Annotated in this window: 103 protein-coding genes (1 of these 103 running past the window's edge); 62 read left to right on the top strand and 41 right to left on the bottom strand. The window is 70.7% G+C overall.

Annotated features, from left to right (window positions below):
* Together MT347_RS14465 and MT347_RS14460 are read right to left on the bottom strand one after the other, a co-directional pair.
* A protein-coding gene (locus tag MT347_RS14465) for a VanZ family protein (protein ID WP_243501952.1) crosses the window boundary here: on the bottom strand, positions 1–343 show its beginning. Its footprint begins 743 nt before the window's first position; only the first 343 of its 1,086 coding nucleotides appear in the window; the start codon lies at positions 341–343; its stop codon lies off the left edge, out of view.
* 36 nt (positions 344–379) lie between these two features.
* The gene (locus MT347_RS14460; protein ID WP_243501951.1) at positions 380–1,012 is read right to left on the bottom strand and encodes a TetR/AcrR family transcriptional regulator; all 633 of its coding nucleotides are present in this window, start codon (positions 1,010–1,012) and stop codon (positions 380–382) included.
* A 96-nt stretch (positions 1,013–1,108) separates the two neighbouring features.
* Between MT347_RS14460 and MT347_RS14455 the strand changes: the two genes are divergently transcribed.
* The 5 genes from MT347_RS14455 to MT347_RS14435 all read left to right on the top strand — a co-directional run bounded on the left by MT347_RS14455 (position 1,109) and on the right by MT347_RS14435 (position 5,463).
* Positions 1,109–1,972, top strand: coding sequence for an alpha/beta fold hydrolase (locus tag MT347_RS14455; protein ID WP_243501950.1), 864 nt, complete (start codon positions 1,109–1,111; stop codon positions 1,970–1,972).
* A 41-nt stretch (positions 1,973–2,013) separates the two neighbouring features.
* Entirely contained in the window at positions 2,014–3,009 is a 996-nt protein-coding gene (locus tag MT347_RS14450; RefSeq protein WP_243501949.1) for an NADP-dependent oxidoreductase, read from the top strand.
* 61 nt (positions 3,010–3,070) lie between these two features.
* The gene (locus MT347_RS14445; protein WP_243501948.1) at positions 3,071–3,931 is read left to right on the top strand and encodes an alpha/beta fold hydrolase; all 861 of its coding nucleotides are present in this window, start codon (positions 3,071–3,073) and stop codon (positions 3,929–3,931) included.
* A 24-nt stretch (positions 3,932–3,955) separates the two neighbouring features.
* Complete coding sequence (locus MT347_RS14440; protein ID WP_243501947.1) at positions 3,956–4,744, top strand: strictosidine synthase; 789 nt, start codon at positions 3,956–3,958, stop codon at positions 4,742–4,744.
* 5 nt (positions 4,745–4,749) lie between these two features.
* Positions 4,750–5,463, top strand: coding sequence for an SDR family oxidoreductase (locus tag MT347_RS14435; protein ID WP_243501946.1), 714 nt, complete (start codon positions 4,750–4,752; stop codon positions 5,461–5,463).
* A 10-nt stretch (positions 5,464–5,473) separates the two neighbouring features.
* Here the strand turns inward: MT347_RS14435 and MT347_RS14430 are convergent, their stop codons facing one another.
* Positions 5,474–6,124: a TetR/AcrR family transcriptional regulator gene (locus MT347_RS14430; protein ID WP_243501945.1), complete on the bottom strand. Its 651-nt coding sequence runs from the start codon at positions 6,122–6,124 to the stop codon at positions 5,474–5,476.
* A 132-nt stretch (positions 6,125–6,256) separates the two neighbouring features.
* Between MT347_RS14430 and MT347_RS14425 the strand changes: the two genes are divergently transcribed.
* The 4 genes from MT347_RS14425 (at position 6,257) to MT347_RS14410 (ending at position 11,318) form a co-directional block, all read left to right on the top strand.
* Positions 6,257–7,333, top strand: coding sequence for an alkene reductase (locus tag MT347_RS14425; protein ID WP_243501944.1), 1,077 nt, complete (start codon positions 6,257–6,259; stop codon positions 7,331–7,333).
* 25 nt (positions 7,334–7,358) lie between these two features.
* Positions 7,359–8,066 carry an SDR family oxidoreductase gene (locus MT347_RS14420; protein ID WP_243501943.1) on the top strand — a complete coding sequence of 236 codons (708 nt, stop codon included), beginning with the start codon at positions 7,359–7,361 and terminating at the stop codon, positions 8,064–8,066.
* A 127-nt stretch (positions 8,067–8,193) separates the two neighbouring features.
* The gene (locus MT347_RS14415) at positions 8,194–9,054 is read left to right on the top strand and encodes a serine hydrolase (RefSeq protein ID WP_243501942.1); all 861 of its coding nucleotides are present in this window, start codon (positions 8,194–8,196) and stop codon (positions 9,052–9,054) included.
* Positions 9,055–9,224: 170 nt separating this feature from the next.
* Positions 9,225–11,318 (top strand): APC family permease, encoded by a 2,094-nt coding sequence (locus MT347_RS14410; RefSeq protein WP_243501941.1) that lies wholly within the window; start codon positions 9,225–9,227, stop codon positions 11,316–11,318.
* 283 nt (positions 11,319–11,601) lie between these two features.
* On the opposite strand, the gene MT347_RS14405 is transcribed toward MT347_RS14410, so the two are convergent.
* The 6 genes from MT347_RS14405 to MT347_RS18450 form a co-directional block, all read right to left on the bottom strand.
* The gene (locus MT347_RS14405) at positions 11,602–12,363 is read right to left on the bottom strand and encodes an ABC transporter permease (RefSeq protein WP_243501940.1); all 762 of its coding nucleotides are present in this window, start codon (positions 12,361–12,363) and stop codon (positions 11,602–11,604) included.
* A complete protein-coding gene (locus MT347_RS14400) occupies positions 12,360–13,148 on the bottom strand; it encodes an ABC transporter ATP-binding protein (protein WP_243501939.1) in 789 nt (262 codons plus the stop codon). The genes MT347_RS14405 and MT347_RS14400 overlap by 4 nt, the downstream gene beginning before the upstream one ends.
* Before the next feature lie 90 nt (positions 13,149–13,238).
* Complete coding sequence (locus MT347_RS14395) at positions 13,239–13,598, bottom strand: DUF1048 domain-containing protein (protein ID WP_243501938.1); 360 nt, start codon at positions 13,596–13,598, stop codon at positions 13,239–13,241.
* 1 nt (position 13,599) lies between these two features.
* Positions 13,600–13,929 carry a PadR family transcriptional regulator gene (locus tag MT347_RS14390; RefSeq protein WP_308194238.1) on the bottom strand — a complete coding sequence of 110 codons (330 nt, stop codon included), beginning with the start codon at positions 13,927–13,929 and terminating at the stop codon, positions 13,600–13,602.
* Positions 13,930–14,152: 223 nt separating this feature from the next.
* Positions 14,153–14,590 carry an alternative ribosome rescue aminoacyl-tRNA hydrolase ArfB gene (gene arfB / locus MT347_RS14385; protein WP_243501937.1) on the bottom strand — a complete coding sequence of 146 codons (438 nt, stop codon included), beginning with the start codon at positions 14,588–14,590 and terminating at the stop codon, positions 14,153–14,155.
* Between the two features lie 309 nt (positions 14,591–14,899).
* Positions 14,900–15,604, bottom strand: a complete 705-nt coding sequence (locus MT347_RS18450) for an Ig-like domain-containing protein (RefSeq protein WP_243501936.1) — start codon at positions 15,602–15,604, stop codon at positions 14,900–14,902.
* Here MT347_RS18450 and MT347_RS18445 point away from each other — a divergent pair.
* From MT347_RS18445 to MT347_RS14340, 8 genes are all read left to right on the top strand, one after another.
* Complete coding sequence (locus MT347_RS18445) at positions 15,570–16,487, top strand: hypothetical protein (protein WP_243501935.1); 918 nt, start codon at positions 15,570–15,572, stop codon at positions 16,485–16,487. The genes MT347_RS18450 and MT347_RS18445 overlap by 35 nt on opposite strands.
* Positions 16,488–16,628: 141 nt before the next feature.
* On the top strand, positions 16,629–16,769 hold the full coding sequence (locus tag MT347_RS14370; protein WP_243501934.1) for a hypothetical protein: 141 nt from the start codon (positions 16,629–16,631) through the stop codon (positions 16,767–16,769).
* Positions 16,769–16,855 (top strand): K(+)-transporting ATPase subunit F, encoded by an 87-nt coding sequence (gene kdpF, locus MT347_RS14365; protein WP_076673219.1) that lies wholly within the window; start codon positions 16,769–16,771, stop codon positions 16,853–16,855. Before MT347_RS14370 ends, kdpF begins: the two co-directional genes overlap by 1 nt.
* A gap of 3 nt (positions 16,856–16,858) precedes the next feature.
* On the top strand, positions 16,859–18,544 hold the full coding sequence (kdpA, locus tag MT347_RS14360; protein ID WP_243501933.1) for a potassium-transporting ATPase subunit KdpA: 1,686 nt from the start codon (positions 16,859–16,861) through the stop codon (positions 18,542–18,544).
* Entirely contained in the window at positions 18,544–20,850 is a 2,307-nt protein-coding gene (gene kdpB / locus MT347_RS14355) for a potassium-transporting ATPase subunit KdpB (protein WP_243501932.1), read from the top strand. Before kdpA ends, kdpB begins: the two co-directional genes overlap by 1 nt.
* A gap of 11 nt (positions 20,851–20,861) precedes the next feature.
* Positions 20,862–21,446, top strand: coding sequence for a potassium-transporting ATPase subunit KdpC (kdpC, locus tag MT347_RS14350; RefSeq protein WP_243501931.1), 585 nt, complete (start codon positions 20,862–20,864; stop codon positions 21,444–21,446).
* A gap of 206 nt (positions 21,447–21,652) precedes the next feature.
* On the top strand, positions 21,653–24,268 hold the full coding sequence (locus MT347_RS14345; RefSeq protein WP_243501930.1) for a DUF4118 domain-containing protein: 2,616 nt from the start codon (positions 21,653–21,655) through the stop codon (positions 24,266–24,268).
* On the top strand, positions 24,265–24,936 hold the full coding sequence (locus MT347_RS14340) for a response regulator (RefSeq protein ID WP_243501929.1): 672 nt from the start codon (positions 24,265–24,267) through the stop codon (positions 24,934–24,936). The genes MT347_RS14345 and MT347_RS14340 overlap by 4 nt, the downstream gene beginning before the upstream one ends.
* Positions 24,937–24,967: 31 nt before the next feature.
* Here the strand turns inward: MT347_RS14340 and MT347_RS14335 are convergent, their stop codons facing one another.
* Positions 24,968–25,891: an ROK family protein gene (locus tag MT347_RS14335; RefSeq protein ID WP_243501928.1), complete on the bottom strand. Its 924-nt coding sequence runs from the start codon at positions 25,889–25,891 to the stop codon at positions 24,968–24,970.
* Between the two features lie 83 nt (positions 25,892–25,974).
* On the opposite strand from MT347_RS14335, the gene MT347_RS14330 reads away from it, so the two are divergent.
* The 10 genes from MT347_RS14330 to MT347_RS14285 all read left to right on the top strand — a co-directional run bounded on the left by MT347_RS14330 (position 25,975) and on the right by MT347_RS14285 (position 38,506).
* Positions 25,975–26,913, top strand: coding sequence for a peptidylprolyl isomerase (locus tag MT347_RS14330; RefSeq protein ID WP_243501927.1), 939 nt, complete (start codon positions 25,975–25,977; stop codon positions 26,911–26,913).
* A gap of 41 nt (positions 26,914–26,954) precedes the next feature.
* Positions 26,955–30,050, top strand: coding sequence for a discoidin domain-containing protein (locus tag MT347_RS18440; protein ID WP_243501926.1), 3,096 nt, complete (start codon positions 26,955–26,957; stop codon positions 30,048–30,050).
* 89 nt (positions 30,051–30,139) lie between these two features.
* Positions 30,140–30,751, top strand: coding sequence for a hypothetical protein (locus tag MT347_RS14320; protein ID WP_243501925.1), 612 nt, complete (start codon positions 30,140–30,142; stop codon positions 30,749–30,751).
* Between the two features lie 56 nt (positions 30,752–30,807).
* The gene (locus MT347_RS14315) at positions 30,808–32,160 is read left to right on the top strand and encodes a hypothetical protein (RefSeq protein WP_243501924.1); all 1,353 of its coding nucleotides are present in this window, start codon (positions 30,808–30,810) and stop codon (positions 32,158–32,160) included.
* Positions 32,161–32,530: 370 nt separating this feature from the next.
* On the top strand, positions 32,531–33,865 hold the full coding sequence (locus MT347_RS14310; RefSeq protein ID WP_243501923.1) for a carbohydrate ABC transporter substrate-binding protein: 1,335 nt from the start codon (positions 32,531–32,533) through the stop codon (positions 33,863–33,865).
* Between the two features lie 67 nt (positions 33,866–33,932).
* Positions 33,933–34,838, top strand: coding sequence for a carbohydrate ABC transporter permease (locus tag MT347_RS14305; protein WP_243501922.1), 906 nt, complete (start codon positions 33,933–33,935; stop codon positions 34,836–34,838).
* Entirely contained in the window at positions 34,838–35,785 is a 948-nt protein-coding gene (locus tag MT347_RS14300) for a carbohydrate ABC transporter permease (protein ID WP_243501921.1), read from the top strand. The genes MT347_RS14305 and MT347_RS14300 overlap by 1 nt, the downstream gene beginning before the upstream one ends.
* Positions 35,782–35,988, top strand: coding sequence for a hypothetical protein (locus MT347_RS14295; protein WP_243501920.1), 207 nt, complete (start codon positions 35,782–35,784; stop codon positions 35,986–35,988). The genes MT347_RS14300 and MT347_RS14295 overlap by 4 nt, the downstream gene beginning before the upstream one ends.
* Positions 35,985–37,430, top strand: a complete 1,446-nt coding sequence (locus tag MT347_RS14290; protein WP_243501919.1) for an alpha-L-fucosidase — start codon at positions 35,985–35,987, stop codon at positions 37,428–37,430. The genes MT347_RS14295 and MT347_RS14290 overlap by 4 nt, the downstream gene beginning before the upstream one ends.
* A 47-nt stretch (positions 37,431–37,477) precedes the next feature.
* Positions 37,478–38,506, top strand: coding sequence for a LacI family DNA-binding transcriptional regulator (locus tag MT347_RS14285; protein WP_243501918.1), 1,029 nt, complete (start codon positions 37,478–37,480; stop codon positions 38,504–38,506).
* A gap of 403 nt (positions 38,507–38,909) precedes the next feature.
* Here MT347_RS14285 and MT347_RS14280 read toward each other — a convergent pair whose 3' ends face one another.
* Positions 38,910–40,718 (bottom strand): glycoside hydrolase family 35 protein, encoded by a 1,809-nt coding sequence (locus MT347_RS14280; protein ID WP_243501917.1) that lies wholly within the window; start codon positions 40,716–40,718, stop codon positions 38,910–38,912.
* Between the two features lie 118 nt (positions 40,719–40,836).
* Between MT347_RS14280 and MT347_RS14275 the strand changes: the two genes are divergently transcribed.
* A complete protein-coding gene (locus tag MT347_RS14275) occupies positions 40,837–41,607 on the top strand; it encodes a glucosamine-6-phosphate deaminase (protein ID WP_243501916.1) in 771 nt (256 codons plus the stop codon).
* A gap of 16 nt (positions 41,608–41,623) precedes the next feature.
* Here MT347_RS14275 and MT347_RS14270 read toward each other — a convergent pair whose 3' ends face one another.
* Positions 41,624–42,328: a FadR/GntR family transcriptional regulator gene (locus MT347_RS14270; RefSeq protein WP_243501915.1), complete on the bottom strand. Its 705-nt coding sequence runs from the start codon at positions 42,326–42,328 to the stop codon at positions 41,624–41,626.
* Between the two features lie 27 nt (positions 42,329–42,355).
* On the opposite strand from MT347_RS14270, the gene MT347_RS14265 reads away from it, so the two are divergent.
* A complete protein-coding gene (locus tag MT347_RS14265; RefSeq protein ID WP_243501914.1) occupies positions 42,356–43,324 on the top strand; it encodes an amidohydrolase in 969 nt (322 codons plus the stop codon).
* On the opposite strand, the gene MT347_RS14260 is transcribed toward MT347_RS14265, so the two are convergent.
* Positions 43,225–44,055, bottom strand: a complete 831-nt coding sequence (locus tag MT347_RS14260; RefSeq protein ID WP_243501913.1) for an SDR family NAD(P)-dependent oxidoreductase — start codon at positions 44,053–44,055, stop codon at positions 43,225–43,227. The two genes, MT347_RS14265 and MT347_RS14260, sit on opposite strands and share 100 nt — an antisense overlap.
* Positions 44,040–44,897 (bottom strand): fumarylacetoacetate hydrolase family protein, encoded by an 858-nt coding sequence (locus MT347_RS14255; protein ID WP_243501912.1) that lies wholly within the window; start codon positions 44,895–44,897, stop codon positions 44,040–44,042. Before MT347_RS14255 ends, MT347_RS14260 begins: the two co-directional genes overlap by 16 nt.
* A gap of 102 nt (positions 44,898–44,999) precedes the next feature.
* Between MT347_RS14255 and MT347_RS14250 the strand changes: the two genes are divergently transcribed.
* From MT347_RS14250 to fdhA, 8 genes are all read left to right on the top strand, one after another.
* Positions 45,000–46,286 (top strand): L-fuconate dehydratase, encoded by a 1,287-nt coding sequence (locus MT347_RS14250; RefSeq protein WP_243501911.1) that lies wholly within the window; start codon positions 45,000–45,002, stop codon positions 46,284–46,286.
* On the top strand, positions 46,273–47,241 hold the full coding sequence (locus MT347_RS14245) for an aldo/keto reductase (RefSeq protein WP_243501910.1): 969 nt from the start codon (positions 46,273–46,275) through the stop codon (positions 47,239–47,241). Before MT347_RS14250 ends, MT347_RS14245 begins: the two co-directional genes overlap by 14 nt.
* Positions 47,242–47,267: 26 nt before the next feature.
* Positions 47,268–47,678: an RbsD/FucU family protein gene (locus tag MT347_RS14240; protein ID WP_243501909.1), complete on the top strand. Its 411-nt coding sequence runs from the start codon at positions 47,268–47,270 to the stop codon at positions 47,676–47,678.
* A gap of 41 nt (positions 47,679–47,719) precedes the next feature.
* On the top strand, positions 47,720–48,622 hold the full coding sequence (locus MT347_RS14235) for an N-acetylglucosamine-6-phosphate deacetylase (protein ID WP_243501908.1): 903 nt from the start codon (positions 47,720–47,722) through the stop codon (positions 48,620–48,622).
* 128 nt (positions 48,623–48,750) lie between these two features.
* Positions 48,751–50,013 (top strand): aminotransferase class V-fold PLP-dependent enzyme, encoded by a 1,263-nt coding sequence (locus MT347_RS14230; protein WP_243501907.1) that lies wholly within the window; start codon positions 48,751–48,753, stop codon positions 50,011–50,013.
* Complete coding sequence (sufU, locus tag MT347_RS14225; protein ID WP_243501906.1) at positions 50,010–50,471, top strand: Fe-S cluster assembly sulfur transfer protein SufU; 462 nt, start codon at positions 50,010–50,012, stop codon at positions 50,469–50,471. The genes MT347_RS14230 and sufU overlap by 4 nt, the downstream gene beginning before the upstream one ends.
* 722 nt (positions 50,472–51,193) lie before the next feature.
* Positions 51,194–51,637: a hypothetical protein gene (locus tag MT347_RS14220; protein WP_243501905.1), complete on the top strand. Its 444-nt coding sequence runs from the start codon at positions 51,194–51,196 to the stop codon at positions 51,635–51,637.
* Between the two features lie 186 nt (positions 51,638–51,823).
* Positions 51,824–53,041 carry a formaldehyde dehydrogenase, glutathione-independent gene (fdhA, locus tag MT347_RS14215; RefSeq protein ID WP_243501904.1) on the top strand — a complete coding sequence of 406 codons (1,218 nt, stop codon included), beginning with the start codon at positions 51,824–51,826 and terminating at the stop codon, positions 53,039–53,041.
* 142 nt (positions 53,042–53,183) lie between these two features.
* Here fdhA and MT347_RS14210 read toward each other — a convergent pair whose 3' ends face one another.
* Complete coding sequence (locus MT347_RS14210; RefSeq protein ID WP_243501903.1) at positions 53,184–54,161, bottom strand: SRPBCC family protein; 978 nt, start codon at positions 54,159–54,161, stop codon at positions 53,184–53,186.
* An 18-nt stretch (positions 54,162–54,179) separates the two neighbouring features.
* Entirely contained in the window at positions 54,180–54,695 is a 516-nt protein-coding gene (locus tag MT347_RS18565; protein WP_374206543.1) for a metalloregulator ArsR/SmtB family transcription factor, read from the bottom strand.
* A 279-nt stretch (positions 54,696–54,974) separates the two neighbouring features.
* Between MT347_RS18565 and MT347_RS14200 the strand changes: the two genes are divergently transcribed.
* Entirely contained in the window at positions 54,975–55,577 is a 603-nt protein-coding gene (locus MT347_RS14200; protein WP_243501902.1) for a DUF305 domain-containing protein, read from the top strand.
* Between the two features lie 27 nt (positions 55,578–55,604).
* On the opposite strand, the gene MT347_RS14195 is transcribed toward MT347_RS14200, so the two are convergent.
* Positions 55,605–55,949, bottom strand: coding sequence for a helix-turn-helix transcriptional regulator (locus MT347_RS14195; protein WP_243501901.1), 345 nt, complete (start codon positions 55,947–55,949; stop codon positions 55,605–55,607).
* Between the two features lie 183 nt (positions 55,950–56,132).
* Here MT347_RS14195 and MT347_RS14190 point away from each other — a divergent pair, with 183 nt between their 5' ends.
* Both MT347_RS14190 and MT347_RS14185 read left to right on the top strand, forming a co-directional pair.
* A complete protein-coding gene (locus MT347_RS14190) occupies positions 56,133–56,645 on the top strand; it encodes a GNAT family N-acetyltransferase (protein WP_243501900.1) in 513 nt (170 codons plus the stop codon).
* 56 nt (positions 56,646–56,701) lie between these two features.
* Positions 56,702–57,103, top strand: coding sequence for an arsenate reductase ArsC (locus MT347_RS14185; RefSeq protein WP_243502012.1), 402 nt, complete (start codon positions 56,702–56,704; stop codon positions 57,101–57,103).
* Positions 57,104–57,312: 209 nt separating this feature from the next.
* On the opposite strand, the gene MT347_RS14180 is transcribed toward MT347_RS14185, so the two are convergent.
* The 5 genes from MT347_RS14180 to MT347_RS14160 are packed head-to-tail and all read right to left on the bottom strand — an operon-like array spanning position 57,313 to position 62,867.
* On the bottom strand, positions 57,313–58,539 hold the full coding sequence (locus MT347_RS14180) for a hypothetical protein (RefSeq protein ID WP_243501899.1): 1,227 nt from the start codon (positions 58,537–58,539) through the stop codon (positions 57,313–57,315).
* Positions 58,536–59,849, bottom strand: a complete 1,314-nt coding sequence (locus tag MT347_RS14175; protein ID WP_243501898.1) for a hypothetical protein — start codon at positions 59,847–59,849, stop codon at positions 58,536–58,538. Before MT347_RS14175 ends, MT347_RS14180 begins: the two co-directional genes overlap by 4 nt.
* A complete protein-coding gene (locus MT347_RS14170; protein ID WP_243501897.1) occupies positions 59,846–60,652 on the bottom strand; it encodes a heme ABC transporter ATP-binding protein in 807 nt (268 codons plus the stop codon). The genes MT347_RS14175 and MT347_RS14170 overlap by 4 nt, the downstream gene beginning before the upstream one ends.
* Entirely contained in the window at positions 60,649–61,776 is a 1,128-nt protein-coding gene (locus MT347_RS14165; RefSeq protein ID WP_374206542.1) for a FecCD family ABC transporter permease, read from the bottom strand. Before MT347_RS14165 ends, MT347_RS14170 begins: the two co-directional genes overlap by 4 nt.
* The gene (locus tag MT347_RS14160) at positions 61,773–62,867 is read right to left on the bottom strand and encodes a hemin ABC transporter substrate-binding protein (protein ID WP_243501896.1); all 1,095 of its coding nucleotides are present in this window, start codon (positions 62,865–62,867) and stop codon (positions 61,773–61,775) included. Before MT347_RS14160 ends, MT347_RS14165 begins: the two co-directional genes overlap by 4 nt.
* Positions 62,868–63,018: 151 nt before the next feature.
* Here MT347_RS14160 and MT347_RS14155 point away from each other — a divergent pair, with 151 nt between their 5' ends.
* The 3 genes from MT347_RS14155 to MT347_RS14145 all read left to right on the top strand — a co-directional run bounded on the left by MT347_RS14155 (position 63,019) and on the right by MT347_RS14145 (position 65,890).
* Complete coding sequence (locus MT347_RS14155; protein WP_243501895.1) at positions 63,019–63,516, top strand: hypothetical protein; 498 nt, start codon at positions 63,019–63,021, stop codon at positions 63,514–63,516.
* A complete protein-coding gene (locus MT347_RS14150; protein WP_243501894.1) occupies positions 63,513–64,832 on the top strand; it encodes a hypothetical protein in 1,320 nt (439 codons plus the stop codon). Before MT347_RS14155 ends, MT347_RS14150 begins: the two co-directional genes overlap by 4 nt.
* A gap of 68 nt (positions 64,833–64,900) precedes the next feature.
* Complete coding sequence (locus MT347_RS14145; protein WP_243501893.1) at positions 64,901–65,890, top strand: DUF916 domain-containing protein; 990 nt, start codon at positions 64,901–64,903, stop codon at positions 65,888–65,890.
* 156 nt (positions 65,891–66,046) lie between these two features.
* Here MT347_RS14145 and MT347_RS14140 read toward each other — a convergent pair whose 3' ends face one another.
* The 3 genes from MT347_RS14140 to MT347_RS14130 all read right to left on the bottom strand — a co-directional run bounded on the left by MT347_RS14140 (position 66,047) and on the right by MT347_RS14130 (position 67,929).
* The gene (locus MT347_RS14140; RefSeq protein ID WP_243501892.1) at positions 66,047–66,700 is read right to left on the bottom strand and encodes a heme oxygenase (biliverdin-producing); all 654 of its coding nucleotides are present in this window, start codon (positions 66,698–66,700) and stop codon (positions 66,047–66,049) included.
* Between the two features lie 48 nt (positions 66,701–66,748).
* Positions 66,749–67,054 carry a DUF2470 domain-containing protein gene (locus MT347_RS14135; RefSeq protein ID WP_243501891.1) on the bottom strand — a complete coding sequence of 102 codons (306 nt, stop codon included), beginning with the start codon at positions 67,052–67,054 and terminating at the stop codon, positions 66,749–66,751.
* A 122-nt stretch (positions 67,055–67,176) separates the two neighbouring features.
* Positions 67,177–67,929, bottom strand: a complete 753-nt coding sequence (locus tag MT347_RS14130) for a DUF429 domain-containing protein (RefSeq protein ID WP_243501890.1) — start codon at positions 67,927–67,929, stop codon at positions 67,177–67,179.
* Positions 67,930–68,040: 111 nt separating this feature from the next.
* Here MT347_RS14130 and MT347_RS14125 point away from each other — a divergent pair, with 111 nt between their 5' ends.
* The gene (locus MT347_RS14125; RefSeq protein WP_243501889.1) at positions 68,041–68,412 is read left to right on the top strand and encodes a hypothetical protein; all 372 of its coding nucleotides are present in this window, start codon (positions 68,041–68,043) and stop codon (positions 68,410–68,412) included.
* Positions 68,413–68,516: 104 nt separating this feature from the next.
* On the opposite strand, the gene MT347_RS14120 is transcribed toward MT347_RS14125, so the two are convergent.
* The 4 genes from MT347_RS14120 to MT347_RS14105 all read right to left on the bottom strand — a co-directional run bounded on the left by MT347_RS14120 (position 68,517) and on the right by MT347_RS14105 (position 75,091).
* Positions 68,517–69,791 (bottom strand): nitrate/nitrite transporter, encoded by a 1,275-nt coding sequence (locus MT347_RS14120; protein WP_243501888.1) that lies wholly within the window; start codon positions 69,789–69,791, stop codon positions 68,517–68,519.
* Positions 69,788–72,862, bottom strand: coding sequence for a glycoside hydrolase family 38 C-terminal domain-containing protein (locus tag MT347_RS14115; RefSeq protein WP_243501887.1), 3,075 nt, complete (start codon positions 72,860–72,862; stop codon positions 69,788–69,790). Before MT347_RS14115 ends, MT347_RS14120 begins: the two co-directional genes overlap by 4 nt.
* Before the next feature lie 145 nt (positions 72,863–73,007).
* Positions 73,008–74,348, bottom strand: coding sequence for a 6-phospho-beta-glucosidase (locus MT347_RS14110; RefSeq protein WP_243501886.1), 1,341 nt, complete (start codon positions 74,346–74,348; stop codon positions 73,008–73,010).
* The gene (locus MT347_RS14105) at positions 74,345–75,091 is read right to left on the bottom strand and encodes a DeoR/GlpR family DNA-binding transcription regulator (RefSeq protein ID WP_243501885.1); all 747 of its coding nucleotides are present in this window, start codon (positions 75,089–75,091) and stop codon (positions 74,345–74,347) included. Before MT347_RS14105 ends, MT347_RS14110 begins: the two co-directional genes overlap by 4 nt.
* 130 nt (positions 75,092–75,221) lie before the next feature.
* Between MT347_RS14105 and MT347_RS14100 the strand changes: the two genes are divergently transcribed.
* Genes MT347_RS14100 through MT347_RS14075 form a run of 6 tightly spaced genes read left to right on the top strand, consistent with a single transcriptional unit; the run spans position 75,222 to position 83,096 of the window.
* Entirely contained in the window at positions 75,222–76,259 is a 1,038-nt protein-coding gene (locus tag MT347_RS14100; protein WP_243501884.1) for a PfkB family carbohydrate kinase, read from the top strand.
* 7 nt (positions 76,260–76,266) lie between these two features.
* Entirely contained in the window at positions 76,267–77,541 is a 1,275-nt protein-coding gene (locus MT347_RS14095; RefSeq protein WP_243501883.1) for an ABC transporter substrate-binding protein, read from the top strand.
* Positions 77,538–78,506: a carbohydrate ABC transporter permease gene (locus MT347_RS14090; protein WP_243501882.1), complete on the top strand. Its 969-nt coding sequence runs from the start codon at positions 77,538–77,540 to the stop codon at positions 78,504–78,506. The genes MT347_RS14095 and MT347_RS14090 overlap by 4 nt, the downstream gene beginning before the upstream one ends.
* The gene (locus tag MT347_RS14085; RefSeq protein WP_243501881.1) at positions 78,503–79,396 is read left to right on the top strand and encodes a carbohydrate ABC transporter permease; all 894 of its coding nucleotides are present in this window, start codon (positions 78,503–78,505) and stop codon (positions 79,394–79,396) included. The genes MT347_RS14090 and MT347_RS14085 overlap by 4 nt, the downstream gene beginning before the upstream one ends.
* Entirely contained in the window at positions 79,393–80,148 is a 756-nt protein-coding gene (locus MT347_RS14080; protein ID WP_243501880.1) for a glucosamine-6-phosphate deaminase, read from the top strand. Before MT347_RS14085 ends, MT347_RS14080 begins: the two co-directional genes overlap by 4 nt.
* The gene (locus MT347_RS14075; RefSeq protein ID WP_243501879.1) at positions 80,145–83,096 is read left to right on the top strand and encodes a glycoside hydrolase family 2 TIM barrel-domain containing protein; all 2,952 of its coding nucleotides are present in this window, start codon (positions 80,145–80,147) and stop codon (positions 83,094–83,096) included. Before MT347_RS14080 ends, MT347_RS14075 begins: the two co-directional genes overlap by 4 nt.
* 65 nt (positions 83,097–83,161) lie before the next feature.
* Here MT347_RS14075 and MT347_RS14070 read toward each other — a convergent pair whose 3' ends face one another.
* Positions 83,162–84,367: a citrate/2-methylcitrate synthase gene (locus tag MT347_RS14070; RefSeq protein WP_243501878.1), complete on the bottom strand. Its 1,206-nt coding sequence runs from the start codon at positions 84,365–84,367 to the stop codon at positions 83,162–83,164.
* Positions 84,368–84,419: 52 nt separating this feature from the next.
* Here MT347_RS14070 and MT347_RS14065 point away from each other — a divergent pair, with 52 nt between their 5' ends.
* From MT347_RS14065 to MT347_RS14045, 5 genes are all read left to right on the top strand, one after another.
* Entirely contained in the window at positions 84,420–85,598 is a 1,179-nt protein-coding gene (locus MT347_RS14065) for a citrate synthase (protein ID WP_243501877.1), read from the top strand.
* Between the two features lie 253 nt (positions 85,599–85,851).
* A complete protein-coding gene (locus MT347_RS14060) occupies positions 85,852–86,628 on the top strand; it encodes a helix-turn-helix transcriptional regulator (protein WP_243501876.1) in 777 nt (258 codons plus the stop codon).
* 3 nt (positions 86,629–86,631) lie between these two features.
* Positions 86,632–87,534, top strand: a complete 903-nt coding sequence (locus MT347_RS14055) for a hypothetical protein (protein WP_243501875.1) — start codon at positions 86,632–86,634, stop codon at positions 87,532–87,534.
* Between the two features lie 91 nt (positions 87,535–87,625).
* Positions 87,626–87,877 carry a type II toxin-antitoxin system Phd/YefM family antitoxin gene (locus MT347_RS14050; protein WP_243501874.1) on the top strand — a complete coding sequence of 84 codons (252 nt, stop codon included), beginning with the start codon at positions 87,626–87,628 and terminating at the stop codon, positions 87,875–87,877.
* Positions 87,874–88,269, top strand: a complete 396-nt coding sequence (locus MT347_RS14045) for a type II toxin-antitoxin system VapC family toxin (RefSeq protein WP_243501873.1) — start codon at positions 87,874–87,876, stop codon at positions 88,267–88,269. Before MT347_RS14050 ends, MT347_RS14045 begins: the two co-directional genes overlap by 4 nt.
* Positions 88,270–88,314: 45 nt before the next feature.
* Here MT347_RS14045 and MT347_RS14040 read toward each other — a convergent pair whose 3' ends face one another.
* Both MT347_RS14040 and glp read right to left on the bottom strand, forming a co-directional pair.
* On the bottom strand, positions 88,315–89,148 hold the full coding sequence (locus MT347_RS14040) for a DUF6457 domain-containing protein (RefSeq protein ID WP_243501872.1): 834 nt from the start codon (positions 89,146–89,148) through the stop codon (positions 88,315–88,317).
* A complete protein-coding gene (gene glp, locus MT347_RS14035) occupies positions 89,142–90,329 on the bottom strand; it encodes a gephyrin-like molybdotransferase Glp (protein ID WP_243501871.1) in 1,188 nt (395 codons plus the stop codon). Before glp ends, MT347_RS14040 begins: the two co-directional genes overlap by 7 nt.
* A gap of 446 nt (positions 90,330–90,775) precedes the next feature.
* On the opposite strand from glp, the gene MT347_RS14030 reads away from it, so the two are divergent.
* The gene (locus MT347_RS14030; protein ID WP_243501870.1) at positions 90,776–91,261 is read left to right on the top strand and encodes a DUF1990 family protein; all 486 of its coding nucleotides are present in this window, start codon (positions 90,776–90,778) and stop codon (positions 91,259–91,261) included.
* 62 nt (positions 91,262–91,323) lie between these two features.
* On the opposite strand, the gene aceB is transcribed toward MT347_RS14030, so the two are convergent.
* Positions 91,324–92,982, bottom strand: coding sequence for a malate synthase A (gene aceB, locus MT347_RS14025; protein ID WP_243501869.1), 1,659 nt, complete (start codon positions 92,980–92,982; stop codon positions 91,324–91,326).
* 124 nt (positions 92,983–93,106) lie between these two features.
* Positions 93,107–94,423, bottom strand: coding sequence for an isocitrate lyase (gene aceA / locus MT347_RS14020; protein WP_243501868.1), 1,317 nt, complete (start codon positions 94,421–94,423; stop codon positions 93,107–93,109).
* Positions 94,424–94,550: 127 nt separating this feature from the next.
* Here aceA and MT347_RS14015 point away from each other — a divergent pair, with 127 nt between their 5' ends.
* A complete protein-coding gene (locus MT347_RS14015; RefSeq protein WP_243501867.1) occupies positions 94,551–96,029 on the top strand; it encodes an XRE family transcriptional regulator in 1,479 nt (492 codons plus the stop codon).
* Between the two features lie 200 nt (positions 96,030–96,229).
* Here MT347_RS14015 and MT347_RS14010 read toward each other — a convergent pair whose 3' ends face one another.
* From MT347_RS14010 to MT347_RS13980, 7 genes are all read right to left on the bottom strand, one after another.
* Positions 96,230–99,472 carry a PT domain-containing protein gene (locus MT347_RS14010; protein WP_243501866.1) on the bottom strand — a complete coding sequence of 1,081 codons (3,243 nt, stop codon included), beginning with the start codon at positions 99,470–99,472 and terminating at the stop codon, positions 96,230–96,232.
* Positions 99,473–99,561: 89 nt separating this feature from the next.
* Positions 99,562–101,733, bottom strand: coding sequence for a glycoside hydrolase family 3 protein (locus MT347_RS14005; protein WP_243501865.1), 2,172 nt, complete (start codon positions 101,731–101,733; stop codon positions 99,562–99,564).
* Positions 101,730–103,040 (bottom strand): glycosyl hydrolase, encoded by a 1,311-nt coding sequence (locus MT347_RS14000; RefSeq protein ID WP_243501864.1) that lies wholly within the window; start codon positions 103,038–103,040, stop codon positions 101,730–101,732. The genes MT347_RS14005 and MT347_RS14000 overlap by 4 nt, the downstream gene beginning before the upstream one ends.
* Positions 103,037–103,933: a carbohydrate ABC transporter permease gene (locus MT347_RS13995; protein ID WP_243501863.1), complete on the bottom strand. Its 897-nt coding sequence runs from the start codon at positions 103,931–103,933 to the stop codon at positions 103,037–103,039. The genes MT347_RS14000 and MT347_RS13995 overlap by 4 nt, the downstream gene beginning before the upstream one ends.
* Positions 103,930–104,811 (bottom strand): carbohydrate ABC transporter permease, encoded by an 882-nt coding sequence (locus tag MT347_RS13990; protein WP_243501862.1) that lies wholly within the window; start codon positions 104,809–104,811, stop codon positions 103,930–103,932. The genes MT347_RS13995 and MT347_RS13990 overlap by 4 nt, the downstream gene beginning before the upstream one ends.
* Positions 104,812–104,894: 83 nt before the next feature.
* Positions 104,895–106,187 (bottom strand): extracellular solute-binding protein, encoded by a 1,293-nt coding sequence (locus tag MT347_RS13985; protein WP_243501861.1) that lies wholly within the window; start codon positions 106,185–106,187, stop codon positions 104,895–104,897.
* A 22-nt stretch (positions 106,188–106,209) separates the two neighbouring features.
* The gene (locus MT347_RS13980; protein WP_243501860.1) at positions 106,210–109,278 is read right to left on the bottom strand and encodes an alpha-mannosidase; all 3,069 of its coding nucleotides are present in this window, start codon (positions 109,276–109,278) and stop codon (positions 106,210–106,212) included.
* Between the two features lie 179 nt (positions 109,279–109,457).
* Between MT347_RS13980 and MT347_RS13975 the strand changes: the two genes are divergently transcribed.
* From MT347_RS13975 to MT347_RS13955, 5 genes are all read left to right on the top strand, one after another.
* Positions 109,458–110,537 (top strand): LacI family DNA-binding transcriptional regulator, encoded by a 1,080-nt coding sequence (locus MT347_RS13975; RefSeq protein WP_243501859.1) that lies wholly within the window; start codon positions 109,458–109,460, stop codon positions 110,535–110,537.
* A gap of 1,066 nt (positions 110,538–111,603) precedes the next feature.
* Positions 111,604–112,485, top strand: coding sequence for a hypothetical protein (locus MT347_RS13970; protein WP_243501858.1), 882 nt, complete (start codon positions 111,604–111,606; stop codon positions 112,483–112,485).
* A 131-nt stretch (positions 112,486–112,616) separates the two neighbouring features.
* On the top strand, positions 112,617–114,056 hold the full coding sequence (locus MT347_RS13965) for a hypothetical protein (RefSeq protein ID WP_243501857.1): 1,440 nt from the start codon (positions 112,617–112,619) through the stop codon (positions 114,054–114,056).
* A complete protein-coding gene (locus MT347_RS13960; RefSeq protein ID WP_243501856.1) occupies positions 114,053–114,733 on the top strand; it encodes an ABC transporter ATP-binding protein in 681 nt (226 codons plus the stop codon). The genes MT347_RS13965 and MT347_RS13960 overlap by 4 nt, the downstream gene beginning before the upstream one ends.
* A partial coding sequence (locus MT347_RS13955; RefSeq protein WP_243501855.1) for an ABC transporter permease occupies positions 114,730–115,343 on the top strand: 614 nt, incomplete at its 3' end. The genes MT347_RS13960 and MT347_RS13955, both read left to right, overlap by 4 nt.

Below are 115,343 nucleotides of genomic sequence, written 5' to 3'. Positions count from 1 at the left end.
CGAGGGGCAGGAACAGCAGCACGTTCAGCGCCACCTGCAACACCACGGGATCGGTGAGGTAGCGGCCCGAGACGGCGACGGCGGAGCGGATGTCGTCGACGAACTCGAACGGCCGCAGGTTCACGCCGCGGCACCGGTAGTCGTCGGACTCGGGAACCGGCACGAGCGTATAGGTCCAGATCGCCCAGAAGTACACCGCCGCACTTGCCCAGAGAACCGTGCGCCAGAGCGTCAATCCGCCGCGGCGGCGGTAGCTGATCGCGACGAAGGGGATGAAAGCCAGCACCGCGACGACCGCCCCCGCCACGATGGCGAGCACGCCGGATCCCACGATGTTGTCCACCCCGCGAGCATAGGGAATGCCCGCGTGCGCTCGGACTCAGCTCCCCACTCGTTCGTGTCCTCGCAGGACGGCAGCGAGTTGCGACCGGACGATGGCCGTGACCTCGCCCGGGGTGTCCCCCAGGTGCAGGGTCGCCGTCATCGTGACGTGGATGATCGACGTGATGACCCGTGCGAGGGTGACCCGCGTTGCCTGATCGACGTCAGGGAGCGTGCGCAGAAGGTCGGCGATGGCGGCCTCGAAGCGCCACGCCTCGGCGAGTCCCGCGCTCCGATGCTCCTCCACCGGGTCGCCGAAGACCAGCTCGTGGAGGTACCGACGACCGTTCTCGGGCTGTTCGCGCACGCAGTCGATGACGGGCGAGAGAAGAGCCATGACGGCGTCTTCGGTCGACGCGTCGCTCGCCGACAGTGATCCGGACGCCGCGAGGCCCTCGTCGATGGCGGCGCGGAACTTTTCGTTCTGGACCATGATGAGCAGCTCCGCCTTGGTCGCCGCGTAGCGGAACAGCGTCCCGATCGCGACGTCCGCGCGGTCGGAGACCTCCTGCGTCGTGACGTGGCCCATCCCCCGCTCCGCGAAGAGCGATCGCGCCGCATCCATGATGCGTTTGCGCTTGTCGGCCATCGCTTTCTCTCGACGCCCGACGAGGCCGGATTGCTGAGCCATATCGCCTCCTTGACAAGTTGACTGAGTGAAGTCAGTATTGAGCGTACTCGCAAACAGCGAAGATGACACGGTCCGAACCGGACCACGGGAGCAGACATGGCCACGGGCTCGCACGGCAACCACCACACCCCGTCGCTCGTCGACGCCGACACGCGGATGGTGCACGTCGACGGGGCCGACATCGCCTACCGCGAGATCGGATCGGGCGACCGGCCGCCTCTCGTGGCGCTGATGCACCTCGGCGGAAATCTGGATGCCTGGGACCCCGACGTGATCGATGCGCTCGGGCAGGATCGCCGGGTCATCGTGCTCGGGTACCGCGGCGTGGGTCGATCCACCGGCCGGGTGCGAGACACCTTCGACGAGATGGCCCGCGACGCCATCGCCGCCGTGCACGCGCTGGGAGTCGACCGCATCGACCTCCTCGGCCTCTCGATGGGAGGCATGGTCGCCCAGACGATCGTCGAGCAGGAGCCGGCCCTGGTGGACCACCTCGTGATGTCCGGAACCGGACCCCGAGGCGGCGCCGGCCTCACCCGGATGACGGGCGTCATGCTCCGCGGTATCGCGCGCAGCGTCGTGACCGCGCGCCCCGCGACCTCCGTCCTCTTCTTCCCCCGCACGGACGGTGGGGCGCGTGCCGCGACCGCGTATCAGCGCCGACTGAAGCGCCGTCGCACCGACCGCGACGCAGCCGTCACCCCGGGGGTCATGCGCGCACAGCTTCGCGCCGTCGCGAGCTGGGGAGCCCAACCCCATCCGGTGCACGCGTCGACGAGCACGCCGACGCTCACCTTCCACGGCGATGACGACATCCTCGTCCCCGCGGCCAACGCGCAGCAGCTGCGCCGGGCGTTCCCCGCCATCGACGTGGTGACCTTCCCGGATGCCGGGCACGGTGTGGTCTCGCAGCACCGCGACGCCGTGATCGCTCGGATCCAATCCTTCCTGCGCGCCTGACGCAGGACCCGAACCCCTCTCCCAGAACAGGAATCCTCGACATGCGTGCATTCGTCATCGACGGCTACAAGAAGCCCCTCCACGAAGCAGACGTCCCCGAGCCCACCGTCGGTCCGAACGACGTCCTCATCGCGGTGGCCGCGGCCGGGCTCAACGGCCTGGACGAACGGATCCGCGTCGGAGACTTCAAGGCATTCCTCCCCTACCGACCGCCGTTCACGCTCGGCCACGACGTGGCCGGGACGGTGATCCGGGTGGGTGCGCAGGTGCGCTCCTTCTCCCCCGGCGACGAGGTGTTCTCCCGGCCGCGCGATCATCGGATCGGCACCTTCGCCGAGCGCATCGCGGTCGACCAGGCGGATGTCGCCCGCGTCCCCTCGTCAATCGATCTCGTCGAGGCGGCATCCCTTCCCCTCGTCGCCCTGACCGCCTGGCAGGCCCTCGTCGAAAAGGGCGGGGTGAAGGCCGGTCAGAAGGTCCTCATCCACGGTGGGGCCGGGGGTGTCGGAACGATCGCCATCCAGCTGGCGAAGCACCTCGGCGCACGGGTGGCGACGACAGCCTCGGCGAAGAACGCGGAGTTCGTGCGCTCCCTCGGCGCCGACGTCGTGATCGACTACGCCGGCCAGGACTTCTCGACGGAACTGTCGGGGTACGACTTCGTGCTCGACAGTCTCGGAGGCGAGAACCTGACGAAGTCGCTGCGCGTTCTGCGCCCCGGGGGCATGGCCGTCGGCATCGCCGGCCCGCCGACGCCCGCATTCGCCCAGCAGATCGGCCTGAACCCGGTCCTGCGCTTCGCGATCGGCGCGCTGAGCCGCAAGGTCCGCGGGCAGGCGAAGAAACTCGGCGTCACCTACGAGTTCCTCTTCATGCGCGCCGACGGCGAGCAGCTGCGGCAGATCGCGGAGCTGGTGGACGCCGGTGCGATCCGCCCGACGGTCGGCGCCACCTTCCCCTTCGACGAGGCGCCGACCGCTCTCGAGTCGCTCCACCGCGGCGGCACCCGCGGAAAGTCCGTGCTTCTCGGCGCGTGATCCCCTCCCCACCGCCCTTCGACTTCCCTCACACTCATCACTGAACGCAAGGACCTCTCCCATGAACGACAAAGTCATCACTTCGTACGCGCAGGCTCCCGCGAAGACGGTCACGGTCGGCCCCGACACTTTCGCCTACCGCGAGCTCGGGCCGAAGGAGGAGATCCCCGTCGTCTTCTTCGTGCACCTCGCTGCAACCCTCGACAACTGGGACCCCCGCATCGTCGACGCGATCGCGAAGACCCGCCACGTCATCACGTTCGACCAGCTCGGCGTCGGCGCGTCCAGCGGTCGCGTCCCGGACACGCTCGACGAAGCCGCCGACGACGCCTACCGATTCATCACCAAGGGTCTGGGGCTCGCGAAGATCGACCTCTTCTCGTTCTCCATGGGCGGGATGATCGCTCAGGACCTCGTGGTGAAACACCCCGGCCTCGTTCGCGGCCTCGTCCTCACCGGCACGGGCCCCCGCGGCGGTAAGGACATGGACAAGGTCGTCCGCACGACCTACTGGGACATCTTCCGGTCGGTCATCACGCGCTCGGACCCGAAGGAGTTCCTCTTCTTCAACCGCGACGCCGAGGGCAAGCGGGCCGGAAAGGCGTTCGTCGAGCGGCTCAAGGAGCGCACCGTCGACCGCGACAAGGCGATCTCCACCAAGGCGTTCAGCACGCAGCTGAAAGCCATCGTGAAGTTCGGCCGCTCCGCACCGTCCGACCTCTCGGTCATCACGTCGCCCACGCTCATCGCCAACGGCGACAACGACCGCATGGTCCCCAGCATCCTGTCCGAGGACCTGCACCGCCGTATCGCCGGTTCCGAGCTGATCATCTACCCGAACTCCGGGCACGGTGGCATCTTCCAGTACGGGGAGAAGTTCGCGCCGGTCGCCGCGGCCTTCCTCAACGACGTTCGTGCCTGACCCCCACCCACGAAAGGTTTGACCATGAGCAGCGGCACCCCCAAGCCCGAGAAGCACTTCACCTCGTCGATCCTGTTGTGGATGCGCTCCGACCTCCCCCGGCAGGCGGGCATGGATCGCTGGAAAGGCCCGCACTCGCAGATCATCGCGGCGACGCCGGGGCTCGAGGAGTACCGCCAGGTGCACCTGGCTGAGCGCCCCGCGGGCCGGTGGCCCGCCGGCGACGGCATCGAAACCGAGATCCCCGAAGACCGTCGGATCGACGGCATCGCCGAGGTGACCTTCGAGAACGCGTTGGCGCCGCTCGCGGGCCGCGCGCAGACGGCCCTGGCGTTCGAGGACGAGGTGAACATCTTCCGGCGAACGCTGCTGCACGCGGGCCCTCCCGGCAGCTCGCGCTGGTACCACGTCGCCCCCGGCGAACGGCCGGGTTCGCGCGCGGTGCTGTACCTGCGACGCCGCGGCGACGAAGGGTCGATCGGTTTCCACTCCTTCCTCAAGAAGGAGCTGGCACCGGCGCTGGTCGCCACGGGCGTGCTGAAAGAGCTGCGGACCCAGGTGTTCCTTCCGTGGAACGAGAAGACCTGGGACACTCCGGACGTCGCCCACGACAACCCGAAGGATCAGCGCCTGCACGCCTCGGTGATCCTGGGCTTCGCCGACGACGCGGCGCGCGATGCGTTCTTCGCCGATCAGGCACCCGCCCTCACCGCGCTGCTCTCACCGCACGTGTCGGCGATCCACGCGTACGACGTGACCGAGACGCTCACCTACGTCTCGGGCGGCGTCATCCTCGCGCAGCCGGAAAGCTGACGGCCGTGCCCACCCTCGACGGAGCGACCGTCGTGATCACCGGAGCGAACGGGGGCATCGGCCGCGAGCTGGTGTCCCAGGCCCTCGAGCGCGGTGCCCGAAAGGTCTACGCCACCGCGCGGGTGCCGCAGGCGTGGTCGGATGCCCGCATCGTGCCCCTGGCGCTCGATGTCACCGACCCGGTGTCGGTGGCGGCGGCCGCGGATGCGGCATCCGATGCCACCGTGCTCATCAACAACGCGGGAGCCAACCCACCGACGGCGAGCCTGATCGACATCGACGACGCGGCCCTCGACGCCACCTTCGCCGTCAACTTCTTCGGCCCGGTGCGCGTCGCGCGCGCCTTCGCCCCGGTTCTCACCGGACGCGCGGGCGCCGCGATCGTCGACATCCACTCGATCGGCTCGTGGTACGCCTACGGAGGCGCCTACTCGGCCGCGAAGGCGGCCCTCTGGTCGGCGACCAACTCGCTGCGGCTCGAACTCGCCCCCCGCGGCGTGCACGTGCTGGGCGTGCACATGAGCTACGTCGACACGCCGATGGCCGCGCACGCCGGCGGCGACAAGCTCACCCCCGCCGACCTCGTGGGGCAGGTCCTCGACGGGCTCGAGGCCGACCGTTTCGAGGTGCTCGCCGACGAAGCGACCCGACGGGTGCGAGCCGGGCTGGCCGCCCCCGTCGAAGAGCTCTACCCGGAGCTGTCGGGCGGACGCAGCTAGCGCGCCACGATCACGGGGCGGGTGCGGGATGCACGGTCGGCACCCGCTCCTCGCCTCCGACGTCCGCCAGGATCGTTTCGACCTGCGCGCGGACCACTGCAAGGATGTCGTCGACACTCGTGTCCGCCGTCGGCGCCGAGGCCATCGCGACCAGGAGCCCGGACGAGATCACCCGCGCCACCACGCCCGCATCGGCCTCGCTGCGCCCGGCGCGCGTGACGATCAGGTCGATGAGCGTCTGCTCGGTCTCGCCCACCACTCGCAGCGCCTCGGCATGGTGCGGCTCTCCTGCATCGCCGAAGATCATCTCCCGCAGGTACGTGCGGCCGTTGTCGACCTGCGTCCGGTTGCACGCGACGACCGGTGCGAGCAGCGCGAGAACACCGTCGACGACCCCGGATGCCGCAGCCGCGGCGCTCCGCCCTTCTTCGAGGGCGCGGGAGTAATGGGCGTTCTGCACGAGGAGGAGCAACTCCCCCTTGGTCTTGGCGTAGAGGAACAGGGTGCCGGTGCCGATGTCGGCGGCATCGGCGATCTCCTGCGTCGTGACGTCGTCGACACCCCGCTCGGCGAAGAGCGCGCCCGCGGCAGCCATGATGCGCTCGAGTTTCTCCTGCTTGTTGCGCTCGCGACGCCCCACGGGCGGTGAGGTCAGAGACATCTTCGCTCCTCCGGGAATAGATCATGAGTAGCCCCAGTTATGAGCGTAGTCACTATTGTTCGAGGCGTACGAAGATTCTCCCACCTCCGACCGGTGACGACCTGTTCGACGACACAAGGAACGATGCTCACGATGACTCTCGACGCCCTCTGGCAGCCCTTCACGCTCGGCCGGCTGGAACTCCCCCACCGCCTGGCGCTCGCGCCGATGACACGCAACAGAGCGGATGCCGACGGCACCCCCGGCGATCTGGTCGCCGAATACTACGGTCAGCGCGCCTCGCTGGGACTGCTCATCACCGAGGGGACTCAGCCCTCCGCAGACGGCCAGGGCTACATCAACACCCCCGGCATCCACACCGACGCGCACATCGCCGGCTGGCGGAAGGTCGCCGACACCGTGCACGACGGGGGCGGTCACCTCTTCATCCAGCTCATGCACGTGGGCCGCGTCTCGCACCCCGACAACACCCCGCACCACCGGCAGGCCGTGGCGCCGTCGGCGATCGCACCGGGTCAGGACATGTTCACGGCAGCCGGCCCGCAGCCCATCCCGGCGCCCCGCGCACTGGCCACCGACGAGATCGCGGGCGTCGTCGCGGAGTTCCGTCACGCGGCGGCATCCGCCATCGCCGCGGGAGCGGACGGCGTCGAGATCCACGCCGCCAACGGCTACCTCCTGCACCAGTTCCTCTCCCCCAACGCGAACGAGCGCACCGACCAGTACGGCGGGTCGGTCGAGAACCGGTCGCGGTTCGTCGTCGAGGTCGCCGCGGCCATCGCCGACGAGATCGGCGCCGATCGCACCGGCATCCGCATCTCTCCCGCCTTCCCGCTCGGCGGCATCGACGAGGGGTCGCGCGACGACGTCCACGCCCAGTACCTCGACCTCGTCTCGCGCCTCGCGCCGCTGGACCTCGCGTACCTGCACGTGCACCACCTGGGCGACGACGAGCTGCTCGCCGCGCTCCGTGAAGCCTGGCCGACGGCCGTGCTGGTCGTGCGCTACGGCCGCACGCGCGAGCAGATCGCGGACGACATCGAGGCGGGTCTGGCCGACATCGCCCCGCTCGGACGGTTCGCGCTGGCGAACCCCGATGTCGTGGAGCGCCTGAAGGCCGATGCCCCGCTCACCGAGGTCGACCCCGGCACCCTCTACACCGGCGGCGCCCGCGGGTACGTCGACTACACCACCCTCTCCCGCGTCTGACCCGGAACAGAAAGCGAACGCACCCATGACCTCACTCAACGGAGCCACCGTCCTCGTCACCGGCGCGAACGGGGGCATCGGCACCCACTTCGTGCGCGAGGCGCTCGCCCGCGGCGCGGCGAAGGTCTACGCCACCGCCCGCACCCCCCGCACCTGGGACGACGAGCGCATCGTCCCCCTGCAGCTCGACGTGACGGATGCCGCGTCGATCGAGGCCGCCGTCGCTGCAGCCCCCGACGTCACGATCCTGGTCAACAACGCGGGGGCGTCGCCCTCGAGCTTCGGCATCCTGAATCACACCGAGGAGGAGATCCGCGACAACATCGAGACGAACTTCGTCGGGCCGCTCATGCTGGCGCGCGCCTACGCCCCGGTGTTGTCGGCGCAGACTCGCGAGACCGCCATCATCGACATCCACTCCGCGATGGCCTGGTACGCCGTCGGCGGCATCTACTCGGCGACCAAGGCCGCCCTCTGGTCGGCGACCAACTCGATGCGCCTCGAGCTCCACCCCTCCGGTGTGCAGGTCGTGGGCGTCCACGTGGGCTGGGTCGACACGGCCATGGCCGCGGGATCGACCGACCCGAAGCTCGATCCCGCCGTGCTCGTCGCGAAGGTGCTCGACGCCACCGAGGCGGGAGAGTACGAGGTGCTGGCCGATGAGACCTCGGTGCAGCTGAAGGCGGCGCTGTCCGGGCCGTTCGAGGCGCTGTACCCGCAGCTCGCGAAGTAAGGGATCCGGCGTCCGGGGGCGGGGAGCATCGCGCGATGCTCCCCGCTTTCCGCATCTTCCTGCGGGGAGATGCATCCCGTTCGACGAGCACAGAGAGGATGCCACGACGCCCGCGTACCCTGTGGACATGCTCCGCGCCGACCACCTCCGCGACGTCCTCGTGCACCGCATCGCCGATGTCGGCTTCATCGCCCATGGCCTGCACGTGCGGGTCGGCGAGGAGGTCGCGACCCACCGCTGGACGCCCGACGTGCCCGAGGAGATCCACTCCGTCGCCAAGGCCGTGGCGGTGCTGGCGGCGGGGATCGCGGCTGACGAGGGACGGGTGTCGCTCGACGCCCCGGTGGGCGACCTGCTGCCCACCGCCACGGATGCGACCCTGCGACACCTCCTGTCGATGTCGAGTGGCATCGACTTCCCGTATTCCGAGACGATGATGAGCGACTGGCCCGACCTGGCCGCCGAATTCCTCTCGCGCCCCTCGCGCGGGCGTGTCTTCCAGTACTCCAACGCCAGTACCTACACGGCCCTGCACGCCCTGTCGCAGCGTGTCGGCGACGTCGAGGAGTACCTGCGCCCGCGTCTGTTCGCCCCCCTCGGCTTCGCCGACGTCGCCTGGCGTCGTTGCCCGAACGGTCGCGTGCTCGGCGGTGAGGGCCTCGCCCTCCGCACCGAGGAGATGGCGCGCCTCGGGCTCCTCATCCGCGACCGCGGCGTGTTCGACGGGCGGCGCCTGGTCTCGGCCGGAGTCGTGGATGCCCTGCACACGGGGTGGGTCGACACGGGCGGCACCGCCGACGGGTACCGCCGCTACGCCCTCGCGGGGTGGGACGGCCCCGGCAGCGCCTGGCGCCTGCATGGGGCGCACGGTCAACTGATCGTGTTCGCCGGCGACGCGGTCGTCACGATCTCGGCGGACGACCACGGCGGTGCCGACGCGATGACCGCCTTCATCGCCGTCCACGCGGGCGCGGGCGCCCGTAGCTGAGCCCGTCGAAGCACCCCCCATCGAGCGCAGGGCCCCGGTCCCTCCGACGAGCTCAGGGACCTCGCGCCGCCGTCCGCGACGGTGACCACGCGGGTCGAGATCACCGCCGCCGAGCGACGAGGAAATGAACGGCTCGCGCGTCGCATTGCGCACGGCCTCCGGGGGGCGTAATGTCGCGCGCCGTGACTGACGAAAGTCGCGGGGACGTCGAAGAGACTCCGATCGCGAAACGCATCCTGATCGGCGAGCCCCTGACGTCGGAGAAACTCGACGAACAGCTCCTCCCCAAGAAGATGGCCCTGCCGATCTTCGCCTCCGACGCGCTGTCGTCCGTGGCCTACGCGCCACAGGAACTGCTGATGATCCTGCTCATCGGCGGCACGGCACTACTGACCCTCAGTCCCTGGGTCGCGGTGGCGGTCATCGTGCTGCTGATCGTGGTGGTGCTGAGCTACCGCCAACTCATCAAGGCCTACCCCTCCGGCGGTGGAGACTATGAGGTCGCGAGCAAGAACCTGGGCGAGGTGCCCGGCGTCATCGTCGCCGCGGCCCTCCTCGTCGACTACGTGCTCACGGTGGCCGTGTCGGTGGCATCCGGGGTCGACAACATCATCTCGGCGCTGCCCGAACTCAACCCGTTCCGGGTGGAGATCGCGGTCGGGTTCGTGATCCTCATCGTGATCGTCAACCTCCGCGGTGTTCGCGAGGCATCGAGCGTGTTCGCGATCCCGACGTATCTCTTCATCGGCTCGGTCGGCGTGATGATCGTCGTCGGCCTCGTGCGGACGCTGGCCGGCGACGCACCCCACGCCTCGAGCGCGGACTACGCCGTGCAGGCCGAGTCGCTGACCCAGGCGGCGCTGATCCTTCTCGTGCTGCGCGCCTTCTCGAGCGGCTGCTCGGCGCTGACCGGCGTGGAGGCCGTGTCCAACGGCGTCCCCGCATTCCGCAAGCCCAAGATCCGCAACGCCCAGACCACGCTGAGCCTCATGGGCGGCATCGCCATCGTGCTCTTCGCCGGTCTCACTGCGCTCGCGCTGATCTCGGGCGTGCACTACGCCGAGAACCCCTGCCACCTCATCGGCTTCGACTGCGCCAACAACCCGCAGCCGAGCCTCATGGCGCAGGTCGCCGCAGCCACCTTCGGTGCGGGCAGCATCCCGTTCTTCATCATCCAAGCGGCGACCGCCTGCGTGCTGCTGCTCGCGGCCAACACCGCGTTCAACGGCTTCCCGCTGCTCGGGGCGGTGCTGGCCCGCGACGGCTACGCGCCCAAGGCGCTCAACACGCGCGGTGACCGGCTCGTGTACTCGAACGGCATGATCATCCTCGGCATCGTGGCGATGGGCGTGCTGATCGTGTATCAGGCCAACCTCACGACGCTGATCCAGCTCTACATCATCGGGGTGTTCGTGTCGTTCTCGCTGGGCCAGATCGGCATGGTGCGGCACTGGCGGCGCGCGCTCCGCGGGCTGCGCGAGCTGACGCCCGAAGCCGCGAAGCAGCAATCCGCCGCGATCGAACGCCGCTCGGCCATCTCGGGCCTGTGGATCAACTCGGTCGGCGCCGCGATGACGGTGCTGGTGCTGCTCATCGTCACGGTCACGAAGTTCACGCACGGCGCGTGGCTGGTGTTCATCGCGATCCCGATCCTCGCGGTGCTCATGGTCGGCGTGAACCGGTACTACCGCGACGTCGAGCACGAGATCCAGATGGACGACACCGTGCACTTCGGCTCGTCGGGCGACGTGGCGATCGTGCTCGTCAACCGGCTGCAGAAGCCCACGTCGAAGGCCATCGACTACGCCCTGGCCGCCAATCACGACAAGACCCTCGCCGTGCACGTCGCGATCACCGAGGAGGAGTCGGCGCGGTTGCAGAGGGACTGGGCCGAGCACGAGGTACCCATCCCCCTCGTGATCATCGACTCGCCCTACCGCACCTACACCTCACCCGTGTCGGCGTTCATCAAGAAGTACCGCGAGAAGAACGGCTCGGCGATCGTCACGGTCTACCTGCCGCAGTACATCGTCGGTCACTGGTGGGAGTCGATCCTGCACAACCGCCGCTCGCGCCGCCTCGCGCACCAGCTCATGCTCGTGCGCGGCGTCTCGATCAACCTGGTGCCGTGGCTGCTCGACTCGTCGGAGCTCATCTACGGCCGCCGCTCACGCCCTCTTCCGGGCCAGCAGCGCGGTGGACAGCCCGTGGCGAACGCCCCGGCCCCGCGCCCGAAGAAGACGCCGCCCGGCTCGGCATCCTGAGTCCGGCATCCTGAGTCGCCTCCGACGCCCCCGCCCTCGTGGTGGGGGCGTTCGGCGTTCGAGTGGCGTCGGCGTTCGGGCGGCTGCCGGCGCCACGCCGGACGCGCGCACGCCGCTCGCCCTCAGAGCCTCTGGAGCGGACGGGGACTCCGCAGGTCGGCCCGCTCGCGAAAGGGCGGCGGCCGCTCTCGCCGCCGAGTGTCCAGGACGCCCGGACGCCTCTCGAAAACGTCCGGGTGTTCTGGACACGCAGCACGGCGTGGAGGCCGAGCGGCCGCCCGGCTCAACGCGCCGTGCGGCGGAACAGGGCGACGGCGATCGAGGCGGCCACGGCGAGGATGCCGATGCACCACGCCAGAGCGATCCAGATCTGCCCGCCCACGGGGTGCTGCGCGAATAGCGCGCGAATGGTGTCGACGATCGAGGTGACCGGCTGGTTCTCGGCGAACCACCGCACGGGCCCGGGCATCGTGCCGGTCGGTACGAATGCCGAGCTGACGAACGGCAGCAGGATCAGCGGGTAGCTGAAGGCGCTCGCGCCGTCGATCGTCTTCGCCGCGAGCCCCGCGATGACCGCGATCCAGGTGAGGGCGAGCGTGAAGAGCATCAGGATGCCGGCCACGCCCAGCCAGTCGGCGATCGACGCCCCCGAGCGGAACCCGAGAAGCAGCGCGACCCCGACGACGAGGGCGAGCGAGACCGCGTTGGCGACGAGTGAAGTGAGCACATGGCCCCACAGCACGCTCGTGGCCGCGATCGGCATCGACCGGAACCGATCGACGATGCCGCCCTTCATGTCGAGGAACAGTCGGTAGGCCGTGTACGCGATCCCGGATGCCACGGTGATCAGCAGGATGCCGGGCAGCAGATAGTCGACGTACGCCGTACCCCCGGTGTCGATCGCGCCGCCGAACACGAAGACGAACAACAGCATCATGGCGATCGGCATGATCGCCGTGGTCACGATGGTGTCGGGGCTGCGCAGGATGTGCCGCAGCGATCGGCCGGTGAGCACCGCGGTGTCGGAGAAGGCGCGGGTGGTCATGATTCCTCCGCGTCGGTGGCGCCGGCCGGGCCGACGATGGCGAGGAAGATCTCCTCGAGGCTCGGTTGCTTCTCGACGTACTCGCGCGTCGTGGCGGGGAACAGCGCGCGCAGGTCGGCGAGCGTCCCCTCGGCGATGATGCGGCCCTCGTGGAGGATCGCGATGCGGTCGGCGAGATGCTCGGCCTCGTCGAGGTACTGCGTGGTCAGCAGCACGGTGGTGCCCGCCGCGGCGAGTGCGCGCACGGCATCCCACACCTCGATGCGCGCCTGCGGGTCGAGTCCGGTGGTCGGCTCGTCGAGGAAGACGATCGACGGGTCTCCGACGAGGCTCATGGCGATGTCGAGTCGCCGCCGCATGCCCCCGGAGTACGTGGATGCCGCACGGCCACCGGCATCCGCCAACGAGAACCGCTCGAGGAGCTCGTCGGCGACGCCGCGCGGGTCGGCGACGTGGCGGAGGCGGGCGATGAGCACGAGGTTCTCGCGCCCGGTGAGCACGTCGTCGACGGCGGCGAACTGCCCCGTCAGGCTGATCGCGGAACGTACCCGCGCCCCCTCGGTCGCGACGTCGAAGCCGTCGACCTGGGCCGTGCCGCCGTCGGCGGCGAGGAGGGTCGACAGGATGCGCACGGCGGTGGTCTTGCCGGCGCCGTTGGAGCCGAGCAGGGCGACGATCGTGCCGCGGGCGACGTCGAGATCGACGCCCTTCAGGACGCGCACGTCCCCGTACGATTTGGCGAGCCCCCGCACGCGGATGGCGGGAGCCGTCTGGATGACAGGCATGGATGTTCCTTCCGTTTCGACCGGTCGGAGGGCGCACGAGACCATCGCCTCCGGCCGACCGGGTGTCGGAGGACGTGCGGGCGAGGCGCCTCAGCCCTGCCGGCGGGCCGCCTCGTCGATGGCGCGTGTGAGGCGCGCACGTTCGCGGCCGATCCAGCTTCCGTCGCCGTAGTTGGCCATGAACTCCTCGGCGAAGGCGACGGGGTCCTCCCCGACGAGGTCGCGCACGGGCGTCTGTGCGGCGGCGGCCTGCTCGAAGAGGTCGGCGAGATCGCTCACCATGCGGATGAGGCCGTCGGTGTTCTCGGTGGGCCCGAGATTGAGCAGATAGCGCTCGAGGGCCGCGGCCGTCTGCCGGTAGGGCTCGGGCAGCGCGTGGACGCGCTGACGATACTCGCGCCACTGCTTCTTGGCGCTCAGGTCGCCGATGATCTTCTCGTACCAGGCCATGTCACTTCCCCTTCTCGCGGAGCGCGTCGAGCCGATCGGCGAGCGTGCCCCAGGTCGTCCAGAATTCGGCGAGCTGCGCCCGCCCGTCGTCGTTGAGCGTGAAGACCTTGCGGGGCGGCCCCTTCTCGGATGCCACCTTCTCGACGTCGACGAGTCCGCGCTGCTCGATGCGCACGAGGATCGCGTAGATCGTCCCCTCGGCGAGATCGGCGAAGCCACGCTCGCGCAGGTCGGCGGTGATCTCGTACCCGTACGCGGGTCGCCCCGCCAGAACGGCGAGCACGACGCCCTCGAGGACGCCCTTCAGCATCTCGCTGTCTTGCTTGCCCACGCGCTACTCCTTCTCGCTGACTATCACTATAATGTAACACTGAGTACCGGTACTCCACAAGAGTGAGTACCGGTAGTCGGGGAGGACGGGCCGCCGAGTGTCCAAAACACCCGGACGCTTTCGAAAGCCGTCCGGGTGTCGTGGACACTCGGCGCAAGTTCGGTGAGGCCGGGCGGTGACGCCATCCGGGCGTCGTGAAAGCCGGCGGGAATGGGGTGCGCCGTCAGTCGGTCGGCCGCTGCCGCATCCGCTTCACGTCGGTGCGGCGCTGCTTCGCCTGCAGGCGGCGCTCTTTCGACCCGCGGGTGGGCTTTGTGGCGCGGCGGGGCAGCGCCGGTGGGCGCACGGCCTCGGCCACGAGCGCGGCGAGGCGGGCACGCGCAGCGTCGCGGTTGCGCAGCTGCGCGCGCTGCTCGGATGCCGCGATCGTGATCACCCCGTCGACGAGGCGGTGGCCGAGCCGCTCGAGGACCCGCTCGCGCTGGACGGGAGACAGCACCGCCGAGCCGGCGGCATCCCACCTCAGCTCCACCCGCGAGTCGGCGGTGTTGACGCCCTGCCCACCCGGGCCCGACGAGCGTGAGAACCGCCACGACAGCTCGGACTCCGGGATCACGAGCTGCGCGGTGATCCGCACGCCGGGACCGTCGGAAGAGAGCATGCCTCCATCATGCGACGCCGAAGCCGACGGCGCCGAGGTCCGATCCGCTCCGGCGCACATCTCGGCACACGAACCTCCCGCGAGTGTCACACCTAGGAGCCGAATAGTTCGTCCGTCGCAATCGCGCGGACGGTCGTCGCCAGCCGACCGCCTGCGGCGGCGTCGACCGCGGGGTGAGGGGCGCCGCGCCGGGCAGTAGAGAAGGGGATGCGCACCCGTGTCGCGCGACCATCCGCCGCTGCGCCCCGCCCGCACGAGCGGGCGGAGCACAGCGACGTCAGCAAGATTCAGCCGCGCGGGGCGACCTCATCACTTGGCGTAAACAGACACCGAAGGGGAGTTCCCGGGATCGCCGTCGACGACGGCGCCGACATAGGAGCTCGGCTCGTAGGCCGGCCCCCTGCTCTCGAAATCCCCTGTCCGACGAACCGTCGTGCTGAAGACTCCGCTGCTGTTGGTCGTTCCGGACTGCGCCCCCGTGATGGCGAGACCGGTTCCCACGGAGTATTTGACGCTGACGCCCGCGAGGGCATAACCCATGCTGTTCTGGACCGTCATCGACGCCGTCGTCGTCTCACCGAGGGCCAGTCGGTTCGACGCGACCGATATCCGGTAGTTCAGGGTTCGCTTGACGGTGAACGACGCCGACGCCGACACGGTGCCGCCGGCACTCGAGGACGACGCGGTGATCGTGCGGGAGGGCGGAGGAGTGGCCTGCGTCGTCGAGGTGAACGTCGTCTTGTACTTCCCCGAGCTGTCGGTGGTTCCGTTGGCCTTGCCGAACGAGACGTCCGTACCCGACAGGGTCACCGTCTGGCCGGCGAGAGCACCGCCTGACGCGTCCTTCACCTGAACGGTCACGTTTGCGGAGCTCCCCGACCAGATCGAGCTGTTGTCGGTGACCACGCTGATCGACCGGCTGCGATAGGTCAGCTTCGCGGACCCCGAGATCGCACCACCCGCACCCGGAGATGACGCCGTGATCGTCGCCGTCCCGCCGGTGCTCGAGATCACGGTCGCGGCCGTAGAGAACACACCCGATGAATCCGTCGTGCCGCTGGATTGCGCCAACGAGACACCCGTCGGCACCGACACCGTCACCGACTCGCCACTCAGCACAGCGCCGCTGCCCGTGGTCACCTTCACCGTCACCGTCGCGCTCTGGCCCGACGCCACCGCCGAGGGCGACACCACGACCGATATCAGCCGCGGCCGATACGTCACCGACGTCGACGCCGATACCGTACCTCCCGCGCCGCCCGCGGACGCCGTGATTGTCGCCGACCCGGTCCCCGACAGACTCAGCGAGGCAACCGTCGTGAACGTTCCCGACCCGTCCGTGGTGCCGTCTGCCTTCGCGAACGACACACCGCTCGTGCCCGACAGCGACACCGACTGCCCGCTCAGAGGTGTCCCACTCGCATCGGTCACCTTCACGGTGACATCGAAGTCGAACCCCGCCGACGCCGTCGACACCGACGAAGCAGCCGACCCCGGTGACGGGACCGCCGACACCGTCACCTTCCGCTGCCCCGATGCCGCCATCGCCGGACTCGACGCCATCATCACGACCGCCGGCACCACAACCGCGGCGCCGCCGATCACGATGCGCCGAGACGGCCCCTCCCTGAGCGCCGCGCCCTCTTTCTCGCGGGCGATGTTCTCCGTCTCACGGACCATGCGGTTTCCACCTCTGCACTTCGGTAAACACGGGCACGGCATGACGCGCCGCCCGTCACGCCTCCCGCTCAGGATCGCGGCCCTGCACAACCGACTTGCCGCGTCTCGCCGGTTTTCGACCGCTCACATGTATAAGTTCACCCACCGTGGAGAGACTGCCGGCGTCTCAGGACGGCCGAGAGCAGCGACGCCCGCGCTGCGTCAGCGCCACCCGTGAGCACTCCGTATGCGTCAGCCAGCGACCCGTACGGAAACCGTAAGGACGCCGGGATGCCATGACCCGGCGGAGTTGTATCGACACACGTGCCGCCCCGCGGCGCCCGCGGTCCCCCGCGGTTCTCCCGAACCTGGAGTCGTCGTGCTCGATGCCGTCTTCCTCGCCGCGACCGCCGCGCTCTTCGCGCTGGTCGCCCTCGTCGCGAAGGGGGTCGAGAAGCTGGGCCCCGAGGCCCGCTCCTCGTCGCCCCGCACCAGCTCACGGGGAGGGGACCGACCGTGATGTTCTTCTCGATCCTGGCCGCCGTGCTCGCCGTCGCCGCCGTGGTGTACCTCGTGGTCGCCCTCGTCCGCCCCGAGAAGTTCTGACCCATGGATGCCGGAACCATCTGGTCCATCGTCCTGACCAGCCTCACCCTCATCGTCGCTCTCGGCCTGGCCTACCGCCCGCTCGGCGACCACATCGCCCGCATCTTCACCGGCGAGCGCGACCTCGCCGTCGAGCGCGGCGTCTATCGCGTGATGGGCGTGGACCCGCGCGGAGCGCAGACCTGGCAGGCGTACCTGCGCTCGGTGCTGCTGTTCTCGTTCATCGGCGTCGTGTTCGTGTACGTGCTCATGCGGCTCCAGCCGCTGCTGCCGTTCGCCCTGGGCCTCGGGGCCCCGAGCGAGGCCCTGTCGTTCAACACCGCGGTGTCGTTCGTCACCAACACCAACTGGCAGTCGTACGCGGGTGAGACGACACTCGGCTACACCGTGCAGTTCGCCGCGCTCACGGTCCAGAACTTCGTGAGCGCCGCCGTCGGCATCGCCGTCGCCGTCGCGCTCGTGCGGGGCTTCGCGTCCCGCCGCAGCGGGGTGATCGGCAACTTCTGGGTCGACCTCGTGCGCGGCACCTTCCGCCTGCTGCTGCCCTTCTCGGTCGTCGCGGCCGTCGTGCTGCTCGCGGGTGGCGTCATCCAGAACCTGAACGGCTTCACGGATGCCACGACCCTCACCGGCGCGGCGCAGTCGATCCCGGGCGGGCCGGTGGCCTCCCAGGAGGCGATCAAGCTGCTCGGCACGAACGGCGGCGGGTTCTTCAACACGAACTCCGCCCACCCCTTCGAGAACCCGACCCCGTGGACGAACCTGTTCGAGATCTTCCTCATGCTGGTGATCCCCATCTCGCTCCCCCGGGCGTTCGGCCGCATCGTCGGCGACGACCGTCAGGGCTACACGATCCTCGGCGTGATGGCAGCGATCTTCGCGGCATCCACCGCCCTGCTCACCTGGGCCGAGACCGTCGGCGCGGGCACCGCCCCGATGCTCGCGGGCGGTTCGATGGAGGGCAAAGAGGTGCGCTTCGGCGTCTTCGGTTCGACGCTGTTCGGCTCCACGAGCACGCTCACCTCGACCGGCGCCGTGAACTCGATGCACGACAGCTATACGGCGCTCGGCGGCATGATCCCGATGATCAACATGATGCTCGGCGAGGTCGCCCCCGGTGGCGTCGGCTCGGGCCTGTACGGCATGCTGATCCTCGCCGTGATCGCGGTGTTCGTCGGCGGTCTGCTCATCGGCCGCACGCCGGAGTACCTGGGCAAGAAGATCGGGCCGCGCGAGATCAAGCTCGCGAGCCTGTACATCCTCGTCACGCCCACCCTCGTGCTGGCGGGGACCGCGCTGAGCTTCGGGATTCCCGGCATCCGGGATGACGTGGAGTCGACGTCGATCCTCAACCCGGGCGTGCACGGGCTGAGCGAGGTGCTGTACGCCTTCACCTCGGCGGCGAACAACAACGGCTCGGCCTTCGCCGGCCTCACCGCCAACACCCCCTGGTTCAACACCGCTCTCGGTGTGGCGATGCTGCTCGGACGCTTCCTGCCGATCGTGTTCGTGCTGGCCCTCGCCGGCGCCCTCGCCGCCCAGGATGCCGTGCCCGCCACCGCCGGAACCCTGCCGACGCACCGCCCGCAGTTCGCGGGTCTGCTCACCGGCGTCGCCGTGATCGTCACGGCTCTGACCTACTTCCCGGTCCTCACCCTCGGACCCCTCGCCGAAGGACTTGCGCTCTGATGTCCACGCTCACCCACGCCCCCCGCCCGTCGGCCCCTGAGCCCGTCGAAGGGTCCGACGCCCCCGAAGCCCCGCGCCGCGCGTTCAGCGCCGCCCAGGTCGTCGCCGCCCTTCCGGGGGCGGCCAAGAAGCTCAACCCCGCGTCGCAGTGGCGCAACCCCGTCATGTTCCTCGTCTGGGTGGGTGCGGCGCTGACCACGCTCATCGCGGTCGCCGAACCGTTCCTCGGCGGTGACGCTTCGACAGGCTCAGCGTCCCCTGGCGGCTCAGCGTTCCCTGGCGGCTCAGCGTCCGACGCCCTCCCGTTCGGGTTCACCTGGGCGATCGCGGTCTGGCTCTGGCTCACGGTGTTCTTCGCGAACATCGCCGAGTCCGTCGCCGAGGGCCGCGGCAAGGCGCAAGCGGCAACGCTGCGCAAGACCCGCACGACGACGTCGGCGCGCCGAGTCGTCGGTTACTCCCCCGCCGACCCCTCGGCATCCGGAGCCGCCACCGAGGCCGTGCCCTCGGGCGACCTGCGCGTCGGCGACGTCGTGCTGGTCGAGACGGGCGAGCTGATTCCGGGCGACGGCGACATCGTGCACGGCATCGCCACGGTCGACGAGTCTGCCATCACCGGTGAATCAGCCCCGGTCGTGCGCGAGTCGGGCGGTGATCGCAGCGCCGTGACGGGCGGCACCCGCGTGCTGAGCGACCGCCTCGTCGTGACGATCACCTCGAAACCGGGCGAGACGTTCGTCGACCGCATGATCGCCCTCGTCGAGGGCGCCTCGCGTCAGCGCACACCGAACGAGATCGCGCTGAACATCCTGCTCGCGAGCCTGTCGATCGTATTCGTGATCGTGGTGCTCGTGCTGAACCCGATCGCCTCCTACGTGGTCCCTGAGCCTGTCGAAGGGTCCCCCGTGTCGATCCCCGTGCTCGTGGCGCTGCTCGTGTGCCTCATCCCCACGACCATCGGCGCCCTGCTGAGCGCCATCGGCATCGCGGGCATGGACCGCCTCGTGCAGCGCAACGTGCTGGCGATGTCGGGCCGCGCGGTCGAGGCCGCGGGAGACGTCACCACCCTGCTGCTGGATAAGACCGGCACCATCACCTACGGCAACCGCCGCGCCTCGGCGTTCGTCGCGATGTCCGGCGTGGGCGCACCGATGCTGGCCGAGTACGCCTCGCTCTCGTCGGAGGCCGACCCCACGCCCGAGGGCGTGTCGGTCGTCGAGCTGGCCGCGTCCCAGGGCGTCGTCGCCGAGATGCCCCGGGGTGCAGAGCCCGTGCCCTTCACAGCCCAGACCCGGATGAGCGGCCTCGACCTCGCCGACGGGACGCTCGTGCGCAAGGGCGCCGCGTCCGCCGTCCTGGCGTGGCTCGCGGCATCCGGATCCCCGGTTCCCGAGGCGCTGCGGGCGCAGCTGCAGAGCGAGACGGATGCCATCGCCCAGTCGGGCGGCACGCCCCTGGTCGTCGCGACGTGGACCCCCGCGCGGGGCCCGGTGGCTTCGACAGGCTCAGCCACCTCCCTCGCGGCCGAGGTCCCCGAGCCCGTCGAAGGGACCGGAACCGGCGTCGGCCGCGTGCTCGGCGTCATCCACCTCAAGGACGTCGTCAAGGACGGGCTGCGCGAGCGGTTCGGGGAGCTCCGGGCCATGGGCATCCGCACCGTGATGATCACGGGCGACAACCCGCTGACGGCGAAGGCGATCGCGGCCGAGGCGGGCGTCGACGACTTCCTCGCCGAGGCGACCCCCGAGGACAAGCTCGCCCTCATCCAGCGCGAGCAGGAGGGCGGCAACCTCGTCGCGATGACCGGCGACGGCACGAACGACGCCCCCGCCCTGGCGCAGGCCGACGTGGGCGTCGCGATGAACACGGGCACCTCGGCCGCGAAGGAGGCCGGCAACATGGTCGACCTCGATTCCGACCCGACCAAGCTGATCGACATCGTGCGCATCGGCAAGCAGTTGCTCATCACGCGCGGCGCGCTCACGACGTTCTCGCTCGCGAACGACATCGCCAAGTACTTCGCGATCATCCCGGCGATGTTCATGGGCGTGTTCCCGGGGTTGGCGGTGCTGAACGTCATGCAGCTGTCGTCTCCCGCCTCGGCGGTGCTCAGCGCGATCGTCTTCAACGCGATCGTCATCGTCGTGCTCATCCCCCTGGCCCTGCGCGGCGTGAGATACCGGGCCGCCAGCGCCTCGAGCATCCTCAGCCGCAACCTGCTCGTCTACGGACTCGGCGGCGTCCTCGTCCCCTTCATCGGCATCAAGCTCATCGACCTCGTCGTGAGCCTGCTCCCGGGCTTCTGAAAGGTCTCCTCATGCGCACCACTCTGCGTACCGCCGGTGTCGCCGTCCGCGCGATGCTCGTCTTCACCGTCGTCCTCGGCGTCGGATACATGCTGCTGATCACCGCGGTCGGCCGGATCGCCCTGCCGTTCCCGGCCGACGGCTCGCTGCTGCGCTCGGCCGACGGGACCGTCACGGGCTCGCAGCTCGTCGGGCAGTCCTTCGAGGATGCCGACGGCCAGGCGCTCCCGCAGTACTTCCAGTCGCGACCGTCGGCCGCCGGGTACGACTCCGCGGCCTCGAGCGGATCGAACCTCGGACCCGAGAACGGCGACCTGATCGCCTCCATCGAGGAGCGTCGGGCGGCCTCCCTCGCCCTCGACGGAGCGGGATCGATCCCGGCCGACGCCGTCACCGCCTCGGGCTCGGGCCTCGACCCCGACATCTCCGTCGAGAACGCCGAACGCCAGGTCGCGCGGGTCGCCGAGGCCCGCGGCATCCCGGTTTCCGACGTGTCGGCCCTGGTCGCCGCGCACACCCTGCCCCGCGATCTCGGCTTCCTCGGCGAGCCGCGGGTGAACGTCGTCGAGCTCAACCGCGCGCTCGACGCCCGGTGAGCGACGAGAATCGCTGACATGACTGTCGTCGCGTCCCCCGTCGCCGCGCGTCCCGCTCGGCGGCGGGGTGCGCCGGGAGAGGTCGCTGAGCCGGAAGTGGTCGCTGAGCCGGTCGAAGCGTTCGCGGGAGACCCGGTCCCTTCGACAGGCTCAGGGACCTCCCTCGCGTGCTCCTCGGCCCTCGTGGCGGACCGAGGAGGGCCCTCGTGAAGCGCGGGCGGCTGCGCGTACTGCTCGGCGCCGCGCCCGGGGTGGGCAAGACGTACGAGATGCTCGAAGAGGGGCGGCGCCTGCGCGACGAGGGTCGAGACGTCGTCATCGCGATCGTCGAGACGCACGGCCGCGCCGCCACCGCAGCGCAAGCCGAGGGACTCGAGGTCGTCCCCCGCCACGCGCTCGCGCACCGCGGGGTCGTGCTCGACGAGATGGATCTGGATGCCGTGCTCTCGCGCGAGCCGCAGATCGCCTTGGTCGACGAACTGGCGCACACCAACGCCCCGGGCTCGCGTAACGCCAAGCGTTGGATCGACGTCGAGGAACTGCTGGCCACCGGCATCGACGTGATCACCACCGTGAACGTGCAGCACATCGAGTCGCTGGGCGGCGTGGTCGAGAAGATCACGGGCGTCGTGCAGCGCGAGACGGTTCCGGATGCCGTCGTGCGCGCTGCCGACCAGATCGAGGTGGTCGACCTGGCCCCGCAGTCGCTGCGCGACCGCCTCGCGGCGGGCTCCGTGTATCCGGCGGAGCGCATCGATGCGGCCCTGTCGAACTACTTCCGCCTCGGCAACCTCACGGCCCTGCGTGAACTCGCGCTGCTGTGGCTGGCCGACGAGGTCGATTCGGCGCTTCAGCGATATCGGTCGGAGCACGGGATCGAGGGGTCGTGGCAGGCGCGGGAGCGCGTCGTGGTCGCGCTCACCGGCGGCCCCGAGGGTGAGACGCTGCTGCGCCGCGGCGCCCGCATCGCCGCGCGATCGGCGGGAGGCGAGCTGCTCGCCGTGCACGTGTCGACCCAGGACGGGCTGCGCCCGGACGCCCCCGGCGCCCTCGCCGCGCAGCGCGCCCTCGTCGAATCCCTGGGCGGGAGCTACCACCAGGTGATCGGAGACGACCCCGCGACCGCGCTGGTCGATTTCGCGCGCTCGGTCAACGCGTCGCAGCTGGTGATCGGCGTCAGTCGCCGCGGTCGCGTGGCCGCCGCCCTGACCGGCCCCGGCATCGGGGCGACCGTCATCCGGGCCTCGGGCGATATCGACGTGCACATCGTCAATCACGCGCGCGCGGGCGGACGGTTCGCCCTGCCCCGCCTCACCGGTCCGGCGCTCAGCACCAAGCGACGCCTGCTCGGCTTCGTCACCGCCGTCGTCGGCGGGCCGCTGGTGTCGTGGCTGCTGCTGTCGACAGGCTCCGACGACTCCATCACCACCGACGTGCTGGCGTACCAGCTGCTCGTCGTCGTCGTGGCGCTGATCGGCGGGATCTGGCCCGCGGTGTTCGCGGCGGTGCTGTCGGGGATCACGCTCGACTTCCTCTTCATCGAGCCGCTGTACACGGTGACGATCAGCGATCCCGTGCACGCGATCGCGTTGGTGCTCTACGTGATCATCGCGATGCTCGTCAGCGTCGTCGTCGACCAGGCGGCCCGCCGGGCCCGCGCCGCGCGCCGTGCCGCCGCGGAGGCCGATCTGCTCGCCACCGTCGCCGGCAGCGTGCTGCGCGGCGAGAGCGCCGTACCGGCCCTCGTCAGCCGCGCCCGCGAGGCCTTCGGTCTGGCCGGGGTCCGACTCGTCACCGCCGACGGCACGGTGCTCGCCACCGACGGCGAACCGGTGCGCGACGACCGCCGCGTCGCCATTCCCGTCGGCGACGGCCGCGCGACACTCGAGCTGCACGGCGGCGACCTCGACGCGTCGGAGCGCCGCCTGCTCGACGTCGTCGTGGCGCAGCTCGCCGCCGCTCTCGAGCGCACCGACCTCGCCGAGACCGCCGCCGAGGCGGGGGCCCTCGCCGAGACCGACCAGGTGCGCAGCGCCCTGCTCTCGGCCGTCAGCCACGACCTGCGCCGCCCCCTGGCGGCCGCCGTCGCCGCCCTCGGGGGCCTGCGCGCCGCGGGCGACACCCTCTCGGCCGACGACCGGCGCGAGCTTCTCGAGACCGCCGACGAGAGCCTCGCGACGCTGTCGGCGCTCGTCACCGACCTGCTCGACGTGAGCCGCGTGCAGGCGGGCGTGCTGGCGGTGTCGCTGACGGAGGTGGATGCCGCCGGCGTCGTGCTCACGGCCCTCGACGAGCTGGGGCTGGGGCCGGATGCCGTCGAGCTCGCCGTCGATCCCGATCTGCCCGCGCTCCGGGCCGACCCGGTGCTGCTGCAACGCGTGCTCGTGAACGTGCTGACCAACGCCGACCGGTACACCCCCGACGGGCAGCGCGTGCGCCTCGCGACGAGCCGCCTCGGGGGCATCGCCGAGATCCGCGTGATCGATCACGGTCCGGGCATCGCAGCTGACCGCCGCGCGGACATGTTCTCGCCGTTCCAACGGCTCGGCGACACCGACAACACCGCCGGTCTCGGCCTGGGCCTGGCGCTCTCCCGCGGGTTCGCCGAGGGCATGGGCGGCACCCTCACGCCCGAGGACACCCCCGGCGGGGGACTCACGATGGTGATCGCCCTCCCCGTCGCCGCCGACGCCCCCGCCGACGATCCGTACACCGGCCTCGCCGAGCCCGCGCCCGCGCCCGCGGCGAGCGCCCGCCCCGAGCCCCCGTCCCTCCCCGCGCCGCGGAGCGCGGCATCCGGAACCCGAGAGGACGTCCCGTGAAGGTGCTCATCGCCGACGACGACCCCCAGCTGGTGCGCGCCCTGCGCATCACCCTCGCCGCCCACGGCTACGACGTGGTCGCCGCCGCCGACGGCGCCGCGGCCATCACGCTCGCCGCGCACGCGCACCCCGACATCGTGCTGCTCGACCTGGGGATGCCGCACCTCGACGGCGTGCAGGTGATCCAGGCCCTGCGTGGCTGGACGGCCGCGCCGATCATCGTCGTCTCGGGACGCACGGGCTCGGCCGACAAGGTCGAGGCCCTGGATGCCGGAGCCGACGACTACGTGACCAAGCCGTTCCAGATCGACGAACTGCTCGCCCGCCTGCGCGTGCACGCGCGCCGCTCGGTGCCCGCGAGCGGCGAATCGGTGGTGCGCTTCGGCGACGTGGAGGTAGACCTCGCCGCCAAGGCCGTGCTGCGCGCCGGCGCCCGCGTGCACCTGACCCCGACCGAGTGGCGGATGCTGGAGTTCCTCTCGCGCCACCCCGGCTCGCTCGTCACGCGTCAGACGCTGCTGAAGGAGATCTGGGCCAGCGAGCAGGTCGCCGACAGCGGCTACCTGCGCCTGTACATGTCGCAGCTGCGCAAGAAACTCGAGGCCGATCCCACGAATCCGGTGCACCTGCTCACGGAGCAGGGGATGGGGTACCGGCTCGCCGTGTGACCTGACGTCTCGTGCCGTCGGCGACCGACGCTCAGGCGACCGCCACCTGCTCCCGCACCCAGTTCGCGGCGCCCTCGGCGGCCGACGACGACGTGTCGTCCACGATGCGGAGGCGCTCCGTGATGCGAAGGTCGCGGAGGAAGGATGACGACGCGGCCTGGTCGTCGATGAGGGCGCGCACCCGCGGCATGAAGGCCTCCCGCGAAGCGAAGACGCCGCCGCCCAGGGCCACCGTGTCGACGTCGTAGGCCTGCACCACGATGCGCAGGCCCAGCGCGAGCGCCGCGCAGAACGCGTCGACGGCGGTCGCGCTCGACGCCTCCCCCGCGGCGGCGTCGGCGAAGAGCTGGGGGACGCTGCGTCCCCCCGCAGCGCGGGCGAGGGCACTTCCGGACGCCGAGAGCTCCAGGCATCCGATGAGCCCGCATCCGCATCGGCTCCCCCGCGGGTCGAAGGGGAGGTGACCGATCTCCCCTGCCGCGCCCCGGTGCCCGCGCAGGGCGGCGCCGTCGAGCACGACGCCCACTCCGAAGCCCGTTCCGAGGTTGATCAGTGCGAGCGAGGACTCTCCGAGAGCGTGCGCGAGGCCCTGCGCGGCCAGGGTGACGTCGTTGTCGACGCGCACGGGGACACCCAGCGCGGCCGTGGCGGCCTCGGCGAGCGCGAAGCCGTCGAGGCCGATGTTCACGGCACGACCGACGAAGCCGCGAGCGGGATCCACCGCCCCCGGCACACCTACTCCCGCCGCGTGAAGCGGTGCCGTGGTGCCGGCGACCCGTCGCGCCTCGGCGATCGCCGCGACCACCGACTCCACGACCCCCGATTCCCCGGGTCGGGTGGGGCGCCGTGCGCGACCGAGCACCGCTCCGTCTTCGTCCATGACGACCGCCGCGGTCTTGGTTCCCCCGACGTCGACGCCGGCGTAGACGCCCCGCCCGGATCCTCGGTCTGTCACGGGCTCCTCCTCATGCTCTTTGTTCAAGCATTGTTATCCATATCATTCTGTGTCATTATCATGCCACCGTTGGAAGGACGAAGATGCCCCACCCCGCTGTACGCCCTCCCCGCGCGCGCCGCCTGTCCCGCACAGGCCTTGCAATCGCGCTCGTCGCGGCCGGCGTCATCGCCGTCGTCGTCGGCGTCGGCGCGGGCAGCGCGGCGTCCGACGCCACGCCTCGGATCGACGACGTGCAGGTGTCCGACGCCGAGCTCGCGCTCGGGACGGTGCGCGCCGAGCGCGCCGGGGCCGACGGCTCCGACCCGAACGCCGGTCTCGACGCGCTCCGTGACGACTTCGCGCTCTTCGCCGTCGCACGCTCGGTCGGCGCGAGCGACGTGACCCGACCCGACGACATCCTCGGCGTTCTCGATGACGTCAACGACCAGCGCGCATCGAGCGCGTCCGCCGGCGGCGTGCTGTACGGACCGGTGACCTACGAGGCCGCATCGTTCTACGGCAAGTCGCTCAGCGACATCCGCCAGGCCACCCTCGCGCGGCTGGAGTCGGGCGCGGCCGGAGTCGACGTGAGCGACGCCGAGGTCCGTGCCCGGTTCGACGCCGATCCCGGGCAGTGGGCCGACGCCGCCACGAGCTATCGCCTGACCCGCGTCGAGGTACCCACCGCCGCCGACGGCAGCCCCGACGCCGCCGTCTCCGAAGCGATCCGCGTCGGAGACGCAGCGCGGGTGTTCGGCACCTCACCGGGCGAGGCGGTGATCGTGACCGCCGAGCAGCTGGCGGCCGCGACGCTCAGCCCCGAGGCCACCGCCGCCATCGTCGGCGCCGCCGACGGAGCCCTCCTCGGCCCGTTCTCCGAACGCGGCGGCTGGGTCGCCTACCGCCTCGACGGGCGGTCGGTGGACACGGAGGCCGCCTACACGCACTACGCCACGCGCATCCGCGCGGTGCTGGTCGACGAACACCTCGATGCCCTCATCGCCGACGCCCGGTCCGCCCAGGTCGTCGCCACCCCCTGACCCGCTCCACCCGCACCACCCCTACCCGAAGGAGAAGTCCCGTGACACACGCACGACGACGGAGCCACTGGTTCCGTTACGCCGTCGCCACCGCCGCCGCCTCGGCCCTGATCTGGGGGGCTGTCGTCCCCGCGGCCAGCGCCGCCGGGCGCGACGACGCAGCCACCTGGGCCGGCAATGTGGCCAACCCCTATGGCGGCACCGACTATTTCGTCGACGCCACCACCGGCGTCGACACCGCCTCGGGCACCGCCCGCGATCAGGCGTGGAAGAGCCTCGCCCGAGTCAACTCGACCACCTTCCAGCCCGGAGACCGGATCCTGCTCAAGGGTGGCGAGACGTGGGCAGACCAGCAGCTCTGGCCCAAGGGGTCGGGCACTACGGGGAAGCCGATCGTCATCGACGCGTACGGTGACGCGGCAGCCGGGCTGCCCTACATCCGCACGAACGGCAAGGTGACGTCCCCCTTCTCGGCGAACGGTCTGAAGAACCCCGACACGGTGGGCCTGACCGGCGCGGTGAACCTGCGCAACCAGGAATACGTGCACATCGCCAACCTCGAGCTGTCCAACGACGACGACTTCGCCACCGACATCACGAGCGGCAGCTTCGTGCGCGACGGTGTCTCGGTATCGATCAACGCCGACAAGCTGGCCCCGGGTGCCGACACCGTGATGGACGGCATCCGCATCTCGAACCTCGACGTGCACAACATCGACGGTCCCAGCAGCTGGCAGCGCATCCACTACGGCGGCGTCAACTTCCAGGTCTTCGGATCGCAGCAGTGGACCGCGTACGGCAAGGGCGGATACCACTTCCGGGACATCCGGATCGAGAACAACACCTTCACCGAGGTGGAACTGCACGCGGTGCAGTTCGCCTTCAACTGGTTCGGTGACGCGCAGGGACGTGTCGATGAGACCGGGAAGTTCCACGAGGGCTGGGAGCAGCTGTGGGTCCGGGATCAGGACTTCTACAGCCGCGACGTCTACATCGGCCACAACTACGCCGAGAGCATCGGCCAGGGCCCGTACCAGTTCGCGAACACCCAGCGCCTGCTGGCGGAGTACAACGAGGCCAACGGCTGGCTGGAGCGGTACCGACAGGTCTCGGCCGGCCTCTACCTCTGGGCCGGTGCCGACTCGACCATGCGCTTCAACGAGATCTACGGCGGTCCCGCCAACGAGTACGACGCCACCCCGTGGGACCTCGAGTTCACGAACTTCAACGTCACCTACGAGTACAACTACTCGCACGACAACCAGGGCGGCTGGATGTCGTACATGGGTAACAGCAGCAACTCCATCGCGCGCTACAACCTGTCGGTGAACGACAACGGCGTGATCTGGAAGAACATGCTGTCGACGAACTACTCGCCGACCTACGTGTCGAACAACGTCTTCGTCTACGACGGCAGCAAACTGCACCAGTTCCACGACGAGGTGCTGAAGAGCCGCGTCTACTTCTTCAACAACGTCTTCTACAACACCTCGACGACGCCGACCACCTGGTACCGCAAGGACGGCGCGCTCGACCTGGGCGTGTTCTCGAACAACGCCTACTTCGAAACCGGTGGCGTCGCGTCGCCGCAGCAGCCGAAGGATGACGCCGCGATCACCGCCGACCCGCAGTTCACGGGCAAGGTGGCCGACTACGCGCGCAACGCGGGAGTCGAGAACATCCGTCAGTCGGCCGGCCTCTTCACGCTGAAGGACACCTCGCCCCTCATCGACAAGGGTCGCTACAACGAGCGCATCGGCACGACGGACTTCTTCGGAAGTCCCAACTACCGAGGCTCGGCGCCCGACATCGGCCTGTTCGAAGCCACTCGCGGTGCCGTCGTGACCGCACCGGTCGACACCAACCCGATCGAGAACGTCGGCGTGGACACGCGCACGAACCTCGCGCTCGGAAAGTCCGCGGTCGCCAGCTCCACCCACCCGCACAACAACTTCGCGTTGAAGGCCGCCAACCTCGTCGACGGCGATGCGAGCACGCGGTGGGCAGCGGCGGACAACGCCACCTACCCCCTCACGATCGACATCGACTTCGGCGCGTCGACACGCTTCGACGAGGTCGACCTGTCGGAGTTCACCGACTCCGGCACGGACGCGCGCATCGCGGCCTTCTCGCTGCAGCGGTGGGATGCGGCGACGAACTCGTGGGTGACGTTCGCCTCCGGCGACGGCGTGGGCACCAGCAAGGTCGTCCGCTTCGACGCGCAGACCAGCAGCAAGCTGCGCCTGTCGATCGCGGGCATCAAGGCCGGCCAGATCTACGCGCCGACCATGCGGGAGATCAAGGTCTTCAACAACGGCACGGTGCAGACCAACCCGGTGGTGACCCCCGCGGCCGGCTTCTACGACCGCAACGCCTCGCAGGCGTCGTCTGCGCGCAACACCGTGTCGTACCGGGTCGACCTCGGCGGAGACACCGTGCGCTCGCTCGGCTACGTCACGACCTCCGGCGCCCTCGTGGGCAGCCTGGATGCCGCGGACTACACCGTCTCCGACGATGCCGGGACGAAGGTGTACACGCTCACGCCGGCGTTCTTCGCCGACAAGGAGCTGGGCACCTCCGGCATCGTGTTCGACTTCGCCTCGAACAAGACCACGCGCGTGTCGATCGAGATCGGTGACACCACCGCCCTCGAGAAGGCACTGGCCACAGCGGCCGCCGTCGCGCCCGGGACCTCCGCCGCACATGTCGCCCTGCAGACGCAGAAGCAGGCGGCTCAGAGCGTCCTCGACGCCGCGAACCGCACCCGCGCCGGCTCGGGCAACGACACCGTCACGCAGACGGCCATCGCGAACGCGACGACCGCTCTGACCGCGGCGATCGCGGCCGTGAACCCCCTCTCCGTGGAGGCGACGGCATCCACCCGGAAGCTCGCGGGCAAGGCGTACGTCACGGTCACCGCCGTGAACCGTTCGACCGTGCCGGTGCTCATCGACATCACCACGGCGTATGGCAAGAAGTCGTTCGCGACGGTGCAGCCGGGCCAGAAGGTCAGCGTGTCGATCAACTCGACGAAGGCCTCCATCCCCGCGGGTGCGGCGACCGTCACCGCCACCGCCACCGTGAACGGCAAGAAGGTCAGCACGAGCGTCCAGGCGTCCTACAGCGCCCAGAACTGAGAGATCGGGCGGGGGCCGGCGACGCCCCCGCCCGATCATCCGGACGGGCGCCCGTGCCCGTCCGACACCCGAACATCGAAGGAGAGAACATGAAGAACACCACACGCGCGGGAATCGCCATCCTGGCCGCCGCGCTCATGACGACCGGCGGCGCCGCGATCGCCGCGGTCGCGGCCGACCCGGTGGGCGACAGCCAGATCGGGGTCGACGTGGAGGTCACGCAGCTCGAAGGCCCCGGCACCCTCGCCCTGACCGTCGCCCCCGGGCGCGCCACGCTCAGCGAGCAGGGGTCGACCGGAGACGCCCGCCAGTTCACCGGCGTCCTGCCCCAGGTCACGGTCACCGACACCCGCGACCCGGAGCAGACGGCCGACGGTGCGCGCTGGTCGGTGCTGGGCTCCGCCAGCGACTTCACCAGCGCCGACGGCAGCGTCATCGAGGCGAAGTATCTGGGGTGGAGCCCGCGCCTGGTCAGCGGCGAGGATGACGCCATCTCGGTGGGCGGCGACGTCGACGGCGCACTGCAGGGCGATGCGGGCCGCGGACTCAAGGACCAGGAACTGCTGTACCTCAGCGACGCCGAGGCGGTGCCCGAGGGCGGCATCAGCTCGACCGCGACGGCGGATCTGACCTTGCGGGTTCCCGCGACCGTCAGCTCCGGTCAGTACTCGTCCACCATCACCCTGTCGCTGTTCGAGTGACCTCACCTGTCCGGCCCGGTCGACTCCTCGACCGGGCCGGACGTTTCGGATCCACGATGCTCCCCCGTCTTCTCTTCCGCGCGGCCGCGATCGTGCTCGGAACGACCGTGCTCACCCTCTCGTCGGTCATCGCCGCGACCCCGGCCCAGGCCGGAGAGTCGGCGGACGCCGGAGACACCGTGACCTGGTCGGTGGAGCCGGCCGACGCGAGCGGTCCCACCGGCGAGCCGTGGACGGAGCTGACCCTGGATGCCGGGCAGTCCGTCACCGAGCACATGTCGATCACCAACCGCGGACTCGTCGACGTCGTCTTCCAGCTGAGCGCCGAAGACGGCTACTTCACCGACACGGGCCGGTTCAACATGCTCCGCGCCGACGAGGCGTCGGTCGATGCCGGGACGTGGATCTCGATCGCCGACTCCGTCGAGGTGCGGGCCGGCGACAGCGTCATCCTCCCCTTCCGGGTCGATGTCCCCGCCGACGCGACCCCCGGTGATCATCCCGCCGGCGTCGCCGCGAGCATCCGCACCGGCGACAGCACCATCGGCGTGGAATCGCGCGTCGGCTTCCGCGTGATGACGCGGGTGCGCGGCGATCTCGCGCCCGCGCTGTCGGTCACCGACCAGACGGCGATCTACACCCCGTCGTGGACTCCCTTCCGTCCCGGCTCCCTCACGGTGACCTCCACCATCGTCAACTCCGGCAACACCAGACTCGGCGCGCTCCCCCGGGTCACCACCGCCGGGCCCCTCGGCGTATTCGCCATCGACACGACACCGGCGCAGATCCCCGAGTTCGCCCCGGGCGAATCGCGCGTGATCGCCACCGTGGTGCCGGAGGTGTGGCCCACCTTCGTCACCCAGGTGGGCACCACCGCAGAGGCCGTCGCCGTCGTGGGGGCCGAGCCGCTCCCCGAGGTCGCCGCCACCGCTCAGTCCACGGTCGCAACGATCCCGTGGAGCCATCTGCTTCTGCTCGCGATGCTCGCGCTGGCCTTCGCTCTGCTGCGCTGGCGGGGCACAGCCCGTCGCAGGGACGTCGCCCGGATGCTCGACGACGCGCGCGAAGAGGGCCGACGCCAAGGCGCGTCGATGAACGCGGGGCTCGCCGTCGTGCTCATCGCCGCGATCGCCGGCGTCGTCGGCGTGAGCGAAGCCTCTCCGAGCTTCGCGGCCGCGGGCCCGAGCACTGTCTTCGTCGACGTCGACGTGACTCCGCGTCCTTCCCTGCCCACGTCGACCCCGGGCATCGCGACACCGACACCGACGCCCTCACCGGGCGGTCTGGCACGCACCGGGCTCGCCGTCGACGGCTGGGGCGTCCTCGCCGCGGGGATCGTCGTGACGGCGGGCGTCGCGGCGATGCGCGTGGCGGCACGTCGCCGGTCGGCGAGCGATCCGCGCTGCTGATCGATAGCCTCGATCGCACGCAACATCGGAGCCGCGGCCCACGGCTCGGTCCCACAGACGACCGTTCCAACGCCTCGGACGCGAGCGAGCCCTCGCCCGCGACGCGCACGGGGCGGCCCCGACCCCGGGCGAACCGGATGCCGACTCCTCGCCCGCGGACCGCGAGGGAGCAGGAACGCACGTGCCTCGTTTCCGTTGCGTAACGGTCGAGGCACAACCGTTTGTGAGCAGTTGTCATCGATGCCAATTGCTGCCATCATGATGTCACCCACGCACCATCGGGCATCAGACGAAGAAGTTGATCGCTGCCACGCAGCACCCGCGCCGACCGCCACCCGAGGGCGTGTCGGGCTCAGCCGAAAGGAAACTCGTGAAGAAGACCACACTTGCCGGAGCGGTGGCGATGCTCACCACCATCGGCCTCCTCGCCGGATGCGCCGGCGGACAGACGGACGAATCCGGCAGCGGCTCGACGGGCACGCTGAAGATCGCCGCCTTCGAGGGCGGATACGGGTCGGAGATGTACCAGCAGGTCGTCGACGCGTACAAAGAGGTGGCGCCCGACGTCACCATCGAACTGACGACGAGCAAGACCCTCGCCCAGGAGCTCACGCCCCAGGTGGCCGCGGGGGACTTCCCCGACGTGGTCATCCTCGGCCAGGGCGCCAAAGAGGGCTTCACCGAGGGCTTCATCCGCGACCGCGGCCTCGAAGACCTCACGAGCGTCCTCGACGAGACCGTCCCGGGCGAAGACGTGACGGTCTCCTCGAAGCTCACCGAGGGCATCGTCGGAAACCTCAACACCAACCCCTACGGCGACGATCAGGTCTACCTGATGCCGATGTACGCCTCGCCGACGGGCCTGGTCTACAACCAGGGCCTCTTCGCGCAGAAGGGCTGGGAGGTGCCGACCACGTGGGACGACTTCTTCGCGCTGGGCGACACCGCCAAGGCCGAAGGCATCTCGCTGTTCACGTACCCGACCGCGGGCTACCTCGACTCCTACTTCTTCGCGCTGCTGTCGTCCATCGGCGGCGACGACTTCTACCGTGACGTCGTCACCTACAAGGAGAACGTGTGGGAGCAGCCCGAGGCGCGTGAAGCCCTCGAGCTGACCACCAAGCTGCTGACCGACTACACCGCGCCGTCCACCGTCGGTTACGCCAACGGCCAGGACTTCACGAAGAACCAGCAGACGATTCTCGACGACACCGTCCTGTTCATGCCCAACGGCACCTGGATCGCCAACGAGATGAAGGACGCGCCCCGCGCCGACGGCTTCGCCTGGGGCCTGGCCCCGGTGCCCGCGCCCGAGACCGGCGGCGACCGCTACCTGACCACGTTCGTGGAGAACGCCTGGGTTCCCAGCGGGGCCACCAACAAGGATGCCGCGAAGGACTTCATCGCGTTCCTGTACTCCGACAAGGCCGCGGCGATCTTCGCCGAGACCGGTGCCGTCCAGCCCATCACGGGTCTGGCCGACACCCTGTCGGGCGACTCGGCCGAGTTCTACGCCTCGTACAGCCTGCCGGACGTCAAGGCGCTCGTGGGTGGCTTCGCCGCCACCGAGCCGGTGCCCGGCGTCGACCTCAAGGCCACGCTGTTCGACACCGCCAACAGCGTCATCAACGGTACGGTCACTCTCGACCAGTGGCAGGACCAGGTGAACGAGGCGAGCAACCGCCTCGGTGCCGCCGCGAAGTAGTCCCACCCACCGGTCGCCCGCCGCTCCGCCGGCGGGCGACCGGTGTTCGCTCCCCCGAGAGGCCCCCATGTCCCGTCGTTCCTCCGCACTCACGCGGGGTCGAGGTCGCTTCATCTTCCTCTGCCTGACCCCGGCGTTCCTCCTCTACGTCGTGTTCATGGTGATCCCCACCGTCGACGTCTTCCGCATGTCGCTCTTCCAGTGGACCGGCTTCACCGGCACCGCGAGGTTCATCGGGCTCGACAACTTCGTCGCCCTGGCCGGTGACACCCAGTTCCTGCGATCCCTGCAGAACACCCTGCTGCTGCTGGTCGTCGTGACGATCATCACCATGGCCGGCGCGCTGGCCATCGCCGCCCTGCTCATGAACCCGCGCCTCAAGGGGCGGAACTTCTACCGCTTCGTCCTCTACCTGCCGAGCGTGCTGTCGATCGTCGTGGTCGCGGCGATCTTCTCGGCGGTCTACGACCAGCAGAGCGGCCTGCTCAACAACTTCCTGTCCACGATCGGGTTCGGTCACCTCACGCAGGTGTGGCTCGGCAACGAGGGCATCATCATGTACAGCATCGCCATCGCCATGCTGTGGCAGTCCATCGGCTACTACGTGCTGCTCTACCTGGCGGGCATGAGCTCGATCCCCGCCGAGGTCTACGAGGCTGCCGCGATCGACGGCTCGGGACCCGTGCGCACCTTCTTCACGATCACGCTGCCCCTGGTGTGGAGCACGCTGCGCACGACGCTGACGTTCTTCATCATCTCGTCGATCAACCTGGCGTTCGTCCTCGTGCGCGCCCTGACCGACGGCGGCCCCAACGGCTCGTCCGACGTGCTGCTCAACTACATGTACCGGCAGGCGTACACCAACTCCAGTTACGGCTACGGCATGGCGATCGGCGTGGTGATCTTCGTGTTCTCGTTCGTGCTCGCGCTGATCATCAACCGCGCCACCAAGCGAGAGGTCTACCAGTTCTGATGGCTCTGAACCTCACCCCCGTCCGTCCGGACGCACCGGCGCCGACGCCGCGCCGACGATTCACCCCCGTGCGGACCGGCTCCGCCCGGACCGCCGGCCGCGTGAGCCGGACGATCATCAACGTGATCATGATCGCCCTGTGTGCGGCGATCATCGTTCCCACCGCCTGGATCTTCATGGCCTCCATCAAGACCCGGCCCGAGTTCTACGGCGACCCCTGGGCCCTCCCCCTCGGCGTGCACGTGCAGAACTTCGTCGACGCCTTCGTCAACGCGCGCATGGGCGACTACTTCGTCAACTCGATCTTCGTCACGGTGCTGGCCCTGGCCATCTCTCTCGTGGTCGCGGTTCCGGCGGCCTACGTGCTCGCGCGTTTCGAGTTCCGCGGCAAGTCCGTGCTCGAGGTCGCCATCCTCGCCGGCCTGTTCATCAACGTGAACTACATCGTCGTGCCCATCTTCCTGCAGCTGCTGGGATGGGACCGCGCCCTGCGCGGACTCTTCCCCGGGGGTGTCTTCATCGACAACCTGGCCGTGCTGGCGCTCGTCTACGCGGCCACGTCGCTCCCCTTCACGATCTACCTGCTCTCGACCTTCTTCCGCACGATCCCGGTCGAGTACGAGGAGGCGGCGATGCTCGACGGGAGCTCGCGCTTCCGCACGATGGTGTCCGTGATGCTGCCCCTGGCACTGCCCGCGATCAGCACGGCGCTGCTGTTCAACTTCCTGGCCTACTGGAACGACTTCATCATCTCGTTGACGCTCGTGCCCGGTGACTCCAAGACGCTCCAGGTGGGCCTGCTCAACCTGTTCCAAGCTCAGCGCGCCGCCGCCGACTACGGCGTGCTGTACGCCGGCATGGTGATCGTCATGGTCCCCGTCATCGTCTTCTACGCGATCATCCAGCGCCGGCTGCTGCAGTCGGTCGGAGGAGGAGGAATCAAATGACCGCCCCCGATCCCCGCCCGCGCCGGAGCATCGACGTCCGCGAGGTCCTCACCGGCATCGTCGCGATCGTCGTCCTCGTCGCCTGCGTCGTCATCGTGATCGTCAACCAGCAGACCGTCGGCTGGCCCAACTTCCTCGCGATGATGGCCGGTCTGGCCGGCTTGATCGCACTGCTCGCCCTGTACAACCGGAGATATCGGTGACCGCACCCCTCTCGCCCCGTGTCCGCGAAGCCGCCGGCGTCCTCCCCTCCGCGCGTCAGCTCGCCTGGCAGCAGCGGGAGTTCACCGCCTTCATCCACGTCGGCATGAACACCATGACCGATCGGGAATGGGGGCTCGGACACGAGGACCCCGCCCTGTTCGACCCCTCGGACGTGGACACCGATCAATGGATGCGGAGCATCGCCGCCTCGGGGGCGCGGGGAGTCATCCTCACGGCCAAGCACCACGACGGGTTCTGCCTCTGGCCGAGCGCCCTCACCGCGCACACCGTCGCCGCCAGCCCGTGGCGTGACGGGCGGGGTGATCTGGTGCGCGAGACGGCCGAGGCCGCAGCCCGCCACGGCCTCGCCTTCGGCGTCTACCTGTCGCCGTGGGATCGCACCGAGGCGTGCTACGGCAGCGGCGCCCCCTACGACGACTTCTTCGTCGCGCAGCTCACCGAGCTGCTCACCGGGTACGGCCCCATCTCGACCGTCTGGCTCGACGGCGCCAACGGCGAGGGGCCCGACGGCCGCGTGCAGACGTACGACTGGGAGCGGTACTACGAAGTCGTCCGTCGGCTGCAGCCCGACGCGGTCATCAGCGTCTGCGGGCCCGACGTCCGCTGGTGCGGCAACGAAGCCGGTCACACGCGTGCCGACGAGTGGAGCGTGGTGCCGGCGTCCCTGCGCGACGCCGAGCGCGTGGCATCCCGCTCCCAGCAGCAGGACGACGCGGCGTTCGCGCGCATGGTGCGCTCCGACGAAGAAGACCTCGGCTCGCGCGCCGCCCTCGAAGCCACCGGCGACGAGCTCGTCTGGTACCCCGCCGAGGTGAACACCTCGATCCGCCCCGGATGGTTCCACCACCCGGCCGAAGACGATCAGGTGCGCTCGGCGATCGAGTTGTACGACATCTACCGTCGCAGTGTCGGTGGCAACAGCGGGTTCCTCCTGAACATCCCTCCGGAGGCGAGCGGCGTGATCTCGACCCCCGACGTCGAGGCACTCCGCGGCCTGGGTGCGCTCATCGCAGAACTCGCCGATCGCGACCGGGCCCCGCGGGCTCGACTGACCATCTCGGGGCGGACGGTCCCCCTGCCCACCCCGGATGCGACCCTCGATCTGCGCGAGGGCGACACCGTCGCGGTGCGGTGGGACGAGCCGGTCGAGGTCGACGGGATCATCCTCGACGAGGACATCAGCCGTGGGCAGCTCATCGAGCACCTGGAGGTCGACCTCGAGGAGGTCGACGGGACGACCCGGACCGTCCTCGTCGTGAACGCCGTCGGGTATCGGCGGATCGCCGACCTTCCGCGCCAGCGCGTGCGCGGGGCGCACATCCGCGTCATCGGCGCACGCGGGGTCGTCCACCTGAGCCGGATTTCCCTGCTCGCCCCCTCTCGACTTCTCACGGGCGCACACGACGCGCCGCTAGCATGAGAGTTCTGGTCGCCGCAGGGCGCGCCGCAAAGGGGGGCATCGGGCACATGGCCACGGAGCAGGGCGTCAGCCGACGCATGCGCGCACCCACGATGGCCGACGTGGCCACCGTGGCGGGCGTGTCTCCGCAGACCGTGTCGCGCGTGCTCCGCGGCCACCCGAACGTGTCGGAAGTCACCCGTCTGCAGGTCGAGGAGGCCGTCGAGCGGACGGGCTACCGCCGCACCGGTCTGGCCCGCGCCCTCGTCACCGGCCGCAGCATGACCCTGGGTGTGCTGACGCACGAGTCCGACCAATACGCCCCCGCCGCGATCATGCTGGGCGTCAATCGCGCCGCGCGCGAGCGCGGCTACTTCGTCAGCGCGGCGGGGACGACCTCCGTCTCACCCGCGGCGATCACCGACGGGGTCGAGCACCTGCGCGACCAGGGCGTCGACGGCCTGATCGTCGCGGTCCCCATCTGGGACGAGCTCGCTCTCGGACGCGTCACGAACGGCCTGCCGACGGCGGTCATCGACGGCTCGAGCTCCGCCGAAGACGACGTCGTCGCGTTGGATCAGGAGCAGTCCGGGCGCCTCGCCACCGAACACCTGCTCGAACTCGGACACGACACCGTCTGGCACCTCGCCGGGCCCTCGTCGTGGCGGGATGCCTCGGGACGCACGACCGGGTGGGAGGCCGCCCTGCGTGACGCCGGCAGATCCGTCCCTCCCGTGCTCCACGGCGATTGGACCGCCGAATCCGGCTACCGCAACGGCCTCATCGTGGCCCGCATGCCCGACGCGACGGCCGTCTTCACGTCGTCGGACGAGATGGCCTTCGGCCTGCTCCGCGCGCTCGCCGAGCAGGGACGCCGCGTTCCCGAAGACGTCTCCGTGGTGTCGATGGACGACATCCCCCTCGCGCAGTACGCCCACCCCCCGCTGACGACGATCCGCCAGCCGTTCGAGCAGATGGGACGGATCGCCGTCGAGCACGTGCTCGCGGCCATCGACGACCCGAACGTCGAGCGCACACGGGTGACGGTCTCGCCCGAGCTCGTCGTCCGCTCCAGCACCGCGCGCCGCACGAGCTGAGCGACACGTCTGTTTCCGCGCGACCCATCGCTGATCGCCGGCGTCGGGGTGCACCAGGACGCTGATCGCCGGCGTCGGGGTGCACCAGGACGCTGATCGCCGGCACCGCGGTGCACCAGGACGCTGACCGCCGGCACCGCGGTGCACCCGGACGCTGACCGCCGGCACCGCGGTGCACCCGGACGCTGATCACCGGCACCGCGGTGCACCCGGACGCTGACCGCCGGCACCGCGGTGCACCCGGACGCTGACCGCCGGCACCGCGGTGCACCCGGACGCTGACCGCAGGCGTCAGGGTGCACCGGCACGCTGACCGCAGGCGCCAGGGTGCACCCGGACGCTGACCGCCGGCACCGCGGTGCACCCGGACGCTGACCGCAGGCACCGCGGTGCACCCTGACGCTCAGAAGTGCTCGATGTATTCCTCTTCGGGGCCGAGCTCGGGGCGATCGCGGAGCTCGATGCGGGTACCCCGGCGCTCCAGCTCGAGCACGGTGACCACGTTGGCGCCCGCGCGCAGCAGAGGCGCCGGCACGTAGAGGGTCTGCTGGGGGCCGATCTCCCAGTACCGGCCCAGCAGGAAGCCGTTGATCCAGACGAAACCGCGCGCGAAGCCGGGCAGCGCGAGGTGCGCGTCGGCGGACTCCGGAAGGTGGAACACCGCGGTCGCTCCCCCCGCGGCATCCGCTTCTCCGGGGACACCGAGACGGGCGATCGTCGCCTCGTCGGCCGCGGCGACGTCGATCGAGGCGGCCTGCCACTTCTGCACGATGCGGCGCTGCACCAGCACCGGATCCAGCAGGCCCTTGCGCTCGCCGAGCGACCATCCGTAGTTCACGCGGCCCAGGTTGTCGATGACGACGTCGACGCGCGCGGGGGCGCCGGCACCCGTGACGGTGATGGTGCCCGACTCGGCCACCGTGCCCGCGGGGCGGCCGTCGACTCGGACCATCGCCCGGTCGGCGACACGGGGGAAGACGAGGTCGATCTCGCCGGTCGGCAGCATCACCTCGGCCGAGAGCAGCAGCATCCCGGAATCCTGACCGAGGTCTTCGAACGCGACGGTGGATGCTACGGGCCGCGGCGCCTGCGCCAGGCTCGCGAGCGCCTCGCCGAGGCCCGCTCCGACGGTGACCTCGACCCGCTGCGGCGCGACCATGCGCGGAGGGAGCGAGACGATCGGGGCGGTCGCGCCGAGGACCTCGCGCATCGCGTGGAACTTCTCGGTGAGGGTGCCGTCCTCGGCGATCGGGGCGTCGGAGTCGTAGCTGGTGACGGTGCCGCGGAGTTCGCCGTCGACGCGGTTGGCGCCGGCCCACAGTCCGAAGTTCGTGCCCCCGTGGGCCATGTAGAGGGCGACGCTGCCGCCGTCCTCGACGATCGCGGCTAGGGTCTCGGCCGCGTTGGCCGATCCGCGCACGTGGTGGGGGTGTCCCCAGTGATCGAACCAGCCGTTCCAGTACTCGGCGACGAGGAGGGGCTCGTCGGGACGCCGGGTGCGCGCCAGATCGCGCGCAGCGCCGACCCGTGAGCCCAGGGTCAGTCCCTGGAGGACCCCGTCGACCGCCCCGGCATCGAGCATGAGCTCGGTCGGCCCGTCGGCGGTGAAGAGCAGCTCGGTGATGCCCTGGTCGCGCAGTTCGCGCGCGATCGCGGCCGGGTAGGAACGATCGTCGCCGAAACTGCCGAACTCGTTCTCGACCTGCACCGCCACGACCGGTCCGCCGACGTGAGCCTGCAGCGCCGCGATACGGGGCAGCAGGTGGGAGAACCATTCGCGCACCGGCGCGAGGAAGCGCTCGTCGGAGGAGCGCAGAGGGATGCCGCGAGCGGTGAGCCACACGGGGAGACCACCGTTGGACCACTCGGCGCAGATGTAGGGACCGGGGCGCACCGTGGCATCCAGACCGAGGTCGGCCGCGATGAGCAGGAAGCGCTCGAGATCGCGCCATCCGGTGAAATCGGGAGCCTCGTCGTGGCGGGGCTGATGGAAGTTCCACGGCACGTAGGTGTCGACCGTGTTCAGGCCCAGGTCCTTCACCCGCTGGAGACGGTCGCGCCACTGATCGGGGTGGATGCGGAAGTAGTGCACCGAACCGGACAGCAGCCGGGTCGGAACGCCGTCACGCATCAAGCGGTTCTCAGCCCAGGTCAGCGTGGTCGTCGGAACGACCGGGGAGGCGGCGCGAGGGCGGGGGAGGGTGTCTGTCACGATGGCCAATCCTGTGGGAATTCCGTCAGTCTGACATATTGTTGGCATCGATGCCATAAATCCACACGGCCCGGCATCCAATCCGTGCGGCCGTGATGATTCCGATCGGAAGGACACCATGCAGGTCGTCGTCACCACCGACCAGGAGGCCGCGGGCGAGTACGCGGCCGACATCGTCCAGCGGCGCGCCGAGGAGGGTGCGCTCCACGTCCTCGGCGTCGCGACGGGGTCGTCTCCCCTCCCGGTGTACGAGGCGCTGGAGCGCCGCGCTCTCGCGGCGGTCCGCGCCGCCCGCGCCTTCGCGCTGGACGAGTACGTCGGGCTCCCGCCCGGTCACCCGGAGAGCTATCGATCGGTCATCGCTCGCGAGGTCACCGACCGGCTGGGTCTCGACCCCGCCCGCGTGGAGGTTCCGGACGGCTCCGTCGAGGGCCTGCGAACCGCGGGCGCGCGGTACGAGGAGCTCATCGCGGCGGCGGGCGGAGTCGATGTGCAGATCCTCGGCATCGGCACCACGGGCCACATCGGCTTCAACGAGCCGACCTCGTCGTTGGCATCCCGCACGCGGGTGAAGACCCTCACCGAGCAGACCCGGAGAGACAACGCCCGCTTCTTCGACTCCCCCGACGATGTGCCCCGCCACTGCGTCACGCAGGGTCTCGGCACGATCCTCGATGCCCGCGAGATCGTGCTCGTCGCGATCGGTTCGCGCAAGGCCGCGGCGGTGGCCGCGGCCGTCGAGGGCCCGGTGACGGCGATGTGCCCCGCCTCCGTGCTGCAGCTGCACCCGCGCGTGACCGTGGTGGTCGATGAGGCGGCGGCGGCCGAGCTCCGTCTGCGGGCGTACTACGACGAGGTCTTCGCCCACCGTCCGGACTGGCAGGTGTGACGACGGTGGAGGACGATCAGCGCTCGGATGCCGCCGGGGTCTCTCCCCCGGCCGCGGCTCGGCGCAGCCACTCCTCCACCCCCGACACGTGGGCGCTCGCGAGCACGGACGCCCGCTCGACGTCGTGGGCCGCGAGCGCCTCGACGAGGGCCCGATGCTCCACGAGCGTCCGCTCCGCCGCCCCCTCCTGCGTCAGGCCCCGCCACACCCGCGCGCGGACCGTGTGGGCCGACAGCGACTCGATGAGCCCCGCCAGGTATCGGTTGCCCGAGAACGTCGCGATCAGGCGGTGCAGACGCACGTCGTGGGCGACGAGCTCATCGAGCGAGGTGGCACCGTCGACCGCGTCGACCTCGTCGGCGAGGGCGGCGATCTGCTCGGCGTCCACTCGCTGGGCCGCCAGCCCCGCGGCGTGCGATTCGAGGATCCGGCGGACCGCGAAGAGCTCGAGCACCGAGCGGTCGTTGTGCAGGTCCAACCCGAACGAGATCGCCTCCAGGAGCAGGGCCGGCTCGAGGCTCGTGACGTACGTGCCGTCTCCGCGCCGCACGTCGACCACGCGGATGACCTCGAGGGCCTTGACCGCCTCGCGCAGCGAGTTGCGAGACAGCCCGAGCCGCTCGGCCAGATCCTTCTCGGGCGGCAGGCGGTCGCCCGGTCGGAGCTCACCGCTGACGATCATGGCTTTGATCTGGTCGATCGCGTCGTCGGTCAGGGACATGCCGCAATGATAGGCCGCAGACATCCGATGACCGGCCCGCAGCCGCCGTCGCCCGCGTCGGCGGTCGTCCTCGACACGCACCTCCACCTGTGGGATCCCGCCCTCCTCCCGTATCCCTGGCTCGAAGGCGAACTGGACCGCCGGTTCGGGCCCGAGGAGTATCAGGCCGCCTGGGCCGGGGCGTCGACTCCGACGGCATCCGTCTTCGTGCAGGCCGAGTGCGACCCGAGCCGCGCACACGACGAGGTCGCGTGGGTCGCGTCCGTCGCCGAGGGGTGCGGGGTCCGCGGCATCGTGGCCTACGCCCCGCTCGAACGCGGCCGACGAGCCGGCGACGACCTCGACCGGCTTCGCGCCGAGCCCCTCGTCGTGGGTGTCCGGCGGTCTCTGCAGGGCGAGGTCGCCGGCTTCGCGCAGCGCCCCGATTTCGTCGCCGGCGCCCGGCTCCTCGCCGAGCGCGGCCTGCCCTTCGACGCGTGCGTCCGGCCGTCGCAGCTCCCCGACGTCACCGCCCTCGCCGATGCCGTGCCGGAGCTGGCCATCGTGCTGGACCATCTCGGCAAACCCGCCGTGGGCAGCGCGCGGCGGCCGATCGATCCGCGCGGCTCGGACTGGCACCTCGACCTCGCCGATCTCGCGCAGAGGTCGTCCGTGCACGTCAAGATCTCGGGGCTGCCGGCCGAAGCCGAGGGGCCATGGAGCGTCGCGCAAGTCGAGCCGTTCTTCGACCTGGCCCTCGAGGCCTTCGGTCCGGAGCGGCTGCTCTACGGCGGGGACTGGCCCGTCTCCGAGCGGGCGCACCCGCACCGGTGGCTCGAGGCGGTCGACGCGTGGGCGCTCGACCGCCTCGGAGCCGCGGGAAGGAATGCCGTCCTCGCCCGCAACGGCGAGGGCTTCTACTTCTCGGCGAGGGGGCGCAGCCTCAGCCCCGAGACGCCGCCGTCGACGTCGAGGACCACGCCGGTGGTCGACCCCGACAGCGGGCTGACCAGGTAGAGCACGGCGCCGGCGACCTCGGCCGCCGAAACCAGGCGACCGTGCGGTTGGCGCGCCTCCAGGGCCGCCCGCTCGCGCACCGGGTCTTCTGCCGCCTCGAGCAGTCGACGCACCCAGGGCGTGTCGGCGGTGCCGGGCGACACCGCGTTCACGCGGATCCCCTCGCGGATGTGGTCGGCCGCCATGGCCCGCGTGAGAGCGGCCACGGCACCCTTCGACGCGCTGTACAGCGCGCGCTGCGGGAGGCCCGCCCCCGCCGCGATGGATGCCACGTTGCACACGGCGGCGGCCGGGGATCGCCGGAGGGCGGGAAGGGCGGCGGCCGTCACCCGCGCGACGCCCGTGACGTTGATCGACAGCACCCGTGCCCACTCGTCGTCGTCGTTGGCGGCGATGTCACCCTGCGCGCCGATCGCCGCATTGTTGACGACGATGTCGATTCCTCCCCACCGCGCCTCGATCGCCGCGACGGCGGCCTCGACGCTCGCGCGGTCCGACACGTCCGCCCGATACGCGGCGATACGGGGATCGGCGGCGTCGCCGACCGCCCCCGACGCCGACGCCGGCGCTCCGGCGTCCGCGGCGACGTCACGGTCGATGATCGCCACCGATGCACCGGAATCGGCGAGCAGCCCCGCGATGGCGGCGCCGATCCCCGAGGCTCCGCCCGTGACGATGGCGCGGAGGCCGTCGAGCTGCCCGCGCACCTCGGCCGTCACGACCGGCTCCACGCCGAGAAGCTCTGGCGCTGCGTGCCGAGGCCGTCGATCGAGATCTCGACCTCGTCGCCGGGCTGCAGGTAGGGGAAGCGCCCCGACAGAGCGACACCCTCCGGGGTGCCCGTGAGGACGAGGTCGCCCGGCTCCAGCGTCATGAACTGCGACAGGTGCCACACGATGTGCGAGACCGAGAAGATCATGTCGCCCGTGTGCGAATCCTGCCGCGGAGCGCCGTTGACGAAGCTGCGGAGGCGGAGGTCGCCCGCGTCGATCTCGTCGGGTGTGACGACCCACGGCCCCGTCGGGGTGAACCCCGGGGCGCACTTGCCCTTCGACCACTGTCCGCCCGAGACCTCCAGCTGGAACCGGCGCTCGGACAGATCGTTGACGAGCACGAATCCCGCGATGTGGGCCAGGGCCTCGTCGGGCGAGTCGAGGTAGGACGTCTCCTGGCCGATCACGATGCCGAGCTCGACCTCCCAGTCGGTCTTGTCGCCGCCGCGAGGAAGCACGACATCGTCGTTCGGACCCGCCACGGTGTTGGGCACCTTGAGGAAGATGACCGGCTGCTCGGGGGGGAGGGAGCCGGACTCGGCGGCGTGCGCGGCGTAGTTCATGCCGACGCACACGACGGCGCCCGGTCGCGCGATGGGCGCGCCGATGCGGGCCTCGGCGGCATCCGGGAGCTCGGGGAGCGTCCCCTCGGCGAGGGCGCGTGAGACCAGGTCGACGGGGTCGCTCTCCCAGAAGGCGGCGTCGATGTCGAGCGTCAGGGACCGCAGGTCCCGGTAGCGGCCGTCGACCACGACCACGGGCACCTCGTGCCCCCGCTCGCCGATGCGTGCGAATCTCATGCGTCCTCCTCGTCTCGACCGACGATGCACCGCCGGCGTGTGCCAGTATAGACATCGGATGTTTACGCCGCACTGGCCCCCGCCCCCGCCCGAAGGAGCACCATGAGCCGCATCGTCGCCCTCGAGACGACCGACGTCCGATTCCCCACCTCGTTGAGCCTCGACGGCTCGGATGCCATGAACCCCGACCCCGACTACTCGGCGGCGTACGTGCGCATCGTGACCGACGACGACGAGGGCCACGCGTTCGTCTTCACCATCGGACGGGGCAACGACGTCCAGGTCGCGGCCATCGACGCGCTCGCGCCGTTCCTGGTCGACCGCGAGGTGGAGCCGCTGCTCGACGACATGGGCGGCGTGTGGCGCGAGCTCGTCGGCGACTCGCAGCTGCGGTGGCTGGGGCCCGAGAAGGGCGTGATGCACATGGCCATCGGCGCCGTCGTGAACGCCCTGTGGGACATCAAGGCCAAGCGGGCCGGCCTGCCGCTGTGGCAGCTGCTCGCGCGCATGACGCCCGAGCAGATCGTCGCGCTGGTCGACTTCCGCTACCTGACCAATGCGCTCACTCCCGACGAGGCCCTCGGCATCCTGACCCGTGCGGAGCCGGGGCGCGCCGAGCGCGAGGCGCGGTTGCTCGAGAGCGGCTATCCCGCCTACACGACCTCGCCGGGGTGGCTGGGGTACTCCGACGAGAAGCTCGAGCGCCTGTGCCGCGAGGCCATCGCCGACGGTTTCGGCCAGATCAAACTCAAGGTGGGCGCCGACCTCGCCGACGACGTGCGGCGGCTGCGCATCGCGCGCGAGACCTGCGGCCCCGACTTCCCGATCGCCATCGACGCGAACCAGCGATGGGAGGTCGCCGAGGCGATCGAATGGGTGAACGCCCTCGCCCCCTTCGGGCCGGCGTGGATCGAGGAACCCACCAGCCCCGACGACGTGCTCGGTCACGCCGAGATCGCCCGGGGCGTCGCCCCCATCCGCGTGGCCACCGGCGAGCACGCGCAGAACCGCGTGATCTTCAAGCAGTTGCTGCAGGCCGAGGCGATCGGTGTCATGCAGATCGATGCCGTGCGCGTCGGCGGGGTCAACGAGAACATCGCCAACCTGCTGCTGGCCGCCAAGTTCGGCGTCCCCGTCTGCCCGCACGCCGGTGGGGTCGGACTGTGCGAGGCGGTGCAGCACCTGTCGATGTTCGACTACGTCGCCGTCTCCGGTGAGCGCGAAGGGCGCATGATCGAGTACGTGGACCACCTGCACGAGCACTTCACCGTCCCCGTGGTGATCGGCGACGGCGCGTACCTCGCGCCCACGGCGCCGGGAGCGGGCATGGAGATGCTGCCGGCGAGCCGCGAGGCCTACACCTGGACGGGGAGCCATGTCACCGTCTGACCTCCCCGAGCGCGATGGCGCCGTCCTCGCCTACGGCGCGGCGAACGTCGGCAATCTGCACCGCGTCCTGAGCGATGCCGAGGCGCACGCCGTCCTCGACGCGGCCTGGGATGCCGGCATCCGGTCCTTCGACACGGCACCGCACTACGGCCTGGGCCTGTCCGAGCGACGACTCGGCGCGTTCCTGCGCGACAAACCGCGCGACCAGTTCACCGTGTCCACCAAGGTGGGGCGCCTCCTCCGGCCGAACCCCGACGACGAGGGGGGACTCGATCTCGACAACGCCTTCCACGTGCGCACCGACCTGCGACGGGTGTGGGACTTCTCCGCGGCCGGCATCGCCGCCAGCCTCGACGAGTCGCGGGAACGGTTGGGACTGGAGCACATCGACACGCTCTACCTGCACGATCCCGAGAAGCACGATCTGCCCCAGGCGCTGGCCGAGGCGCTGCCTGCGCTCGAATCCCTTCGCGCCGAGGGCCAGGTCGACCGCATCGGCGTCGGATCGATGGATGCCGCCGCCCTCGCCGCCGCGGTGAGCAGCGCCACGCTCGACGAGGTGATGGTCGCGGGGAGGTACACCCTGCTCGAGCAGCCGGCCTCGGCCGAGGTCCTCCCCGCTTGCCGCGCGCGGGGCACGACGATCGTGGCGGCATCCGTCTTCAACTCGGGCCTCCTCGCCAGCGAGACGCCCTCCCGAGACGCCCGGTACGAGTACGGCGGGGTCCCGGATGCCGTGTGGACCCGGCTCGAACGGATCCTCGAGGTCTGTCGGGCGCACGGAGTACCGCTTCCCGTCGCAGCCCTCGCCTTCGTCGCGCGCGAACCGCTCGTCACGACGGTGGTGATCGGCGGGAGCCGCCCCGCACAGCTCGCGCAGAATGCCGACTCCTGGCGGGCGGAGGTTCCCGCGCAGTTCTGGGACGATCTCACCCGCGCACGACTGATCCCCTGACCCCTCGACGACCAGGAAGGCCGCCCATGCTGTCCGGTATCCATCCCCTGCTGACCGGCGAGATGCTGTTGCATCTCGACCGGATGGGCCACTCCGACGCGGTCGTCGTCGCCGACGCCCACTTCCCCGCCTTCGCCGTCGGCGCGCGGGTCATCGATCTGCCGGGCACCACATCGCCCGAGGTGCTCGCCGCGATCCGCAGTGTCATCCCCGCCGACGACGCGCCGGCTCTCGACCTCATGCGATCAGCCGACGGCACCGTCCTCGACGTGCAGCGAGAGCTCATCGAGGCCGCCGCCGTGGGCGCGGAGGGCACGCGCTTCGTCGAACGCTTCGCCTACTACGACGTCGCCCGCGCCGCCTACCTGATCGTGCGCACGGGCGAGACGCGGATCTACGCCAACGCCCTCCTGCGCAAGGGCGTCGTCTCCGGCTGACCCCGGCGCACGCACCGATGGCCCACCGAGGAGCACCACCCATGAACACCCCGGCACGTCCCGCCGCGTTCGAGGTCGTCGACCTGCACTGCCACGGCGCGCTCGGGCACGCGTTCGACGACGCCGACCTCGAGGGCGTCGAGGCCGCGGTCGCGTTCCACCGCGCCCACGGGACGTCGACCCTGCTGCTCAGCCTGGTGAGCGCGCCGATCGATCGCCTCGAGAAGCGTCTGCGCGAGCTCCGGGAGGTGATCCCCTCGCTCCCGGGAGTCGCGGGAGTGCACCTGGAGGGGCCGTTCCTCGCCGACTCGCGCCGGGGCGCGCACGATCCGCACGCCCTCGTCGCCCCCACTGCGGAGGCGATCGATCGTCTGTTGTCGGCGGCTGACGGCACCCTCCGTCAGATCACGATCGCGCCCGAACTCCCCGGGGCGACCGATGCCATCGACACCCTCGTGTCGGCCGGAGTCATCGTCGCGGTGGGACACACGCAGGCCGACCATGACACCGCCGCCGCGGCGTTCGACCGGGGTGCGCGGCTGCTCACGCATGCGTTCAACGCGATGCCGGGTCTCGGCCACCGCGCTCCCGGCCCGGTCGGTGCCGCGCTGGCACGCGACCACGTCGTGCTGGAGGTGATCGCCGACGGCGTCCACGTGCACCCCGTCGTCATCCGTACGCTGTTCGCCGCTGCCACGGGCCGCGTCGCGCTCGTGACGGACGCGATGTCGGCGACGGGATTGGGCGACGGCGCGTACCGCCTCGGCGGTCTCGGGGTCGAGGTGCACGACGGACGCCCCGTCCTCGCGGGCACCGACACCCTCGCGGGCTCCACCCTGACGATGGAGCGCGCGATCGAGGTGGCGACGGCCGCGGGCGTTCCCCACGACCTCGCTCACGCCGCGGCCTCGACGGTGCCGGCGCGACTGCTCGCCGCCGTCTGATCGTCATCGGTCCCGGACGTCCTCGTCGTCGGCGCGGGCGACACTCACGAGCCCTGAGCGCCGGGTCCGGTGCTCGCCCCGGCGCCCGACCGGACCCGTACCGGCCGGGCGCGCCGTAGCCTGGAACGGTGACTCTCCCCTTCGACGTCGACGCCGCGCGCGCCGACTTCCCGATCCTCGAGACCGAGATCGACGGCCACCCGCTCGTCTATCTCGACTCCGGCGCGACGAGCCAGAAGCCGCGCGCCGTGCTCGACGCCGAACGCGACTTCCTCGAACACGCGAATTCGGCCGTGCACCGCGGCGCGCACACGCTCGCCGCCGAGGCGACCGAGCTGTTCGAAGACGCCCGCGTCACGGTCGCCGAGTTCGTCGGCGCCGAACCCGAGCAGCTCGTGTGGACCTCGGGCGCCACCGCCGGCCTGAATCTCGTCGCCGGTTCCCTCGGCTACGCCGGGCGCCTGCGCGAGGGCGACGAGATCGTCGTCACCGAGGCCGAGCACCACGCCAACCTCATCCCCTGGCAGGAGCTCGCCGCCCGCACGGGCGCGCGCCTGCGCCACATCCCGGTGCTCGACGACGGCATGCTCGATCTGCACGCCGCGGCCGATCTCATCGGCGAACGCACGAAGGTGGTCGCGTTCCCGCACGTCTCGAACGTGCTCGGCATCGTGAACCCCGTCGCCAAGCTCGTGACCCTGTCCCGGGCCGTCGGCGCACTGACGGTGCTCGACGCGTGCCAGTCGGCTCCCCATCTGGCGCTCGACCTGCCGGCATCCGGGGTCGACCTCGCCGTGTTCTCGGGTCACAAGATCCACGGCCCCTACGGCATCGGCGCGCTCTGGGGACGCGACGAGGTGCTCGAGGGGCTCCCGCCGTTCACCACCGGCGGATCGATGATCACCACGGTCACCCTCGACAGGGCCGAATACCTCCCGCCCCCGCAGCGCTTCGAGGCGGGCACGCAGCCGGTGTCGCAAGCGGTCGGCCTGGCCGCCGCCGTCCGCTGGCTGAGCGCGCACGACCTGCCCGCCGCCCGCGCGCACGAGGCGGTGCTGGAGCGCCGCCTGCGCGACGGACTCCGCTCGATCGACGGCATCCGCCTGCTCGGAGACACGGATGCCGCCGAGCGCATCGCCCTGCAGGCCTTCGCGGTCGACGGGGTGCACGCGCACGACGTGGGCCAGTTCCTCGACAGCCGGGGCGTCGCCGTCCGCGTCGGACACCACTGCGCACAGCCGCTGCACCGCCGCTACGGCCTGACCGCATCTGTGCGCGCCAGCGCCGCCATCCACACGACCGAAGAGGAGATCGACACGTTCCTCGACGCCGTCTCGGGCGTTCGCGGATTCTTCGGGGTCGGCGCCAACTCGACGGGAGCACGCGCATGAGCGGGCTCGAATCCCTGTACCAGGAGCTCATCCTCGACCACGCGAAGAACCGCCGCGGCTTCGGCCTGACCGAGCCCGGCGCCCGCAGCGCCACCGTGCACCAGCGCAACCCGATCTGCGGCGACGAGATCACATTGCGCGTCGAGCTGTCCGACGAGGGCGACCGCGTGGCATCCGTCACCTGGGAGGGCGCGGGGTGCTCGATCTCGCAGTCGTCGGCATCCATGCTCGTCGCCCTGCTGCAGGAGGACGGCGGAGACAACGGGATGCCGACCGCCGACGCCGACGCCCTGATCGCGCAGTTCCGCGAGGCGCTGCGCTCACGCGGCAAGATCCCGCTCGACGAGGAGACCTTCGGCGACGCCGCCGCCCTGTCGGGGGTGTCGAAGTACACCGCCCGCGTGAAGTGCGCGATGCTCGCCTGGGTAGCGCTCGAAGAGGGGCTGCGGCAGGCCTGAGAAGCCGTCGCCTGGGCCGTGGCGTGGGGGGTGTGGGGCGTGGCGTGGCGTGGCGTGCCCGCGGCGCCCGCCATGGCGGACGGGCTCGCCGTGAGCAACCTCAGCGATCCGCACCACCTCAGCCCGAACCGCCCCGAACCAGCTGACCCCGCGCGAATCACTGACACCGCGCACAACGCCGCCGCGCCCCACGCGCCACGACCTCAGCGATCCGCACACCCTCAGCCCGAACAGCCCCGCAGCAGCTGACCCAGCGCGAATCACTGACACTGCGCACAACTCCGCCCGACCCAACACGCGCAACCTCAGCGATCCGCACCACCTCAGCCCGAACCGCCCCGAACCAGCTGACCCAGCGCGAATCACTGACACTGCGCACAACTCCGCCCGACCCAACACGCGCAACCTCAGCGATCCGCACAACCTCAGCCCGAACCGCCCCGAACCAGCCGACCCCGCGCGAAGCACTGACACCGCGCACAACGCCACCGCGACCCCAGGCGCCGCGACCTCAGCAATCCGCACCACCTCAGCCCCAACCGCCCCGAACCAGCTGACCCCGCGCGAATCACTGACACTGCGCACAACGCCACCGCGACCCCAGGCGCCGCGACCCCAGCCGACGGCGCCTCGCCGCGACGAACACCCACGCATCGCTGACGGTGCCCTCCCCTCCCGCCGCGACCGGCGCTACCCTGCGGAGAGACGAGAGGACGGATGCCATGGCGGCAGGTGGAGCGGGATTCACCGATGAGGAGCGCGCGGCGATGAAACAGCGCGCCGAAGAACTCAAGGCCATGAAGGGTCTGAAGGGCGCGGCGAAGCTCCAGAAGGAGAACGAGGCCTGCGTCGAGGCCATCGACAAGCTCGACGGCGTCGACCGCGCGGTCGCGGAGCGGCTGCACGTCATCGTGCTCGCCGAGGCTCCGCATCTGACGCCGAAGACGTTCTACGGCTTCCCGGCCTACGCGAAAGACGGCAAGGTCGTCGTGTTCTACCAGCCGGCATCCAAGTTCAAGACCCGCTACGGCACGGTGAGCTTCGATGACACGGCGCAGCTCGATGACGGCCCGATGTGGCCGGTGTCGTACGCGGTGGTCGAGGTCACGCCCGAGGTCGAGAAGACGATCCGCGAACTCGTGCGGCGGGCGGCCCCCGGAGCCTGACACTCCGGGCCTGAACCCTACGCCTCGCCGCCGGAAGCCGCACCCGTCTTGTCCGACGCCCGGCCTCGGCGTTGTGTGAAGGCATACGCCGCGCCGGCACACCCCACCGGATGCCGCGCGGCCGGGGATCCTCGGATCCCGCCTGCACGACACGATCGGTCGGGCGACCGGCTGGAGAGGACGAAGATGTCAGGAAACAGAGCAGTCGCGTACAAGGAGCCCGGAGTCGTCGAGGTCATCGACATCGACTATCCCGAGTTCGAGCTGAAGGACGGGCCGGGTGTGAACCCGGCGAACGTGGGCCGAAAGGTCCCCCACGGCGCGATCCTGCGCACCGTCTCCACGAACATCTGCGGCTCCGACCAGCACATGGTGCGCGGACGCACCACCGCCCCCGCGGGTCTCGTGCTGGGTCACGAGATCACCGGCGAGGTCGTCGAGGTCGGACCCGACGTCGAGTTCGTCAAGGTCGGCGACATCGTCTCGGTCCCCTTCAACATCGCGTGCGGCCGCTGTCGCAACTGCAAGGAGGGCAAGACCGGCATCTGCCTGAACGTGAACCCCGACCGCCCCGGCAGCGCCTACGGGTACGTCGACATGGGCGGCTGGGTCGGTGGTCAGGCCGAGTACGTGCTCGTGCCCTACGCGGACTGGAACCTGCTGGTCTTCCCCGACCGCGAGCAGGCGCTCGAGAAGATCCTCGACCTCACGATGCTGTCCGACATCTTCCCCACGGGCTTCCACGGCGCGTACACCGCGGGCGTCCGTCCCGGATCGACGGTGTACATCGCCGGGGCAGGACCCGTGGGCATCGCCGCAGCCGTCGGCGCGCAGCTGCTGGGTGCGGCCGCGGTGCTCGTCGGCGACCTCAATCCGGAGCGCCTGGCGCAGGTGCGCTCGCTCGGGTTCGAGAGCGTCGACGTGTCGAAGGGCGACCCGGGAGAGCAGATCGAGCAGATCCTCGGCGTCCCCGAAGTGGATGCCGCGGTCGACGCGGTCGGTTTCGAGGCACGCGGTCACGGGGCCGATGCGGGCCACGAAGCCCCGGCGACCGTCCTCAACTCGCTGTTCACGGTGACCGCGGCGGGCGGCGGGGTCGGCATCCCGGGTCTGTACGTCACGGGGGACCCCGGCGGCGTCGACGAAGCCGCGAAGGTCGGGTCGCTGTCGCTGCGACTCGGTCTCGGCTGGGCGAAGTCGCTGTCGTTCACGACCGGTCAGTGCCCGGTGATGAAATACAACCGGCAGCTGATGATGGCGATCCTGCACGACAAGGTGCAGATCGCGAAGGCGGTCGACGCCACCCCCATCAGCCTCGACGACGCCCCGCAGGGCTACGCCGACTTCGACAAGGGCGCACCGCGCAAGTACGTGCTGAACCCGAACGGGTACATCACGAGCTGACGCTCACGCCGGAGCTCGCAGAACGGCGCGATGCTCGCAGATCTCCCCGCCGGGTCTGCGAGCATCGCGCGCAACTGCGAGCTTCGGCATGGGCCCGTTCGAGAGCGGGATGCCGCGGCCCCGAGGCCGCGGCATCCCCCGCTCAGGCCAGGACGACGCGCTCCAGACGCTCGAAGCTCTTCTCCATGCCGTCGACCATGCCGGTGGCCAGGACCATGTCGCGGGTCGCGGCATCCGGATACTCGATGAGCAGCGTCACCAGGGTCGCCCCGTCCTCCTCGTACAGCGACAGGTCGTTCGTCGTCGAGGGGTAGTCAGTGCCGGTCATGTGCTCGGTCTGCACGATGCGGCGCGGCTCGTCGATGAGCAGGGTCTCGCCGTCGAAGCCGAAGCCCTCGCCCTCGGTGCCCGCCTCGGGCTCCCAGGCGATGCGGTAGCGGCCACCCACCGAGACGTCGACCTCGCTGACGGTCATGCGCCACCCGTCGGGGCCGAGCATCCACTGGCGCATCAGCTCGGGCTCGACGTGGGCGCGCCACACCAGCTCACGCGGGCCGTCGATGAGGCGGGTGATGCGCACGTGCTGGTCGCTCAGGACCTCGAGCTGCGTCCCCTTGCCCTGCGCGAACTCGCGGAGGCCCCGCAACACGGTGTCGAGCTGGTTCATCGCGAGCGTGGAGCCCTCGACGGCGCCCATCGCGACGACCTGCTCGAGAGCGTCGGCCGAGGCGAAGTGGCTGACGTTGACCATGCGGGAGCCCTCGGGCGTGGCCTCGAAAGCGAAGACCATGCGCATCGACGGCATCCCCTCGATGGGTTCTCCGGCTTCGTCGGCGAAGGAGTCGATGACCTCGAACCCGCGGGGCTCGTCGATCGCGGTGAACTCCCACGCCCCGCCCGCGCGCTCCCCCTGCGGCGAGGTCATGTGGTACTTCGCGTGCCCGCCGACGGTGAAGTCGAACACGTCGAAGGTGGACGGCCAGCCGGGAGGACCCCAGAAGCGCTCGAGCTGACGTGGGTCGGTGAACACGGCCCACAGGCGCTCCGGACCGACGGGGAAGTCGGCGACCAGGGTCATGGTGAGGGCTTCGGCGTCGCTTTCGACGGATGTGACGGGCATGACGGGCTCCTTCGTCGGTCAGTTCTCGGTGGGTCGGTGCGCGGTGGGTCGGTGCGGGATGGGTCGGTGCGGGATCGGTTCGGTCGGCGGGGTGGATGCCGCGGCATCCGGTGACTTCGTGGGAGGGGCCGTGGTGGATGCCGGGGTCTCCGGTGCCGCCGCCGACGGGGCAGGGACGGAACGGGCGGGGGATGCCGTGGCATCCGGTTCTTCGGACAGCAGCGCATCGAGTCGGTCGACGCGCCCGCGCCAGAGGTCTTCGTACGAGCGGAGCAGCTTCTGCGCGCGGGCGATCGCGGTCGGGTCGGCTTGCACGAGTCGCACCCTCCCCTCCGCGCGTTTGGTGACGAGCCGCGCCTCGACGAGCACGGCGATGTGTTTCGACACCGCCGCGAACGACATCGCGTAGGCCGCCGCGAGCTGCGTCACCGACTGCTCGGAGACCAGCGTGCGCCGCACGATGTCGCGCCGCGTGGCATCGGCGAGGGCGTGGAACACCCGGTCGATGTCGGCGTCGCTCTGTTGTTCAACCATTTGGTTGCACGTTAGCGGGGATCGGGTGGCGTGGCAAGAGGGCTCGCGGGCCGCGGCGGCGCCTCGACGATCCCTGCCGAACCCGCACACCGCGCAGATCTTCCGCCGCAAGACGGCCCCTTGATACCCCCATGGGGTATACGCTCGCCGAGTCAGCAGGTGAGGAGGACCCGGGCGCGACCCGCTCGTCGGTGCGGCCCTCGCCACGCGCGCTCGGTACCGAGACCCTCCGCGATCCCCCTCCACCCGCACACGGGTGAACGACGAAGGAGCAACCACATGAAGATCCGATTCGCGACCGCGGCCGCTCTTCCCCTGGCCGCCGTGCTCGCCCTCGCGGGATGCGCCGGCACGAGCAGATCCGGTTCCATGCCCGGCATGGACCACGGCTCCGCGCCGATGACGACCGCGACCACGACGGCCACCGAGGCGTCGGAGACCGACATCCTCTTCCTCACGATGATGATTCCGCACCACGAGCAGGCCATCGAGATGTCGGACACCCTGCTCGCCAAGACGGGTGTCGACGATGAGGTCACCGCCCTCGCCGAGCAGATCAAGACCGCCCAGGGCCCCGAGATCGAGACGATGAAAGGGTGGCTCTCGGACTGGGGCGTGTCGATGAGCGAGGGCATGAGCGGCATGGATCACGGCGGGATGATGTCGGAGTCCGACATGCAGGCGCTCGCGGATGCCGACGGCGGCGACGCCGCCCGCCTGTACCTCGAGCAGATGATCGAGCACCACGAGGGCGCCGTCGACATGGCGCAGGACGAGATCGACGACGGAGACGACAGCCAGGTCGTCGACCTGGCTGTCTCGATCGTCGACGGTCAGACGGCCGAGATCAGCACCATGAAGGATCTGCTCGCGGCGCTGTGAGCAGCGGCAGGGCGGGCGCCGGTCGACTCAGAGACCCGAGCGCAGCGCCCCGGCCACGGCATCCAGAGCACCGGGGACGAGGCGGTAGTAGGCCCATGTTCCGCGCTTCGAGCGCGTGAGGAACCCCGCCTCGGTAAGCACCTTGAGGTGGTGCGACACCGTGGGCTGCGAGAGCCCGACCGGGTCGGTGAGGTCGCAGACGCAGGCCTCCTGCCCCTCGGAACCCGCGACGATCGACAGCAGGCGCAACCGGGTCGGGTCGCTCAGCGCCTTGAGTGTCGCGGCAAGACTCTCGGCGGCTTTCGCGGTGAGCACGGACGCCGGGGGCGTCGCACAGCACGCGGGAGCGTCGAGGACCGGGAGCGTCGTCATGCATCGAAGGTAGTCGATATTGACATCCATCGATAGATGCGGGCACCATGAGGCATCGACGATCATCGATGCAGAAGGAGGCTCCGTGTCGACGCTCACCCTCACTCCCCGAGCACGCACATCGGATCGCCTCGCGACCCTCCCCGTGGTCGTCATCGGCGCGGGGCCCGCCGGGCGCGTCGGATGACGCTCGTGCGCGCGCTCGAACGAGCGGACTGGGCCGCGGTGGAGGACATCTACCGCGAGGGCATCGACGGCGGCAACGCGACCTTCGAGACGGAGACGCCGACCTGGGACGCGTTCGACCGCTCGAAGACCCGGTTCGGCCGACTGGTCGCCGTCGACGACGCGCACGCCGTCGTCGGGTGGGTGGCGGCCTCACCCGTCTCGACACGCCCCGCCTACCGCGGCGTCGTCGAGCACTCGCTCTACGTCTCGTCCCGCGCACAGGGACACGGGGTCGGCACCGCCCTCTTGCGGGCCTTCATCGCCATGTCGGAGATGAGCGGGGTCTGGACGATCCAGTCCAGCGTGTTCCCCGAGAACACGGCATCCCTTCGCCTGCACGAAGCCCTCGGCTTCCGCGAGGTGGGCCGACGCGAACGGATCGCGCGCTCGCTCGTGGGCCCGTGGGCCGGGCAGTGGCGCGACACCGTGCTGATCGAACGGCGCAGCTCGATGAACGGGCGCACATGACCTTTCGCCCCGCCCGCCACCAACCGTTCACCTCGACCGAGGAAGATAGCGAGATCATGACCCGCCCCACCGTTCTCTTCGTCTGCGTCCACAACGCCGGACGGTCGCAGATGGCCGCCGGCTACCTGCAGCAACTCGCCGGCGACCGCATCGACGTGCTCTCCGCCGGCTCCGCACCGAAGGACGCCATCAACCCCACCGCGATCGACGCGATGGCCGAAGAGGGCATCGACATCTCAGCGAACCAGCCGAAGGTGCTCACGGTCGACGCGGTGAAGACGTCCGACGTGGTCATCACGATGGGGTGCGGCGACGCGTGTCCGATCTTCCCGGGCAAGCGGTACGAGGACTGGGAGCTCGACGACCCCGCCGGTCAAGGTCTCGACGCCGTGCGCCGCATCCGCGACGAGATCAAGGGTCGCGTCGAGGGGCTGATCGCGAGCCTGTCGGTCGAGTGACGGGCCCTCCGACCGGCCGGAAGGGCAGAACCGGAGAGCGCTTAGCAAAGGCTACGGCCTTATCCTTTGCGTAAATGGGCCGGCGAAGCCGGCCCTGACCATGGCTTCGGTCGCCTCCGCCCTCGGCATCAGCACGCTCGCCGCGGGTGCGGCGATATACAAGCTCGCTATAGCGGGTGCGCTGATCGGTGTGAGCTGATGCCCGGCCCTCACGCCCCCACGCCGCGCGGGCGCGACCACGGCAGTGCCCCCATCATGCTCAGGACCGCGACGATGGCGGCGCTGAGCGCGGTGGCCGCGATGAGCAGCGGCAGAAGCACCGGCGAGGACGCCGCGGGTGCACGGGGGATCAGATCCAGCGGCGCGGGCTGCAACGTCAGGGGCGTGTTCGCCGCCACCAGCTGAAGCGCGGGACTGTCGGCGGGGATCACGGCCGGGGCACGGCGCACGGGGTTGACGGGCGTCGCGCCCATCGCGGTGGCAGCGGTCCCGCCGCCCGTGGGTGGGGCCACGGGCGCCGCGGCGTCGTAGCTCACGGTCAAGGGACTGGCGGGCTTCGCGGCGTCGCGGATACCCCCGGTGGTCAACCAGTACCCCTGCTGTCCCGTGAGGCCGTGGAAGTCGACGAACGACTGCGGGAACGACCCCCAGTGCGCCTCGTTCGCGGCGGACCGGGCGACCTGTCCGCCCCCGACCGTCGAGACCCCCAGGTACTGCGGAGTCACCGAGAAGCCCGCGCCGGCCGCGACGTCGGCGCCGCGGATGTCGGCCAGGGTGACGGTACGCGGGGGCAGCGCCTGCCACTTCGTCATGTCATCCATCGAGGTGCCGAAGCCGCTCGCCAACCCGGTCAGTCGACCGCTCCCGGACGCGTCGAGGGTCAGCACGGGATCTGTGACGCTCCAGTACGTCATCCCGCCGTAAAAGGCGACGGTGAACGACCCCGACCAGCGAATGCTGACCCCACCGTTCGCGAGCGAGCCGGTTCCCCCCTGCATCACCACCTGATTGCCGCTGGTGCTGGCCGTCGACGACGCCGACACCGCCACCCCGCGCGGGTCCAAGCACTTCGTCGCCCAGGTCGACTCCACCCACTCGCCGGTGGAGGTGGGCTTCTCGACCCGCACGGAACCGTCGCGCGAGCGGTACAGCGCGTCGCTCTCGCGCCACACGCGTGCGCCGCCGGCGTCGCCGGCCAGGCCCGCGCTGAGGAAGTTGCATCCGCCCGCGAAGGCACCGGCACCCGATTCGGCATTCAGCCCCCACCGCAGCTCCGCGTCGGTGATCGATCCGTCGGGGGTCGGCGCGGTCGTCGGTCCGGGCACCGTGACGACGATGTCCCCGGGTCCCGACGCGGCGGCAGCCGGTGCGGCGACACCCGCCGCGAGCGCGAGGGCGACCAGCGCGACGGCGCCTCGAAGGCGGCGGGCGCTCATCGCGCGATCCCCACGGGGGCGGTCCGGTCCGGCGCGGGCTCGTCCGCGGTGGCTCCCGGCACAGGCTCGCCGACGGCGCCGGAGGAAGGCCGGCTCGCGTCAGCGCCGAGGGTCGACACACCCGCGTCAGCGCCGGAGGCCGGCCCGCCCAGGCCGACGGTGCCGGGGGCCGGCACACCCCCGTCAGCGCCGGAGGCCGGCCCGCCCCCGCCGACGGCGGACGCCGACCCGTCCCCCGCACTCCGCTCCCCGCCCGCGCGGCGGGCCCGTCGACGCGCACGGGCGCGGGCGATCGCGGTGACGATGCTGGCGACCACGAGCACGAGCGACAAAGCGATGCAGCCGAGCATCAGCACGATCGCCCAGACCGGAGCGACGAGGGCGATGCTCGCGGCGGGGTCGGTCACCACCCCACCCGTCACGGTCACCTCGGACTCGGCGACCCCGCCCGACCCGGCGCCGCGGAGGGTGAGGAGGTGGGTGCCGTCGCGGATGTCGCGCGGCACGGGCAGAGCGGCGGCGACCTCGCCCTGGGCCCCCGCGGTCAGGGGGCCGACCGCGGTCAGCCCGCCGTCGAGCGCAGCGACGACCTGTTCCCCGGGGGTGAAGCCCTGGCCGGTGAAGACGATCGAGGATCCCGCGCGGACCGCGGCGGCTTCGACCCCGACGCGAGCTCCCCCGGTAGCCGCGGCCGGGGCGGCGGCCTGCTCCGCGGGCGCGGCGGGCGCGGCGGCGGATCGGAACGACAGGGGCGTGAACGACTCGTTGTTCGCGTTCTTCACGCCGTGCGCGCCGATGGTGATGACCCCGCAGGTCACCCGCCGGCAGTCGACGGTGGTCACGTTGCCGTCGCGATCCTGACTCTCGAAGGTGGCACCCGGGACCACCATCGACACCGACCACGACCCGTCCGCGGCGACGACTCCGTTGGCCGAGCTCTCGGTCTGGCTGCCCGGGAAGGCGAGGAAGCGCTGGTATCCGTTGTTGTCCGCCGACTCCGCATCGGGGACGTAGCGGTAGTCCTCGCCGACGACGCCGCCCGCGCTCGGCCGCCAGGAGCCGCCGGCCGCGTCGTCGACCCAGCCGAATAGCACGTAGATCCCGCCGAAGCCGTTCGGGATGGACTGGAACCCCGTTCCCGCCACGGTGACGTCGGTGACGTGATCCGACGACACCACGGCGCCGCCGTCGATCCCCGACACCGAGACGCTGCCCGCGGCCCACGCGGGGGCCGCCGCGCCCATGAGCGCCGAGACGGCGAGACCCGCCGTCACGGCGGCGGCGAGAGCAGAGCGGCTGAGTCGGTTCATGCGGTGAGGTCTCCGTCTTCGAGGTCGTCGGTCGCGTCGGTCCCCGCGACCACCCACAGGCTGCCGTCGGCGCCGGTCAGAAGGTCGATCGGATGCCGGTACACCCGCGTCAGCACGGCGGGGTCGAGCACCGCGGCAGGAGGGCCGACCGCGGCGAGGCGCCCGCGCTCGAGCAGCGCGATGCGGTCGGCGTAGGCGGCGGCGAGGTTGAGGTCGTGGAGCACCACGACGGCCGCCCCACCCTGACGCACCCGGTCGCGGGTGCGCGCGAGGACGCGATGCTGATGGCGGATGTCGAGGCTCGCGGTGGGCTCGTCGAGGAGCTCGATCCGCCCCTGCTGCGCGCGGGCGCGGGCGAAGGCGACGCGCGCCCTCTCGCCGCCCGACAGGGCCGTCACCGGCCGCTCGTGGAAGGGGGCGACCTCGCCCGCGGTCATCGCCTCGGACACGATCTCGCCATCGCGCTCGGCTTCGGGCCGACGCCGCCAGGGCGCCCGCCCCATGCGCACGACGTCCTCCACCCGGAACGGGAACGAGACCTCGTTGCTCTGCGTCAGCACGGACCGCCGCCGCGCGCGATCGGCCACCGGCCACGAGGACAGGGGCGAGCCGTCCATCTCGACGCTCCCCGAGGTGGGGAGGCGATCACCGGTGAGGACGGACAGCAGCGTCGACTTGCCGGCCCCGTTCGGCCCGACCAGCACGAGCAGTTCGCCGGCGCGGAGATCGAGGTCGACGGCATCCAGGACACGGCGGCCGCCGATGTCGACGTTCAGGCCGCGGGCGCGAAGGACCGGGGTCATCCCCACCCTCCCGAGCGTCGGCGCGTGCGTCGGAGCAGCCAGAAGAAGAAGGGACCGCCGATGAGGGCGGTGAGCATGCCGATCGGCAGCTCGCTGCCGGGGACCGCCGTCCGGGCCACGAGGTCGGCCGCCAGGAGGAGGACCGCACCGCCGAGCGCGCTGGCGGGGAGGAGCAGACGATGGCCGGGGCCGAGCACCATGCGCATGAGGTGGGGCACCACCAGCCCGACGAAGCCGATGATCCCGCAGAAGGCCACCGCCGCACAGGTGAGCAGCGCGATGACGACGATGGCGGCGACCCGAAGCCTCTCCACCCGCACCCCGAGATGCTCCGCTTGACGCTCCCCCAGCGCCAGCAGGTCGAGGTCGGCAGCCATGAGCACGCAGGCGGCGACGCCCACCGCGGTGAGCGGGGCGACGATGGCGAGGTCGTCCCAGCGGGTGCCGTTGAGCGACCCCAGCTGCCAGAACACGATCTGCTCGCGCTGCTGCGTGGACCCGAGGTAGGTGAAGAGCGCGATCGCCGCGCCCCCGACGGCGTTGACGGCGATGCCGGTGAGCACGAGGGTGACCACCTCGGTGCGACCGTCGGCCCGCGCGGCGGCGTAGACGACGGCGATGGCCAGGAGCCCGCCGACGAAGGCGAGGGCGGGGAGCGTGAGCGGTCCGAGGAACGTGAGGCCGAAGACGATGGATGCCGATGCCCCGACGGCCGCGCCGGACGAGATGCCGATGACACCGGGCTCGGCGAGCGGGTTGCGGAACACGCCCTGCATGACCACGCCGGCGGCGGCGAGGGCGGCCCCGACGAGGACTGCCATCAGCAAGCGGGGGGCGCGGATGAGCCACAGCGTGGCCTCGGCGTTCACGTGGCCCATGGTGGCGCCCTCCGGGGCGGCGAGCGCGCCCAGACCGAGGGAGGAGACGCCGGCGTTCCACGCACGGGAGACGGCGCCGAGCACCTCCGCGGGCGGAATCGGGAGTTGTCCGCTGCCGGCCGACACGACCATCAGCGCCACGAGGGAGAGACCGAGCCCGACGAACACCAGGGGGCCGCGGGAGCTGCGACGTCGAGGGGGGACGATGAGCCGTTCCGATTCGACCCGGGTGGCGATGGCGCTCACCCGGAGGCCTCGGGGGCGTACACGGCCACGGCGAGCGCGTCGAGCACCTCGGCGGACGCGGGGCCGAAGCTCAGCACCGTGGTGTCGGACATGTCGACGATGCGGCGGTGGCGCCCGGCGTCGGTCTGCGCGATGGCGGGGAGGTGCTCGACCAGGCCGTCCACTCCCCCGACGGATTCGAGGCCCTTGGTCATCATGATCAGCAGATCCGGGTTGGCGTCGACGAGCGCCTCGTCGGTGACGGGACGCATCCCCTTCCACCCGATCTCGCCGGCGACGTCGATGCCGCCGAGTGCCTCGATGAGGCTGTCCGCCCCGGACTCCTCACCGAACAGGTAGTAGACGCCGGACTGACCGCGCACGTAGAGGAACATCATCCGCAGCTTCTGCGCGGGGTCGACGGGCGCGACGGCGGCGATCTGCGTGAGCTTCGCGGCCACGGCATCCGTGCTCCGCGCGGCCAGCGCCGCCGCCCGCTCGGGGACGCCGAGGGCCGTTCCGACCTGCTCGATCAGCGATCCCACCGACTCCAGCGAACGGTGGGAGTCCACCACGACGACGGGGATGCCGGCATCCCTCATCTGCAACACGGTGTCCCAGGGGCCGAGGCTGGTGTCGGTCAGGATGACGGTGGGTGCCGCCTCGAGGATCGCCTCGGCGTTGAGGTCGTGGCCGTTCTCGGTGACCACGGGGAGCGCGGCGGCCTCGGGGAAACCGCTCGAGGTGTCGCGCGCGACGACGGCGTCGCCGAGACCGAGCTCGAACACGATCCGCGAGAGGGACCCGTAGATGTCCAGCGTGAGGATGCGGGTCGCGTCGGTGACGGTGACCTCGGTGCCCTGCGAATCGGTGAGCGTCACCGGCAGCGCCTGCGCTCCGTCGATGATCGGGTCGATCGCCGCGGAGGCGGCGACGGCCGTGGACGGACCCTCCCAGGCGAGCGGGTCATCCACCGGGCTGACCTCCGCCAGCGGAGGGGTCGCAGCCCCGTCTCCGACGGGCGACAGGGCGCCGCTGCAGGCGGTCAGCCCCCACGCGAGGACGGCGACGAGGGCGGCCGCAGCGAGGGGACGGGGGACGCGACGAGTCATGAGGGAACCTCCAAGTTAGGCAAGCCTACCCTTAACGTTGCCGGAGTTTCCGAATCGTGCTTAGGTAAGCCTAACCTGCCTTCCTGCACCCGCCATCGGGTGCGGTCGACGCCTGCCGTCGAGAATCACGGAGGCGGAGAAGGGAATGAACGTGGACTCCTCATCCACGCCGCGCACGCGCTTCGGGGTGGTCGCGGCGGCAAGCCTCACCGCCGCCGCACTCACCCTCGGGGGTGCGCTCGTCGCCGCGCCCGCGCACGCCGCAGAGACATCCATCGACGACGCCGTCTTCCGCTGGGGCATCAACGCCGAGGCGAACGCGGCCGCCTTCGCCCCGGGCACGGTCAACCTGCTGTCGGCGGGAGTGGTCACCGCGACCTCGTCCGCGGACCGCGTCACCTCGGCCAACTGGAAGCAGAGCGAGGGCGACACCAAGATCTTGAAGCGCCAGTCCGACGGCAGCTACGCCGCCGCGACCTTCGCGGGACTGCGCACCGACGCCGCCGGCACGACGATCACGACCGGCAACGGCCTGAACTCCGGTCACATCGTCGAGATCTCGGGCGGGACCGGCACCGTCGATGTCTCGGCGAACACCGCCGCATCCAGTGGACCGGGACCTTCACCTCGGCCTTCTACTCCGGGATGACCCGCTCCTGGATCACCGACCCCACGCTCACGGTCGCCGCGGACGGGACCGGAACGGTGACGGCCACCCTCGGCGGCTACGGGACTTCGATGGACGACCCGGACAAGTTCGAGACCCTCACCCCCGTCGAGGACGTCGTCGTCGCCACCCTCACCGGAGTGGACGTCACCCCGACCGGGTTCACGGTCACCCCCGACTACCTCGGGCGCACCATCACCACGCCCGCCGACGGGGTGGCGCAGGTCACCTCCGGCGCCAACGCCGGGGCGTTCCCGCAGTCCTTCGTGGACTTCCAGGCCAAGACCGGACAGGGCTCCTACTGGTACTCCTCCGGCGGCGCGGCGGACGCCCGCAAGCCCGCCAGCGCGCTGTCCGTCGCCTACACCGCGGCCGCCGTCACGACCGCGCCGACGGTGACCGTCTCGCAGACGACCGGCCTCACGCAGGGTCAGACCGTCACCGTCTCGGGCAGCGGGTTCCTGCCGGCCGGCACGGCCACCAACGGCGTCCGCCCGCCCCTGGCGGGGCAGTTCAGCGGCGTCTACGTCGTGTTCGGCAAGTTCGCCGACGTCTGGAAGCCGTCCGCCGGGGCCGCGAGCTCGGCACGGTCCGTCATCACTCAGAAGTGGGCGCTCCCGGCCGCGAGCATGGCGACCGTGGGCGGCGCGAACGCCGGTGCCGTCGAACTCCGTGCCGACGGCACCTTCTCGGTCGACCTCGCCCTGACGACCACCGAGGCGCAGAAGCTCGCCGCGGGGAACTTCGGCATCTACACCTACGCCGGAAGCGGCACGGTGTACGCGCCCTTCGAGACCTCCACTCCGCTGGCGTTCTCGACGGCATCCGACGTCATCGTCGAGGTGCCCACCTGGGTGGACGAGGTCTCCGGTTCGTTCGGGTGGGCCTTCGAGGGCACCTCCCCCGCCAACCTCGGCACCGCCGTGCAGGAGGGCGAGAACTTCGTCGCCACCGGTTCGCTGACCAACATCGTCGTGACCGACACGCGCACCGGCGGCAGCTCGCCCTTCACGTGGAGCATCTCCGGGCAGGCCGGCGACTTCGCCTCGACCGGCGGCGGTTCGTTCTCAGCCGGTTACCTGGGGTGGAAGCCCAAGGTCGTGGCGGGTGCCGTCACCGGCGGCACCGAGGTGACGTCGACGCGACTCGGTGGCGCGGGTCTCGCCTCCTCCCGCGTGCTCGCCTCGTCGACCTCCGCCGTCAGCGCGACGGTGGGAGCCGATCTCTCCCTCGTCATCCCCGGCACCACCACCGCGGGGGACTACGCCAGCAAGCTGACCATCACCGCCCTGCAGTAAGACGCACCTCGATGGGGTCCCGGCGCGCGCCGGGGCCCCATCCGTCATCCCGAATCGAAAGACCAGCCGTGCCCCTCACCCGCCGAGTCCCCGCCCTCGCCCTGACCACCGCCCTCATCGCTCTGCTGAGCGCCGCCCCTCCCTCCGCCCACGCCGAAGACGGCGGGGTCGCGTGGACGGTGCAGACCGCCGACAACGGCAACGGCGCCGGGCGCGCGAACTTCAGCTACGACGTCGAGCCCGGGACCGTGCTCGCCGACACGATGATCGTGGTCAACACGGGAACCGAACCGCTCCCCCTCGCCGTCTACGCCGCGGACGCCTTCACCGCGTCCAGCGGCGAGATCGACGTCCTCGTCGACGGCACCCCGTCGCAGGGCGCCGGGACGTGGGTCCGCGTCGACACCGGTGGGCTGCAACTCGCCCCCGGCCAGAGCGCCGACGTCCCGTTCACCGTCAGCGTCCCCGCCGACGCCCGCCCGGGCGACCACACCGCGGGCATCGTGACTTCGCTCACCACCACGGACGCGTCGAGCTCGCTCTCCGTCGACCGCCGCTTGGGGACCCGTATCAACCTGCGCGTGGCCGGCGAACTCGCCCCCGCGGCGGCCGTGAGCGAGGTGCGCGCGGAGTACCACCCGACGTGGAACCCGTTCGCAGCCGGAACCTTGACCGTCCGCTACGCGCTCGAGAACACGGGCAACACCAGGGTCACGGGAGCCGAGACCGTATCGACCACGGGAACCCTCGGCCTCCTGGGCACCTCGACGCCGCCGGCCCAGCTGAGCGAGGTCGTTCCCGGCTCGACCGTCGAGATCGCACGTGACATCCCCGCGTTCTCGATCGGCTGGATCAGCGGCTCGGTGCGGGTCGCGCCGGAGGGCGTTGGGCTGGGAGCGGGCTCCGTCGATGAGGTCGTCGTCGACTTCGCGGTCCCCGCCGTGCCGTGGAGCCTGTACGCCCTCGTCGTCCTCATCGCGGCGGTCACCGTCGTGCTCGTGCTCGTGATCCGCCGGCGCGGGGCGAGCAGGCGTCCCGGTGACGCTCAGGCCACCTGAACGGCAGGCGCGCGACCCCCGCGAGGCGGAGCAGCCCCCTCAGTGATGCTCAGGCCGCCTGAACGGCAGACGCGCGACCCCCGCGAGGCGGAGCAGCGCCCCGCGAAAGGGAGCAGCGCCCCGCGAAAGGGAGCGGCACCCCCGCCCCGGTGACGCTCAGGCCACCTGAGCGGCTTTCGCGCGCGCGAGGTCGACGAACAGCTCCGTGTTGAAGCGGTAGGCCACCAGCACCTCGTCGATGACGCGCTCCTTCTCGGCGTCGTCCCACGGTGCGGCGTCGAGCTGCGAGCGGTAGACGTCTTTGAAGGCGGCGGGATCGGCGATGTCGCCGAAGAGGTAGAACCCGATGCCGTTGGTCTCGAATCCGAACCGTCGCTGCATGAGCCGGCCGATGTGGATCCCGCCCGACAGATCGCCGAGGTAGCGCGTGTAGTGGTGCGCGACGAAACCGCCGGGCCAGGTGGCCGCGACGCGCTCGATGCGCGCCACGTACGCCCGGGTGGTGGGGAGCGCCTCGACGCTTCGACGCCACTCGCCCCCGATCAGGAAGTCGAGGTCGGCTTCGAGCGCGGGCAGGCGCGTGAGTTTGTCGCTGATGAACACGCTTGCGACGGGGTCCACCCGCATGCGCTCGGTCGCCGCCTCCAGCGCCCGGTAGATGAACCAGTGCTGGACGACGAGGGCGATGTAGTCGTCGCGTGTGCCCGAACCGTTCATGAGGTCCGTCATGAATCCCGCGCCCTCGCTTCCCGAGTGGGCGTTCTTCGAGCGGTCCCGGAGGGCGGCGGAGAAAGGGATCACGGCGGTCATGACGCCATCATACAAAGAAAGTTAGGGTGACCTAACTTGAAGATCCCGTCAGTGCGGGCGGGGCGTCTCACCCCGGCGCGCGCAGGCCTCGTCGTACAGTGCGACGATCTCGCGACGCACCTCCCGGCGTTCCGAGATCGCGCCGGCGGGCCGGGGGACCCGGACGACGACATCCCGCCCGCCCGCGTCCGTCGCGACCCAGTCCCCGCCCTCGGAGTCGAAACCCGTCATGGCCGCGGAGACGGCGTCGTCGCGACCGAAGGCGCGCACGATGAGCAGGCTGTCGGCGGGGTGGTCGTCGTTCATGTGGGCGAGGACCGCGGCGCGCGTGGCGTCGTCGAAAGCGTTGGTCACCCGCTCATCTTAGGGTGCCCTTACTCGACCGCGCCGCGCACCGCCGGTCGCCGGCGGGCCGGGCAGCTCCGGACGGCGGTCGCCCCCTCCGTCGCGAACCGTTCTCCCTCGGCGTCGAGCCGTCAGTGCGGCGCGACCAGCGCCTCGAGCGGCCCCTCGGGCAGCACGACCCAGCCCTCGCGGCGAGCGATCGGGAGAACCTCGGATGCCGGGCGCTCGAACATCCCGAGCGCTCCGGCGCGCGTGGCCAGGGCGGCGATCACCGCATCGAACGCATCGGCCTTCGCGAGGGCGCGGGGCCCGAACGCGCCGACGTCGAACCAGGGCGCGCGCTCCCGCAGGGAGTCGAGCAGGGTCGCGCGGCGCGTGGCATCCACGCGGTACCCCGTCGTGTCGAGACCCCACCGCCTCAGGGCCCCTCCGGGGTAGACCTCGAAGAGCTTCCCCTCGGCGGCGCGGTCGACGCCCACGCCAACCTCGGCGAGCCGTCGCAGCAGGCCCGCGCCCCGCAGCGCGGTGACGCCCAGGCGATCCGTCGAGACGCTCAACGGCCAGCGGCCGATACGCTCGCGCACCACGTGGTCGGTGTGACGGTAGACGAGCGGGCGGCGCCACTCGGCGTGCCCCTCGACCGGGCCGAGCGACGGCTCGACGTCCGCGTGGTGCGCCCGCACGAAATCGACGAACGCGTCGGGCCACCCGAGCGGACAATCGATGCCCAGCCACGCGTCACCGCGGGCGACGGATGCCACGATGTCGGCATCCTCGATGCCCACCTCCAGCCTCGTCAGCACCGCCGAACCGTCGGCCCAGACGATCTCGGCGAGGGCGGTGCCGGGGGCTCCGGCGGCGAGGTCGACTCCGACGGTTCTCATCGGGAGGAGCCTATGCCGACGAGAGCCGGGTGCGGGCGGAGCGGGGGTGCACATCGGCATCCCTCCGACAATGCACCCCCGCTCTCGCGCGCGACCTGGGAGGATCGGGGCATGGCAGACGACGATCTCCCCGATTCGCTCGAACCGGCGGTCGACGTCCCCCCGCGCGACGAACCGCCCCCGCCGCCGACGCCGAAGGGCGACCTGCGTGTGGCATCGGTCATCGCGCTGCTCTCGGGCATCGTCGTGATCGCGTGGTACCTGTTCGTCGTCACCGCCAGCACCATCTCCGACCTCGACAACCTGGCGGCGATCCAGATCAGCATGTGGGTGCTCGCGGGGGTGTCGCTGGTCTTCGGCATCCTGAGCCTGAACGCGCGGATGGCTCGCGAACTCGCCGCCGCGGGATTCATCGCCGGGGTGGCGGCCGCGCTCCTGTCGATCTCGATCGGCTTCTTCAGCGGGCTCGAACTGCTGAACTGACACGCAGATCCGGCGGGGCGGCGCACCGCGTCGATCGGGATACTGCCGAGGGGTCGCGCCCGCCGGGCGGCGGCCCCCCGTCAGCGGCGGCTGGCCCGCGCCTCTCAGCGCTCCTCGGCGGGCATCGACGCCCGCACGGCGCGATGCGCGCGCACCACGAGCACGAGACCGACCAGCCAGAACGGCACCTGTACCAGTTCGGCGAGGCGGAACGCCCCCGGGGAGTACTCCGCACCCCCCGTCTGCAGCGTGAGCACCGCGCCGATCGACAGGATCACCAGGATGCTGGAGAGGAAGCCGGCGCCGTTGACCACGCCCGTCGCGGTGCTGAGCCGCGCCGGGACGGTGTGATCGCGCACGATGTCGAACGCGACCATCGAGGCCGGACCCCCGACGCACATGGCGACGGCGAGCAGGACGAGCAGGGCGAGCGGCGCGCGGTCGGGGAAGGCGAGCACCGACGCCCACGACGCCGCCTGCACCGCCACGAGAGACAGCACGAGCGCGGTGCGGGCGCGAGGAAAGCGACCCGACACCGCCCCGACCAGCGGCCCGAAGACGATGCCCCCCACCACGTAGACCGAGAACAGCGCCCCCGCGGTGCCGGCATCCAGCCCCTGCCCGGCGACGAGGAATGGGAAGCCCCACAGGATGGCGAAGGCATTGCCCGAGAACGACGTGACGAAGTGCACCCAGAACGCCAGCCGCGTTCCCGGCGCGCGCCACGCCTCGCGAACGGCGCGCAGCACGGGGGCGTGCTCGGTGACGGCCGGTCGACGCTCGCGGACGACGACCACCACCAGTACCGCCGCCAGCGCGGTGACTCCGGCCAGGGAGAGGAAGGCGGAGGTCCAGCCCGACAGCCCGACGAGCGCCGCGAAGGGCACCACGCTGATGATCTGGCCGAACTGGCCCGTCAACCCGGTCATCTGCACCGCGGCCGGCGCGAGGCGCCGGGGGAAGCGGATGCCGATGACGCGCAGCAGCCCCGGGAAGATCGCCGCTTCGCCGGCGCCCATGAGCAGACGCGCGACGATGGCGATCTCCACGCCCGGGGCGATGGCGAGCAGCACCTGCGCACCCGCCATCACGACCATGCCGACGGTGAGCACGGCTCGCGCGCCGAAGCGGTCCAGCAGCAGCCCGACCGGCAGCTGCAGCAGGCCGTAGACGGCGAGCTGCACGACGGCCAGCAGCGACAACGTCGCCGCGGTGATCGCGAACCGGTCGGCCGCCTCGAGCCCGAGGGCGGCGAGCGAGGTGCGGTTGACGATCGAGACGACGTAGGCGACGACCCCGACCAGCCAGACGACGAGCACACCGATCCGCAGGCTCCCCTCGCGCGCCGCGGGGGAGCTCTGCGGGATGGTTTCCGTCATCCGCGCGCGAGCCGCAGCGTCACGACCTGGAACGGCCGCAGCTCGAGCGCGATGCCGGCGTCGTCGTGCGCGAGGTGGCGCGAGCGCGCCATCTCGTCGCCGAGCGGACGCTCGAGCAGGTCGACCTCGGAGACGGATGCCACGGCGAACCCGGGCGTGAGGGTGGTCGCCGCGCGGCGCCCGAGCGCCTCGTACACGCGCACGATCACGTCGCCCGAGCGGTCGTCGGCGAGCTTCACGGCCTCGATGCGCACACCCTCGTCCGCCGAGCGCAGCACGCTCCACGGCTCGACCGTCCCCTCGGTCGCGGGGCGGCGCAGCGGCAGGTTCTGCTCGTAGCCCGAGGCGACGACCGCGGCGATGTCGGCGCCCGGGTGCACGGCGTACGCGAACGTGTGGTGACCGGCATCCTGTACCGGGTCGGGCGAGTTCGCCGCGCGCACCAGGCTCAGGCGCACCTCGGTCTCGACCTCACCCGAGGCCCCGACCGTGCGGGTGATGTCGTGGCCGTAGGTGGCGTCGTTGGTGACGCCGACGCCGTAGCCCGGCTCCTCGACGTGCACCCAGCGGTGCGCCATGACCTCGAACTTCGCGTCTTCCCACGACGTGTTCGTGTGGGTCGCGCGGCGCACGTGGCCGTACTGGATCTCCGCGCTGTGGTGGTGGGCGTGCACGACGAACGGCAGCGACGCCTTGAGCAGCTTCTCGCGCTCGTTCCAGTCGAGGTCGACGGCGAAGTGCACGCGCTCGTCGTCGGCGTTCACGGCGATGGTCTGCGTCAGCCGTGAGGCGCCGAAGGTGCGCGTGACGATCACGCGGGCGCGCAGCTCGTCGTCGACCGCGAGCTCGACGGTGTCGGCGGTGTCGAGGTCGTCGAACGTGTAGCGGTAGTGGGCGTCGATGTCCCAGGCATCCCAGGCGTTGGGAAGGTCCTGGTGCAGCTGCAGCAGGTTCGCGACGCGGCCGGCGGGCACGAGCTCACGACTCGCGGCGAGATCGACGATCGAGGTCACGAGACCCCGGGCATCGACGGTGACCCGCACGAGGCCGTTGTCGAGCACGATGTCGGCGCCGGACTGCTCCGCCCGCACCGGGTGCGCGGGAGCGACGGGAGTGAGGGATGCCACGCCCAGCGCGGGCGTCTCCACCAGCGCGAGCGGGGTGCCCGAGGCATCCAGGGCCAGCGACCGGCGGGCGTGGTCGGCCGAGTTCACGACCGCGGCCGAGAGTCCCGCGGCATCCAGGGCCTCGGCGATCGAGCGGTCGAGCTCGGCGAGGGCGGCGGCGTAGTCTTCTTCGTTCTGCTCGTGCACCCACTGGATCGAGGATCCGGGCAGGATGTCGTGGAACTGCTGCAGCAGCACGCCCTGCCAGAGGCGATCGAGCGTCTCGTACGGGTACGCAGCGCCCTTCAGGGCGGCGGCGGTCCACCACAGCTCGGCCTCGCGCAGGCGGTGCTCGGCCTCGCGGTTGCCGCGCTTCTCGCGGGCGTGCGAGGTGAAGGTGCCGCGGTGAAGCTCGAGGTATAGCTCGCCGACCCAGACCGGGGCGTCGGGGTACTCGGCTTGGGCTGCGGCGAAGAAGTCGTCGGGGTGCTCGATCTCGACGCGCGGCGAGCCCTCGAGCGACTCGACCCGGCGCTGGCGCTCCATCATCTCGCGGATGGGTCCGCCGCCGCCGTCGCCGTAGCCGAAGGGCACGAGCGAGGTCGTCGCCTTGCCCTTGTCGCGGAACTGGCGCACGGCGTGGTGCAGTTCTTCACCTTCGAGCGTGGAGTTGTAGGTGTCGATCGGCGGGAAATGCGTGAAGATGCGCGAGCCGTCGATGCCCTCCCACCAGAAGGTGTGGTGGGGGAACTTGTTGGTCTGGCTCCACGAGATCTTCTGCGTGAGGAACCAGTCCAGGCCCGCGAGCTTCGCGATCTGCGGGAAGGCCGCGGTGTAGCCGAACGAGTCGGGCAGCCAGATGCCGTGCGTCTCGACGTCGAGCTCATCGCGGAAGAACCGCATGCCCTGGGTCACCTGGCGCACCATCGCCTCGCCGCCCGGGAGATTGCCGTCGGGCTCGACCCACTGCGAGCCGACGACGATCCACTGCCCCGCCGCGATCGCGGCCTTGATGCCCTCCCACACGTGCGGGTAGCGCTCCTTGACCCACGCGTACTGCTGCGCCGACGACGCCGCGAAGCGGAAGTCGGGGTACTGCTCGGCGAGCGCGAGCACGTTCGAGAAGGTGCGCGCGGTCTTCCGCTTGGTCTCGCGGATGGGCCAGAGCCAGGCGGTGTCGATGTGCGCGTGCCCGATGCCCGAGAGGCGGTGGGCGGAGGCGGATGCCGGGCGCGACAGCACGTCGACCAGCTCGGCGCGGGCCGCCGCGGCGGTGCCGACGATGTCGTCGAGGCGCAGCACGTTCAGCGCGCGCTCGAGCGCCCGCATGACCTCGTGGCGGCGGGGCTCGGTCTCGGGCAGCTCCTTCAGCAGCTGGTACAGCACCTCGACGTCGAACTGCAGCCCCCACACCTCGGGCTCGAACACCGCGAGCTCCGCGGTGCGGAAGGTGTAGATCGGCGTCTCGGGCGCGGTCTTCTTGGAGCCGAAGGGCGTGGGGACGAAGTCGTTCTTGAGGATGTCGGGGTTGGCCGCGGCCTCGACGAAGAAGTGCACGGGCTCGCCACCCGCGGCCTCGTCGGCCAGGCGCACGTAGTGGTTGCGGGGGTGGATGCCCTTGACCTGCACACCGTCGGGCGTGTGCACGAGGGCCTCGGCCTGGTTGCCGGGCCAGTCGCCCTGGAAGCCGGGGTCGAGCAGCAGCTCGACGGTGCGGCCGGCCCAGTCGGTCGGGATCTCGCCGGTGACCTCGAACCACCAGGTCGACCATGCCTGGCCCCAGCTGTCGCCGACGGCGAAGGGCGCATAGTCGGCGGCGAGCGCCTCGGCGGCCGGGACCGGCTCGTCGGGGACCATCCAGGCCTTCAGCGCGACGGGCACCCGCGCGGAGTACACGGCGGGGACGATGCGCTCGGTGAGCACGCGGTGGATGCGCTCTTCGACGAGCGTGAGGTTCTGGTGCACGGTGTCTCCGGTTTCGGGGTGTCAGCGCAGGAGGCGGGGTGGGGTGCGGCGGGAGGGATGCCGGGGGCGGTGTGGCGGGATGCCGGGTGCGGCGGGGTGGTGCGGGGGCGCGGCCGACGTTCGGGTCGAGGTCGCGCCCCCGGGCTCAGCGGAGGTACGACAGGTCGGCGAAGCTGGAGCTCGCGTCGTCGAGCAGCGCCCGCGCGACGCGGACCGAGTCGATCAGCGGGTGGTGCGCAAGGGCCCGCAGCGCCGCGGCGCGCGAGCCGGTGAGAGCGGCCTCGATCGTCTGGCGCTCGACGTACTTGACGGTGGTGATCAGACCCTGCCCGAACGCGGGCACGGCCGCGCTCTCGAGCGGGCGCGGGCCGTCGGCCCCGACGATGCAGGGCACCTCGACCACGGCCTCGGCGTCGAGGCCCGCCAGCACGCCCCCGCCGGGGACGTTGAGGATGAGCCGCGCGGACTGGTCGTACGCGATCGCGCGCATGAGGGCGATCGCGACGTTCTCGTAGCCGCCCGAGACGAGGTCTTCCTCGTCGCGGTCGCCCATGCCGGCGGAGTCGCGGTTGGTCGCCATATAGGTGACCTCGCGTTCGTGCCGGCAGGCCTCCCAGGCCGCGTGCGGGCGCGGCGCGGTCGCCGCCGTGTCCCAGAAGCCGGCCTGCTGGTCGAGCAGGTACCGCCCGCGGGTGGTCGCGGCGTACTGGTCGGCCTGCAGCACGTCTCGTCGGTAGGAGTAGTAGTGCAGGTACTCGTTGGGGAGGGCCCCGAGCGTCTGGATCCAGTCGGCGCCGAACAGCGCTCCCTCTTCGAACGACTCGATGCGCTCGGGCGAGGCGAGCAGATCCGGCAGCAGGTCGACGCCATCTCGGCGGAGCGCCGTGAGCCACCCGAGGTGGTTGAGGCCGGCGTACTCGATCTCGACATCGGCTGCGTCCCGGATGCCGAGGGCCCCGAGCGCGCGGCGGGCGAGGCCGATCGGGGAGTCGCAGATGCCGATGACACGGTTGCCCAACACTCGACCCATGGCCTCGGTGACCACGCCGGCGGGGTTGGTGAAGTTGATGACCCACGCGTCGGGGGCGACGCGCCGGATGAGCTCGGCGAGCTGCATTGCGACGGGCAGCGTCCGGAGGGCATAGGAGATGCCGCCGAAGCCGACGGTCTCCTGCCCGATGACCCCATGCGACAGACCGATGCGTTCATCGGCCGCCCGCCCCTCCATGCCGCCGACGCGGATGGCCGAGAACACGAAATCGGCTCCGCGCAGGCCCTCTTCGGCATCCGTGTGCACGCTCACGCGCGGGGCGTCGGGGAAGTCGCGCGCCTGGTCCTCCAGGATGCGGGCCATGGTCCGCAGTCGTGCGGCGTCGGTGTCGACGAGGGCGACCTCGTCGACGCGTCCGGCGTCGCGGTCCAGCAGCAGGGCGCGGTACACCAAGGGGGTGCGGAATCCTCCGCCACCGATCATGGCAAGCTTCATGCGGTCACAATCTCGACATTCCGTCGGCCCAGGGACTCGACGATCGGGCCCTCGAGCGGCGCATCGGTGATGAGCCGCCGCAGGGCGAGGGGCAGGGCGATACGCCCGGCGCCGCTGCCGGGGAACTTGCTGTGATCGGCGAGCACGGTCGCCGCGTCGCACGCCGCGAGCATCGCCTGCTTGATCGGCACCTGCGCCAGCGTGGTGTCGCGCAGGTCGCCCTCGGGTGACATGCCACTGACGCCCAGGAAGGCGTGATCGGCGCGGATCAGGCGCAGCGACTCGGTCGTGAGGTGGCCCGCGACGCTGCGGTACACCGGGTCGTAGTCGCCCGGGAGCACGACCAGGTGCGTGTCGCGCTCGTCGCGCAGCACGTCGTAGATCGCCATGTTGTTGGTGATGACGGTGACCGCGCGGCCGCGGAGCAGTCGGGCCAGCTGCAGGGTCGTGGTGCCGACGTCGAGGATGACGGCCTGACCGTCCCGGATCGTCGCGGCCGCGACGCGGGCGATGCGCTCCTTACCGTCGCGATTGACAGGCTCGACCGTCGCGAAGGGCGCGTCGCCCTCGCCCATCACGGCGCCGCCGTGCGTGCGGCGCAGGAGCCCGGCGTCATCGAGGCGCTGCAGATCGCGTCGGATCGTGGCGATGCTCGAACCGGTGGCCTCGGCGAGCTCCGCCACCGTCGCCGCGCGGGCGGAACGGAGGTGCTGGAGGATCTCGCGGTCTCTGACGTCTTTCATGGTGCGATCACCTTATCGCTCAAAATCGCTCAGTAACAAAATATTTACACGCAAAAATTTGCGCGTTCCTGAGCGACGAATGCTATAAACGGTGCAACGCCCCGGTCGTCACCGAAGAGAGGAGGGGCCGATGACAGTCGCATCCGGTCCCACGCCCCGCCTTCTGACGGCCGGGCAGCTTTTCCTCGATCTGGTCTTCGCCGAACTCGCCACCGCCCCCCGTCTGGGCGAGGAACACTGGACGCCCGCCTTCGGCTGGGGCCCCGGGGGCATCGCCAACTACGCCATCGCCGCCGCCCGCCTCGGAGTGACCACCGTTCTCTGCGCCGACGCCGGCACTGACGCCTTCTCCCGACTCGTGCGCGACCGGCTGCGCGACGAAAGCATCGTCGACGGCATCCACGCGCACGCCGACTGGAGCCTGCCGGTCACGGCGGCGATGAACTACGACGGCGACCGCGCCCTCGTCACCGGCGGCCGCCCCGCCGCTCCTCTCGCCGCCCTCCTGCGGGAGGCCCCCGTCACCCCGGTCGCGGCCCTCCACCTCGACGAGTCCGTCTCCCCGTGGGTCCGCGAACGGGCCGCGATGGGCACGAGGGTCTTCGCCGACATCGGCTGGGACGCCGACGAGCGGTGGGACGCGTCGGCCCTCGACGTCCTGGAGGGATGCCACGCGTTCCTGCCCAACGAGGCCGAAGCGTGCGCCTACACCCGTGCCACCGACGCCCGCACCGCCGCCCGCGCCCTCGCCGAACGCGTGCCCCTCGCCGTCGTCACCCGCGGCGGCCAGGGTGCCATCGCCGTCGACTCGGCCGCGGGCGACGAGGTCGAGATCGACGCCGTCACGATCGACTTCGTGGATGCCACGGGCGCCGGCGATGTGTTCGGAGGCGCCCTCGCGGCCGCCGAACTCACCGCCTGGTCGCTGCGCGAGCGGGTCGAGTTCGCCACCCTCGTCGCGGCCATCACCGTCTCGCGCCCGGGTGGCGCCGCCGCCGCTCCCCGCCTCGACGAGCTGCTCCCCTGGCTCGACGCCCACCCGGCGGCCGCCGACCCGGCGCGCTTCGCCTTCCTCCGCGCCGCGCTGCACGACGGCGCAACGCCCTTCACCGCTCCGGCGGAATCCCGCACCGCCTCTTCCTCACGCCCCACCCGAATCAAGGAGTGACCCGCCCATGAAGACCCTCACCCCGCGCCATCGACGCGTCCTCGGCACCGTCGCCGTCGCCGCTGCCGCCGCCGTCTCGCTCTCGGCATGCTCCGGCGGTGCCGGTGGATCGTCCGACGGCCCCCTGACCCTCTGGACCTGGCCCGGCGGAATCGGCGAGAGCGTGGTCGACTCGGCCAAGACCGAGTTCCCCGACGCGAAGCTCGAGGTCACCACCATCGGCGACGACGTCAAGCAGAAGCTCGTCACCGTCTTCACCGGCCGCAGCGGCATCCCCTCGATCACGGGGGTGAAGGGCGAGGACATGCCCTATTTCCTGCAGCAGGCCGACCTCTTCACCGACTTCAAGAGCCTCGGCATCGACGACATGCTCGCCGACTTCCCGGAGTGGAAGCTCGCCGAGGCCACCACCTCGGACGGCAAGCTTATCGGCCTCCCCACCGACATCGGCCCGACCGCGCTGTACTACCGCACCGACGTGCTCGCCGCAGCCGGCCTGCCGACCGACCCGGCCGAGGTCGCCGCCGCCACCAAGACGTGGGACGACTACTTCGCCTTCGGCGAGAAGCTCAAGGCCGCCACCGGCGCATACCTCGAGGTCTCGATGGAAGACGTCTTCACCAAGGTCATGGGCCAGGGCGAGACCAAGTTCGTGTCGGAGGACGGCGAGTTCCTCGGCGAGAGCGACCAGGTGAAGAAGGCCTGGGACACCGCGATCGAGGCTGACGAACGCGGCCTCGTCGCCGGCATCCAGGACGGCAGCCCCGACTGGGCCGCCGCGGTCAACAACGGCTCGCTCCCCACGCTGCTCGGCGCCGCCTGGTACCAGGGCGATCTGAAGAGCAACGCCCCCGACACCTCCGGAAAGTGGAACGTCACGGCGATGCCCGGCGGTCCCGCCAACATCGGCGGCTCGTTCCTGACGATCCCCGCGGCCACGACGTCCAAGGACGAGGCCGCGAAGATCGTCGCGTACCTGCTCGACGCCGAGAACCAGGCCACCACCTACACCGAGGTCGGCAACTTTCCCTCCTCCACCGCTGCGCTCGAGCAGCCGGCCCTGCAGGAACCCGACGCCTTCTTCGGCGGACAGGTGACGACGGACGTGTTCAAGGCGGCATCCGAGAAGATGCCGATCAGCTACACGAGCCCCATCGACAACGAGGTGGCGGCGCCCTTCATCACCGAGCTCGCCAACGTGCAGTCGCAGGGCAAGGACCCGCAGCAGGCGTGGAACGACGCGCTGACCGCCGCCCAGCAGGTGTGGGAGCGCTCTAAGTGACATCCGCCACGCGCGTCATGACGGCCTCGGGTGTGCGCCCCAGCGCGCGCCCCCGAGGCCGGGGCCTCATCCGGCACTGGCCGATGTACGTGGCCATCGCGCCCTTCTTCCTGCTGTTCCTCGCCTTCGGGCTCTTCCCCACCGCGTACTCGCTCGTGCTGTCGTTCCAGGACTGGAACGGCCTCGGCACGGCGGAGTGGACCGGGATCGACAACTACACGCGTCTGTTCACCGACCCCACGTTCTGGCTGTCGGTGCGCAACACGTTCATCATCTTCGCGCTGTCGACCTTCCCGATGCTCGCCATCGCCATCGCCGTGGCGGCGCTCCTGAACAACGCCGTGCGATTCAGCACCGCGTTCCGCATCGCCTACTTCGTGCCCAACATCACCTCGGTGGTGGCGATGGCGGTGCTGTTCGGCTCGATCTTCGGCGAGAACTTCGGCCTGGCCAACGCGGCGCTGACCTCGCTCGGACTCCCCGGCGTGCAGTGGTTGTCGACGCCCTTCGGCATCCAACTCACGATCTCGATCCTCATCACCTACCAGTGGACCGGCTACAACGCGATCATCTTCCTCGCCGGGATGCAGTCGATCGGCGGCGAGGTGTACGAGGCCGCCAAGCTCGACGGCGCGGGCCCCATTCGCAGCTTCTTCTCGATCACGCTGCCGCTGCTGCGCCCGACGGTCATCTTCGTGCTCGTCGTCTCGACCGTCACCGGCATGCAGAGCTTCACCGAGGCCCAGGTGCTCACCGCGAGCTCCAGCACGACCAATCCGAACAGCGGCGGCGCGGGCCAGGGCGGACTGACCATGGTGCTCTACTTCTACCAGCAGGCCTTCAGCTACAACCGCTTCGGGTACGGCGCCGCCATCGCCTGGGGCGTCTTCCTCATCGTCGTGATCTTCACCATCATCAGCTGGCGCTTCACCGCCGGCAAGAAGGAAGACAAGGCCCGCGCATGACCGTCACCACGCCTCCCCCCGCCACGGTCACCGAGCACATCACGACGGTCGGCGTCCCACGCCGTCGTCGCAAGGCCACCCCCGGCCGCGTGCTGCTATACGGCGTGCTGACCGCGGGCGCGGTCATCTCGCTGTTCCCGCTCTATTGGCTGGTCGTGATGGCCAGCAACTCCACGAGCGACATCTACACCTCGCCGCCGACGTTCGTCCCGGGCCCGCGCCTGTTCGACAACATCGGCGCCGTGTTCGCGCGGATCGATTTCGCGGGATCCTTGCTGAACACGGTGATCGTGGCGTGCAGCGTGACCTTCCTCGTGCTGGTGTTCGACTCGCTCGCGGCCTTCGCCTTCGCGAAGTTCGAGTTCCCGCTCCGCCGCACGCTCTTCACGATCACGCTCGTGACCTTCATGCTGCCGATGCAGCTCGCGGTCATCCCGCAGTTCATCACCATGACCAACCTCGGGTGGGTCGGCCAGCTGCAGGCGCTCGTCGTCCCGGCCGCGGCCAACGCGTTCGGCATCTTCTGGCTGCGCCAGTACATGATCTCGTCCATCCCCGACGAGCTGATGGATGCCTCCGTGCTCGACGGCGCGGGCTTCTTCCGCCAGTGGTTCACGGTGTGCCTGCCGCTCATCCGCCCGGGTCTGGGCTTCCTCGGCATCTTCACCTTCATCGCCGCGTGGAACGACTACCTGTGGCCGCTCGTCGTGTTGACGAACCCCAACCAGGTGACCCTGCAGGTCGCCATGGCGCAGCTGAACACCGCGTTCGGCCAGGACTACGGCATGGTCATGGCCGGTGCGTTGCTCGCCGTGCTGCCGCTGCTCGTCGTCTTCTTGATCGGTGCCCGCCAGTTCATCGGCGACATCGCGAAAGGCGCGATCAAGTGACCGAAACCACGCTCCACGCCCCTCTCGCGCCGATCTCGCCCTGGACGCGGGTCGTCATGGTCGACGCCGACGCCATCGGCGACGTGGCGGCGGACGTCGTGGCGATGATCGCCCCCGACGGAGTCCTCGGCGTCGCGACCGGTTCCTCCCCTCTCGCGCTCTACGCGGCACTCATCCGTCGCCGCGCCGAGGGACTCGCCACCGAGGGCCTGCGCCTGTTCGCCCTCGACGAGTACGTCGGGCTCGACGCCTCCGACCCCCGCTCGTACGCGGCCTACGTTCGCTCGGTGATCGCCCGGCCCCTCGGCATCCCGGCCGAGAACGTGCGCGTGCCGCGCGGTTCCACCGGTGCCGACGGCGCGGCGTACGAGCGGGCCATCGCCGCCGAGGGCGGGGTGGACGTGCAGATCGTCGGGATCGGTCGCAACGGGCACATCGGCTTCAACGAACCCGGATCGGATGCCGAGACCCGCACCCGTGTCGTCGAACTCGACGAGAGCACGCGCCGCGCCAACGCCGAGCACTTCGACGGCGACCTCTCCCGCGTGCCGACGCACGCGATGACGCAGGGGGTCGCGACGATCCTCTCGGCGCGGCGTATCGTGCTGGTGGCATCCGGTGCGGCGAAGGCCGCCGCTCTGCGCGCCGCCCTCACCGGGCCCATCACCCCCGACAACCCCGCTTCCTTCCTGCAACGGCATCCCGACGTCACCGTCGTGGCCGATCCCGACGCCCTCCGAGAGCACCGATGACCCACCTCGGCGATCCCACCCCCGGATCCGACACCCGCCTGCCCCCGCGCGCCTGGTTGCGCTCCGACGCACCGGTCCAGAGCCTCGACGGCGACTGGGCCTTCCTCCTGCACGACGCCGATCCGGGCGACGACCTCGACGGCCCGCCGCCGTTCGCGGCCGTCGAGGCCGACGTCTCCGCATGGGACCGCATCCCCGTGCCCTCGCACTGGGGGCTGCACGGCCACGGACACCCGACGTACACGAACATCCGCTACCCGTTCCCCCTCGATCCGCCGCACGTGCCCGACGCCAACCCCACCGGCGATCATCGACGCGTCTTCGAGTGGCATCCGTCGTTCTGCGCGGACGGGCGCACGCTGCTGCGGTTCGAGGGCGTCGAATCGCTCGCGACGGTGTGGCTGAACGGAACCGAGATCGGCTGGTTCACCGGCAGCCGTCTGATGACCGAGTTCGACGTCACCGACCACCTCGTCGACGGCGAGAACGTGCTCGCCGTGCGCGTGCACCAGTGGTCGGCCGCGAGCTACCTCGAAGACCAGGACCAGTGGTGGCTTCCGGGCATCTTCCGCAGCGTCTCGCTGCAGGGGCGTCCCGCGAACGGCCTCGACGACGTCTTCGCGCGCGGCGACCGCGACCCGGCGACCGGCGCGGGAACGCTCGACGTACGTCCCCGCGGCGGCTGGCCCGTGACCGTGCGGGTGCCCGAGCTCGGAATCGAGGCGACCTGGGCCGAGGCCGGCGCGGTGACTCCGCTGTCGATCGACGCGGTCGAGGCCTGGACGGCCGAGACGCCGCGCCTGTACGACGTCGAGGTGTCGACGGATGCCGAGACCGTGCGCGTGCGCGTCGGTTTCCGCCGCATCGAGATCATCGGCGACCGTCTGCTCGCCGACGGGCGCCCCCTGATCTTCCGCGGCGTCAATCGCCACGAGACGGATCCCGACCGCGGCCGCGTCTTCGACGAGGACTACGTGCGCGGCGAGCTCGAGCTGATGCGCCGGCACAACATCACCGCGATCCGCACGGCGCACCAGCCCCCGCACCCCCGCGTGCTCGAGCTGGCCGACGAGCTGGGCTTCTGGGTCGTGCTCGAGTGCGACCTCGAGACGCACGGCTTCTGGGACGTCGAGTGGACGGGCAACCCCGCCGACGACCCCGCCTGGCGCGCGGCGTGCCTCGACCGCGTGCGCCGCACGGTCGAGCGCGACAAGAACCACGCGAGCGTGGTGATGTGGTCGCTCGGCAACGAGTCGGGCACGGGTCGCAATCTCGCCGAGATGGCCGGGTGGATCCGCGAGCGCGACGACTCCCGCCCGATCCACTACGAGGGCGACTACGGCGGGGCGTACACCGACGTGTACTCGCGCATGTACCCGACGATGGAGGAGATCGCCTCGGTCTGCGGCGACCAGACGATGCCGGTGCACGAGATCGGTCCCGCCGAGGGCGCCCGCCAGCGCGCGAAGCCCTTCGTGCTGTGCGAGTTCGCGCACGCCATGGGCAACGGCCCCGGCTCCCTCGCCGACTACGAGGCACTCGTCGAGCGGTACCCGCGCCTGCACGGCGGCTTCGTGTGGGAATGGCGCGATCACGGCATCCGCACCCGCACCCCCGACGGCACCGAGTTCTTCGCCTACGGCGGCGACTTCGGCGAGCCGGTGCACGACGGCGTCTACCTGATGGACGGCCTCGTGCTCTCCGATGGCACGCCCTCGCCCGGTCTCGGCGAGCTCGCCGCGGTGTGGGCCCCCGTGACCCTCGCACATCTCGGCGGGCGTTCGTGGCGGGTGCGGAACCGACAGCACACCCTCGGCACGGATCTCCTCGAGTTGCGCTGGCGCGCGGAGGATGACGGCATCCGGGTGGCCTCGGGTGCGCTCGACCTCCCGTCGCTCGCTCCGGGCGCCGAGGGCGTCGTCGACCTGCCCGAGATCCCGGATGCCACGACGGAGCGCTGGGCGACCCTGGAGGTCGTGCTGCGCGAGGCCTCCGCGTGGGCCCCGGCGGGGCACGTCGTCTCGCGCGGCCAGACGCAGCTGCACGCCGCCGCCCCGCGCCCGGCTCGCGCGGCCACCGGTAGGTGGCACGGCGACGCCCTCGGCGACGCCGTGTTCGATCGGCGCGGCGGACTGGTGCGCTGGCGCGACCTGGAGATGTCGGGCCCGCTGCCCGAACTCTGGCGCGCGCCGACCGAGAACGACCAGCTCGACGGGCAGGGATCCTACGAGACCGCCGACCCGGCGCTCACCCACGGCCGCGGCGACGAAAGCACCCCGGCGTCGGCGGTGCGGTGGCTCGAACGCGGTCTCGACCGCCTGCAGCACCGGGTGCTGTCGGTCGAGCGCACCGACGACGGCCTGGTGCAGCGCCTGAGGTCGATGGCCGCCCACAGCGCGCAGGGCATCGAGACGACGTTCGCCTGGCGCCTCGACGACGACGGCCTGCGGCTGCACACCGACATCCGCCCGTTCGGCCCCTGGGACTGCACCTGGCCCCGCGTCGGCGCGCGCTTCGGGCTGCCCGCCGCCCTCGCCGACGAGCGGGCGCACTGGTTCGGCACGGGTCCCGCCGAGTCCTACGCCGACAGCGCCGAGGCGGCGTACGTGGGGCGCTTCGACGCCGCCGTCGACGACCTCGGCGTCGCGTACGGTCGCCCGCAGGAGACGGGGCACCGGCCGGGTCTGCGCGCGCTCGACCTCGGGCCGCTGCACCTGCGCGCCGTCGCCTCGGGGTCGACCGGCCTGCCGGGCTTCCAGCTCGACCGCCACACGGCGCAGGAGCGGACCGGTGTCGCTCACGCCCACGAACTGCCGCCGTCGCGCGGTCTGTGGCTGTACCTCGATGCCGCTCAGCACGGGTTGGGGTCGCGCGCGTGCGGTCCCGACGTGCTGCCGCGCTATGCGCTGTGGCCCCGCGCGGTGTCGTGGACGGTGGTGCTCGAATAGGGCGGGCCGCCGGGCCCGCCGCGCGATCGGCTGGCAGACCGGGTCGGTGAACTCATACGTGCGGTTCACCCCCCGAACGCGAGCCCCACGTAGCGCGCCGAGGGCCGGATGATCTTCGGGTCGCGCGCCTGCTCGAGCACGTGCGCCGTCCAGCCGATCGTGCGGGCGAGAGCGAAGGTAGGCGTGAACATCGCCCGCGGGATACCGCACTGCTCCATCACGACCGCGGCGTAGAACTCGACGTTCGCGTGGAGCGGCCGCTCGGGATGCCGGGCCGCGAGCTGCCGCTCGGCCTCCTCCTGGAACACGAGTGCCTGTGCGACGCGGTCGCCGCCCAGACCGCGGGCGACCTCGCGCAACAGTTCCGACCGCGGGTCGGACGTGCGATAGACCGCGTGCCCGAATCCCATCAGTCGCCGCCCGGCCGCGAGCTCCGTGGCGATCCAGCGTCCCGGGTCGTCGCCGGCGCGGTCGAGGCTGTCGAGCGCCCGCGCCGGGGCTCCCCCGTGCAGCGGACCCGACAGGGCGCCGAGCGCGCCGGTGAGACAGGATGCCATGTCGGCCCCGGTCGAGGCGATGACGCGGGCCGTGAACGTCGAGGCGTTGAAGCCGTGATCCATCGCGGCGATCAGGTACGCCGACAGCGCGCGCACCTTCGCGTCGTCGGGAGCCACCCCCGTGACGCGTTCGAGGTAGTCGGCGACCACCCCCGCGTCCGTCGAGACACTCGGTGTCGAAGCGCCGCCGGGCGATACGGCGCCCGCCGAGGCTCGGCCGGGCGAGGCGCTGCCCGCCGAAGCGCCGCCGGGCGAGGCTTTACCCGCTGAGGCGCCGCCGGGCGAGGCGCCGCCGGGCGCCAAGGCCAGCGGCACGATCGACGCGAACCGGATCGCCTCGTCGAGCCGCGCAGCATCGTCGAGGTCGTAGAGCGCCGGCGAACGGCGGACGGATGCCGCGAGCGTCCACACCGCGCGAAGGGCCGCGAGCGGCTGGTCGGTGCGTGCCGCGACGGCGGTGATGAGATCCGGCATCCGAGGATCGGCCTGGGCCGCGGAGATGCGGTCCGCGAACGCGGCGCGGCGAGCAGCGTCGGGAAGCTCGCCGACGACGAGCAGGTGCCAGACGTCCTCGAAGGAACGCTCCCGGGCCAGGTCGACGGCGGAGTGCCCACGGTAGTGGAAGTATCCGGCCTCTCCGTTCACGTCGCCGATGGTGGTCTGGGCGGCGACGACACCGTTCAAACCCCGGGGCACGTCGATCAGGTCGCTCATGCGCCCAGTGTGCGAACATGACGAACCCAGCGTCAACGTTGATCGGATCATCATGACCGCTCCCCTCCCTCGCCTCACCGCCGCACAGGCCGCCGCCCGCCTCGGGGTGAAGCTCCCCACCCTGTACGCCTACGTCTCGCGCGGGCTCGTCACCCGCGAACGCGATGCCCGCGGTTCGACCTTCGACGCGCTCGAGCTCGAGGCGTTCGCGGCGGGGCGGCGACGCACGACCATCGGAACCCCGACCCATCCCACGACCGGTATGCCCCTGGGCGTCGTGCAGACCGACATCGCCGATATCGAAGACGGCGAACTGCTGTACCGGGGCCGGCGCGCCCGCGACCTCGTCGACGAGCCGTTCGCCGACATCGTGGCGTGGTTGTGGGATGCGGAGCGGATCGACACCCCCGACACCGCGATCGGCAGCGCCCGCGCGATGATCGAGGCCCTCCCACCCCACGCGGGGGCCATGGATCGCCTGCGTGCCGCACTCACCGGGTTCGCCGCCGACGACCCGCTCCGGCACGACACCGCCCCTCCGACATTGCACCGCATCGGCTGGACCTTGCTCACCGGGCTCCCCGTCGCCCTCGGCGGGGACGCGCAGGCCGACGTGGCGCGATCCCTCGCCGGCACCTGGAGCGTCGGCGACGACCCCACCGTCCGCGCGATCAACGCGGCGCTCATCCTGCTCATCGACCACGACCTGGCCGTGTCGACCTTCGCCGCGCGGGTCGCGGCTTCGGCCCGCGCCGACGGATACGCAGCGGTCGGCGCAGCCCTGGGGGCCGCCGACTCGCCCCTGCACATCGCCGCTGCAATCCGCACCTCGCGCCTGCTCACGCAGGTGCGTCGCGGCCGCGACCCCGAGAGCGCGCTGGCCGCCGCGGTGCAGGACGGCACCGGCATCCCCGGTTTCGGACACCCCCTGTACCCCGGTGTCGACGATCGCGCCGCCGCGCTGTTCCCGCTGCTCGCCGCACTCCCCGACGGCGAAGCGACGATGGATGCCGTGACCCGGCTCAGCGAGACCGTCGCCGCCCGTGCGCGCACTCGGCCCAACGTGGATCTCGCGCTGGCCGCCCTGGCATCCGGGGCGCGGCTCCCCGATGACGCCGCGAGCACCATTTTCGTCGTGGGACGCCTCGCGGGCTGGATCGCGCACATCGCCGCGGAGTACGCCCAGCCGGCGATGCGCCTGCGGCCGCGGGGCGAGTACGTCGGGCCGTGACGGTGCACTGAACAACGTGGCCTGCCACTCGCTTTGCGGATCACGCCTCAACCCGATTCCGTAGAGCGCCCAGGCGAAGCCAGGGGCCCGAGCCCGCCGGAGAGTGCGGTACCGCACCTCTGCGGGGTGACCGCCACCCGTCCGCGGGAGCGCCACGTGGCCTTGGACAGGGCCATCGCGTCGCACGGCCTTGTCACCCGACGGATGAGGAACATCGTTGTTCCGTATGAAACATGCTTGTTACGCTGGGCGCATGGATGTTCCATCTTTGATCGAGCACCTCGGACGTACGCCGACCGCGACGGCGCGCGCGACCGGGCTCTCTCGCATGACCGTGCGCCGGGTGCGCGATGGAGTGTCCTCCCCGACGATCGAGACGCTTCGCGAGCTCGCGCTGGCGGCCGGGTACGACATCGAGGTGCAGCTCGTCCCCGCGAGTGACCCGGCGGCCGCCATGGCCGCGCGAGTGCTCGCCGACCCGGCCACCCCGACCCGGGAGGATCTCGAAGGCTGGGAGGTGACGTCGCCTGAGGAAGTCCGTCGGATCGATGAGTGGATGGCTCGCCTCGAGCGTCACGCTGGCCCCGACCGGAATCGATTACTCGAATTGGCGGGCCGGTACTCGGCCGCGCAGCACCGGAAGGGGGCCCGGTTCTTCGCCCCGAAGCCGGGGCTCACGCAGCAGCAGACGATCGAAGTGGCCAACAGTGCGCTGCGTCCGCTGAGTGGGGCGCTGTCGGGAGTTGCCGCTGCTCGCGTCTACCTCGGCCACGCCCCGGACCCCGGTCCCGTGGTGGCCTGGTCGACGAATACCGACGCGGTGGCCGAGCGGCTGTCGGCGACGATGCGCGAGGTCGACGAGTACCAGCCGGCCGGTGTCCTGGTTGCGCCCACGATGCGGGCGTACCTGGTCGACATGATGATGCCGCCGGTCTGGGAGCAGCAGATCGTGTCGCCGATCCAGGCGGCGATCGACCTGTACGGGCTGGGCTACGACCATCTGGCTGCCGAGATCACGGAAGGGTGGTGAACGATGAGCGAAGAGAGCGCTGAGGAGCAGTCTTTGAAGAAGTGGGGCATGACCTCGGCGGACTTCGCCGCGCGTGCGCAGCAGAACCGTGCCCGACACCGGGCGGAGGCCTCGATCCGCGATCCGTTCGTCGGCGACGCCACCCGCGAGCAGGGCACGGGCCGGATCACGTGGCGACCTGGTGCGGTCGACTTCGAACTCATCGAGCCGTCTGCGGTGGAGCGGTCGCTCTTCCGACTCGAGAAATCGTTGCCCGAACTGGTCTGGAACGCGGCCGCCCTGGAAGGCAACACCTTCACGCTGCCGCAGGTGCAGACCCTGCTGGATGGTGTGACCGTCGGGGGGAAGAAGCTCGAGGAGGCCGAGCAGATCCTCGCCCTGAGTGAGGGCATGGACCTGATGATCAGCGCGGTGCGCGACGACTCCTTCTCGCTGAGCAAGGAGATGAGCGACCGCATCCACGGTGCGATCGCCAGACACGAGGCGATCGAGTCGGGCACCTTCCGTGGCGAGGGGAGCGTGCACGGCGGCGGTTCCGTCACGCTTGCCAGCGGCGGGACCGTCGACGGTGACCCGACCGGGACGAACGGAGAGCAGCTCCGGGAGGACTACACGAACCTGCTCGCCGCGCTCGGCGCACTCGGCGATCCGAGAGCGCGCGCCCTGGTGTACTTCGCCTCGGCAACCCGGTCCCAGTTCTACTTCGACGGGAACAAACGCACCGCCAGGATCATGATGACGGGCGCTCTCATCCATTCGGGCTTCGAGCCCCTCAACATCCCTTACGCGCGGCAGGAAGAGTTCAACGTCGCGCTGGACGAGGTATTTCGCACGGACGACGGGACCAGACTGATCTCCTTCCTCACGACGTGCACGATGGTGGACCGGCGAGGAGAACGCCGGTGATTCACGGAGCCCCCACGTCGCGTTTCGCTCGGAGGTGATGTCGCCTTCAACGGGCACACCGCCTAGCCAGGTTCCTGGCTAGGATGCCGCCATGATGTACAACGTCCTGGAAGCGCGGAACAACCTCTCGAAGCTGATCGCCGACGCCGAGTCGGGGATCGAGGTCACGATCGCGCGGCGCGGCGTGCCGGTGGCGCGGATCGTACCGATCGACGAGGCCCCCTCACGCACCCGCAACGCGTTCGCGGGATGGTTGGCGAAGAATCCCCTCACCCCGGACCGGGCGCGGCCGGTCGACGAGATCGACGCGATCATCGCCGAGAACCGGGCCGCCGGGGCGTGATCTACGTCGACAGCTGCCTGATCATCTACGCGGTCGAGCGCGACGACGACATCGGCGAGCGCACGCGCGCCGCTCTCGCAGGCGCGGACGAGCCACTCGCCACGAGCCCCCTGGTCATGCTCGAGGCACTCGTGAAACCGATGCGGGATGCCGACGCCGAGGCGCAATCGACCATGTGGAGCGCCTTCGACGCTTTCGAACTGCTGCCGGTGGAGCCCGACGCCTACCTCGACGCGGCGTTGCTGCGCGCACGCCATCGGGGCCTGCAGACGGCGGATGCCCTGCATCTCGCGGTCGCCCGTCAAGCCGGGTGCACCGCCTTCTGGACGAACGACTCGCGTCTCGAGACCGCGTCAGGCGGCCTCGCCGTCGACATCGTCGCCCGCGGCTGACCAGGGTTCGAGGCCGCCGCCCCGACCACCGTCAGCGCGGTGCGCTCAGCGGGTCTCCCACCCGCGGGCCAGCTCCACGACCGCCGCGACCGCAGCCTCGGTGTCGGCGGGCGAGCCGCCCGCGCGGCCGGCGACCAGCCCCGCGACGAACGCGCTCAGCGGGGCCGCGGGCCGGGCCACGCCGTTGGCGACGTCGCGAGCGAGGTCGAGGATCAACGAGATGGGGATGTCGCCCTCGCCCAGGTCGAAGCGCTCGGCGAGTGCGGCGCTCCAGTCGTCGAGCGCCTCGGGCGGCAGGGTGCGGGATTCGGTCATGGCTGCTCCTCCTCGGGCTGCTTCAAGATCGTCCCACGTGTCGACGTCATGCGTCAGGGCCGGATCCACCGTCACCGAGGTCACGACCAGCCCCCCGAGCAGGGCCCGCATCGACGCGTCGCGTCCGCGGCCGGGGAGAGGGGATGCCGCTGCCCGCAGCGACGCGGTGCGGTACCGGCCGATGAGCCACTGGCGTCGGCCGTCGTCGAGGCATGCACCGTCGACCCCGACCGGGAGCGGGGCGGGAAGCAGCGCCACCGCGGCATCCGCGGTGGGCAGGTCGCACGCGATGACGTAGACCTCCTCGGCATCCACCTCGGGGAGGGCCGCGACGATCCCCGCGACCGGGCCGCCGAAGGGCGGGTCCTCGCGCACCCAGACGACGTCGAGCCGCGCGTCGAGCACGGGCGCCGCGACGACGACGCGGCCCGCGCCGCTCGCGCGGACGGCGGCGACCGCCCTGTGCAGCAGCGTCGACCCGTTCACCTCGAACAGCGGCTTCACCGCCCCGTCCACCCGCGACCCGCGTCCTCCCGCCAGCAGGATCGCGTCGACGCTCACCACCGGGTCACCGTCACGAGGTCTCCGGCGACCAGATCGTCGTCGCTGGGCGGGATGACGGCGAGCCCGTCGGCGTCGCCGAGACCGCGCGTCCCATGCGCCGTCGGCGTGGCGGTCCAGCGAGCAGGGTCGCTGCGGTCGACGCGCACCGGTACGTACTGCACGCGGTCGGGCCGGGCGCGGCGACCGGCGGTGAGGGCGACGCGCACCGCCTCACCGCCGAGGTCGGCTTCGCCCTCCAACGCCCGGAGCGCCGGACGCGCGAACAGCTCGAACGACACCGCTGCGCTCACCGGGTTGCCGGGAAGGCCGAAGAGCAGGATGCCGCCGGGAGTGCGCCCGAATCCCTGCGGTTTGCCGGGCTGCATGCGCACGCGCTCGAAGCGCATGAGGTCTCCGAGGGTGTTCTTCACCACCTCATACGCGCCCGCGCTCACCCCGCCAGAGAACACCACGACGTCGGCCCCGGCCGCTTCTGCGGCGGCGATCGCGCGGCGGGGTCCCTCCCCCTCGTCGCCCACGCTGGTACGCAGCACGACCTCGGCGCCGGCCTCCTCCGCCAGCCCCGCGAGCAGCACGCTGTTGGACTCGGGGATCTGCCCGCGTCGAAGCCCGACGCCCGGGGCGATGAGCTCGGACCCCGTGGACACGACGGCCACGCGCGCCGCGCGCGACACCGAGACGGTGCCGATCCCGGATGCCGCGATCGCGCCGATCCGCGCCGCGTTCAGGCGTACTCCCGCCGGCACGACGAGGTCGCCCGCGCGCACGTCGGAGCCGCGGCGGCGGATGTGCGCACCCGGCCCGCGCGGCGGGACCAGAACGGTGACCGGGTCGAGCCCCCCGGCGAGTCCGCGTTCCGTCTCTTCGAACGGGACGACCGCGGTGGCATCGGTCGGCACGGGCGCCCCCGTCATGATGCGGACGGCGTCACCGGCATCCATTCGGGGATTCAGACCGGTGCCGGCGGGCAGGTCGGCGATCACGCGCAGGGTCGCGGGCGCGGTGAGGTCGCGCACCGCGAAGCCGTCCATCGCCGAGGAGTCGAAGGCCGGCACGTCGACGCCCGCGGACACCGGATGCCGCAGCACCCGCCCGCGCGCCGCCGCGACGTCGCGCTGCTCGGGGGCGAAGGGCTCCACCGCCGCGAGGACGGCGGCGAGGTGGTCGGCGACCCCGATCACGCGGTCGGCCGGGCGGTGGGGACGGGCATGGCTCCAGCGTAGGCGCGGGCGCCGACATCGCTCCCGAACGGGGCGCGGCGGGCCCCGGCGGCGGCGCGGCGGGCCCCGGCAGCGGCGCGGCGGCCCCGGCAGCGGCGCGGCGGCCCCGGCGGCGGCGCGACGGGCGCCGGCAGCGGCGCGGCGGCCCGGGCGGCGCCGCGGCGGGAGGAGATCCGGGGAGCGGAGGACGCGCGAGCACTTCCTCGTCCTCCCCCCGCCGAATGCCCTCCGCCGCCGCCCCTTCCCCCGGCACCGGGCCGCCGCCCCTTCCCCCGGCACCGAGCCACCGGCCGCCGCCCCTCCCCCCGGTACCGGGCCACCGGGCCACCACCCCTCCCCCGCCACCGAGCCCCGCCCGCCGCCGCAACCCCGCCGACCCGCGTGGTGCGCCCGGCTACCGTGAACGCATGGACGGCCTGACCTACGACGAGGTCGGCGCGACAGCCGGCGTGATGCCGCCCGGGTACCACCACGTGCGGGCTCGGCGCATCATCGGGCACGGGCGGGCCGACTTCGAGCGAGCCGCAGACGCTCTGCTCGCGGGAGAGGTGCAGCGCCGGGCGGGCGCTCGGGTCGAATTGTCGAAGTCGCCGATGCGCACCGGCAGCCGCGTGACGATGCGGCTGGGGTTCGGCATCCTGAGCGTCCGCATCCCGTGTCTGGTCGTGTGGGCCGAGCGCACCGACACCCTGGCTGGCTTCGCGTACGGAACACTGCCGGGTCACCCCGAGCGCGGGGAGGAGCGGTTCACGCTGACGCTCGGCCCGTCGGACGAGGTCGCCTTCGAGATCGCGGCGTTCTCGAAACCGGGCCGCTGGTTCACGCGCGTCGGCGCCCCGCTCGGGCGCCTCGTGCAGGCGTGGATGACGCGGCGGTACCTGCACGCACTCTGACCTCGGGTTTTCCGCGGAGGCGCCCCTCCCGCGGGTGGCGGGAGGGGCGCGACCGTGAGCGATCAGTCGAGGTACGACGAGTAGGCCGCCAGTGTGAGGAACGCGGGGAACTCCTCGCGGAGCGCCGCCTCACGGAAGATCTCGACGGCATCGGCGAAGCGGTCGCCGTCGGAGCGTTGCACTGTGCGCAGAAGGCTCTGCACGCTCTCTTCGACGAACGCGCGGGTGATGGCGACGCCCTCCTCGGTCGACCGGTCCTGATGGATCCACTGCCAGATCTGCGACCGCGCGATCTCGGCGGTGGCCGCATCCTCCATCAGGTCGTCGATGGCGACGGCCCCGAGACCCCGCAGCCACGCCTCGATGTAGCGGATCGCCACCGACACGTTCGCGTGCACGCCCGCCGCGGTGATCGGCCGGCCGATGCGCAGGTCGAGCAGGTCGGCGGGGGTGACGGACACGTCGTCGCGCGTGCGCGCGAGCTGGTGGGGCGCATCGCCGAGGACCGCGTCGAACTCTGCTCGCGCGACGGGGATGAGGTCGGGGTGGGCCACCCACGTCCCGTCGAAGCCGTCGTTCGCCTCGCGACGCTTATCTGCGGCGACCTTCTCGAACGCGGCCGCGGTCACCTCGGGCCGACGACGGTTGGGGATGAACGCGCTCATGCCGCCGATGGCATATGCGCCCCGCTTGTGGCACGTCTGCACGAGCAGCTCGGTGTAGGCCCGCATGAACGGCACCGTCATGGTCACCTCGCTCCGATCCGGCAGGACGAAGCGCGCCCCGCGACCGCGGTACGTCTTGATGATCGAGAAGATGTAGTCCCACCGTCCGGCGTTCAGTCCCGCGCAATGGTCGCGGAGGGCGAAGAGGATCTCCTCCATCTCGAAGGCCGCGGGCAGCGTCTCGATCAGCACCGTCGCGCGGATCGTCCCGTGGTCCAGGCCCAGGCGCTCCTCGGTGAACGAGAACACGTCGTCCCAGAGCCGGGCCTCCTCGGCCGATTCGATCTTGGGCAGGTAGAAGTACGGCCCGCGCCCCGCAGCGATCAGGGCGTGGGCGTTGTGGAAGACGTAGAGGCCGTAATCGACGAGGGATCCGGATGCCGGCAGCCGGCGGCCCGAGCGATCGGTGAACGTCAGGTGCTTCTCGGGGAGGTGCCACCCGCGCGGCCGCATCACGATGGTCGGGCTGCGCTCGGCGGTGACCTCGTATCGCTTGCCCTCGGCGCTGGTGAACGACAGCTGCCCCCGGATCGCGTCGAACAGCGAGAGCTGACCGCCGATGACGTTGCTCCAGGTGGGCGAGGTGGCATCCTCCTGGTCGGCCAGCCATACGTGGGCGCCGGAGTTCAGCGCGTTGATCGTCATCTTCGGGTCGGTCGGCCCGGTGATCTCGACGCGGCGGTCCTCCAGCCCGGGTCCCGCCCCGGCCACGCGCCACGACGGGCTGTCGCGGATGTGCGCGGTGTCGGCGCGGAAGTGCGGATCGGCGCCCATTCCCACGTCGTAGCGGTGCCGCAGGCGCGCGGCGAGCCGGTCGTGCCGGTGCCGGGCGAAGTGGTCGTGCAAGTCGGTGACGAACGCGATGGCGGCGGGGGTGAGGATCTCGGCGTCTCGGCCCCGCAGAGGCCGTTCGAGGTGCAGGGAGGGGACGGATGCCGGAGTCTGCGGCATCCGCGATTCTTCGGTGGCGGGTGGCGGAGTTGTGAGAAGGGTCATGGTCGTGGCTCTCTGTGTCGGGTTCGGCACCCGCCACCCGCGCGACGCGAGGGGGGATGCCGAGTGTCCAGGACACCCGGAGGAGGTTCGAAACCGTCCGGGTGTCGTGGACACTCAGAACGGGTCAGTGGAACTGCGCGGTCTCGGTGGAGCCCGCCAGGGCGAGGGTGGCGCTGTCGGGGTTGAGCGCCGTGGAGACGACGTCGAAGTAGCCGGTGCCCGCTTCGCGCTGGTGGCGTGTGGCGGTGTATCCGTCGGCTTCGGCGGCGAACTCGGTTTCCTGCAGTTCGACGTAGGCGCTCATGGCGCGCTCGGCGTAGCCGCGGGCGAGGGAGAACATCGAGTGGTTGACGGCGTGGAAGCCGGCCAGGGTGATGAACTGGAAGGCATAGCCCATGGCGGCCAGGTCGGCCTGGAAGGTCGCGATCTGCGCGTCGTCGAGGTGGCGCTTCCAGTTGAAGCTCGGCGAGCAGTTGTACGCGAGCATCTTGCCGGGGTAGCGGGCGTGGACGGCCTCGGCGAAGGCACGGGCCACCGCGATGTCAGGCTCGCCGGTCTCGACCCACAGCAGATCGGCGTGGGGCGCGAAGGCGAGACCGCGGGCGATGACGGCATCCAGTCCCGGACGCACCCGGGAGAAGCCCTCGGACGTGCGCTCCCCGGTGAGGAACGGCGCGTCCCGCTCGTCGACGTCGCTGGTGAGCAGGTCGGCGGCGAGAGCGTCGGTGCGGGCGATGATCACCGTCGGCACGCCCGCGACGTCGGCCGCGAGACGGGCGGCGTTGAGGGTGCGGATGTGCTGCTGGATCGGCACGAGCACCTTGCCGCCGAGGTGGCCGCACTTCTTCTCGCTGGCGAGCTGGTCTTCCCAGTGGATGCCGGCAGCTCCGGCCTGGATGAGCGACTGCGCGAGCTCGTAGGCGTTCAGCGGTCCGCCGAACCCGGCCTCCGCGTCGGCGACGATCGGCGCGAGCCAATCCCGGCTGACCTCTCCTTCGGCGCGCTCGATCTGGTCCTGACGCAGCAGGGCGTTGTTGATGCGACGGACCACCGCAGGGACGCTGTTGGCGGGGTAGAGGCTCTGGTCGGGGTAGGTCTGACCGGCGAGGTTCCCGTCGGCGGCGACCTGCCAGCCACTGAGGTAGATGGCCTTGAGCCCCGCTCGCACCTGCTGGACGGCCTGACCGCCGGTGTAGGCGCCGAGCGCGCGGACGTACTCCTCGGTGTGCAGGAGGTTCCAGAGGTTCTCCGCTCCGCGACGGGCCAGAGTCGCCTCTTCGCGGACGGTTCCGCGCAGGCGGACGACGTCGTCGGCCGAGAACGTGCGCTCGACGCCGTCCCAGCGGGGGTCGGCGTCCCAGGCGGCACGGAGCTCGGCGGCGGTCTCGGTCTGGTCTCCGGCGCGCAGGGGCGGGGCGGCGGGGGTGGCCTGGATCGTCATGTCTCCTCCTTCGGATGCCGGGGCCTCGGTGCCCCGTGACCACCACTGTGGGCGAAGATCACGGCTCTGAGAGCGACGGAGGGGTGTGAAGATCGCCCGATCTTCCGCTGCTGTGAGACTCTGGCTCATGGACACCGGCGTCTCGCTCCCCTCGGCATCCCTTCCGCTCGACGATGGCGAGGTGGACACCCTCACCATCGGCCGGCGCATCCGTCAGCTGCGCACCGCGCGCGCAATGACGCTCGACGACCTCGCCGGCGCCGTCGGCCGGGCGCCGAGTCAGATGTCCATGATCGAGAACGGCCGGCGCGAGGCGAAGCTCACCCTGCTGCAGGCGATCGCGCGGGCGCTGGAGTGCCGACTCGATCAGATCCTGGATGCCGAGCCCCTCGACGCCCGCGCCACCCTCGAGCTGTCGGTGGAGCGCGCGATGCGCGGCCCGACGTTCAAGGCGCTGGGCATCGCCCCGTTCCGCATGGGGCGCGCGGTGCCGGACGAGGTGCTCACGGCGATGTTGACGCTCCGGGCCGAGATCGAGCGTCTCCGCGAGGAACGCTCGGCGACGCCCGAGGAGGCGCGTCGCGCGAACGTCGCCCTGCGCCGCCTGATGCGCACGCAGGACAACCATTTCCCGGAGCTCGAGCGCGTGGCATCCGCGTTGCTCGACAGCATCGACCACCCGGGAGGACCGCTCACCCAGCGCGGGGCGAGCGACATCGCCGCCCACCTCGGCTTCTCGCTGCACTACGTGCCCGACCTGCCGTCGTCGACGCGCAGCATCGCGGATGCCAAGAACGGACGCCTCTACCTCTCGACGAAGGTCGCCAAAGCAGATCCTCGCGCAGCGGTGCTGCAGGCCCTGTCGAGCCGGGTGCTCGGTCACGGCGAGCCGACGAGCTACGACGAGTTCCTCCGCCAGCGCGTCGAGACGAACTACCTCACCGGGGCGCTGCTGATGCCCGAGGCGCACGTCGTGCCGGTCCTGCGCGAGGCGAAGGAGCGGCGCACGATCAGCATCGAAGACCTCCGCGACGCCTACTCGGTGTCGTACGAGACCGCCGCGCACCGCTTCACCAACCTCGCCACCGTGCACCTCGGCATCCCGGTGCACTTCCTCAAGGTGCACGAGTCGGGCACGATCACGAAGGCGTACGAGAACGACGACGTGAACTTCCCCACGGATCGCCTCGGGTCGATCGAGGGGCAGATGTGCTGCCGACGGTGGACGAGCCGCGTCGTCTTCGACGAGGACGACCTCTTCAACCCCTACTACCAGTACACCGACACCGGAAACGGCACCTACTGGTGCACGGCACGGGTGGAGCAGTCGAGCGAGGGGGCGCACTCGGTGAGCGTGGGAGTGCGCTTCGACGACACCCGGTGGTTCCGCGGGCGTGACACCCCCAACCGCGGCGTTTCGCGTCACGCGGTCGAGACGTGCTGTCGTCGCGCCCCCGCCGCCCTCGAAGAGGCGTGGCGCGATCAGGCCTGGCCGAACGTGCGCACGCCTCGGACGCTGCTGGCCACCTTGCCGACCGGCGCCTTCCCGGGCGTCGACGCGACGGAGATGTACGAATTCCTCGCGGCGCACGCTCCGCGCGAGTGACGCGCGAGCGGGGAATCCTCCCCCGAAGGGGGTGAACGGTCCGCGAGAAGGCGTCACCTCGGCGAGGGCGCAGCGGTGTGCTCGACGACGAGGACGCCATCCACGAAGCCGGGACTTCGGGGCGGTCGATCACTGCGAACCGATCAGACGGGGCGTGTGCCGCGCCGGAGGGGTGATCGGCCCTCCGGCGCGGCATGTGCTCACCGGAGGCGGCTCCGGCGTCGCAGCAGCACGCTGACGATGATCATCGCGAGCGCGATCCCACCGACCGCGAGCCATCCCGCTCCATCGATCCCGGTCGCAGCCAGCCCGCGCGATCCGCTCCCCGCCGGCTTACCCGGCAGCGATGTGCCCCCGGGGCCGGCGGTCACCGACGTCTGCGGAGTCGGGGCGATCGTCGGCTGCGCGGTCGCGCCCGACGTCGGCTGAGCGGTCGGGCCGGTTGTCGGCTGCGCGGTCGGACCCGTGGTCGGCTCGGCGGTCGGGCCCGTGGTCGGGCCGGTTGTCGGCTGAGCGGTCGGACCCGTGGTCGGGCCGGTGGTCGGCTGAGCGGTCGGACCCGTGGTCGGAGTCGGCTCCGCGGTGGGGGTCGGCTCCGGCGTCGGCTCCGCGGTCGGCGTCGGCTCGGCAGTCGGCGTCGGCTCCGCGGTCGGCGTCGGCTCGGGCGTCGGCTCCGCGGTCGGAGTCGGCTCCGCGGTGGGGGTCGGCTCCGGCGTCGGCTCCGCGGTCGGCGTCGGCTCCGGCGTCGGTGTCGGCTCCGTCGTCGGGCCGGCACGGAGAACCGTGCGTGCGGTGTTGCCCGCGTAATCCTCGATGACCGCGACCACTTCGCTCGTCGTCGACGACAGCGTCGGGTTCATCGCCGGGTAGGTGGTGCGACCCCGGATGATGTACGGGCGCGGTCCCTGCGAGTACGTGGTGTCGAACTGCAGGGGCTGGCCGTCCTCCAGGATCTTCAGCGTGTGCCAGTCGTCGAGATCGGGACGGGTGAGGCGGACGTTGTCGCCGTCGAAGCGTGCGGCCTCGGCGGGATACGCGGTGATCTCGGTGTCCGTGAACGCGGCACGCGCGGTGGCCGCCGTGCTCGAACCCGAGGGAGCGACCGTGACGCTGTAGCGACCGCCGTCTGTCGGCACGCCCTCGAAGGCGACCGTCGCGGTGCCCGCAGCGGCATCCCTCTGCCACGACTGGTCGGAGTCGAGCTCGCGCAGCGTGACCGTCGCCGCGGCCGGCGAACCCGTCCACGTCACGTCGAGACGGTCGGCGTCCTGCGACGTCGTCACCGTCGCCGGCGCCGCGGCGGGATCGAAGGGTACGACGGCCGCTTCGCTGCGCGTCCCGTCGGGTCCGACCGCGATGAGACGCAGCTCACCCGCACGCTCGGGCATGTTCTTGACGTAGTGCACCTGGTCGAACCCGCCGCCCAGATACTCGTCGCCCAGGTAGAGCTCGTACCGCCGCACGTCGTTCCAGTCGCCGAGCTCCCACGAGACGAAGAGCTCGTCGCTGCCGGGAAGGTACTCGTCGACGGCGAAGCCGCTCGGAGCCGCCGGAACGCCGGCCTGACCCGTCACCACGCGGAGAGCGCCGACGTTCACCTGGTATCCGTCGATCGGCGCGGCACCCGCGCCGGCCGTGAGCCCGATCGTGATCAGGCTGTCACCCGCGCGGTCGGCGAGGTCGACGGTCGCCGTGCGCCAGCCGCCCGTCGCCGCACCGCTGTCGGCGATCGGCAGCTCGACGACGGTCGAGGGGTCCGAGGCGAAGACCGCCGCGATGCGCAGCTCGGAGTCGTCGGCGGTCGACTTGGCGTAGGTGAGCTCCACCTGCGACTCGGCGGTCACGTCGAGATCGGTCTTGAACAGCCGCGCCGTGTTGTCGGCATCCAGACGCCCGCTGAGCACCAGCGAGTTACCGCCGTTGAAGCCTCCGACGGGTGCGTACGCGAATCGCTCGGCCGAGACGTACTCCGGCCCGTAGTCGAAGTCCGCGACCAGAGGGGTCGTGGATGCCGTGTCGACCCACCACTGCCAGGTGGGCAGGTAGTCCTGCCGGTTGATGTCGCCCCACTCGGCCTCGCTGGAGAGCTCGCCGTCGACCCAGGTCGATAGTCCGTGCCCGGTGGAGAAGTCCGTCGAGAACTCGGTGCCGGAGATCACGGACCGCTCCGCGATGTACTTCGCCACGCCGTCCCATCCGCTCTCCGGGGTGGTCGCTCCGGTGGAGGAGCCCGTCCACCACCGGCGCTCGCGATCGAACACCTCCCACTGCTTCGCGTCATCGGTCTTGTTCGCGTAGTCGCTCGAAACGAAGTCCGCTCCCAGGGTGGCGATTGAGACGCGCGGGTCACCGTTCCCGTCGAAGATCTGGTCGAGGTCGTAGACCTGCGAGAACTGGTCCTTGCCCGCTTCGACGCCGGCATAGACCGTCTCGAGCGGGTCGAGACCCAGCGAGGTGGCGTGCGCTTGCGATGCGGCGAGCTTGTCGGAGTTCCACCAGTAGTTCAGGAACATGGAGTCGCTCACGCGCCCGAGGTCGGCATCCTTCACCCAGGGGCTGTTGATGCCGTTGAACTCGTTCTGGTAGGTCAGTGAACCGCTCGGGCTGTCGGTGGAGTCGTACCACTGCACGTACATCCCGCCGTCGCGGAGGGCCTTGAGGAATGCCTTGTAGACCGGCACGTCGGCGGGGGCGACGCCGGCGATCTCCTCCTGGTTGATGAAGTATCCGTCGAAGCCGTAGTACTGAGCGACCTCGATGAGCTTCTCGGCCACGGGGAAGGATCCGTCGGCGTCACGCACGAGCAGCTCGCGATAAGTCTGGTCGCCGCGGTCGTTCGCCGAGAAGAAGATGCAGGCCAGCGACCGCGCCCCGTTGACGTGCGCGGCGTTCGTGTAGGCGGGGTTGGGGAGGTTGAGCATGCCGAACTCGAACCACTTCTGCGTCCACTCCAGAGAGGGGTCGTAGTAGTCGACCGGCACGCCCTCGACGGGCATCCCGTGCCAGGGCGCGTAGACGTCGGTGTACTGCCAGAAATTGAACAGGTGCTGGCTGAATTCGTTCGTGCCCTGATGGCTCTCGAAGAACGCGTTGCCGTAGTCGCCGGCCAGGGTGAGCAGCTGCGTCTCCGACGGCAGCTGAGGGTTCCGCTGCGTGTCGGGATCGGCGGCGATCCGTTGCTGCAGGGGAACGTGTGCCCGCAGCATCTCGGCGTCCCGGTCGGAGGCGGGGTCCCATCGCAGGAGGTCGGGCGCGGTGTAACCGTGCTGGTAGGGCTGGTTCTCGCCGACGGCGCTCGGCCCCTGCCACGGAAGGGTGTCGGAGGCGAACGCACCGGTGGCGGTGACCGTCAGGATGGCCGTCGCTGCGACCGACACGGCGGCCACGGCGGTGCGCCGACGACGTCGGCCCCTGCGGTGAGGAGAGGAGGATGAAGTGGTCACGGTCTTTTCTTTCTCTTCGTTGAGTGGAAACGGCGGAGCGGAAACGGCGGTGTGGAAACGGCGGTGCGGGATGACGGCGTGGAGAAGTCTCAGAGCCGTGCGGGCAGGTCGAGTTCGGTGGTCCAGTCGCCGACCGTGACGCGCAGACGCCCGGATACGGCCGGAGGCGAGGCGCGGACGGACGCGGCGTCGAGGAACGCGCGCAGCGTGCGCGTCTCCCCGGGCTGCAGCTCGTCGCGGACGAGGGCGGCCAACTCCCGCCGGCGGGGAAGCACGACGCCGCCCTGGCGACGCACGTAGACCGGGATGACGACGTCGACGGCTTCGGCGTGCGGATTGTGGGCACGCACCGAGAAGTCCACCCCCGTCGGTACGACGGATGCGCGGTGCCCTTCCAGCGTCGCTTCGCGATACCCGCGCCCCGCGCCGAAGGGGAACAGGACGGGGTCGGGGACGTCGCGGTACACCCCGCTCGCGTCGTGACGGTCGTTGTGGTGGAGCGGAGCTGCGCCGCCGGCGCGAACGGACGTGAACGGCAGGCGCCCCGTCGGCGACCGATGCCCGAGGAGCGCGTCGGCGATCGCCTCGCCGCCGTAGGGCCCGGGGTACCCGGCCCAGAGGATCGCGACTCCCGCGTCGACGAGGGGCGTCAGAACGTGCGGTCGGCCCGCGACCACGACCGCCGCGACCGGACCGCGAGCAGCATCGACCACCCGCCGCAGGAGAGCGAGTTGGTCGGCCGGGAGGTCGAGATCGGCGAGATCCACGCCCTCGCCGCTGGTCGCGCGCGCCGGGGCGTCGAGAGCCCCGTTCGACGCGAACTCGTCATCGTAGGAGCGATGGCTCGTGCCGCCGACCACGACCACGACGGCATCGGCGTCACGGGCCGCGGCGGCAGCATCCTCGTCCATCGCCCCGCGCACCCGCGTGCCCGGCAGGGCGTCACGGAGAGCGCCGACGATCCCGGCCGGCGCGTTCTCGAGGGGGGCGACGTAGTCGCCGAGCATCGCGGTGGGTTCGTCGGCGTAGGCACCGACGACGACGACCTCGTCGAGCCGGTCGGGCGACCACGGAAGGGTCCCCCCGTCGTCGAGGAGAACGAGACAGGCGTCGGCGAGCCGCCGCGACGCACGCTCGCCGAGGCGGATGCTCTCGCGCAGGTCGCCGTGTGCTGCGGGGGCGCGGTCGTCGAGCAGCCCGAATCGCTCCTTCAGGGTGAGGATGCGGCGGCACGCGGTGTCGACGGCTGCGCGGACATCCGGGTCGTCCTCGGCGGAGTCGAGGGTGGCGAAACCCTCGTCCCACAGCGAGAGATCGACTCCCGAGAGCAGCGCCAACCGTCCCGCTCCGGCGACGCTGCCGGTGACGGACACCAGGCGGTCGACCGCCAGCCCGTCGGCCATCACGATGCCGTCGAATCCGAACCGCTCGCGCAACGTGTCGTGCAAGAGAGCGCGGTTCGCGCAGCAGGGAACCCCGTCGATGTCGTTGTACGCGGCCATGAAGCCGTGGGCCCCCGCGCGCACGCCCGCGGCGACCATCGGCAGGTGCAGCTCCTCGAGATCGCGCGGACCGATGAGCGTCGACTGCCCGTTGCGGCCGCCCATCGCCTCGCCCTGCGCCGCGAGGTGCTTGAGCACCACGGCGACGCCGCGGCCGCCGACGTCTCGAGAGTCGGGCCCTTGCATGCCCTCCACGACGGCGGTCGTCATCGCCGATGCCAGGAAGGGGTCCTCACCGAAGCACTCCTCGCCGCGCCCCCACCGCGGGTCGCGCAGCAGGTCGAGGGTCGAGACCAGCGCGAGATGCACGCCGCTGGCGGCGAGCTGGGCGGCCACCGCGGCGGATGCGTCACGCACCGCGCTCGGATCGAAGGTGGCGGCCATCGAGAGAGCCGCGGGCAGGATGGTCCCGCCCAGGGCCTGGTGGCCGTGGGGGGCCTCCTCGCTGAGGAGCACACCCACGCCGCCCGCTCGCCGGACCTCGTCCTGCACGAGCGCGGCGACCTCCGCGCGCTCCTCCGGGCGGATGCCGTTGTGCCACTGTCTGCCCGACCACGCGTCGGCGCGGAAGAGGCCGTAGAGCGCACCCAGGCCGCCCCATCGATCGATCTCGCGCCGACCCTCGTCGCTCAGGACGAAACCGTCCCGCCTTCGCTCGACGGCGTTCCACCCGAGGAGGCGCTGGTTCAGCTGGCCGACCCGTTGCGTGAAGCTCAGCCGCTCCAGGGCGGCGTCGACCCGCTCCTGCGTCGTCGTCACGGGGCATGCCCCTCGGTGACGGGCGGGAACATCTCCGCGTCGCTGACCGCGCTGTAGAAGCTACGGCCGGTCAGGGGGGCATCCACGAGACGATCGACGCCGCGCGCGGCGAGCATCGCCGATCTCGACGCCTGGTTGGAGGTCACCAGGGCGGGACGCGAGCCGTCGGCGGCCAGCCGCATCCACGTCTCGAACACCCCGCCGCCGGGTGAGAGCTCCGCCCGGGAGAGCGGCCGATCGCCGTTGTCCACCGGCACGATCACCGCCACCGTCCGCGTCGCGGGGCGGGCTGCACGCTGACGCAGGTCGGCGGCCACCTCTGCGAACCGACGCCCGATGGGCTTGACCGCACCGTTCTCGTCGAGCAGGCCCAGGCTGTGCTCCAGTTCGGGGAAATCGCCGAATCTGCGCGACACGTCGTGCGAGCACCACCACGTGACCCCCCACAGTGACGCGCTGTCGGCGGCCGATCGCACGGTTCGCTCGAGGAAGTCCGGGGCATCCCGCTCGGCGATGTGGTTCATCGGTGCGCCGACCTCCTGCAACCAGACCGGGCGCGCGGGCGACGCCGCGAAGGCGGCCGCGAGTTCGATGAGGTACTCGGCGTGGCGCACCCCCTCCTCGGACAGCGCCCCGTACTTCTGAGCCGTGCCGTTGAACACCCAGGAGTGGATCACGCTCATGTCACCGAAACGGGCGGCGTGGCTCGGAAGGAAGGCGTGGGTGTCGTCGTACCAGACGGCGTCGTACTCCGCGTTGAGCCGGAACTGCCGCGGGTCGCGGGCGCCGTCGGCGTGCAGCGCCTCCAACCACGCGGTCACGTCCTCCGGGGTCGCGGGCATGGCCTGCGGGTGCGAGGTCGCGAGGAACTGGTTGACCTCGTTGCCGAGAGTCAGCCCGAGGAAGTTCGGCTCGTCGCTCAGCGCCTCGTCGAGCGCCGAGACCAGGCGCACCTGGGCCTGCACCGCGTCGGGATCGGTGAAGATGTTCCCCGCGTGCCATGACGTGAGCCAGGCCGGGACGAAATCGAAGCTCGACAGATGGCCCTGGATGACGTCGACCGACGCGTCGAGGCCGAACTCCGCAGCCGTCTCGACGGCCTCGCGCACGTGGTCGACCGCCTCGCGACGGATGAACGTGCGGTTGGGTTGAAGGACGGGCCAGAGCGGAAGCAGTCGGACGTGGTCGAGACCGAGCCCCGCGAGGGCCTCGAAGTCGCGTCGCCGCCGGTCGCGGTCCGGACTCATCCAGTCGAAGAACCAGTCGCCCGAGGGCGTGTGGTTGGCGCCGAATCTCAGCACGGTCATCCTTTCAGTCCGCCCGACTCGAGCCCGCGGAAGAAGAACCGCTGCAACGCGGCGAAGAAGATCACGATCGGGACGAGGGCGATGATGGTGCCCGCGGCGATCAACCGCGGGTCGTCGGTGAAGGTGCCCCGCAGCCGGTTGAGTCCGACCGTGAGGGTGAAGTTCGACTCCGTCGAGAGCACGATCAACGGCCACAGGAAGTCGTTCCACGTGCCGACGAAGGCGAAGATCGCGACCACGGTGATCACTCCCTTGACCTGCGGCACGGAGATGGAGATGAACCGCTGCCAGGCGTTCGCCCCGTCGACACGGGCCGCCTGCTCGAGCTCGTCGGGCAGCCCCGCGAAGGCGTTGCGCATCAACAGCACGTTCAGCGCGGCGATCACGGTGGGGAGCACGACGCCCAGGAGGGTGTCGGTGAGCTGCATCGAGCGGACGATGAGGAACTGGGAGATGATCACCGTCTCCACGGGCACCAGCAGCGCCGCGACGACGACACCGAGGGCCACGCCCCGACCGCGGAACCGCAAGCGGGCCAGCGCATACCCGGCGAGAGTGGCGCCGACGACGTTGCCCACGATCGCCATCGCCGCAACGACGGCGGAGTTGGCGACGTACTGCAGCACGGGCACCCGTTCGAGCACCGTCGAGAAGTTGTCGAGCGTGGGGTCGGAGGGGAGGAGCTGCGGGGGACGTGCGAACAGGTCGTCGCCCGGGCCCTTGAACGACAGCGAGAGCTGCCAGACGAGCGGTCCGGCCAGGACGACCACCATGATCGCCAGGGCGAGATACCGTGCTGCACCGGCGGCGGCGGGCCGACGGCGACGGCGATCCGGACGACGGCTCGCGTCGCTTTCGACCCGCACCGGGGCAGGGCGATCGGAGATCGTCATGTGCGGGCCTGCCTTTGCTGGATGACGAGTTGGAGGACGAGCAGGGCGCCGAGGACGACGAACATGACGAGGCTGATGGCGGCGGCGTACCCGGTCTGCGCTTGCAGGCCCGTGCCTTCGCGCTGGATGAGCATCGTCATGGTCAGCGCCGTCCCGCCGACGCCGCCCGTCCCGCCGGTGAGCACGTACACCTCACCGAACACACGGAATGCCGCGACCGAGGAGAGGATGCCGATGAGCCCCATCGTGTTGCGGACGCCGGGGATCGTGACACTGAAGAACGTGCGGATGCGGCCGGCACCGTCCATCGCGGCGGCGTCGTAGAGGGTGGGATCGATGTTCGCCAGCGCGGCCAGGTAGATGACCATGTAGTAGCCCATGCCCATCCAGATCGTGACGAACATGGCTGAGAAGATCAGGAGCCAGCGATCCGTGAGGAAGGGGATCGGCTCGGTGATGGTGCCCAGGGTGGCGAAGACCTCGTTCACGAGCCCCTGCCGCGACAGCAGGTTGGTCCAGATCAGGCCGACGATGACCGGCGACATGATGACCGGCAGGTACGCGGCGGTGCGGAAGAACCCGAGGAACTTGCCGGCGCCGGCGACCAGTGCAGCCAGGACGAGCGGCAGGAACACCATGAACGGCACCACGACGACCATGTAGAGCGTCGAGTTGAACAGGGCGGTGCCGAAACGGGCGTCCGAGAACATCCGCTCGAAATTGGCCAGGCCGACGAACGTGCCGGGCCGCAGAAGAAGCGCGTCCGTGAAGGCGAGCTGAAGGGTCGAGAAGAAGGGGCCCACGATGAAGCACACGATCACGAGCAGTGCGGGCGCCAGGAAGAGCCATGGAGTGGCCGCCCAGTCGTGAGAGGCCATCACCCGACTCCGGCGCCGCCGGGGCCGCCCCGTGGAGCGGGGGGAGGTCTCCCCCCGCTCCACGGGGGCGTCGGTCGTCGCGGTCATCGCGTCGCGGCCAGCCTCTCGTTGGAGTACTTCACCGAGGCGTCAAGAGCTTCCTGCGCCGTCTTCTGTCCGAGCACGGCGAGAGCGATCTCTTCGCGCAAGGTCTCGTTGTCGGCGCCGCCCGAGAAGGCCGCCGGCCACCAGACCACGGCGTTGCGCACCTGCTCGGCGGCCTCGAGGCGCACCTTGGTCGCGCCGTCACCGTCATCCTCGGTGAACCACGGGTCGTCCAGCGTCCCCTCCGACGAGGGGAAGACCGACGCCGCCTTGGCGAACGCAAGCTGGTTGTCGGAGTTCGTGACGTACTTCGCGAACGCCTGGGACACGGGCAGGTTCTTGCTGCCGGCGTTCACCACGAGCGATTCGATGTACATGTTGGGAGCGGAGTTGTTGATGCGCGGTCCCACGCCGAGCGTGTCGAACACGGCCGGCGCCGTCTCGCGCAGGTCGTTGAAGGTGTAGGAACTCCCGGGCAGATAGCCGAGCTGGCCGGCCTTGAAGTCGTCGACCTCGGCGGTCTGCAGGTTGTTCAGCGCCTCCGCGGTCAGACCGTCGCCGCCGTAGAGATCGACGAACCGCTGCACGAACTCCACGCCCTTCGCACTGTTGTACGTGAACTCCGTGCCCTCGTCGTTCATGATGTCGACGCCGTACTCGCCGAAGTTCTCGATGGCCGGCATCCGGGCGATCATCGAACGGTCCGTGCAGTTCTTGCCCAGGGTCTCGGCCTGGTCGAAGAGTTCGTCGTACGTCGACGGCAGGGTCTGGGGGTCGAGACCGCACTGAGCGAGCACCGCGGTGTTGAAGAACGACGGACCGGTGTTGAGGTACCACGGGTATCCGTAGGTGCCGCCGCCCAGTCCGGCGAACGTCATCGATTCCCATGCCTTGTCGAGATAGAGGCCCTTCGCCTCGGGATCCGACGCGGCGATGTCCTCCAGCACCCCGGCCTGCGCCAGGGTGTAGGCCGACTCCGGACCCATGTCGACGACATCCGGAAGGTTGCCGGCCGCCGCGTCCGCCGACAGCTTGTCCTGATACCCCTCCGCGGGAGCATCGACCCAGTCGATCGTGGTGCCGGGGTTCTCTTCCTCGAACGCCGCGATCAGGTCGTTGAAGTAGGGCGTGAACTTCTCGTTCTTCAGGTTCCACGTCTGGAAGGTGATCTCCCCGGCGAGTTCACCTCCCGAACCGTTCTGCGAGCCGCTGTCGGTGCCGGCGCAGCCGGCGATCACCAGGGCGCCCGCGGCGAGCGTGCCCGCGAAGGCGAGGGCTTTCTTCATCATCATCGATGTTTCCTTTCGTCGAATGTCACGTGGTGGTGCTGTGAGGTGTTGCGGGGAGAGAAGGACGGAGGCGCACGGTGGCAACCTGATAGGGACCGAGATCGAGGAACGCGTCGGAGGCCGTCTGCGACGGTCCGTGGCGCAGAGCGTGACGGGGACCGTCGACAGGCGCAGGACGCTCGAGCAGATCGACCTCGGAGATCAGCCGATCGCGGAGCGAAGGGTGCACCTCGAGTCGCGCGCGGGCGCGGGCGCCGCTCGTCTCGTAGGCCCGGACGATGACATCGCCCGAACGGTCCTCGGCGAGCTTCACCCAGTCGATGACGGCGTGGCCGCTCTCGAGGTCGAGCGTCGCGAGGCGGGGGATCCCCGCATCCGCTTCGCTCGGCGTCGCGAAATGGCGCGCGGAGTCGACCGCCCCGGCGATGTCGACATCGGGCGCGATGGCCCATGACAGCGTGTGGACGCCGATGTCGGCATCCGGATCGGGGAAGCGCGCACCGCGCAGAAGGGACAGCCGCACGGTCGTCCCGGCGGCCTCCACCCGTGCGTCGGCGCCGGCGATCCCGGACGAGAGAACGGCGTCGCCCGTCGTTCCCTCCGCGACGTGCACGTAGCGCTGGAGCGATGCCTCGAACATCGCCTCGTCGGCGGCGGTGTTGGTGTGGAGCGGGCGCTCGACGCTGCCGTACTGGGTCTCGAAACGCGCCGTGCGGGCACGGGCTGCCAGCGGCAGCGACACCTTCAGCAGCTGCTCGCGCTCGCGCCAGTCGATGACCGCTTCGGTTTCTACGCGGGAACCGCCCGCGCGCAGCCACGACGTGAGCGTTGCGCGCGAGTCGCCGAACACCCGGATGACGCGCACTCCGACGTCGCCACCATCCACGACGGTCTCGATCGAGCGGGTGTCGGTGATCGCGCGGGGATGGCGGAGCACGTGTCGGTCGAGGTCCCAGGCGTCCCAGCGCACCGGCTCGTCCCGGAAGAGGATCAGCTGGCCGAGCAGGGCTCCGTCGGCCACCGACTCCCGCCCCTCGGCCGTCCGCACCGAGACGATGTGGCCGGCCGCGTCGAAGCGCACGGTGAGCACGCCGTTGTCGAGGACGATGCCATCCGTTCCCTCGTGGACGCGGGTCGCCTCGGGCGCGATGAGCGTCGGGGGTGTCGTCGCTCCCGCCTCGCGCAGCGCGTCGCCGGCGGCGGCGAGAAGACCGAGGAGCGTGTGCTCCGTCTCCTCGTAGAAGTCCCGCGCTTCCCGATGCACCCACGCGATCGAGGTGCCGGGGAGGATGTCGTGGAACTGGTGGAGCAGGACGTTCTTCCAGATCGCGTCGAGGACGTCAGCGGGATACTCCGCCCCCGTCAGCACCGCGGCCGCCGACCAGGCGGCCTCGATCTCGCGCAGCAGCCCTTCCATGCGGCGGTTGCCGCTCTTCATCCGTTGCTGAGAGGTGAGCGACCCGCGGTGGAGCTCGAGGTAGAGCTCACCCGCCCAGACCGGAGCGGGCGCGGAGGTCGGGGCCACGTCCGCGAGCTCCGCGGCGGCGTCGCGGAAGAACTCGTCCGGAGTGCGAGAAGCGACCCGCGGAGCACCCTCGATGTCGGCGAACCTGCGCACGCGCGACGCCATCTCCCGCGTGGGTCCCCCGCCGCCGTCACCGTAGCCGTAGGCGAGCAGCGAGTGCGACGCGATCGCCTTGTCCTTGAAGTTCGCGACCGAGTGCGCGAGCTCCTGCCCCGTGACGGAGGCGGCATACGTGTCGGAGGGTGGGAAGTGCGTGAAGACGCGGGTGCCGTCGATGCCTTCCCACCAGAAGGAGTGGTGAGGGAAGACGGTGGTGTCGTTCCACGAGATCTTCTGGGTCAGGAAGACATCGGACCCCGACCTCCGCGCCAGCTGGGGGAGGGCCCCGCTGTAGCCGAACGAGTCGGGGAGCCACACCTCGCGACTGTCGAGCCCGAACCGATCGGCGAAGTAGCGCTTCCCGTGCACGATCTGACGGACGAACGACTCGCCCGTGGGGATGACGCCGTCGACCTCCACCCACATGCCTCCCACGGGAATGAAGCGTCCCTGCTCCACGTAGGTCCGTACCCGCTCGAAGAGCGCCGGGTAGTGCTCCTCGAGCCACGCGAAGTGCTGGGCGGAGGTCATCGTGTAGACGACGTCCGGATCGGTGTCGAGCAGCGCGAGCGCGTTCGAGACGGTCCGTGCGAGTTTCCGGACGGTCTCTCGCAGAGGCCACAGCCAGGCCGAGTCCATGTGCGCGTGTCCGACGGCGGTGACGCGGTGGGCGCTGGCGTGAGCGGGCGACGCCAGCAGGGGGGCGAGGATGCGGCGGCCCTCCCGGGCGGTCTCGTCCGGGCGGCGCTCGTCGTAGACGTCGAGCGCCTCCTCGATGCCGCGCAGCAAGCGCCAATGGCGGGGATCCTCCGAGCGAACGGTCGCCGCCAGCTCACCGGCGACGTCGAGGTCACGGCTGAATTCGTACACCTCGGAGTGGAACGAGGCGACCGCGGCCTGTCGGACGCGGAACTCCTCGAAGCCCTCGACCCCCTTCTCGCCGTGCGGCGTGACCAGGAACGGCGGCACGCCGAGCAGAAGCGGGTTCGCCGCAGCCTCGATGTACAACAGGAAACGTCCGTCGGCGTCCACGACTCCCGGCCGCGCTCCGTCTCCGCGGAGCCGGACCCACCGCTGCCGCGGGTGCAGTCCCTTCACCGGCACGCCGTCGGGGGTGAAGATCAACGCCTCGCAGTGACCGCCGACGGAGTGGTCGAACCATCCGAGGTCGAGGATCAGCTCGACGCTCTCCCCCGCGCCGGCGGGGATGGCGCCCTCCACGCGGAACCACCGCGTCACCCACGCCTGACCCCAAGGCTGGCCGACCTCGAACGGCTCGTAGTGCGCGACGGCGCGACCTTCGTCGGCGGCGAAACCGACGGCGTGCGCCGGGCTCACCGGTTCTCCGTCGTCGCCGACCTCCCAGGAGGAGAGATCGACCTCGGCCACGGTCCGGTGGACCTGCGTCTCGATCCGGTCGCGCTGGACGCGGACGAGCCGTTCGAGCGTGGTGCGGAGGTGGTCGTGCATCTTGACCTTTCGTCGTTGAGGGTCTCGCTACTAATACGTTTGAGCGGCCCCACACTAATACGTTTGAGTATTCTGGAGCAAGGACAATTTCCCCCCTCCTGACGCGCACCCCGCGGGCGATCGACCGGGAGGGCGGAATCCCGCCTAGTGTTTCGACGAAGAGCCCGAGGAGAACGACCGTGAGTGAGCCGGCCCCACGCACCGCTGCGTCGCCGACACCGCCGCGCCACGAGGTGCGACTGACGAGTTCGGACATCGCCCGCCTCTCCGGGGTTTCCGTGTCGGCCGTGTCGCTGGCCCTCAACGGACGACCCGGGGTCAGCGAGGCGACGCGAGCGCGCATCGTCGCCGTCGCCGACGAGTACAACTGGCGGCCCCACCGGGCGGCGCGGGCGCTCAAGGGTGCGACGAGTGACGTGGCGGGGCTCGTGATCGCCCGACCCGCTCGCACGCTCGGCGTCGAACCCTTCTTCGCCCAGTTGCTGTCCGGGCTGCAGTCCCGCCTGTCCCAGGACGCGATCGCCCTTCAGCTGCTGATCGTCGAGGACACGGACGCGGAGATCGCGACCTATCGGCGGTGGGCCGCCGAGAACCGGGTCGGCGGCACGGTGCTGCTCGATCTGGTCGAGAACGACCCCCGCCCCGAGGTCGTCGAGCGTCTCGGCATCCCCGCGGTGGCCGTCGGCGGCGCGGGTGAAGCGTGGCCGGTGACCAGCGTTTGGGCCGACGACTACGGCGCAATGCGTGCCATGCTGTCGCACCTGGTCGACCTCGGGCATCGCGCGGTCGGCTATGTGGGGGGCACCGCCGCCTTCGAGCACAGCCGCCGCCGGTCGAAAGCCGTCGCCGACCTGGCCGACGAGCACGGGCTGGAGGTGACCTCGATCGCCACCGACTTCTCGGATGAGCAGGGTGCGTCGGCGACGCGCCGCCTCTTGACTTCCAGGAACCGTCCCACGGCGGTGATCTACGACAGCGACGTGATGGCGGTGGCCGGCCTCGCGGTGGCGAACGAGCTGGGCATCGCGGTCCCCCAGGACGTCTCGATCGCCTCCTTCGACGACTCCGTCCTGACGCGGCTCACGCATCCCGCCCTGACGAGCCTGACCCGCGACACCTTCGCCCTCGGCGCACTGGTCGCGAAAGAGCTCATCACCACGGTCGCGACGGGAGGACAGCGCCCGGTCTCGATCCAGGCGCCGACCCCGCATCTGACCGTCCGCGCGAGCACCGTGCGCCCGGGCACGACAGCCGACTGACACCGCGATCCGCGCGGACGTTGACGCGGGCGCTCCCCGCCGAAAGCGTTCCGTGCGACGACGGGAATGTACCGTGAGCCCGTCGAGAAATCGGGAAGAAAGTCATTGTCCACGAGCGAGAGCGAAGCGGTCTTTGCTTCTGCCACGCCCTCGAGATGACCCGCTGTCTGCATATCCCATGCATGCATCGCGATCACGTCCGCGATCATCGTCTCGCATGAGCCGCTGATGCCTTTCCCGATTAGTGCCACGGTGGCCTCGATGGAGAAACCCTGAGCACAATAGTGCACTGTCCAGAACTGAGGCTCCGCACCGCGCAACGGCGGATCCTCCGTACGCTCGATCCATACCGACATGCCGTACTGCTTTCCCTTCCGGCGGCCACTGGATATTATCCGCCTGCGTTCTCAAGGCACCGGATAGTGATGGCCGCGAGAATTCCGCGGGTCAATTCATGAACACATCCGACAACACGAGAAATCATGGGTCGTGCCGCAAGACGACGTCGATCTTGCGCCCGACATCTTCACAGCCGGAGGTGTGGCGCGATCATCGCGTCTTTCTCTCCGTGATCTTCTCCGGTAATCAACGGAAGCATTTCCCCCGAGCCGCAAATCCCGCTCTGTGCCGACCGGCACGCCTGGCCCCCTTTGGCGGACGAGCATGCGCACCTCCGGCGACGCTCGCGGTGTCTCGAATCGGAGAAACCTTACAGAGAGAGGCCAAATTTCCTCCGCCGTTCTCGAAGTCCCGCAGCCTCGACGCGTCACTGGCGGAGCGGCGACGATCGAATCGTTTCGGTATCTATAGACGCCTATCCGTGGCAGGTCGGTTTGATTGACCGAGGTCATGCAGAAGTCATCCTTCAGGTGGATGCCGCATAATGACGAACCAACTACAGTCATGCCGACCGCCTCGTTCGAGGATCGCTTCATGAAGGACGACCATGTCTTTTGATCGCCGTTTGTTTCCCGTTGCTACCCTCGGTGGCCTTCTCGTTCTCCTGGCGGGCTGCTCGGGCGCCCCGAGCCCGGAGGAGTCTCCGGTCTCACCGTTGACGTCGTACATGAACGCCCTGTACGGAGGGGACCTCAGCGAAGAGGAGCAGCAGAAGCGGTTCGAGGAGCAGAACAAGAAGAGCGAGGACCTCGTCGCGGCGTGCATGACCGAGCAGGGCTTCGAGTATGTCCCGAACATCGTGTCGGGCTCTGTCATGTCGTCGTCGGGCGAGGAGTGGCAGCCGGAGGATCGCGAATGGGTATCGCAGTACGGGTACGGCATCATCAACTATCCCGGGCGTGACACGCCTGTCGAGCCGGAGCAGTCATCGCCCGACCCGAACGCGGCGTACGTGGAGAGTCTGTCCCCGTCGGAGCAGGCAGCGTTCTACGAGGCACTGTATGGACCGCAGCCCACCGAGGAGGAACTGCAGGCCATGAACGACGAGACCGGGGACGGCGGGACGTACGAATACGACTGGACGACCGCGGGATGTTCGGGTGCCGCACAGCATGAAACCGCCGGTGCGGATCCTCTGCAGGGCGAGGAATTCAAGACCCTCAGCGACTCGTTGAACGCGTTCTGGATGGACATGGGCACGGGTCCGGAGTTCGCGGCGGTCGACTCGGAGTGGGTGGCCTGCATGGATGAGGCGGGGCAGCCGGGTTTCACCACGCAGAGCGACGCGTCGAACTCCATCAGTGAGAAATACAACGCGTTCTGGGAGAACGCCTCGGGTACCGAGGGGGTGTCGCCGAACTCCCCGGAGGTGAAGGAGCTGGGCGAGCAGGAGATCGCGTTGGCGCTGGTCGACCTCGAGTGCCGCGAGAAGGTGAACTACCTCGATCGACGCCAGGAGGCGCAGTTCGCGGCCGAGGAGAAGTTCGTCGCCGACCACAAGAGCGAGCTGGAAGCGCTCAAGGCTGCGGCCGAGCAGGCTCGTTCGTGACCAACGACCTGTTCCCCGACACCCCGACCGAAGACGCCCCATCCGAGCCCCGGGCCCCGCGACGAAGCCGTTGGCGGCGAATCGCGGCGGCGTGGCCATCGGTGTTCCGTCGGAACCGGACGCTGTGGATCGTGGCTGCTGCGGCGGTCGTGGCGATGGTGGCAGGTCTCCTCGTGGGTCGGTTCGTCATCTCGCCGGCGGATGCCGCGGCGGGTGCCGCACCGCCGGAGGCGGGGCTGGTGACGGTTCCGGTGGGGTTCGGTCAACTCAGCAACGACGTCACGATCCGCGGCGAAGTGGGATTCGCCGACCCGGTCGAGGTGGAGATCGACACCTCCGCCCTGTCCGGTCCCGCGGTGGTCACCGGGCAGGTTCCCGCTGTGGGTTCAGAGCTGAAGCCCCTGTCCATCGCGTTGGAGCTGGCGGGACGCCCGGTGATCGTCCTCCCGGGTGAGCTCCCGGCGTACCGGTCGCTTCGGGTGGGGGTCTCGGGCCCGGACGTGGCCCAGTTCAAGCAAGCGATGCGGGAGGTGGGGTTGGATGCCGGAGACCCCGCGAACAACGTCTTCGATGCGCAGGCCGCCCAGTCCATCCCCGCGCTCTACGCGCAGGCGGGATATCCCGCCCCGGCCGCTGAAGACGGCGCCGGACAAGCCGTCTCCGGAGCCGAACAAGCCCTCCGATCGGCCGAGCAGGCCCTGCGCACGGCCCAGGCGGAACTGTCGACGGCGAAATCGGGGGCCGATGAGGTGCAGAAACGCGAGGCCGACAACGCCGTATCCGCCGCACGCCGCGAACTGGACGCTGTCCGAGCACGCACCCCCGACGACACCGTCAGCATCGGGAATCTCGAAGACGCGCTCGGGCTCGCGGAGTTGCGCCGCCGGCAGCTGGACCGGCCCGGGGATACCACTGCACAGCGCAGCGCCGTCGAATCGGCGAATGCCGCGCTGACGCAGGCACAGGCCGACCTGGATGACGCGCGGGAGGCGGCGTTGCCGTTCCTCCCTGCCGGTGAGGTGCTGTACCTCACGGAGCTCCCCCGCCGGGTCGACGCCGTCACCGCGCGCCGCGGTGCGGTGCTGGAGAACCCTGCGATGACGGTGTCGGGCGCGACGATGGCGCTGACAGGATCGGCTGCCCGTGCGGACGCCGAACTCCTCACCGTCGGAGAAGCGGCAAGCTTCGAGCTCGCCGACGGCGCCACTCATGCAGCGACCATCACCGCTGTCGAGGCCGGCGCAGACGACGCCGCCCGATGGACGGTGCGGCTGACACCGGCGCCGATGACGGCCGAGCAGGTTCAGCAGCTCCAGGGGACCAATGTGCGAGTGGCGATCCCGGTGGGCGCGACCGCGGGCGAGGTGCTGAATGTGCCGCTGGCGGCCCTGACGGCCGGCCCAGGAGGAGAATCCCGCGTCGAAGTCGTCGAGTCCGATCCGCGTGAGGGGGATCGCGCCAAGACCCGGTTGGTCACCGTCACCACGGGGCTCGCGGCGGACGGTGCGGTGGAGATCACCCCCACCGAGGGGGAGCTCCGCGAAGGTGAGCTGGTCGTGGTGGGTCGATGAGCGCCCTCCTCGAGTTGCGCGACATCACCCGCTCTTTCCCCGGCCCGCCGGAGGTACAAGCCCTCAAGGGCGTCAACCTGACCGTCCAGGCCGGTGAGTACATCTCCATCGTCGGCCCCAGCGGGTCCGGCAAATCCACCATGTTGAACATCCTGGGCCTCCTCGACCGGCCGACCGTGGGCGAGTACGAACTCGCCGGCACCCTCACCGGCCACCTCGACGAGAACGCACGCGCCGCCGTCCGCGCACGCCGACTCGGCTTCGTGTTCCAGTCCTTTCACCTCCTCCCGCGCCGGTCCGTCCTGGAGAACGTGATGCTGCCCATGCTGTACAGCGGCGCACCCCGGGAGGAGCGGGAACCCCGCGCCCGCGCCGCACTGGAACGGGTCGGGCTTTCCCATCGCGTCACCTTCCGGCCCAACCTCCTCTCCGGTGGCGAACGTCAGCGCGTCGCGATCGCCCGCGCCATCGTCACCCGCCCTAGCGTCCTCCTCGCAGACGAACCCACCGGCAACCTCGACCAGACGACAACCGGGGAGATCATGACCCTGTTCGAAGAGCTCAACGCCGACGGCCTGACCCTGGTGCTCATCACCCACGACCTGGGTGTCGCCGAACGGGCACGGCGCACGGTCCGCATCGCCGAGGGGCGCCTGACCGAACTCACCCCCGCATGATTCGACGCATCCTTCGACGCCGCCACTCGCACAGCACTCCGCACCCCGCCGGGACCGACCTTGCTCCCGTCCCCGCAGCGGACCGGTTCCGTTTCTCCGACCTCCTCGCCGAGGCGACCGCCGACATCGGCGCCCGACCGGGGCGGCTCATCATGACCCTCGCGGGGACGGTGCTCGGAATCGCCGCACTTGTCGCCACCATCGGGCTCGCACACACCGCGGCAAGCCAGATCGCCCGCCAGTTCGACGCCGCAGCCGCCACCCAGCTGACCGTGACCCCCGCGAAAGCGGAGACCCGAGACGGCACCTCGGTCGCAACCGCGACACTGCCCTGGGATACCACCGCGCGCATGGAGCGCCTCGCCGGGGTGGAAGCCGCCGCCCTCATCGGCGAGGTCACCCGCGAGAACGCATCCATCCGCGCCGTACCGGTCAACGACCCCGCCGCCGTCGCCGCCGCACCCCCACGCCTGTATGCCGCGTCAGCCGAGATCCTCGACACCATCGGCGCATCCATCACCACCGGGCGAAGCTTCGACAACGGCCACGACACCCGCGCCGACCGCGTCGCACTCCTCGGCGAACGCGCCGCCGAGCAGCTCGGCATCAA

Origin of the sequence: Microbacterium sp. VKM Ac-2923, assembly GCF_022815605.1 — a bacterium.
Classification (GTDB): Bacteria; Actinomycetota; Actinomycetes; order Actinomycetales; family Microbacteriaceae; genus Microbacterium.
This window is presented reverse-complemented; position numbering and strand designations above follow the sequence as displayed.

Excerpts from the sequence above, each read along its gene's own strand:
- MT347_RS14440 (WP_243501947.1), top strand. The coding sequence starts at position 3,956 with ATGAGCAGCGGCACCCCCAAGCCCGAGAAGCACTTCACCTCGTCGATC.
- MT347_RS14000 (WP_243501864.1), bottom strand. The coding sequence starts at position 103,040 with ATGACCGTGCTGAGATTCGGCGCCAACCACACGCCCTCGGGCGACTGG.
- MT347_RS14425 (WP_243501944.1), top strand. The coding sequence starts at position 6,257 with ATGACTCTCGACGCCCTCTGGCAGCCCTTCACGCTCGGCCGGCTGGAA.
- MT347_RS18565 (WP_374206543.1), bottom strand. The coding sequence starts at position 54,695 with ATGGTTGAACAACAGAGCGACGCCGACATCGACCGGGTGTTCCACGCC.
- MT347_RS14120 (WP_243501888.1), bottom strand. The coding sequence starts at position 69,791 with ATGACGGAAACCATCCCGCAGAGCTCCCCCGCGGCGCGCGAGGGGAGC.
- MT347_RS13970 (WP_243501858.1), top strand. The coding sequence starts at position 111,604 with ATGAACGCCCTGTACGGAGGGGACCTCAGCGAAGAGGAGCAGCAGAAG.
- MT347_RS14395 (WP_243501938.1), bottom strand. The coding sequence starts at position 13,598 with ATGGCCTGGTACGAGAAGATCATCGGCGACCTGAGCGCCAAGAAGCAG.
- MT347_RS14125 (WP_243501889.1), top strand. The coding sequence starts at position 68,041 with ATGGCAGACGACGATCTCCCCGATTCGCTCGAACCGGCGGTCGACGTC.
- MT347_RS14130 (WP_243501890.1), bottom strand. The coding sequence starts at position 67,929 with ATGAGAACCGTCGGAGTCGACCTCGCCGCCGGAGCCCCCGGCACCGCC.
- MT347_RS14095 (WP_243501883.1), top strand. The coding sequence starts at position 76,267 with ATGAAGACCCTCACCCCGCGCCATCGACGCGTCCTCGGCACCGTCGCC.
- sufU (WP_243501906.1), top strand. The coding sequence starts at position 50,010 with ATGAGCGGGCTCGAATCCCTGTACCAGGAGCTCATCCTCGACCACGCG.
- MT347_RS14255 (WP_243501912.1), bottom strand. The coding sequence starts at position 44,897 with ATGAGATTCGCACGCATCGGCGAGCGGGGGCACGAGGTGCCCGTGGTC.
- aceB (WP_243501869.1), bottom strand. The coding sequence starts at position 92,982 with ATGACCCTTCTCACAACTCCGCCACCCGCCACCGAAGAATCGCGGATG.
- MT347_RS14105 (WP_243501885.1), bottom strand. The coding sequence starts at position 75,091 with ATGAAAGACGTCAGAGACCGCGAGATCCTCCAGCACCTCCGTTCCGCC.
- kdpA (WP_243501933.1), top strand. The coding sequence starts at position 16,859 with ATGGATGCCGGAACCATCTGGTCCATCGTCCTGACCAGCCTCACCCTC.
- MT347_RS14405 (WP_243501940.1), bottom strand. The coding sequence starts at position 12,363 with ATGACCACCCGCGCCTTCTCCGACACCGCGGTGCTCACCGGCCGATCG.
- MT347_RS14450 (WP_243501949.1), top strand. The coding sequence starts at position 2,014 with ATGCGTGCATTCGTCATCGACGGCTACAAGAAGCCCCTCCACGAAGCA.
- MT347_RS14055 (WP_243501875.1), top strand. The coding sequence starts at position 86,632 with ATGAGCGAAGAGAGCGCTGAGGAGCAGTCTTTGAAGAAGTGGGGCATG.
- MT347_RS14170 (WP_243501897.1), bottom strand. The coding sequence starts at position 60,652 with ATGACCCCGGTCCTTCGCGCCCGCGGCCTGAACGTCGACATCGGCGGC.
- arfB (WP_243501937.1), bottom strand. The coding sequence starts at position 14,590 with ATGCTCTCTTCCGACGGTCCCGGCGTGCGGATCACCGCGCAGCTCGTG.
- MT347_RS14295 (WP_243501920.1), top strand. The coding sequence starts at position 35,782 with ATGACCGCCCCCGATCCCCGCCCGCGCCGGAGCATCGACGTCCGCGAG.
- MT347_RS14240 (WP_243501909.1), top strand. The coding sequence starts at position 47,268 with ATGCTGTCCGGTATCCATCCCCTGCTGACCGGCGAGATGCTGTTGCAT.
- MT347_RS14185 (WP_243502012.1), top strand. The coding sequence starts at position 56,702 with ATGACCCGCCCCACCGTTCTCTTCGTCTGCGTCCACAACGCCGGACGG.
- kdpB (WP_243501932.1), top strand. The coding sequence starts at position 18,544 with ATGTCCACGCTCACCCACGCCCCCCGCCCGTCGGCCCCTGAGCCCGTC.
- kdpF (WP_076673219.1), top strand. The coding sequence starts at position 16,769 with ATGTTCTTCTCGATCCTGGCCGCCGTGCTCGCCGTCGCCGCCGTGGTG.
- MT347_RS14460 (WP_243501951.1), bottom strand. The coding sequence starts at position 1,012 with ATGGCTCAGCAATCCGGCCTCGTCGGGCGTCGAGAGAAAGCGATGGCC.
- MT347_RS14445 (WP_243501948.1), top strand. The coding sequence starts at position 3,071 with ATGAACGACAAAGTCATCACTTCGTACGCGCAGGCTCCCGCGAAGACG.
- MT347_RS13990 (WP_243501862.1), bottom strand. The coding sequence starts at position 104,811 with ATGGCCTCTCACGACTGGGCGGCCACTCCATGGCTCTTCCTGGCGCCC.
- MT347_RS14410 (WP_243501941.1), top strand. The coding sequence starts at position 9,225 with ATGTCGCGCGCCGTGACTGACGAAAGTCGCGGGGACGTCGAAGAGACT.
- MT347_RS14285 (WP_243501918.1), top strand. The coding sequence starts at position 37,478 with ATGGCCACGGAGCAGGGCGTCAGCCGACGCATGCGCGCACCCACGATG.
- MT347_RS14210 (WP_243501903.1), bottom strand. The coding sequence starts at position 54,161 with ATGCCCGTCACATCCGTCGAAAGCGACGCCGAAGCCCTCACCATGACC.
- MT347_RS14200 (WP_243501902.1), top strand. The coding sequence starts at position 54,975 with ATGAAGATCCGATTCGCGACCGCGGCCGCTCTTCCCCTGGCCGCCGTG.
- MT347_RS14180 (WP_243501899.1), bottom strand. The coding sequence starts at position 58,539 with ATGAGCGCCCGCCGCCTTCGAGGCGCCGTCGCGCTGGTCGCCCTCGCG.
- MT347_RS14270 (WP_243501915.1), bottom strand. The coding sequence starts at position 42,328 with ATGTCCCTGACCGACGACGCGATCGACCAGATCAAAGCCATGATCGTC.
- MT347_RS14455 (WP_243501950.1), top strand. The coding sequence starts at position 1,109 with ATGGCCACGGGCTCGCACGGCAACCACCACACCCCGTCGCTCGTCGAC.
- MT347_RS14220 (WP_243501905.1), top strand. The coding sequence starts at position 51,194 with ATGGCGGCAGGTGGAGCGGGATTCACCGATGAGGAGCGCGCGGCGATG.
- aceA (WP_243501868.1), bottom strand. The coding sequence starts at position 94,423 with ATGACGATCCAGGCCACCCCCGCCGCCCCGCCCCTGCGCGCCGGAGAC.
- MT347_RS14235 (WP_243501908.1), top strand. The coding sequence starts at position 47,720 with ATGAACACCCCGGCACGTCCCGCCGCGTTCGAGGTCGTCGACCTGCAC.
- MT347_RS13985 (WP_243501861.1), bottom strand. The coding sequence starts at position 106,187 with ATGATGATGAAGAAAGCCCTCGCCTTCGCGGGCACGCTCGCCGCGGGC.
- MT347_RS14330 (WP_243501927.1), top strand. The coding sequence starts at position 25,975 with ATGCCCCACCCCGCTGTACGCCCTCCCCGCGCGCGCCGCCTGTCCCGC.
- MT347_RS14100 (WP_243501884.1), top strand. The coding sequence starts at position 75,222 with ATGACAGTCGCATCCGGTCCCACGCCCCGCCTTCTGACGGCCGGGCAG.
- MT347_RS14195 (WP_243501901.1), bottom strand. The coding sequence starts at position 55,949 with ATGACGACGCTCCCGGTCCTCGACGCTCCCGCGTGCTGTGCGACGCCC.
- MT347_RS14110 (WP_243501886.1), bottom strand. The coding sequence starts at position 74,348 with ATGAAGCTTGCCATGATCGGTGGCGGAGGATTCCGCACCCCCTTGGTG.
- MT347_RS14160 (WP_243501896.1), bottom strand. The coding sequence starts at position 62,867 with ATGACTCGTCGCGTCCCCCGTCCCCTCGCTGCGGCCGCCCTCGTCGCC.
- MT347_RS14060 (WP_243501876.1), top strand. The coding sequence starts at position 85,852 with ATGGATGTTCCATCTTTGATCGAGCACCTCGGACGTACGCCGACCGCG.
- MT347_RS14320 (WP_243501925.1), top strand. The coding sequence starts at position 30,140 with ATGAAGAACACCACACGCGCGGGAATCGCCATCCTGGCCGCCGCGCTC.
- MT347_RS14085 (WP_243501881.1), top strand. The coding sequence starts at position 78,503 with ATGACCGTCACCACGCCTCCCCCCGCCACGGTCACCGAGCACATCACG.
- MT347_RS14075 (WP_243501879.1), top strand. The coding sequence starts at position 80,145 with ATGACCCACCTCGGCGATCCCACCCCCGGATCCGACACCCGCCTGCCC.
- MT347_RS14245 (WP_243501910.1), top strand. The coding sequence starts at position 46,273 with ATGTCACCGTCTGACCTCCCCGAGCGCGATGGCGCCGTCCTCGCCTAC.
- MT347_RS14305 (WP_243501922.1), top strand. The coding sequence starts at position 33,933 with ATGTCCCGTCGTTCCTCCGCACTCACGCGGGGTCGAGGTCGCTTCATC.
- MT347_RS14315 (WP_243501924.1), top strand. The coding sequence starts at position 30,808 with ATGCTCCCCCGTCTTCTCTTCCGCGCGGCCGCGATCGTGCTCGGAACG.
- MT347_RS14175 (WP_243501898.1), bottom strand. The coding sequence starts at position 59,849 with ATGAACCGACTCAGCCGCTCTGCTCTCGCCGCCGCCGTGACGGCGGGT.
- MT347_RS13995 (WP_243501863.1), bottom strand. The coding sequence starts at position 103,933 with ATGACGATCTCCGATCGCCCTGCCCCGGTGCGGGTCGAAAGCGACGCG.
- MT347_RS14150 (WP_243501894.1), top strand. The coding sequence starts at position 63,513 with ATGACCCGCTCCTGGATCACCGACCCCACGCTCACGGTCGCCGCGGAC.
- MT347_RS14065 (WP_243501877.1), top strand. The coding sequence starts at position 84,420 with ATGACCGCTCCCCTCCCTCGCCTCACCGCCGCACAGGCCGCCGCCCGC.
- MT347_RS13960 (WP_243501856.1), top strand. The coding sequence starts at position 114,053 with ATGAGCGCCCTCCTCGAGTTGCGCGACATCACCCGCTCTTTCCCCGGC.
- MT347_RS14015 (WP_243501867.1), top strand. The coding sequence starts at position 94,551 with ATGGACACCGGCGTCTCGCTCCCCTCGGCATCCCTTCCGCTCGACGAT.
- MT347_RS14420 (WP_243501943.1), top strand. The coding sequence starts at position 7,359 with ATGACCTCACTCAACGGAGCCACCGTCCTCGTCACCGGCGCGAACGGG.
- MT347_RS14070 (WP_243501878.1), bottom strand. The coding sequence starts at position 84,367 with ATGAGCGACCTGATCGACGTGCCCCGGGGTTTGAACGGTGTCGTCGCC.
- fdhA (WP_243501904.1), top strand. The coding sequence starts at position 51,824 with ATGTCAGGAAACAGAGCAGTCGCGTACAAGGAGCCCGGAGTCGTCGAG.
- MT347_RS14265 (WP_243501914.1), top strand. The coding sequence starts at position 42,356 with ATGACCGGCCCGCAGCCGCCGTCGCCCGCGTCGGCGGTCGTCCTCGAC.
- MT347_RS14050 (WP_243501874.1), top strand. The coding sequence starts at position 87,626 with ATGATGTACAACGTCCTGGAAGCGCGGAACAACCTCTCGAAGCTGATC.
- MT347_RS14030 (WP_243501870.1), top strand. The coding sequence starts at position 90,776 with ATGGACGGCCTGACCTACGACGAGGTCGGCGCGACAGCCGGCGTGATG.
- kdpC (WP_243501931.1), top strand. The coding sequence starts at position 20,862 with ATGCGCACCACTCTGCGTACCGCCGGTGTCGCCGTCCGCGCGATGCTC.
- MT347_RS14250 (WP_243501911.1), top strand. The coding sequence starts at position 45,000 with ATGAGCCGCATCGTCGCCCTCGAGACGACCGACGTCCGATTCCCCACC.
- MT347_RS13980 (WP_243501860.1), bottom strand. The coding sequence starts at position 109,278 with ATGCACGACCACCTCCGCACCACGCTCGAACGGCTCGTCCGCGTCCAG.
- MT347_RS14430 (WP_243501945.1), bottom strand. The coding sequence starts at position 6,124 with ATGTCTCTGACCTCACCGCCCGTGGGGCGTCGCGAGCGCAACAAGCAG.
- MT347_RS14415 (WP_243501942.1), top strand. The coding sequence starts at position 8,194 with ATGCTCCGCGCCGACCACCTCCGCGACGTCCTCGTGCACCGCATCGCC.
- MT347_RS14300 (WP_243501921.1), top strand. The coding sequence starts at position 34,838 with ATGGCTCTGAACCTCACCCCCGTCCGTCCGGACGCACCGGCGCCGACG.
- MT347_RS14400 (WP_243501939.1), bottom strand. The coding sequence starts at position 13,148 with ATGCCTGTCATCCAGACGGCTCCCGCCATCCGCGTGCGGGGGCTCGCC.
- MT347_RS14140 (WP_243501892.1), bottom strand. The coding sequence starts at position 66,700 with ATGACCGCCGTGATCCCTTTCTCCGCCGCCCTCCGGGACCGCTCGAAG.
- MT347_RS14275 (WP_243501916.1), top strand. The coding sequence starts at position 40,837 with ATGCAGGTCGTCGTCACCACCGACCAGGAGGCCGCGGGCGAGTACGCG.
- MT347_RS14190 (WP_243501900.1), top strand. The coding sequence starts at position 56,133 with ATGACGCTCGTGCGCGCGCTCGAACGAGCGGACTGGGCCGCGGTGGAG.